This window comes from Pseudomonas sp. 01L34, from assembly GCF_056400265.1.
The window spans coordinates 169194-284536 of the sequence record NZ_JBFTSX010000001.1 but is presented as its reverse complement, the minus strand read 5'-3'; the positions used below and the strand labels follow the sequence as shown (position 1 = coordinate 284536).

The window sequence follows — 115343 nt, the reverse complement described above, 5'->3', positions numbered from 1 at the left end:
CACGGGCGGCGTTCTGCTCGTTGCGGCGGGCACGCAGGAACCAGCGCGTAGCGCGACGGCCCAGACGCATCAGCTCGTCCATCAGCTCCAGTTGTACGTCGGCCGAGACCTGATAATCCAGGGCTTCGATCTGACGGAACCAGTGCGGGAGATGGAAAATGTCACGCACGATCACGTAAGCGCCGGCCACGTTCGCCGGGCTCATGCCGGTCGACTCTTTGAGCCGTTGAACGAAGGTAATGCCCATGTGGTTGACCAGATCGTTGGCGATCTGGGTGCTGACGATTTCGCGCTTCAGGCGGTGACGGCGCATGGCGGCAGAGAACTTGCTGACCAGCGTCGGCGGGAAAGCGGTTTCCATGTCACGGGTCAGGTAGTCGTCGTCCGGCACCAGGGAGCCCAGCAACTGCTCCTTGAGGTCGATCTTGCTGTAGGAGATCAGCACCGACAGCTCGGCACGGGTCAGGCCATGGCCTGCCGCGACGCGCTCGTTGATCGCGTCTTCCGACGGCAGGAACTCGATGGCGCGATCCAGCTTGCCACGGGCTTCCAGATCGTTCATCAGGCGCTTGTATTCAGCGATCCGTGGCAAGGCACGACGGGCCGCCAGGGACAGTGCCTGGGTCTGCTTGTAGTTGTTGCCCAACACCAGGCCACCGACTTCGTCGGTCATGCTCGCCAGCAACTGGTTACGCTGCTTGTCGGTCATGTCGCCGGCCTGAACCACTTCGTTCAGCAGGATCTTGATGTTCACTTCGTGGTCGGAGCAGTCCACGCCACCGGCGTTGTCAATGAAGTCGGTGTTGGAACCGCCGCCATTGAGGCCGAACTCGACGCGACCCAGTTGGGTCATGCCCAGGTTACCGCCCTCGCCCACAACCTTGCAGCGCAGTTCGTTACCGTTCACGCGCAGTGCATCGTTGGCCTTGTCGCCGACATCGGCGTGGCTTTCGCTGCTGGCTTTGACGTACGTGCCGATACCGCCGTTCCACAACAGGTCTACCGGTGCCTTGAGCAAGGCGTTGAGCAGTTCGGTCGGGGTCAGCTTGTCGGCCTGAATGTCGAAGCGCTCTTTCATCTGCTCGGAGATGGCAATGCTCTTCGCGCTACGGGAGAAGATACCGCCGCCTTCGGACATGATGCTGGTGTCGTAATCCGACCAGGCCGAACGCGGCAGGTCGAACAGGCGCTGACGCTCGGCGAAGCTGCTGGCAGGCTCCGGGTTCGGGTCGATGAAGATGTGCAGGTGGTTGAAGGCTGCGACCAGTTGCAGCTTGTCGGACATCAGCAAGCCGTTACCGAACACGTCACCGGCCATGTCGCCGACGCCTACCACGGTGATGCTGTCTTCCTGGACGTTGATACCGCGTTCGCGGAAGTGGCGTTGTACGCCGACCCACGCGCCCTTGGCGGTGATACCCATTTTCTTGTGGTCGTAACCGGCGGAACCGCCAGATGCGAACGCGTCGCCGAGCCAGAAGCCGTAGTCGATGGCGATACCGTTGGCGATGTCGGAGAAGGTCGCAGTGCCCTTGTCCGCCGCCACCACCAGGTACGGGTCATCGTCGTCATGGCGCACGACGTTGGCCGGTGGCACCAGCGCACCGTCTTTCAGGTTGTCGGTGATGTCCAACAGGCCCGAGATGAAGATGCGGTAGCAGGCGATGCCCTCGGCCGCGATCTCGTCACGGCTGCCGCCCAGTGGCAGGCGACGCGGCAGGAAGCCACCCTTCGCACCCACCGGCACGATGACCGAGTTCTTCACTTGCTGGGCTTTTACCAGGCCCAGGACTTCGGTGCGGAAGTCTTCTTCACGGTCGGACCAGCGCAGACCGCCGCGAGCCACGTTGCCGAAGCGCAGGTGCACGCCTTCGACGCGCGGCGAGTAAACGAAGATTTCAAACTTCGGAACCGGCTTCGGCAGCTCTGGAATCTGGTGCGGGTTGAACTTGAAGCTGAAGTAGGACTTGTTCTGACCGTGAGCATCGGTCTGGTAGAAGTTGGTCCGCAGGGTCGCCTTGATCAGGTCCAGGTAACGACGCAGGATGCGGTCTTCGTTGAGCACCTGAACATCGTCCAGTGCGCTCAGAATCGCGTGTTCCAGGCGTTGTTGCTTGTCTTCCAGGTCGTCACTGGCCAGCTTGCGCGCCAGGTAGAAACGGGTTTTGAACAACCGGGTCAACTCGCGAGCGATGTCGGTGTGGTTGTTCAGGGTGCTGGCGATGTAACCCAGGTCGAAGCCCAGACGGATCTGCTTCATGTAACGGGCATAGGCACGCAGCAGCGCCACGTCGCGCCATGGCAGGCCAGCGGTCAGCACCAGACGGTTGAACGCATCGTTCTCGGCATCGCCACGCACGATGTGGACGAAGGCGTCCTGCAAGGTGTCGTTGAGTTGCTGGATGTCGAGTTCCAGGCCTTCGGCAGCCGTGAACGCAAAGTCGTGAATCCAGAACTCGCGACCGCTGTTGTGGCGCAGGCGATACGGGAATTCACCCAGTACGCGCAGGCCGAGGTTTTCCAGGATCGGCAACACATCGGACAACGCCAGCGGCGTGTCGGCGTGATACAGCTTGCAGTGCAGCTCACGTTGGCCCGATACCTGACCCAGCGGCTGATAGAAGCTCATCACCAGCGGATTCTTTTCGCTCAGGCTCAGCAGGTGCTGCATGTCGACCACAGCCGAGTGGGCGGCGAAGCGCTCGCGGTAACCAGCCGGGAAGCCTTTCGGGAAGTCGGCCAGCACGTTGGTGCCCTGGGCTTCGCCGAAGCTCTCGACCACCAGGCTGGCGTAGTCGTCCTGCCAGCTGCGGCAGGCCTGCACCACTTCTTTTTCCAGCAGAACCGGGTCGATGTCCAGACGGTTCTTCGGGTCGACCCGCAGAATCAGCTGCACACGGGCCAGCACGGATTCGGAGAAGAAGGTCCAGAACTCGCAGTCAGAGGCTTTCAGACGATCCATCAGCACTTGCTGGATCTTCTGGCGCACTTCGGTGGAGTAGATGTCACGCGGCACATAGGCCAGGCAGTAGCAGAAACGACCGTACGGGTCTTTGCGCAGGAATACGCGGATCTTGTTGCGTTCCTGGATCTGCACGATCGACATCACGGTGGCGAACAACTCATCCACCGGCGTCTGGAACAGGTCATCGCGAGGCAACACTTCAAGTACCTGGGCCAGTTCCTTGCCCAAGTGAGCCTTGGCCTGGAAGCCCGAGCGCTGCTCGATGATCTCGACCTTGCGACGGATGTAAGGAATGACCCGCACGCTTTCGCCATACACCGACGAGGTGTACAGGCCCATGAAGCGGCATTCCTTGATGACCTTGCCGTTGGCATCGATCTGGCGGATCGACACGTAGTCCGGGTAGGCCGGACGGTGGACACGGCTTGGGTGTGCCGCCTTGGCGAACGACAGCGGCGTCGGTTCACGCAGGTAGTTGACGGCGTAGTCTTCGATGCGCAGGTCATCGACGGTCAGGCCGGCGCGCAGCAGCTTGGTCAGGCCGAGGAACGAGCTCTGATCATAGTCGATGTGACCGCCGTTCTGATCCTCGCCCACCACGAACTCTTCGTAGCCCAGGAAGGTGAAGTGGTTGCCCACCAGCCATTCCAGGAAGCTCTTGATTTCGGATTTTTCTTCGGCGTCGATGGCGAACTGGCTATTGTCGATGCCTTCGATCAGCTCCTGGACCTTGGCTTTCATCGGTTCGAAATCGGCGACCGCAACGCGGACTTCACCGAGAACCTGCTCCAGCTCTTTGGTCAGGACATTCAATTCGGCCGTGTTGGCGCAACGGTCGATTTCCAGGTACATCAGCGATTCTTGCAGAATGCCTTCACCCTGGGTGCCTTTCGGCAGGATTTCCAGTAGCTCACCCTTGCTGCCGCGACGCACGCTCAGCACAGTGGTTTGCAGGGTATGAATGCTGTAGCCGCGACGGTTCAGCTCGGTACGCACCGAATCCACCAGGAATGGCAGATCGTGGTGCAGCACTTCGACCGCGGTGTGGGTCGACTGCCAGCCGTGGCGTTCGTAATCGGGGTTGTAGACACGCACTTGCGATTGAGCGTGATCGAAGCGCTCAAGCAGGCGCCATGCAGAAAGGGTGCAACCGGCGAGGTCGGACAACCGACGTTGGGTCAGCTCGTCGAGGGAAATGATGCCGAAAAATTGTTCGGCGAACAGCGCCACTTGTGGCAGTGCCTGTTCACTGATGTGCTGCGCCAGTGCCGCTTGCAGTTGGTGCTGGAAGTCGGCTTTGCTGGCTGCGGTGAAGAACGCCATCTGTGGTACTCCGCTTGGGCTTGTTATTGATGGAAGCGTCGCGTGCAAACCCCTTTCGGGGCAATCCGTCACCCTGTTCCTGATTCTCGGGCAGAGGAAACAGGACGACAGTTGGGTGAAGCTGGACGAGACACTCAGGTCACATTCACCTTCCATTGAATGGGCATCTGCAAAAACGACTGGCGGGGCTACCATCGCAGCCATCGTCAATGCCTTTACGGGTGCTCATCCGTTGCGCAGCTTAACCAGTGCGGCAAGGGCCGTGCTTGCAGCGCTGCGACATATTCGGTCATCGGCACGTAACTCGTGGCATGCGCCTCGAACAACACTAGCAGCCGTGCAGGAAAACGGGCGTTTTATGCCCGGATTTACGGCACCTTCGTACCAGAAATGACTCGAGACGCATCGGATGTTCACAACACATCCTCTGACACTCAGCCAAGCAGAAATTCCCCAGGGCTGGCAGAATTGCCGTTTGTTGTGTTCACAACGCTCGCCGAGCCAGGATTTCCCCCATGCAAATCACAACCGACCTCTTGATCGTCAACCCGTGCGATGACGAAGAAGACAATCTGGCCATGCTCTGCTGCACCAGTGCCGAGGGCGAAATGTTCCTGATGAGCCGCTTTCCGGACGAGGACGAGCTGGAGATCATCTTCCACGACAAGCCTTCGGCCCTGGATGGCGTGAAAGTCACCCTCAGCCCTGACCGTCTGCTGATCGAAATCGCCGCCGTGGACGCCGATGCGCTGGATGGCAATGATTCGCTGGAAATCCTGCACAGTACCGATGCCAGCGATCTGGCTGAGGTGGAAGAAACCTTGCAGAACATCCTCAATGGGATTGGTACTTACATCAGCGAAATCTGATGGCGGTTTAGTGATCGTTCCCACACTCTGCGTGGGGATGCAGCCTGTGACGCTCTGCGTCACGATTTTAAAGCGGGACGCAGAGCGTCCGGTGATGCATTCCCACGCAGAGCGTGGGAACGAGCGTTAATCCGCACATTTCTACAAAATGCCGTTAGTCGGCGCCCCCCGCGATGGATTAAAGTAACGCCCCCAGCCCTGGCGTTATTCGAACGTCTTCGGTCACCCTTTCCAGGAACAGTCATCGATGGAACATCGTGAAGCGCTGCTCGCGCTGCGAACCTTTCTTTCAACGCAGATTCTCGGCCAGGAAAAACTCATCGAGCGCTTGCTCATCGCCTTGCTCGCCGACGGTCACATGCTGGTCGAGGGCGCCCCGGGGCTGGCCAAGACCAAGGCCATCAAAGAACTCGCCGAAGGCATCGAAGCACAGTTCCATCGCATCCAGTTCACCCCCGACCTGCTGCCGGCCGACATCACCGGCACGGAAATCTATCGCCCGGAAACCGGCAGCTTCGTGTTCCAGCAAGGCCCGATCTTCCATAACCTGGTGCTGGCGGACGAAATCAACCGTGCCCCGGCCAAGGTCCAGTCGGCCCTGCTCGAAGCCATGGGCGAACGCCAGGTCAGCGTCGGGCGCAGCACCTACGAGCTGTCGCCGCTGTTTCTGGTCATGGCCACGCAAAACCCCATCGAGCAGGAAGGCACCTACCCGTTGCCCGAAGCCCAGCTCGACCGGTTCCTGATGCACGTGAAAATCGGCTTCCCCGACGCCACCGTCGAACGACGGATTCTGCAACAGGCCCGTGGCGAAGCACTGCACGGCGAAACCAAACCTGAACGCCGGGTCAGCCAGCAGGCGATCTTCGCCGCGCGCAAGGAAATCCTCGGCTTGTACATGGCCGACGCCGTGGAGGAATACCTGGTGCAACTGGTCATGGCCACGCGGATCCCGGCCAAGTTCGACCCGGAAATGGCCGAATGGATCGCCTACGGCGCCAGTCCACGCGGCTCCATCGCCCTCGACCGTTGTGCCCGGGCGCATGCCTGGCTGGCCGGTCGCGACTTCGTCAGCCCGGAAGACATTCAAGCGGTGCTGTTCGATGTGTTGCGTCACCGCATCATTCTTTCCTTTGAAGCCGAAGCCGCTGGCATCGACCAGGACCGGGTGGTCCAGCGGATTCTCGACGTCGTAGCCGTCGCTTGACCCCGATGAACACCCTTCTGCCGCCCGAGCCAGGCATCCGCATCAGCCTCGCCGAGCTGATCGAGATGCGCCATCGCGTGCGCGAAGTGCAGCTGTTTTCCACGCCGAGCCAGCGCAGCCCGCTGATCGGCCTGCACCACTCCAAACTGCGCGGGCGCGGGGTGGACTTCGATCAGGTGCGGGTCTATCAGGCCGGCGATGATGTGCGCAGCATCGACTGGCGCGTCACCGCCCGGACCCAGGAACCGCACACCAAGCTGTTCCATGAGGAGCGCGAACGACCGATTTTCATCATGGTTGAACAGAGCCGTCGGCTGTTTTTCGGCTCCGGGTTGATGTTCAAGTCGGTGCTGGCCGCCCAGGCCGCGAGCCTGATTGGCTGGGCCGCGCTGGGGCATAACGACCGGGTCGGCGGGCTGGTGTTCGGCGACAACGAGCATTACGAAATCAAGCCGCGACGCAGTAAGCAGAGCCTGCTGCAACTGCTCAACCGGCTGGTGCGGGTCAATCAATCGCTGCACACCGAGCGCGAACCGGACCGCGATGCCTTCGGCATTGCCCTGCGCCGCGCCCGGGAAGTGCTGCGCCCTGGCAGCCTGGTGATTGTGATCTGCGACGAACGCGCCTTGTCCGACAGTGCCGAGCAGCAACTGAGCCTGTTGTCGCGCCATTGCGACCTGTTGCTGCTGCCGGTGTCCGACCCGCTGGATCACGCCCTGCCCGCCGCCGGCCTGCTTCGTTTTGCCGAACACGGCGCGCAACTGGAACTCGACACCTTGAATTTCGACCTGCGCCAGGCCTATCGCGCCCAAGCGGAAGCACGCATTGACCGCTGGGAGCTGCTGGCGCAGAAGCTGCGGGTGTTGCTGATGCCGTTGAGCACCCAAAGCGAAATGGTCGAGCAATTGCGTGAATACCTGAACCCACAACGTCCGGGGAAAGGTCGATGAGCAGCCTCGATCAACTGCAACCGCTGATTTCCCCGCCACCGATCGGCTTCTGGCCGCCGGCACCGGGCTGGTGGCTGCTGCTGTTGTTGCTGCCGCTGATCGGTTTCGGCGTATGGCAGTTGCGACGCTTCATTCCGGACAAGCGCCCTGTCGTGCGCGCCGAACAACCGCTGGACCCGGTGCGCCTCGCCGCCCTGGCCGAACTCGCGCTGATGCCCAAACCCTACGACGGCGCCCCGGCCGGTGCCTGGCTGCAGCAACTCAACGGTTTGCTCAAACGCCTGTGCCGCAACCATTACCCCTACAGTCAGAGCCACACCCTCAACGGCCGCCAGTGGCTGGCGTTCCTCGACAACCGCTGCCCGGCTGCTGGCCTTACACGCTGGATGGTGCTGGTGGAAGGTGCCTACAAGCCCGAGTGCAAACTCGACGACAAGGCCATCGCCGGCCTGACTCAAGCCGTCGACACCTGGATTCGCAAACATGTTTGAGTTCGCCTGGCCGTGGATTTTCGCCCTGCTGCCGCTACCGTGGCTGATGCGGGTGCTGTTGCCAGTGGCCGACAGTGGCGAACCGGCACTCAAGGTCAGCTTCCTCAGCGACCTCGAAGGCCTCGCTCGCCGCCGCGCCCGGGCCAACCTGCCGACCTGGCGCCAGCAAGCCCCGTTCATTCTGATGTGGCTGTTGCTGCTGATCGCCGCAGCGCGCCCGCAATGGCTCGGCGAACCGCTACCGATTGCCGCCAGTGGCCGCGATTTGCTGGTGGCAGTGGACGTCTCCGGCTCAATGGACTTCCCCGACATGCAGTGGCAGGACGAAGACGTCAGCCGACTGTCACTGGTGCAGCATTTGTTCGGTGATTTTCTCGAAAGTCGCGATGGCGACCGGGTCGGGTTGATCCTGTTCGGCAGCCAGGCCTATCTGCAAGCGCCGCTGACCTTCGACCGCCATACCGTGCGTGTCTGGCTCGACGAAGCGCGAATCGGTATTGCCGGCAAGAACACCGCCATCGGCGACGCCATCGGCCTGGCCCTCAAACGCCTGCGCCAACGCCCGGCACAAAGCCGCGTGCTGATTCTGGTCACCGACGGTGCCAACAATGGCGGCGAAATCGATCCGCTGACCGCCGCACGCCTGGCGGCGAATGAAGGCGTAAAAATCTACCCGATCGGCATTGGCGCCGACCCGGAACAAAGTGGCACCCTGGGCTTCCTGGGCATCAACCCGAGCCTGGACCTCGACGAGCCGGCCTTGAAAGCCATTGCCCAAGCCACCGGAGGCCAGTATTTCCGCGCCCGCGACGGCCAGGAATTGCAGGCGATCAAGACCACCCTCGACAAACTGGAACCGGTAGCCCAGCAACCTACGCAGGCCCGTCCGGCCCAGGCGTTGTATCACTGGCCTCTGGCGATGGCGCTGCTGTTGAGCATGCTGCTGGTGATCCGTGAGCGCTGGCCGGATAACCCGTTGCAACGTCTATTTACCAAGAAGCTGTTTACCAAAGAGCGGTTTCTGCATACGCAACTGCCCGACTGGCGTCAGCGCCTCAAACGCCTGCGTCTGCGGAGGCGCCGATGATCGCTCTCTGGCCGTACTGGTTCCGCCCTTGGTGGCTGTTATTGCTGCCGTTGCTGGGCTGGTTGCTCTGGCAACTCTGGCACCGGCAGAAGCGCGCGGGTCGCTGGCAAATGATTCTGCCACCGGCCTTCCATGCCGCCTTGCTCAGTGGTGGCAGCGGTCGCGAGAGCAAACTGCCGTGGGTCGCCCTGGGCCTGGCCTGGGTGCTGACCGTGCTGGCCCTGCTGGGGCCGAGCTGGCAACGCGTTGAGCAAACCGGCCAGAAACCCGCTGACCCGCTGGTGGTGTTGCTTGAGTTGACCCCGGAAATGCTCGCCGCAGACGTTGCGCCAAACCGGCTGGAACAGGCCCGGCGCAAACTGCTGGATCTGCTGCAAAACCGCAGCGACGCGCAGACCGCCATCGTCGTCTACGCCGGCAGCGCCCATACGCTGGTGCCACTGTCGGATGACCTGTCGACCAGCCGCAATCTTTTGGATGCGCTCAAGCCGTCGCTGATGCCCCAGGCCGGTCATCGCGCCGATCTGGCGGTGGCCAAGGCCCTGACGCTGCTGGATCAGGGAGCCCTTGGCCAGGGGCGAATCCTGCTGATCGGTTCGTCGCTGACGGAACACGAACGCCAAGGGATTCGTCAGGCGCTGGACGCCAAGTCCACACAATTTCTGATGCTCGGCATCGGTACCGCCGAAGGTGCGCCGGTCGCACAGGACGACGGCAGTTTCCTCAAGGACGATCAGGGCGCGATTCTGGTGCCGCATCTGGACGGCCCCAGCCTGAAAGCCTTTGCCAATGGCCTGGGTGGAGGTTACGCCCAGGCACGCCTGGACGATGCCGACCTGCGCGACCTCGGCCTGCTCGACGGCCCACGGGACCTGCGCCACGACGGCCAGACGTTGCGCCTCGACACCTGGGCCGATCAGGGTTACTGGCTGCTGCTGCCGTTACTATTGCTGGCCGCCTGTGCCGGGCGTCGCGGCTGGTTGTTCTGCTTGCCGCTGCTGTTCCTGCTGCCGCAACCGAGTTATGCCTTCGATTTCGAAGACTTGTGGCTGCGGCCCGATCAGCAGGGTTTGCACTTGCTCAAACAAAAGCGCCCTGCCGAAGCCGCGCAGCATTTCGAAGACCCGCAATGGCAAGGTGTGGCGCTCTATGAAGCTGGCGACTACAGTGGCGCCGCCCAGCGGTTTGCCCAAGGCAACGACGCCCACGCCCACTACAATCGGGGTAACGCGCTGGCCAAAAGCGGCGAACTGGAAGCGGCGCTGGATGCTTATGAGCAAGCGCTGGAGCTTCAGCCAGACCTGCGCCCGGCGCTGACCAACAAGGCACTGGTGGAAACGCTGCTCAAGCAGAAAACCGCTACACCGCCCGTCGAGCCGGACAAAACCGCCGAGGGCGAAACCGAAACCATGCCTCAGGAACCGCCACCGGGCAGCGCCACCCAGCCGAGTGATGGCGAGCCGAAAACCGACGCCCAACAGGCCACGCCGGACGCCGAGCAGCCGCCCACGGCACCACCGCAATCGGGCGCCAATGAAGTTCCGGGCAGCGAATTGGGGGATGAACAAAGCACCACGCCACCACGGCGCCCCGCCAGCGACATGCTCGAAGGCGAACAGCAACAGGCGCTGGAGCAATGGTTGCGCAAGATCCCGGATGACCCCGGCGAACTGCTCCGGCGCAAATTCTGGTACGAACAGCAACAACATCAGGATCAGGGAAAAACTCGATGACCCGCTTCACCGCCTTCTTGCTTGCACTGCTTCTGTGGACCGCTCAGGCCCAGGCCGCGGAGCTGGTCGCCAGTGTCGATCGCAGTCGCCTGAATTCCGGGGAGACGGTCGAACTGACTCTGGAATCCAGCGACGTGACCCAGTTCGGCAAACCCGACCTGACTCCGCTGGAGCCGCAGTTCGAGGTGCGCGGTACCCGTCAGGTCAACCAACCGAACACCCTCAACGGCAACACTCAAGCGACCACCCGCTGGATCATCACCCTACTGCCCCGGCAGAACGGCAGTGTGGTAATTCCGTCACTGCAACTGGGCGAGGCGCAGAGCCAACCGATTACCGTGCAGGTGATCGAAAGCGAAACCCAGGACAGCAGCAACACGCTTGCGCCGGTGTTCATCGAAGCCAGCCTCGACCAAAACAGCGTCTATGTGCAGGCTCAGGCGATCCTGACCTTGCGCATTTATCATTCGGTGTCGCTGTACGACGACAGCAGCCTGACCCCGTTGCAGATTCCCGATGCGCGCATCGAACAACTGGGCGAGTCGCGCACCTACGAGAAAGCCATCAACGGTTTGCGCCACGGCGTGATCGAAATGCGCTACGCGATCTACCCACAGCACAGCGGTGTATTGACCATTCCGGCGCAAGTGTTCAGTGCCACACTGGTCGATGCCCAACCGTCCCAGGACGGATCGCCCCAGGGGCCAAAACCGGGCAAATTGATGCGCGTCAGTTCCACCGAGATTCCGCTGACGGTCAAGGCCAAGCCCGGCAGTTATCCAGCCGCTGTTCCCTGGCTACCCGCCCGCAGCCTGAGCCTGAGTGAAAGCTGGAGCCCGGAACCGGATCATGCGCAGGTCGGCGACTCGCTGACCCGCAGCCTGACCTTGAGCGCCGAAGGCCTCGCCAGCTCTCAACTGCCACCGTTGCCCGCCACCGAGATCAACGGCCTGCGGCGCTACCCGGATCAACCGGTGCTGAGCAACCAGAGCGGAGAGCGTGGCTTGGTCGGCAGTCGCGAGGACCGTGAAGCCCTGGTGCCGACCCGCACCGGCGACATCGACTTGCCGAGCGTTGAAGTGATCTGGTGGAACACCTTCGAGGATCATCTGGAACACACCAGCCTGCCGGCCCGCACGCTGCAAGTGGCGAGCAATCCGAGCCTGATCGTCGACACCCCGGCGAGCAGCCCGCTGGTGATGGCCGGCGCCAGCAACGAAGCCCTTTGGTGGTGGAAACTCAGCACGGCAATTCTGGCCTGCACCACCCTGCTGGGCTTCGGCCTCTGGTGGCGCGCCCGCTCGCAACCGGCAGTCCTGCGGGCAGCGCAGACCGGCCCGAGCCCACGCACGCTGCTCGACGACCTCAAACGCGCCTGCCAGGCCAACGACACCCACGCCACCCGCCAGGCCCTCGACGCCTGGGCCCGGCAACAACCGGAAACCCTGGCCGACATGGCCGCCCGCTTCGTGCCGCTGTCCGATGCCCTCGACGGCCTGAACGGCGCGCTCTACAGCGAAACCGGGCAGTATTGGCAAGGTGAAGAACTCTGGCGCGCCATCCGGGCGATCCCGACGGCCGAAGGGTTTCAAGGCGTGGTCGGCGACAGTGGGTTGCCGCCGCTTTATCCTAAATAGTCCCGACCAATGGGATGAAGGGGCTTTTGTGGCGAGGGGGCTTGCCCCCGTTCGGCTGCGAAGCAGTCGTGAATCCAGGCGACTCGGTGGCACTGAAGAATTGTAAGGGGCGCTTCGCACCCCAACGGGGGCAAGCCCCCTCGCCACTAAATCAGTGCCTGACCACATCCCATGTGTTTGCCAGTAAACTCTCCCCTCTTTAGCCGCCATCATTTCCCCCGCGGCCATCACCTTATTTTGTTGCGGAGTACGCCTTGCGTCTGTTCCACACCTCCGACTGGCACCTTGGGCAGAACCTGCACGGCCAGGAACGCGATTTCGAGCACGCCTGTTTTCTCGACTGGCTGCTGCGTCAGCTGAAGCTGGACCAGCCTGATGTGCTGCTGATTGCCGGCGATATCTTCGACACGGTCAACCCACCGGTCAAAGCCCAGGAACGCCTCTACGATTTCATCGTCAGCGCCCACGAGCAGCAGCCCTTGCTGACCATCGTGATGATCGCCGGCAACCACGACTCCGGCTCGCGCATCGAACTGCCCGCGCCGTTGATGCGCCGCTTGCGCACTCACGCCCTGGGGCGCGTGCTGTGGCTGGATGACGGCCAACTGGATGCCGAACGCCTGTTGCTGCCGTTGCCGGATGCCAGCGGCGCAATCGCTGCCTGGTGCCTGGCGCTGCCGTTCCTGCGCCCCGCCGAAGTGACCGGCGCGCAGCTGGGTGACAACTATTTGCGCGGCATCGGCCAGGTTCACGAATGGCTGATTGAAGCGGCGAACGTCAAGCGCAAGCCGGGTCAGGCGCTGATCGCTATCAGCCATGCGCACATGGCCGGCGGTTCGGTGTCCGAGGACTCCGAGCGCAGCCTGATCATCGGCAACGCTGAAGCCCTGCCTGCCAGCCTGTTCGGGCCGAGCATCAGCTATGTCGCCCTCGGGCATTTGCACAAGCCGCAGAAGGTCAACGGCGAAGAACGCATCCGCTACAGCGGCTCGCCGATTCCGTTATCGTTCTCCGAGATCGGTTATCAGCATCAGATTCTCGACATCAAACTGGATGGCGAAACCCTGCTCAGCGTCGAACCGAAGCTCATTCCCCGACCAGTGAACCTGCAACGCCTCGGCCCCGCGCCGCTGGCGGAGATCCTGCTGCAACTGGCCGACCTGCCCAACATCGACCTGCTCGCCGACATCCAGCGCCAGCCGTGGCTGGAAGTGCGGGTGCGCCTCGATGAACCGCAACCGGACCTGCGCCATCAAGTGGAAACAGCCCTGCAAGGCAAAGCGGTACGGCTGGTGCGGATTGCCGCCGAATACGCCGGCAACGGCAGTCGCGATGGTGTCGATGACGGCGCCACCTTGATCGAACTGGATCAGCTCACACCGCAGGAACTGTTCAGCCGCGCCTGGCAGGACAACTACGGCAGCGAGGTCGACGAGCAAACGCTCAAGGACTTCGCCGAGCTGCTGCAAGACGTGCAGATGGAGAGCGAGCAACCATGAAAATCCTCGCGATCCGCTTGAAAAACCTCGCCTCCCTGGCCGGGCCGTTTGAGATCGACTTCACCGTCGAACCCTTGGCCAGTGCCGGTCTGTTTGCGATTACCGGGCCGACCGGCGCCGGCAAAAGCACGCTGCTCGATGCGCTGTGCCTGGCGCTGTTTGGCGCCGTGCCGCGGCTGAACAATACCGGCCGCGATGCCAAGGTTCCGGACGCCGATGGCGAAATCGGCACCGGCGACCCGCGGACCCTGCTGCGTCGTGGCACCGGAGAAGGTTATGCCGAAGTGGATTTCGTCGGCATCGACGGTCGTCGCTATCGCGCGCGCTGGGAGGCCAATCGCGCTCGGGAGAAGGCCGGCGGCAAGCTGCAAGCCAGTCGCCAGAGCCTGCGCGACATCGATCAGGATCAACTGCTGGCCAGCCAGAAAGGCGAGTACAAGACTCAGCTCGAAACCGCGCTGGGCCTGAACTTCGAACAGTTCACCCGCGCCGTGTTGTTGGCCCAAAGCGAGTTCAGCGCGTTCCTCAAGGCGGACGACAACGACCGTAGCGAACTGCTGGAAAAGCTCACCGACACCGCGCTCTACACCCGCCTCGGTCGCCGCGCCTTCGACAAGACCAAAGAAGCACGCGAAGCCCACAAGCTGTTGCAGGACCAGGCCACCGGGGTCACGCCACTGTCGCCTGAAGCCCGGGCCGAGCTTGATGAGCGCTTCAATGACGCGCAGCAGCAACTCAAGACCCAGCAGGCGCAGCTCAAGCAATTGGAGTTGCAACACACCTGGCTCAAGGATTTGCGTCAGTTGCAGGACGCGCAACAGAGCGCCTCCGAGCAACTGCAGTCCGCCCAACAACACTGGGACAGCCTGGCCGGCGAGCGCTTGAAGCTGACCCGTCTGGAGCAACTGGCCCCGCAACGGCACCAATTCGCGCGAAAGACCGAATTGACCACCCAGCTCACACCGCTGGCGGCACAGATTCAGCAGCATACCCAACAGCAAACCGAACTGAACGCGCGTCAGGCTCAGCTCGAACACAGCCTGAGCGCGGCGCAAACGGCACTGGCCGCCGCACAAAGCCAACACAGCACCAGCGCGCCGCTGCTGCGTCAGGCCTTCGAAGAGCAAAGCACCCTCGCCCGCCTGGTCAAGGACGCCAGCCTCAGTGCCGACCTCAAGCAGCAGGCAGAACTGGCCAGCACTCAGGGCCAAAGTACGATTCAGGGCTTGCTTGACCAGCAGAAACAGGTCGCAGAACGGTTGCAGCGTATCGCCGGTGAGCTTGAGCAGAGCACTCATCTGGCGCCACTGAGCGACGCCTGGAACGCCTACCGCGATCGTCTGCAACAACTGATGCTGATCGGCAATCGCCTGAACAAGGGCCAGTCCGAACTGGCCGGCCTGGAGCAAAGCGCCACCCGCGCCGCCGAGGATCTGGCCACCCAGCGCCAGAGCCTTGAGCTGCTGTACAAAGAGGCCGGCGCCGAACCTGAAGCGGTGGCCGAGCAGATTCAGATCCTCGGCAGCCTGCTACAGGACAACCGCAAGCAACTGCGGGCCATTGAAGAGCTGACGCGGCTGTGGGCCAGCCAGCAGGAACTGGACAAACGCGGCGCCGAGTTGCAGCAGCGCCAACTCGCCGCTCAGCAAGAGCGTGATCGTCTGACTCAGGACGGCGTGAAAACCAAAGCCGAATTGACCGTTGCCGAACAGACCCTGACCGTCACCCGCGAACTGCTGGAACGTCAGCGCCTGGCACGCAGTGCCAGCGTCGAAGAGCTGCGTGCACAACTGCTGGACGATCAGCCGTGCCCGGTTTGTGGCAGCCCGGACCATCCTTATCATCAGCCCGAAGCCTTGCTGCAAAGCCTCGGTCGGCACGATGAAAACGAACAGGCCAACGCCCAGAAAGCCGTTGACCTGCTCAAGGAAAAACTCACCGATCTGCGCGCCGAAGTCGGTGGCCTGATTGCTCAGCAAAAGGAATTGCTGCAACAGCAAGAACAACTCGCCACTCAGCAACAGAGCCTGGCACCGAGCCTGGAAGCGCACCCTCTGTCTGCTCAACTGTTGGCCCAGGACGCAGACAAACGCGATGCCTGGCTGACCCAACAAAGCAGCCAGTTGAACCAGAGCATCACCCAGGACGAACAGCGGCAAACCGCCCTGCTCACCCTGCAACAAGATGCCGCGCGACTGGCGCAACAACTGCGCAGCGCCGAAGCGGCGAACCAACAGGCGACACAACACCTGCTCAACCAGCAACGGGAGTTGAGCAGCGATCGCCAACGCCTGGACGAAGAACTGAGTGCGTTCAGCAGCCTGCTGCCAGCCCAGACGCTGGAAGCCCTGCGCAATGAACCCGCCGCGACTTTCATGCAGCTCGACCAGCAGATCGCCCAGCGCCTGCAACAACTCGAACAGCAGCGCGATGAACTCGCTGAACAGCAACAACGCCAGCAGACGCTGGACAAAGAACAGGACCGCCAGCAGACCCGCACCCAGCAACTGGACGTCGCGCAGCAGCAGTTCAGCGCGCTGGCCGGGCAACAACAGGCTTGCCAGGAAAAACTGACGCAACTGCTGGGCGAACACGCCAGCGCCGAACAATGGCAGCAGCAACTGGATCAGGCCGTCGAGCAGGCACGCAATGCCGAAGCGACGGCCAATCAGGAACTGCAAAGCGTGCGCACGGAGCTGGTGCAACTGGCCGCCGAACTCAAGGCGCAACAGGAACGTGCGCAAGCCCTGGAAAGCGAAGACCGCGAGCTCAACAGCAAGATCGCCGACTGGCGCGCGCAGCATCCAGAACTGGACGACGGTGGGCTGGAAGCGCTGCTCGGTGTCAACGACCAACAGCTCAGCGAGCTGCGTCAACGATTGCAGCAAAGCGAACAAGACATCGCGCAAGCCAAGGTGCTGTTGCAGGAGCGGGATCAGCGCTTGCGCGATCATCAGGCGCAGCACAACGGCAACCTGGACGCCGGACAACTGGCCACGGCACTGGCCGAGCTGCAAAACCTGTTCGCCGCCAGCGAGCATCGCTGCGCTGAATTGCGCGCCGAACAAACCGAAGATCAGCGTCGACAAAACGCCAATCAGGCGCTGGCGCAGCAGATCGCCGACGCCTACGCCGAGTACCAGCGCTGGGCGCGCTTGAGTGCGCTGATCGGTTCGGCCACCGGCGACACCTTCCGCAAAATCGCCCAGGCCTACAACCTCGACCTGCTGGTGCATCACGCCAACGTCCAGTTGCGGCAACTGGTGCGGCGCTATCGCCTGAAGCGGGGCGGCAGCATGCTCGGGTTATTGGTGATGGACACCGAGATGGGCGATGAACTGCGCTCGGTGCATTCGCTGTCCGGTGGCGAGACGTTCCTGGTGTCGCTGGCGCTGGCGCTCGGTTTGGCATCGATGGCATCGAGCACGCTGAAAATCGAATCGTTGTTCATCGACGAAGGCTTCGGCAGCCTCGACCCCGAATCCCTGCAACTGGCCATGGACGCCCTCGACGGCCTGCAGGCACAGGGACGCAAGGTCGCGGTGATTTCCCACGTACAGGAAATGCATGAACGGATTCCGGTGCAGATCCAGGTCCACCGCCAGGGCAACGGCCTGAGTACCCTGGAGGTGAAATGATCACGCTGTATTCGTTCCGCCGCTGCCCCTACGCCATGCGCGCTCGCATGGCCCTGCGTTATTCGGGGGTTGCGGTGAATATCGTCGAGGTCAGCCTCAAGGCCAAACCGGCCGAAATGCTCGCACTGTCAAGTAAAGGCACGGTGCCGGTGCTGAGCGTGGACGGCCGGGTGATCGATGAAAGCCTGGAAATCATGCGCTGGGCGCTGGCGCAGAACGACCCGCAGGACTGGTTGCTCAAGGATGACCCTGTCGGGCAGCGATACATCGCCGGGCTGATCGAAGAAAACGATTCGGTGTTCAAGGTGCACCTCAATCGCTACAAATACGCCGAGCGTTATCCCGAGCAACCAATGACGTTTTATCGCGCCGAGGGCGAGGTGTTCTTGCGCAAGCTGGATCAATTGCTGGAGGGGCGCGCCTACTTGCTGGGCGAGCACCCGAGCCTGGCCGATGTCGCCTTGATGCCGTTCGTGCGGCAATTCGCCCATGTGGATCGCGAGTGGTTCGGGCAGACACCTTATGTGCGATTGCAGGGCTGGTTGCAGCGCTTTCTGGAATCGGATCTGTTCACCGGTGTGATGCAGAAGTAGCCTTTGTAGCAGCTGCCGAGCGTGCGAGGCTGCGTTCGGCTGCGTAGCAGTCGTAAACTCGGCTGATGCGGTCTGACTGATGCACCGCAAGCTCTGGTTTTACGACTGCTTCGCAGCCGAACGCAGCCTTCGGCAGCTGCTACAGGTGTGGGTGTGTGCAGGTAAGGGAATCAGGCCAACACTTCACACATCCCCAACGCCGAGCAATCCACCTGGAATGGCCCGAAAAATTCGCCATTGGATTTGCTCGGCGGATTACCCACCAGCAACTCCAGCGCTTTGGCGGTCTGGATGTTGTGGGCGATGTTGTGGTTGCATTCGATGGCCCGTGCCACCGAGCCCGCCGAGCCCTGCCCGATCCCCAACAACGAAGCGCCATTGGTCATGAACGCCAGAAAGGCGATGACCCAGAGTCTGCGTCCTTTCATGCCCCTGCCACCCCCGCCAAGTCGACGTCATCAACCACCGCATGTTGAGCGCGGTGTTCGAACTGGATGCCGGGATAAGCGACCTGAATCGGTGCTTGAAGGCTGTGTTGCGATTGAGCCGAAAGGCTGACGACCAACACCATGGCCACGTAAAGACCAATGGCCAGGTAGGCGCCGTGTTTGGCAGAAGTGAGGATGGTGCTGGCCATGGTGATCTCCGTGGGCATGTTTCAGTGCCCACAGAATCGATCAAAAAACAGAAGATAACTAGCGACCTTTATGCATAGTAGCTATCAGTTTTATTGATCTTTAACCCAGTGCGTTTCAATCCTCGATAAAACTCATCAAGCGCTCACGGGCCGCGTCCGGCTCGTTGGGAACGGGCTGGGCAGCCGACAGAATCGGGGTGGAATAGAGAAACAGGAGAACCACTGCCAGACGCATTGCCATGCTGTCGATCCTTATTAGAGAAGGAGTCAAAAAATCAGCGTCAAATTTAAACACATGGCCATGTGATATCAAGCAATACATTGATGGCAATATGATGCTGTCGTAAATGCGTTATGCAGGAGCGACATCACTTCGGGGCTTTTCGACGCCTGTTTGGGCCGATCGGCAAGTGACTTCGCTCCTGCATAAAGGGTGCAGGGCTGACATTTCAGTGTTGGTTTTTGTGATCCAGCGCGGCGTAGAAGTTGGCGCTCTGTTGCAGGTATTTCTGGGTGTAGCTTTGGGTGTGGGATTTTTTGTCGCTGATTTCAACGTTGGCGCTGGCAGGCAGAGCAACAGTGGCGGAAATAGCGGAAGCGGCGATAACAGAGAAGAGATTGAAGTTCATGGCGGTATTCCTCGATTCAGTTGGCTTGCTTGCCCGGTTGGGCCGTGAAGCAAACTTAACTCCCGAGGGTCGGCGCCTTGAAATGCTTTGTAGCATTAGCCGATATCAGTCTCATTAATAGAAGGTTGCAGGCCCCATCAACCGGGGCCTGCGGCCTATTGACGCAGCAGGAACTTGAGATCGCTCGGGGCATCCATCGGCAGTTTTTGCACGGTTTTGCCCAACAGACCGGTCTTGGCGTCACGCTCGATGACGACAATCTGGTTGCTCTTCTGGTTGGCAATCAGCACGAATTTGCCGCTCGGGTCGAGACTGAACTCGCGCGGGTGATCGCCGTCCACCGAGCGACGCTGAAGCTCCTTGAGGTGGCCGGTTGCCGGGTCGATGGCGAACACCAGCAACTGATTGGCGGTGCCACGGTTACTGACGTAAAGGAACTTGCCATCGGCCGAGGCATGAAGCGCAGCCGCGGCCTTGCCCGATGTGGGCAGCCCCGCCGCCAGATCGACCAACTGCGTTTGTTCGAGTTGGCCGTCCTTGTAATCGAACACCGCCACCTGCGCGCTCATTTCCATGGTCAGCCAGGCGTGCTTGCCATCGGCGCTGAACAGTAAATGTCGCGGCCCGCTGCCGGGGGGCAACGGGACGGACGCGGGTTTGGCGGCAGTCAACGGCAGTTCCGGATTGGCCTTGGGGTCGAAGCGATAGATAAAGATCTTGTCCGCGCCCAGGTCATTGGCAAACACGTAGCGGCCGTCCGGCGAAGAAACCACCGAATGCACGTGCGCCGACATCTGCCGCTCGGGGTCGATCCGGCTGGACGGATGACCGCTCATCTGCACGACGGGTTTCAGCTTGCCATCGGGGCTCACCGGTAACACCGCCAGGGTGCCGCCCGGGTCTTCAGCCACCGAGTAGTTGCTGACAAACAGATGGCTGGCATCACCGCTGATGCTCGAATGGGTCGGCTCGCTGCCCAGGGTTTGCACCTGGTTGATCAGGCTCAGCTCATGGGTTTTCGGATCGATTGCGTAACTGCTGACGCGCCCTACCGGATCGGCCTGCCCCGGGCCGTTTTCGTTGACCGCGAACAAGCGACGTTGATCCTTGGACACGGTCAGCCAGGACGGGTTGGCGCTCTTCACCACTTGCAGCGGCTTGGCATCGATCTGCCCGGTGCGGCTGTCGAAGTTCAGGCGATAAATCCCCTGGCTCTGGCCGGCGGTATACGACCCCACCAGCAATTCGTAGTTGTCGACCGGCGCAGCCTGCACGCCCATCGCGCCGACGCTGCCGGCGATCAACAGTGGCCAGAAGTTACGCATCCTCATTCGTTTCGTCCTCGTCATCCTGACCACCAAACGCTTCCATAGGTACCAGCCGGTGTTCACCGGAATCACCGGTGATGATCCAGCTCTTCAAATCGGGATCGAAAGTCGCCGCCTTGATCTGCGCCATGCTGAACTCCCAGCGCTTGAGCGCCCGACCGTCCATGCATTCGATGTGCAGGTTATCGTCCTCATCGAGAGAGAAGTCGAAAGCGTGCAGTCCGTCGATCTCCAGCATGTCGCAATGTTCGAGGGCGTTGAGCAAGGTGTCGTTTACGGCAGTCATGGCAGTCAATCTTTGAATGGGAAAGACGCAATGATAGCTCAATGCGGGAACGGACTGTGGCGAGGGGGCTTGCCCCCGTTTGAGTGCGTAGCACTCACAAAATCTTTGGTACATCAGAGATTTTGGGGCTGCTTTGCAGCCCAACGGGGCGGTGCGGCGTTCCGACAAGCCCCCTCGCCACAGCCGTTAGAGCGCTTCTCGTGATGGTTTGCCATCGACCAAACGTTGGATGCGCAACGGATTGCCATTCTTCAACGCGTCCGGCAGCAGGCTGTCGGGGTAGTTCTGGAAGCATACCGGGCGCAGGAAACGGTCGATGGCCAGGGTGCCCACCGAGGTGCCGCGCGCATCGGAAGTCGCCGGATACGGCCCGCCATGGACCATCGAATCGCAGACTTCCACACCCGTCGGATAACCGTTGAGCAAGATCCGCCCGACCTTCTGCTCCAACAAGGGCGTCAGCTCGCCGAAGCGTTCGAAGTCCGCCGGCTCACCGATAATCGTTGCCGTCAGTTGCCCGTGCAGGCCGTTCAGCGCAGCACTGAGTTGCGCCTGATCCGCCACTTCAACAAACACCGTGGTCGGGCCGAACACTTCCTCTTGCAGCACTTCATCGCCATCGAGCAACAGACTCACATCCGCCTTGAACAATTGCGGCTGCGCCTGATTGCCTTGTTGCGGATTACCGGCCAAGTGCTCGATTTTCGGATGCGAAAGAAGCTTGTGCAGGCCTTTACCATAGCTGCTCAAGGTGCCGGCGTTGAGCATGGTTTGCGCCGGCTGATCGCCGATCAGCCCGGCCACCTGCTGTACGAACGCACTGAACTGCGGCGAACGAATGCCGATCACCAGCCCCGGATTGGTACAGAACTGCCCGCAGCCCTGCACCACTGAAGCCGTGAGGTCACGGGCGATGCTTTCAGCACGAGTATCCAGCGCCTGCGGTAACACGATCACCGGGTTGATGCTCGACATCTCGGCGAACACCGGAATCGGCTGCGGCCGTGCCGCGGCCATGTCGCACAGCGCCCGACCGCCTTTCAGTGAACCGGTAAAACCGACCGCCTGAATCGCCGGGTGCTTGACCAGCGCTTCCCCTACTCCACCGCCGTAGATCATGTTGAACACACCGGCGGGCATGGCGGTTTTTTCAGCGGCGCGAATCACCGCGTCGGCCACCCATTCAGCGGTTGCCATGTGGCCGCTGTGAGCCTTGAACACCACCGGGCAGCCGGCGGCCAAGGCCGAAGCGGTGTCGCCGCCAGCAGTGGAGAACGCCAACGGAAAGTTACTCGCGCCAAACACCGCCACCGGCCCCAGGCCAATGCGGTACTGACGCAGGTCCGGACGCGGCAGTGGCTGGCGTTCCGGCAGCGCCAGATCGATCCGCGCGCCATAGAAATCACCACGCCGCAGCACCTTGGCGAACAGACGCATCTGGCCGCTGGTGCGCCCACGCTCACCTTGAATCCGCGCCGCCGGCAACGCGGTTTCGCGGCAGACCACGGCCACGAACTCATCGCCCAGGGCGTCCAGTTCATCGGCAATCGTGTCCAGAAATTGCGCACGGCGCTCGGCGCTCAGGCTGCGATAGGCCGGGTAAGCGGCGGCGGCAGCCTTCGCGGCGGCGTCGACCTCTGCAACGGTGGCCTGGTAGAAATCGTGGGGCAAGGCCTCGCCAGTGCTGGCATCGACGCTTTGCAGTTTGACGGTGCCGGCAGCGCTGCGCTCACCGCCAATGTAGTTGTGACCAAGAATCCGGGTCATGGGTGTCTCCTTAAAGTGTGCCGACGGTGCCGGGTTCGAACGCTGCTTCAACCGGAGCGATGCCGTTGATCAAGGGTGCGCCGAACTCAGCCTGGCTGATCTCGAACACATCACCCGGCCGGGTACGGATGCCATCGGCGAAGGACAGGGTCGCGGTGCCGAAGAAGTGGATGTGCACATCGCCGGGGCGCAGGAACTGGCTGTACTTGAAATGGTGATACTCGAGGTTTTCCAGGCTGTGGCACATGTTGGCTTCGCCACTGAGGAACTCGTTCTGCCAGAGCACTTCGCCGTCGCGCAGGATGCGACTGGTGCCCGCCAGGTGTTGCGGCAGTTCGCCGACCCGAAGCTCCGGGCCATAGCTGCAACTGCGCAGTTTCGAATGGGCCAGGTAAAGGTAATTCTTGCGTTCCATCACGTGATCGGAGAACTCGTTGCCCACCGCAAAACCGAGGCGATACGGTTTGCCGTCGTGGCCGATGACATAGAGGCCGCTGAGTTCGGGCTCCTCCCCGGCATCTTCAGCAAAGGGCGGTAGCGGGAAAGGCTTGCCCGGTCGCACGACGATGCTGCCATCGCCCTTGTAGAACCATTCCGGTTGCACGCCGGCCTGGCCGGCTGCAGGTTTACCGCCCTCCACACCCCACTTGAAGATGCGCATGGTGTCGGTCATCGCCGCTTCATCGCCGGCCTGCTGATGCATTTTGTCCCGAGCCGAGGCGCTGCCCAAATGGGTCAGGCCGGTGCCGCTGACCAGCATATGCGCCGGGTCCGGGTGATCCAGCGGCGGCAGGATGCGCAGCTTGGCCAGCAACTCGGCATAGTTGTGGCTGATGCCCAGCCCCAGGGTTTGAACCTGTCGCTCAAGAGTGGTGCCCGCCTCGATCGCCGCCAGCGCCAGATCCCGCACCGTGTGCGCATCCTGCACTTCACGCACCAGACCGTCTTCGACCACGCCGACGCGGCGTTCGCCATTACTCAATTCGAACTGAACTAAACGCATGAACCTTCTCCTGTTAATGCAGAACTTGTTGGCCAATCTCGCGTCAGGTACGGGTAGCACCGCGGGCACTTGCCGCGAACTGGTCGGCCGGCAGCACATGCTTGCGTTCCAGCAGGCGATACACCACGCCGGTCAGGACCAGGCCGAACACCATCACGCAGGACAGGAAATACAGCCCCGACGCCAGGTTGCCGGTGTACTCCTTCAGCGCACCAATCACGAACGGGCCGATGTAGCCGCCGAGGTTGCCCACCGAATTGATCAACGCGATTCCTGCCGCCGCACTGGCGCCGGCGAAGAAGCGCCCCGGCAAGGTCCAGAACACCGCCGTGCAGGAAAACAGCGCGAACGCCACCAGGCACAGCGCCGCCAGTTGCAGCACCGGTACCGACAGCCAGGCGCTGAGGAACAGGCCGATGGCACCCAACACATACAGCACCGCCAGATGACCGTAGCGATCATTCAGGCGGTCGGAACTGCGCGGAATGATCAGCAAACCGATGATTCCGAAGATGTACGGCACCGATGACACGAACCCGGTCACCAGGTCTGTGCCACCGAACTGCTTGATCAGCGTCGGCAGCCACAAACCGAGGCCATAGATGCTCAAGGTCACCGGCAGATAGAACAGCGCCAGCAGCAACACCCGTTTGTCCTTCAGTGCATGCAACGGATTGCCGTGGCAGGTCTGGCCATACTCGGCGAGGTCTTTTTTCAGTTCCCCGGTCAGCCAGTCTTTCTCGGATTGATCCAGCCATTTCACTTGGTCCGGGCCGTCCGGCAAGTAGCGCAGCACCGGCCAGGTCAGCAGGATCGCTGGCGTACCGATGACGATGAACAGCCACTGCCAGCCGTGCAGGCCAAGCGTGCCGTCCATACCGAGCAAACCGCCGGACACCGGGCCGGTGATCATCATGGCGATGGGTTGGGAAAGGATGAACAGCCCGAGGATCTTGCCGCGATGGCGAATCGGGAACCATTGGGTGATGTAGTACAGCACGCCTGGAAAGAACCCGGCTTCGGCCGCGCCGAGCAGAAAACGCATCACATAGAAGCTGTTCGGGCCCTGGACGAACGCCATGCCGATGGTGATAGCGCCCCAGGTGACCATGATCCGCGCGAACCAGCGTCGGGCGCCGAAGCGGTCGAGCATCAGGTTGCTGGGGATCTCCAGCAGAAAGTAGCCAATGAAGAAAAGCCCGGCACCAAATCCGTAAGCCGCATCACCGATGCCGACGTCGGCGCCCATGTGCAGCTTGGCGAACCCCACGGCAGAGCGATCCACATAGGCGATCAGGTACAGCAGGATCAGGAAGGGAATCAGTTTCAACGTGATGCGACGGATAAGCCGCAATTCCTGGCTCATGAGTTCGGTCTCCGATTGTTGTTGTTATAGAACCTCGGGGGACGCCTCTCGCGGAAAACCATCAGGGCCGTCCCTCCGTTGAAAACGACTATATAGTATTACTATTTAACCAACAACACTTCCAAACAGCCGAAATTGCGCTTATGTTACGCCACAGCTCGAACAATATAGTCATACAATAAGAGAACCGATCATGACTGATAAGAAACCCACCCTGCGCTCCGCCCAATGGTTTGGCACTGCCGACAAGAACGGCTTCATGTACCGCAGCTGGATGAAGAATCAGGGCATCGCCGACCATCAGTTCCACGGCAAGCCGATCATCGGCATTTGCAACACCTGGTCGGAACTGACCCCGTGCAACGCGCATTTCCGCCAGATCGCGGAGCACGTCAAACGCGGGGTGATCGAAGCCGGTGGCTTTCCTGTGGAATTCCCGGTGTTCTCCAACGGCGAATCGAACCTGCGCCCCACCGCCATGCTCACCCGTAACCTGGCGAGCATGGACGTCGAGGAAGCCATTCGCGGCAACCCGATCGATGGCGTGGTACTGCTCACTGGTTGCGACAAAACCACTCCGGCGCTGCTGATGGGCGCGGCCAGTTGCGACGTGCCGGCGATCGTCGTCACCGGTGGGCCGATGCTCAACGGCAAGCACAAGGGCCAGGACATCGGTTCGGGCACGGTGGTGTGGCAGCTCAGCGAACAGGTCAAGGCTGGCACGATCACCCTTGATGATTTCCTCGCGGCCGAGGGTGGCATGTCCCGTTCCGCCGGGACCTGCAACACCATGGGCACCGCCTCGACCATGGCTTGCATGGCCGAAGCGCTGGGCACGTCCCTGCCCCACAACGCGGCGATTCCGGCAGTCGATGCGCGCCGTTATGTGTTGGCGCACATGTCGGGTATGCGTGCAGTGGAGATGGTTCGCGAAGATTTGAAGCTGTCGAAAATCCTCACCAAGGAAGCCTTCGAAAACGCCATCCGGGTGAACGCTGCCATCGGCGGTTCGACCAACGCGGTGATCCACTTGAAAGCCATCGCCGGACGCATCGGTGTCGAACTGGACCTGGACGACTGGACCCGCATCGGTCGCGGCATGCCGACCATTGTCGACCTGCAACCGTCCGGGCGCTTCCTGATGGAAGAGTTCTACTACGCCGGTGGCTTGCCTGCAGTGCTGCGTCGCCTGGGCGAAGCCAACCTGATTCCGAACCCGAACGCCCTCACCGTCAACGGCAAAACCCTCGGCGAGAACACCAAGGACGCGCCGATCTATGGTCAGGATGAAGTGATCCGCACCCTCGACAACCCGATCCGCGCCGACGGCGGCATCTGCGTGTTGCGCGGCAACCTGGCGCCACTGGGTGCGGTGCTCAAGCCCTCTGCGGCGAGTGCCGAGCTGATGCAACATCGCGGGCGCGCGGTGGTGTTCGAGAATTTCGACATGTACAAGGCGCGGATCAACGATCCGGAACTGGACGTGGACGCCAACTCGATTCTGGTGATGAAAAACTGCGGGCCGAAGGGTTATCCGGGCATGGCCGAAGTCGGCAACATGGGCTTGCCGGCCAAGCTGCTGGCCCAGGGTGTGACGGATATGGTACGGATTTCCGACGCACGCATGAGCGGCACGGCGTACGGAACCGTGGTCTTGCATGTGGCACCGGAAGCCGCCGCCGGCGGGCCTTTGGCGGCAGTGAAGGAAGGCGACTGGATCGAGCTCGATTGCGCCAGTGGACGTTTGCATCTGGACATTCCGGATGCCGAACTGGCCGCGCGCATGGCCGACCTGCAACCGCCGCAACAGTTACTGGTGGGCGGCTATCGCCAGCTGTACATCGACCATGTGCTGCAGGCGGATCAGGGCTGCGACTTCGACTTCCTCGTCGGTTGTCGTGGAGCCGAGGTGCCGCGTCACTCTCACTGACCCTCTGGATTCTGTAACCACAGCAGAACCTGTGGCGAGGGAGCTTGTCGGATCGCCGCACCGTCCCGTTGGGCTGCGAAGCGGCCCCAATACAGGCAGTCGCGATTTGTCAGGCAGACCGTGCCGGCCGATTTGCGACTGCTTCGCAGCCGAGCGGGACGGTGCGGCGATCCGACAAGCTCCCTCGCCACAATGATTGTGCCCGCCGCGCCTGCTATCATGCGCAGCACCCCATCGCACAGGACCGCGCCGTTCCCCATGGATTACCGCAAACCCTCCGACCGCAAAAGCATGCACTCGCGCATCGTCCAGGAATTGGGCATGCAGATTGTCTCGGGACGCTTCAAACCGGACGACAAACTGCCCGCCGAAGCCCTGTTGTGCGAGGAATACGCGGTCAGCCGGCCAGTCCTGCGCGAAGCGACCCGAGTGCTGGTTGCCAAGGGCCTGGTGTATTCCCGTCCGCGGGTCGGCACCGTGGTCAAGCCGCGCCGGGAATGGCACATGCTCGACCCGGACGTGTTGCACTGGTTGATGCAAAGCAGCCCGCAGAATGAGTTCTTCAGCCTGCTGACCAGCGTGCGCAGTATCATCGAACCGGCCGCTGCAGCCCTGGCCGCGCAGTTCGCCACCGACGCAGACATCGCCTCCATCGGTGAAGCCTACCAACGCATGGAGTCAGCACCGACGCCTGAAGCCTTGTTGCAGCCGGACCTGGATTTTCACAGCCGCATCGCCGACGCGACCCACAACGACTTGCTGGCGAACCTGTGCAACATGTTGTCGGTGGCGATTGCCGAAGCCTTGAAGCACTCCAACCAACGGCCGAACCTGCATGAACTGGCGTTGCCTCGGCATAAGGCGATTCTCACGGCTATCGAGAATCGCGATGCGCTGGGTGCGCGACATGCGACGTTGGTGCAACTGGACGATGCGCGTAACGCGCTGAATGTGGTGCTCGGCACCGATCCCGCATAACCACCACAATTCCCCTGGGCTCATTGCCACCACGTAGTCATCCCTTAGATCATCGAATTGTCGGATCTGCGGTATCCCGTTACCGCACATCCATTCCGGCCTCGCCTTACTTTGCGTGACTCAACCCATGCAAAGGATTGCATCATGCCGATACCTGCATCCCCCCCTGCCACGGCGGACATGACCGATATCATCGCGCACGCCGTCAGCGCCCGCTTGAGCTCCCGCCCCACCCTGCGCTCGGAAACCGCTCGCCTGCTCAAGGACGGCGTACTGGAAAAGTACCCGCAACTGGACTTCGACCCTGAGCGAACCAAAATCGCGCAGCCGATTCCCAACGGGGCCTGGCGCCTCACGTTACTGCTGGACTTGGTACTGGATTATCTGGCCAGCGGCACACCTGTCGATTTCAGCGAGCGGTTCGGTCGTGCCTGCTTTCTGACCAACCGTGCGCCCGCGCAACTGACTGTCGGCAAAACCACATCACGCCTGCCTGATCTCCAGGTGATTGCGGGGGTCATCCTTGAGCTGCCCGACTTGCTGCACATCGGGCTCCAGGAATCGCTGACCCTTTACTGGAACCAGAAGGACGAGGCCGGCGTCAGCCGCTGGCAATGGCTGGGAAACTTGCTGGCCGGCGTCCTGCAGACATCCGCGACCCGCCTGTCGAAAAGCAACCCGGTGCAGGCCGGGATTCTCGCGGAGCTGGCCAGCCACCCGGACAACCTGCAGCGTCTCCAGCAATCCTGGTCAAAAGGCCCCATACAAGCCTGCACCCTACAAACCACCCTGACCAACGGTGACGTCTCCATTACGCTGCAGGCCTCCGAGCTCCTGGTGACTTGTGGTGAAACCCATTTGTTGTGCAGCGTGACCGGCAAAATCGAGTCCTTCTCTTCCCTGGAAGCTTTCGGCCTGGCTTGGGGCGCACGGTTTCAGCGGGCATACAAAGCCGATGTCATCACCTGGAAGCGGTTTGAGCCGGACGGCAACATCTTTGACATTCAGGCTGCCCTGCTCCTGAACCGGCAACTGGAAGATCTGGCTGCGCTCAAACTGCCCGCCAGCCAGGGCCTGGGCGAGTTGGCGAAACACGTTGATGCGATCACCGAAGTCGCCACGCTGTTCATCGACAGCCAACCGGACGAGGCCGTTTTTCAACCGATACAGGCGTCGATTCCCAGGTGGTTGCAAGCGGCGACACCCACTGACCGCATGGCCTATCGCAAGCACGTCCTGGCCATGGCCAGCGTCAAGCAACAGACCCAGGGGCGCACCTTCAACGATGGCATCGACGACCTTCGTACGTTTGCCCGAAAAGCCTTGCACAAGCAGATGCAGGAAGATTATCCGCTGGCGCCCGGTTATAACTCCGACGAGCTGGAACTGACTTTTCATGTACCCGTCGGTGACCTCGGCAGCGGCTACATCGAAACCGTCAAAATGACCCTGACCGAGCTGGCGATCAACAATCTCGCCACAAAACCCAAGGACCGCATGACTGTCCGTCACACCGGAGACCAACTGATTCAGCAGTGGACTACCGACGCCTATCTGCTGGACCTGGTGAGCCGGGTCAATGTCGGCCAGCACTATCCCGAACTGATCGAAACCTTGCTGCTCGGCGAGACCGACGACGCACGGGAGCGGGAACGATTGTTCGCGCTGGAACTGTCGGTTCATCTCCCCCTGCTGGCCCTCGAACATTCGATCAAGGGTGAGCACGGGTTCACCCATCTGGGGTATCGCTATGTCGATGCGTTGATGAATCGCACCGCCGCCGAACGGGTCGTCAACGAACAGGCCGTGGTCATCCGGCCCCTGGCGTTCCAACGCAAGGACGGCGCCGACTGTGATGTGGCCGCCAACATGTTCATCATCGAGCCCAAAGACTTGCAGGCCTCTGGCCCGCATATCCTCTATCGCCCGTTGTACACCCCGTCACTGCAGCAATACGCCGCTCGCAGCGACTTGCTCAAAGCGATCGCGCAACAGGGCGCGCTGCAAACCAGCGTGCTGACCTGGCTCCCGGACCGCGCACGTCCGGTTTACGACAACAACGGTTTCAACGAACCGCATATCAACCACTTTCACATCGGCGACGAGTTCTCACCGCCCGACAAGCCGAAACCGGCGATTCTGGCAGGCGACGAAGCTGCGGCCCGGTGGCTCAGTGCAGTGGAGGAAGGTCGATTGCCGGCCAGCCTGTTCGCCAGCAACGCCCGGGCGCTGGCCGATCTGGCTGACAGGCAATCGGTGTCCAATGCCGAAAGCCGTTGGGCGATCATCCTTGAGGGTGGCTGGCTGGTCTTTAACAACCTGGTACTGCCACTGTTGCGCGGCCCGGCAATGCTGGTGGGCTGGATGCTGCAAATCACCCATAGCCTGATCAACGACCTGCCCGCACTGGACAGTGATGACCCAACTACCCGGAATCTGGCCTGGATCGATGTGCTCTTGAACATCGGCCTGCTCCTTTTGCATGTCGCACGAACTCAAGGTGAACGGCCTGCATTCGCGCCAGAGCGCATGGGCGAAGACGCTCCGGTGACCCTCGATCCGCTGCGCCGTCTGTTGCCACTGGACTTGCTGCCTCCCGAGACAACCATCACTCAAGAAACACCCGGACTGCCCTCCGAACCGCCGGGCAGTGGCAATACGTTGCTGGATTTCAACCTGTCGACCGCTCGGGACTCGACCTCGGCGCGGCTGTTCAACAAGCTGCAGGCGGTCAAGGTTGCATGGCCCGCGTCTCTGCCAGAGCCTGTTGCAACCGGTCCGTTCAAGGGGCTGTACCGGATCGACAACAAATGGCACGTCACGGTCGCCGGCCTGCTGTTTCGCGTGAGTGTCGTGCCCGGTTTCGGTGAGGCCTACCTGGTGCATCCCGAGCATCCCGACCATCCGGGAATCAAGCTCAAAACCGATGGATACGGCCGGTGGACGCTGGATCAAGGGCTGAAACTGCTCGGCGGAGGACGTAACGCCAGGCGGGATGCCCTGCGCGAGAGCAAACAACAACGCATCAGCCTGCTGGAACTGAACCACCAGGAATTTTTGCAGCAACAGACGCAGGTGCAAAAACGCGTTGATATCGCGGAAAAGCTGATGGAGCTGAAAACAAACGACCCCGCCAGCAGCGAGCAGGATCGCACCACTTTTCGCCAACGGTTCGCAGACGAGCTGGACAAACAGAGCGAAACCTATGTCACGGCGCTTGCCGAAATCCGCGAAAAAAGCGCTCTGAGCAAAACTGATCCCGATCCAAACCTGCAGCGCAACCTGCTGGAGAATCTCATCAACAACGCGCGCAAACGTGTGGTCATCGCTGACCGGGAACGGGAAGCCACCAATCGAACTTACGCGGACTTGACCCGCGGTATCGAACACTTGCGCGAAGCAATCAAGGACAAGGGCAACGTCGTACTGGATCGATACTTCGAATTCATGCGCAGGACCTCCGAAGTCAACGAAACCATGATCAGGTTCTACGAAGAAACAGAGAGCCGACTTGCGGAGCTTAAACACCTGTCTCGCTTGGGCTTGGAGGACTGGAAACGGTTGACCGACAATCGCTCCGAGAATGAATTGACCGCTTTGCGAGTCAAATCCTACCAACTGAGCATCTTGCGTATTCTCAGCCTGAAGGAACTGGGTAGCGCCACCATGGCCCCACTCGAACGCGCACTCGATCCCCTGATGTTGCTGTCTCGCTCCCATTCCGAACTGCAAACTTCTCGCACTTATAACAATAGCGATCGGATCGCCGTTCTGGACAACCTGGTCGATCACTACCGCAAAGCACTGGATGGGCTTGAAAGTATCGGCATCTTCAATGCCGAAGAATTACAGCCGGCGGCCTTCAATCGCCTGCGAGAGATCATCGGTGAACTGCGCCTCGATGCCGAGCGACGTCTGGCCGATGACCTTCAAAATCTCCCGCAACCTTCGGTCTCCGAGCCCGATCCGTCTTCACCCGGAGCCAGCAAGCCCCCGATCCAGCGCCCCTCTTCATGGGCCAGTCGCAAGCGGGTCATCAAAACCGCCAAGGGCACTCTGATCGGCGATATTCGCCCCCGCGTGGCTAACCAGGGCGGAGACATTGTTGATATCAACGGTCCACTCGAAGATGCACCACTGGCTTCGTTCCATGAACATGAACCGAATGTCTGGGTAGAAATGATCGAGGTCAGGCAGCCCGCACCCAAGGCCTCCGCGCACTCCTACGCACAGCTCAAAGGGGATGCCCGCAAGGCCATCGCCAATGTCGACAAGCAGGTAAGGAAAATCGAGGGTTACGCGCAACGCGCAAGCTCACCCAAGGAAATTGAAGAACAATTGCAACGCGAAGCACAAAAGCTGACCGGGTATGCCGAGGGTCTGGAACACCATGAGGCCCCCTCGCCAAACCGGGAACAAGATGCCTCGTTAATCCGCGATTTACGCGATCACGCGCGAGCCCTCGACAGTAAGGCATCGGAACTGCGCATCCGCATGACACTGGCCCAGCCCCCCAGCAGTGAGGGTGTGGAGTTTCTGTTACGGTGCAAGGAGGTTTACCCACGCATGATCGGTAATCGCGTACAACTGAAAACCGGACGTAAAGACTTCATGCAGGAGTACGTCCTGTTGAACAAAGACGATCAACCCTGGGGGTACGCACATTTTCACTATGAGCGCTTCGATGATGCCAAGACGCAATATACCCAGGCCCATCTGAAAACCAGGGAACAACGCTTCGAAACCTACGAATCGGCGATGGCCAAGGCTACAGATCCGAAACAGAAAATCGATATCCACCGCGGGATCATCAGCAAGGAACTGGCCAACAGTGCATTCCTGACGCTACAACCACGCTGAGTGATTCGGTCCCCCATAAAAAAAGCCGCAACCTGAGTTGCGGCTTTTTGGGTCAGGCTGACGCCTAGTGAGCAAACAGCGAGTTGCCCTTCTGCCCCGCCAGTTTTTCCGGTTTGATCAGGAACCGCGCCAGCGCCGGCAGCAGCCACAACGCGCCGAACATGTTCCAGAGCAGCATGAAGGTCAGCATCAGGCCCATGTCGGCCTGGAACTTGATCGCCGAGAAGATCCAGGTGCACACGCCGATTGCCAGGCACAGACCGGTGAACAACACAGCTTTACCGGTGGACTTCAGCGTCTGGTAGTACGCCTCTTGCAGCGACAGGCCGGCACGCAGGAAGCTTTCCAGGCGACTGTAGATGTAGATCCCGTAATCCACGCCGATCCCCACCCCGAGTGCCACCACTGGCAAGGTCGCCACTTTCACACCGATGCCCATGAACGCCATCAGTGCGTTGCCGAGCACCGAGGTCAGCACCAGCGGCAGCACGATGCACAAGGTCGCCGCCCAGGAACGGAAGGTGATCATGCACATGGTCGCGACGCAGATATACACCAGCACCAGAATCGTCAGTTCGGAACGCTTGATCACTTCGTTGGTGGCGGCCTCGATCCCGGCATTACCGGCGGCGAGGAGGAATTCCAGGCCTTCCTTGTTGTTGTCCTTGGCGAAGTCCTGCACCGCATGAACCGCGCGATCCAGGGTTTCGGCCTTGTGATCGTTGAGGAACACCAGCACCGGCGCCAAAGAGCAATTGTTGTTGTACAGACCATCGGCACGGGCGATGGAGTTGTTCAACACGTCCGGATTGCGCGACAGGGTTTCCCATTTCAGGTTGCCCTCGTTCATGCCCTTGATCATTTGCTTGGACACGGTCACCAGCGAGATCGCCGACTGCACGCCCTCGGTGTTCTGCATCTTCCACATCAGCTCGTCGATCGGTGCCATGGCTTCATAGCGCGAGCACCCTTCAGGCTTGGTCTTGACCATTACCACCAGCACGTCGGAACTGGTGGAATAGTTGTTGATGATGAAGCTGTTGTCCTTGTTGTAACGCGAGTCCGGACGCAGTTCCGGCGCACCCTGGTCGAGGTCGCCGATTTTCAGGTTCTGGCTGTACCAAAGGCCACCGCTGAAGGCGATCAGCGCCAGGGCAATGGAGACCGGTGCGACTTTCGGGCTGGCAAAGTTCGCCAGCAGGCGCCAGAAGGGATGCTCGCGGTGCGCGTCTTTCTTGCTGCGGTCGACGGCGCGTTTGCTGATACCCACGTAGGAAATCGCTACCGGCAGCAGGATCAGGTTGGTGAACACGATCACCGCCACGCCGATGGACGCGCCGATGGCCAGTTCGCGAATCACGCCGATGTCGATGATCAGCAGCGTGATAAAGCCCACCGCATCCGCGAGGATCGCGATCATCCCCGGCAGGAACAACTGACGGAATGTGCGCCGTGCCGCAGTCAGCGCGTTGTCCGCCTCGCTGGACTGCAAGGCGATACCGTTGATTTTCTGCACGCCGTGGGAAATCCCGATGGCGAAGATCAGGAACGGCACCAGCATCGAGTACGGATCCAGCCCGAAGCCGAAAAAGTGCATCAAGCCGAGCTGCCAGACCACCGCCACCAGCGTCGTACTCAGTACTGCCACGGTGCTGCGCATGCAGTTGGTGAACCAGTACAGCAGGATCAGGGTGATGACGAAGGCGACGCCGAAAAACATCACCACCATGACCAGCCCATCGATCAGGTCGCCGACTTTCTTGGCGAACCCGACAATGTGGATCTTCACGTTGGGGTTCTGGGCTTCGAACTTGTTGCGGATCTTGTCTTCAAGCTCATGCGAGAACTTGCGGTAGTCCAGCGCCAGTAACTTGCCCTGGTCTTGCGGGTCCGGGTAGGACTCCAGCAGCGGGATGTCGACGATGCTCGACTTGAAGTCGTTGGCCACCAGCCGCCCGACCTGCCCGGACTTGAGCACATTGTTGCGCAACAGGTCGAGGCTTTGCTGGGAACCGTTATAGCTCTGGGGGATCACTTCACCACCGGCGAAGCCCTCCTCCGTCACCTCGGTCCAGCGTACGCTCGGGCTCCACAGCGACTTGAGGCCGGAACGGTCGACACCGGAGATGTAGAACACCTCGTCGTTGATCTGGCGCAGGGTCTCCATGTACTCCTTGGAGAAGATATCGCCATCGGTGGCTTCAACGGAAATCCGTACGGTGTTGCCCAGGTTCGCCAGATCGTTGCGGTGCTCCATCATCTTTTCAATGAACGGATGCTCGAGCGGGATCATTTTTTCGAAACTGGTGGACGGCCGGATCAGCGTCGCCTGCCAGAACAGGAAAATACTGACCAGCAGGCAGATGACGATCACCGCCGGGCGGTTGTTGAAGATCAGGCGCTCAAGAAACGTCGCCTTGTCCTGATGAGGAGTGCTTAAGGATGTCATAGACCCGCCTTCTTATTATTTGCCCGGCTCATTTGGACGACCCGTTTGTGCCATTCTCTGCGCCCGTTGGCGAGGTGACGCGCACGCCGCCCTGGCCTGCCAGAATCAGATTACCGTTACCCGCCGCCGTGACCGACGAGACGGAAATGCGATCGGGACGGTTGAACACGCTGAAGGTTTCGCCGTCGTCGCTGCTGCGAATGACACTGCCACCATTGCCGACGATCACGATGGAACCGTCGTCGAGCAATGTGGCGCCGGACAGGCCGAATTCCAGCGCACCGCGTGCAGCCTTGAGTTCGACCTGCTCCCACGTGGTGCCGAAATCCGTGGAGCGATAGAGATTGCCCCGCAAGCCGTAGACCAGCAGCGTGGCCGGTTGCGCGGTGCCGATGACGCCGAACAGCGAGCCCTCGTAGGGGCCTTCAAGCTTTTCCCAGGTCTGCCCTTCATCGGCGGAACGGAACATGCTGCCCTGCTCGCCGACGATGAAAATGCCGGAATCCTTGACTGCAGCTATGGCGTTGAGGTGGTACTGGTCTTCGTTGGCCAGGCGATCGCTGACATCTTCCCAGTTCTTGCCACCGTCGGTGGTTTCCAGCAAGGCACCGTAGGCGCCCACGGCAAAGCCGCTGTTGACGTCCTTGAACCAGACATCCAGCAGCGGCGATTCGCGGCGCAGGTCTTCGAATTGTTTGGTCCAGGTGACCCCGCCGTCTTCACTGGCGAGGATCTGCGCGTCATGGCCGACGGCCCAACCGTGCTTGTCATCGACAAAAAATACCGCTGTCAGCAGCTGCCGGGTCGGCACCTTGGCTTGGGTCCAGGTCGCGCCCTGGTCATCGGAGTAAAGAATGTGTCCGCGATCGCCGACCGCCACCAGGCGTTTGCCGGCGTGCACGACATCGAGCATCAGGCCTTTGCTGGCCTTGGCGGATTCAATGGAATAAACCACGTCGGTGGTCGGCGCGGCAGCGGCCAGCACAGGAGCCGACAACACGGCACAACCCAACAGCGAGAGCGCTGTAGCCAGCAACGCGAACCTGCGTAACGCCGGCGGGCGGCAAATACTCACACCCATGACAGGCTCACTCATAGACCTTCCCCCATTATTATTGTTAGGTCATTCAACCTTTCAGGGCGCCGTAAGGGGGTGCTCACCGGGACTGCCCTATTCCAGAGCATAGTCCTGAAACCCGCAATCCAGAGCCCCTTCGGAAGCTGGGCTTATCCTATCGGGGTTTGGAAAGGTCTGACAATCGACGCCACGTTATGTTTTGTTAACCGGGGGGATATGCGCAGAGGCTGAATGGAGGGACATTCGCAGAGGTGATCGGGGTCTGGGGTACATATCCGTTTCTGCGGTAACGGCGGCTGGCGGTTTCGCTCTTACAGCGAGTCACTTTCGAAAAGCGCGAAAGTAACCAAAGCGCTCTTGCCCCTGTCGTTCGGCCCTTCGCCTAGGCTCAGGGTGCCCTCGTTCCGGTCCTGCTCCGTGGGCCCGCCGCCATCGGCCATCCATGGCCGGGGGCGGCTAACCCGGCATCCATGCCGGGTTGCCCACTGCGCAGAACCTCCACTCGGCCTCTCGAGGGGGCGGTGCGTCAAAATCAAAAGCAAGGCGGCCTCCCGGCCGGCCTGATCTCAAGCGGACGCATTTCCCTGTAGGAGCTGTCGAGCGAAGCGAGGCTGCGATCTTTTGATCTTGCATTTGCTTTGCTTTGCTTTGCTTTGCTTTGCTTTGGCTTTTGATCTTGATCTTGATCTACCCGCCCCTTCGGGAGGCTGAGCGCAGGTGTTCATCTGGGGATTGGCGCGCAGCGCCGTTCGACGCAGTCGAACCCATCGCATGTAGGTCGTAGCGAAGCAGACCGTAGGGCGATGCCCCCAGATGGATACCGGAGCGAAGGAACGCCGAGCCTCAGCGAGGGGCCGGACGCTTGGGGCGAGACCTTTTGGGTACTTTTGGGGCGTTTGCCAAAAGTGCCTCGCCGTAAGGGCGAAACCCTAAGTAGCCGTTACCGCAGAAATGGATATGTACTCCATCAAAAATCCCGGTCGGCTATCAGGCCGCCATCGCGAGCAAGCCCGCCCCCACAAGGTCCGAGTGAACACTTGAGAGAGCAGGCAACCAGATCAGGCCAGGCTTTTGCTGACCACTTCGTACACGTCGCTGGACAGCTGCCCCGAAGCGAGGATCCGCTCCAGTTCGCCTTTCATCAACGCCTGACGGGCGCTGTCGTACTTACGCCAGCGCGTCAGCGGCGCCAGTTGGCGAGAAGCAATCTGCGGATTGAAGCCGTTGAGCTCAATCACCAGATCCGCCAGGAACCGATACCCGGAACCATCCGCCGCGTGGAAGTTGATCAGGTTCTGTCCGGCAAACGCGCCGACCAGTGCCCGCACCTTGTTGGGGTTCTTGATGTTGAACGCCGGGTGTTGCATCAAGGCTTTGACCCGCGCCAGACCGCCTGGCAATACACTGCCGGCCTGAACGCTGAACCACTGATCCATGACCAGCGGATTGTCCTTGAAGTGCTCGGCGAAGCTCGCCAGTGCCTTGGCTTTCTGCGCTTCGAACGGCGAATTCACCAACACGGCCAACGCGGTCAGGCGCTCGGTCATGTTGTCGCAGCTGTCGAACTGCTCAAGGGTTGCCGCCAATACTTCTGGCTTGTCGCTGAGCATCAGGTAGGACAACGCAATGTTCTGCAGTGCGCGGCGGGCGAAGTGCTCGGCCTCGGCCACATACGGAGTCTTCTTCGACAGATCACGATTGGCCTGATAACGCAGCCACAGCGCTTCGAACAAAGTGTCCGCCAGTTGCTTGCGCGCAAATTCGCGAGCGGTGTGGATCGCTTCGACATCAGCCACTTCGCTGATTTCGGTCAGGTACGCTTCGCTTGGCAGCGAGAGCATTTCAGCGACCATGGCCTGATCCAGCGTCTCGTCGGACAGCACGGTACGCAGGGCTGCAACCAGACGCTGATCCAGCACCAGCGCTTCGCCCTTCTGCTGCTGGGCGATCAACTCTTGCAGCACCTGCACCGACAACTGCTGGCCGGCATCCCAACGGTTGAAACCGTCGCTGTCGTGCTGCATCAGGAACATCAGTTGATCGCGGTCGTACGGGAAGCTCAGTTTCACCGGCGCCGAGAAGCCGCGCAGCAACGACGGCAGTGGTTTTTCAGCAATGTCGACGAAGGTGAAGGTCTGCTCGGCTTCAGTCACCGAGATCACCCGCGAAGTGCCTTGAGCACTGGCTTCACCGGACAGACGCAATGCAATTGCCGCGCCTTTCGAATCAAGCAGACCCAGCTCCACCGGAATCACGAACGGCAGCTTCTCAACCTTGTCCGGGGTTTCCGGGCAGCTCTGGCGGAAGGTCAGGCTGTAGGTTTTCGCCGTGGCGTCGTAGGACTCGCTCACCGCCAGACGCGGTGTGCCGGCCTGGCTGTACCAGCGTTTGAACTGGGTCAGGTCGACGCCATTGGCATCTTCCATGGCCTTGATGAAGTCATCGCAGGTCACGGCCTGGCCGTCATGGCGTTCGAAGTACAGGTCGCTGCCTTTGCGGAAGCCGTCAGCGCCAAGCAAGGTGTGGATCATGCCGACCACTTCCGAACCCTTTTCATACACGGTCAGGGTGTAGAAGTTGGAAATCTCGATGAAGCTGTCCGGGCGTACGGCGTGAGCCATGGGGCCGGCGTCTTCGGCGAACTGGTGGGTGCGCAGGTACGCCACGTCCTGGATGCGCTTGACCGTGGCCGAGTTCATGTCGGCCGAGAACTCCGAATCGCGGAACACGGTGAAGCCTTCCTTGAGCGACAGCTGGAACCAGTCGCGGCAGGTCACGCGGTTGCCCGACCAGTTGTGGAAGTATTCGTGGGCGACGATCGCTTCGACCCGCTGGTGCGCGGCGTCGGTAGCGGTTTCGGCACGGGCCAGCACGGCGCTGGAGTTGAAGATGTTGAGGCCCTTGTTCTCCATGGCGCCCATGTTGAAGTCGTTGACCGCGACGATCATGAAGATGTCCAGGTCGTACTCGCGACCGTAGACTTCTTCGTCCCAACGCATGGACTTCTTCAGGCTGTTCATGGCGTGCTGGCACTTGTCGATGTTTTCTGGCTCGACATAAATGCGCAGCGCCACGGAGCGCTCGGTCATGGTGGTGAAGGTGTCTTCGACACACCACAAGTCACCGGCCACCAACGCGAACAGGTAGGCAGGCTTCTTGAATGGGTCTTCCCAGGTCGCCCAGTGGCGGCCGTCTTCGCCGGGACCGGAGGCAATCGGGTTGCCGTTGGACAGCAGCACCGGATAGCTGTGCTGCTCGGCGACCACCGTGGTGGTGAATGCACTCATCACGTCCGGGCGGTCGAGGTAATAGGTGATCTTGCGGAAACCTTCGGCCTCGCACTGGGTGCAGAACATGGTGCCGGATTTGTACAGGCCTTCCAGGGCGGTGTTGGTTTCCGGGTGGATCCGGACGCTGGTGTCGACCGTGAAGCTTGTTGCGGTCGGGTGCAGGGTCAGATGGTTCTCGGTCAGTTGGTAGTCGGTGGCGCTCAGCTCCTGGTCGGCCAGGGTCACCGACAGCAGCTCGAGTTGCTGGCCGTCGAGCACCAATGGCGGCAGGCCCGGGCCACGCTCAGGGTTGCGGCGCATCACCAGTTGCGCATGGACCAGGCTGTGGTCCTCGAACAACTCGAAGGTCAGGTGCGTCTCGTCGATCAGGTACTCGGGCGCCTGATAGTCCTTCAGGTAAATCATCTTCGGTTGTTCGGTGCGCATGCTTGAGTCCTTACTGATGCACGGCGAGCTGGTAGGCCGTGTATTTACGAATATTGATCACGCCGGTGTCGAAAATCAGGTATTGACCCTTGATCCCCAACAGCGTGCCTTCGGCAATCGGGTTCTTGTCCAGGTTGAAGCTGACGATTTTGGCCGGGTACTGCTCGACCGGATAGCGGATTTCGAGCGGTTCGACGTCGGTAATTGTCTGGATTGCTTGTAGGCCGAATCGTTCCTGCAAACTGTGCAAACCTTCGGCACAGCTTTCAAACAGCTGATCGCGAACCTGCGCCAGGTCCACCGACACCGCATCGCCCTTGAGCAAAGCACGCCAGTTGGTCTTGTCAGCGACTTGACTGCGGAACAGGTCTTCGACGAAGCCCGACTGCTGGCGGGTCGAGACGCGCACGATCGGCAAGGCCTGGCTGGCACCCTGATCGAGCCAACGGGTCGGCAGTTGGGTGGCGCGGGTAATGCCGACCTTGATCCCCGACGAATTGGCCAGGTAAACCACATGGTCGGTCATGCAGAACTTCTCGCCCCACTCAGGCTCCCGGCAAGTGCCGGCATCGTAGTGGCAACGCTCCGGGCTCATGATGCAGATGTCGCACTGGGCCAGTTTGGTCATGCACGGGTAGCAGTAACCCTGGCTGAAACTGGTTTTGGTCTTGCGTCCGCAATGGGTGCAGTGGATCGCCCCCAGGTACTCCAGGCGCACCGTGGTGCCGATCAACGGATTGACCGGTACCTCGGCGTCGCCCAGACGAAAAGCGTACTGCACGTTCGGCCCGTCAAGGCGCGCCGACATTTTGCTGATTGCACCGCGGCCAATCTCGATCAATGGATGGCATCCGACTTGAACAGAATATTCGGCACTTCGATCGACTTCGACGCGCACTCCTGCGGGCCCATGTAGCCGGTGCGCTGTTCCTCGGGCAGGTTCTGGATTTCCCAGGCGATCATCGCTTGCAGGGACAGTTCGCGCTGCTCGGCGGTGAGTTTGCCACCGTCGGACCATTTGCCGATTTCCACCGCCAGTTTCAGGCTCTGGTAGATATCCGGGGTAATGTTTTTGATCATTTCGTTAAAAGAGGACATCAAGGGCTCCGCGCTCTTCATTCATAACTGATTAGACGGCCAGTTTACGGCGGTTGTACAAACCGCCCAACAAACCGGTGAAGCATCCGATGAGTAACCCGCCGACGTGGGCCGCGTTGGCAATTTCGCCGAAACCGATCATCGAGACCAGCCCCGACAGGCACAACAACAGCCACACCAGCATCATCACCAACACCCCACGAGGCAGGCGATAAGCCGGGTTCGGCGACAACAACTGGAAGATCCAGCAATGCCCGAGCAGGCCGTACAGCACCCCGGACAACCCGCCAAACAGGGTCGGGCCGCTGAAAAAAAACTGGGCATAGTTGGATACCAGGCTGAACAGCAACGTCAGGCCGATCAGGTTGATGCTGCCCTGACGCGACTCGATGCGCCGCCCCAGCTCCCAATACCACATGCCGTTCATGGCCAGGTGCAGGATGCCGAAGTGGATCAGCATCGGCGTCACCAGACGCCACCACTGCCCCGCCGCCAGGCTGTCGGCCAGTGGCGTGAAATGGATGTATTCGCCGACCACGCGGAAATCGAGGAAGGTCAGCCAGCGCATCGTCTCGAGGTTTTCGCCCAGCAGCGTCACCACGCCGACGATCAGGCTCAGCAACAGCACGAACGCCGTGGCCTTGCTGTGGCGCAACTGCTCGACAAAACCCGGACGTTGCAGGGTCGGCGCCACCGGGATATCCAGTTGCTGATCGGGGTCGCCGGCCGGAAAGCGTTCGTACAACGAGCGCACGTCTTCGCTGATGCTGGCCGGTACCCACAGTACCTGCTCGCCCGCCTCTTCGCTGACCCGATGGGGCACTTGCATGCGCTGCAGCAGTTTGACGAACCCGCTCAAATCTACCGCCAGTGGTAGACGCAATACCGCCACCGCCGTCATTGCAACACCTCCGGCCGCTCGACATCGACCCAGACAAATTTATGCGGGTCGAGACGGGTTTCCTGATCCAGACGATAAGCGACCAGTTTGCCGTAGAGCACCGCGCTGTAATCCAGGCACGCCAGGTTCGGACGGATCGGCGCCGGTTTGCCGCTGCGCCAGTAGTGGCCGACGAACAGCATCGGCTCATCGATGCCGTAGCGCAGCAAGTTGTCTTTTTCACTGGACGACAGCGGTGTGCGGGCCACCGGCTCGGGCAAGGCGTCGGGCTGGAACACGATGTCTCCGTAGGTTTGCGGGTCGTCTTCCCAGAATTTAGTGCGAAAGAACGAGCGCGTCAGGCCGTCGCCGCTGGTCATGGTCAAGCCGTGGGGCAAGCGCATGTCGGTGCCGCGCAGCAGGCGATCGAACACGGTGCAGGCGAAACTGCCGGGCACTGCGGAGGCCTGGAGGAAATGCTCGTCGATGCAACCGTCGGGGAACAACCCGCGCAACGGCTCGATCAGGCTGGCATCCCAACAGGCATGCACCACGCGGAAACGCTCGGCATCGACGAACAATGGCAGCTTGTAGAACCATTGCAGGAAGTCGTGCCAATCCTGGGGATGATCTTCGAACTGGGTCAGGGTTTCCTGAAGCAGGCGGGCGTGGCGCGGGGTGTGCTCGCGCACGAACTGTTTGCCGCTGCCCGGCAGCGCCGGCGTGCTCCAGCCGAGGGCGTTGAATTCATGATTGCCCATGATGCACAGCGCCTGGCCGGCCTCGACCATGTCGTGGACGATGTGCAGCGCCTCGCGAATCCGCGGGCCGCGGTCGATGATGTCGCCGAGGAACACCGCCATGCGCGACGGATGCCGCCAGACACCTGCCTGTTTGTGGTAACCGAGCCGGTCGAGCAAGTGCTCAAGGGTCAGAGCGCAACCGTGCACGTCACCGATCAGGTCGTAGCTACGCGCGGGATCGAGCATCAGTCGCCTCCACCACCCAACTTGCTGCCCCAGCCGAGCTTGGTCCGGCAGACTTCGTAGTAGTTGTGGTCGAGTGGGTGAATCAGCCGCAGCTTCTGCGCTTTCTTGCTGATGGTGATGGTGTCACCGGGCGCGCAGGTGAAGTGGTTCTGCCCATCACAGGAGACTTGCGGGTAAATCTGCATATCTTTGGACACGACGATTTTCAGCTCACTGTTGCCATCGACCACAATCGGCCTACCCGACAAGGTATGGGGGTACATCGGCACAATCACAATAGCGTCGAGCTTGGGATGCATGATCGGGCCGCCCGCAGACAGCGCGTAGGCGGTCGAACCGGTCGGCGTGGCAACGATCAGGCCGTCGGCCTTCTGGCTGCAGACGAACTGGCCGTCGATGTACAGCTCGAACTCGATCATTCGCGTCGACTTGCCGGGGTGCAGCACTACATCGTTCAGCGCATCGCCCTGGCCGATGGCTTCGGCGTGGCGCCGGACTTCGGCTTGCAACAGGAAGCGGTTTTCCACCAGGTAATGGCCGTCGAGCACTTCGGCGACTTTGACTTCCAGCTCATCGGGGCGAATATCGGTGAGGAATCCCAGGCTGCCACGGTTGATACCGAGCACCGGGATGTTGTGCCGGGCCAGCGCCCGGGCAGCGCCCAGCAGGCTGCCGTCACCACCGACCACAATCACCATGTCACAGACTTCACCGAGCATCTTGCGCGACGAAGTTTGCAGGCCATGGCCCGGCAGGACTTCGGCGATGGTGTCTTCGAGGATCACGTGCAGGTGACGATCGAGCAGAAACCGTTTCAGTCGGCGGACGGTATCCAGCACCTGAGAACTGCCCAGGCGACCGATGATGCCGATATTACGAAATTGCTCCATGAGGCCCCTAACGCGTGTGGCGGCGAAAAACACGATTATGGGCGAAAGCGCGGCGTAGACAAAACCCTTTCAGCCACAACGGTGTGCTCTAGTTTCGGGCTATGCTCGCAAGATGATCCTATTTCCAGACTTGCTCCAGTTACCTCACCAGTTGCGCCACCCTGAAGTGCGCGACCTGGCTTGGGTCATCCTCGCGCCGCCGATGCTCGACGCCACCCCGTGGCCGCAGCGTCATCCCCTGGCCGGCAGCGATTGGGTGCAGGCGCCGGAGCGCCTGGAACACTGGCTCAGGCATCTGGATCGTGACAGTTACGATTTGCTGCACTGGCTGGCCCAGGCCAGGACCCGGCGCCTGGGTTTGTACTACGAACGGCTGTGGCAGTACGCCGTGCGGCACGCACCGGGGATCGAGCTGATCGCCGCCAACATGCCGATCCGTCGCGAAGGCCATACCCTCGGCGAGTTGGACATGCTGCTGCGCGATCGCGATGGTGTGCATCACCTGGAACTGGCGATCAAGCTCTATCTCGGCCCGCAGAACGGTGACGGCCGTGACACCGCGCAGTGGCTCGGACCAGGTTGTCATGATCGGCTGGACCGCAAACTGGAACACCTGAGCCGGCATCAATTACCGATTTCCGCGCGGGCGGAGAGCCGTGATGTGCTGGCGTCGCTGGATATCCAGCAGTTCAGCGCGCATCTATGGCTGGGCGGTTACCTGCTCTATCCGTGGCCGGGGCAGGCCGAACCACCGAGCGGCGCACACCCTCAGCATTTGCGCGGTAGCTGGCTGCACCAGAAGGATTGGGCGGACTTTGTCGTGCAGCGTCCGTTCGGTCGCTGGCAACCTCTGCCCCGCCACGCCTGGCTGGCGCCGGCGCACTATCCCAAGGAGCAGACCTGGAGCGCTGAACAGCTGGACACGTGGCTGAGCGATCTGGACCCGCTGGCACCGGCGCAATTGATGGTGCGGCTGACAGAGAATGCCAAAGGGGATTGGGAAGAGGCCGAGCGGCTGTTTCTGGTGTCCGATCTTTGGCCGAATGTGCCGGGCAGTGGCTAAGTATTGTGGTGAATGGACCGACCTAGATGGACAAGCGCAACGCCAACGCCGCCAACGTCACCAACAACACCGGCACCGTCAGCACAACCCCGACCTTGAAGTAATACCCCCAGCCAATCCGGATATTCTTGCGCTGCAGCACATGCAGCCACAGCAAGGTCGCCAGACTGCCGATCGGGGTGATTTTCGGCCCCAGGTCGCTGCCGATGACGTTGGCGTAGATCATCGCCTCTTTCGCCACGCCGGTCGCCTGACTGGCATCAATCGAGAGCAAGCCGATCAGCACGGTCGGCAGATTGTTCATCACCGACGACAGCAACGCCGTCAGCACCCCGGTGCCCATGGCCGCGCCCCACACGCCGTAACCGGCGAAGCCATCCAGCCAACCGGCCAGATACCCGGTTAGCCCGGCGTTGCGCAGGCCATACACCACGAGGTACATCCCCAAGGAAAAAATCACGATCTGCCACGGCGCTTCTTTCATCACCTTACGCGTGGAAATCTTGTGGCCACGGGCGGCAATGGCCAGCAGCAATGCAGCGCACACCGCGGAGATCGCGCTGATCGGAATGCCCAACGGCTCAAGGGCAAAGCAGCCGAGCAGCAGAATCACCAACACCACCCAACCGGCATAAAACGTTGCGGTGTCGTGAATCGCGGTGACCGGGTCTGCCAATTGCTCGGGATGGTAATCACGGGGGATGTCGCGACGGAAAAACACCATCAACATCGCCAGGGTCGCTGCCACGCTTACCAGATTGACCGGGATCATCACCGCGGCGTAGCGGTTGAAACTGATCTTGAAGAAGTCAGCCGAAACAATGTTCACAAGGTTCGACACCACCAGCGGCAGGCTCGCGGTGTCGGCGATGAAACCGGCCCCCATCACGAACGCCAGGGTCGCCGCCGGGGAAAAACGCAACGCCAGCAGCATGGAAATCACGATCGGCGTAAGAATCAGCGCCGCGCCGTCATTGGCGAACAACGCCGAGACCAGTGCGCCGAGCAGCACCATATAAGCAAAGAGCTTGCGCCCGCTGCCCCGCCCCCAACGGGCCACATGCAACGCGGCCCAGGCAAAGAATCCCGCCTCATCCAGCAGCAGGCTGATGATAATCAGCGCAACGAAGGTGCCAGTGGCATTCCAGATGATCTGCCATACCAGAGGAATATCGCTCAGGTGCACCACCCCGGACAGCAGTGCCAGCACCGCGCCGAATACCGCACTCCAGCCGACGCCCAGGCCTTTGGGTTGCCAGATCACCAGGGTGATGGTCAGCAAAAAAATCAACGATGCGATGAGCATATAAACCCGGTTCCAGCCCGACGGAAAAAACGAAGCGCGGAATATAGGGAGGTTTGAATAGGCCGTAAAGTGAAGGTGGGATGAAATGCCCGATGCAGCAGCTGCCGAGCCTGCGAGACAGCCGCTACGAGCTAAAAGGAAGCGGTCATGGCTTTTTATGCTGCTCGACCCACTGCGCATACGCATTGATGAATTTCTGCAGGAACGGCTTGAGCGACTCCGACAACTTGCCCGCCTCGTCGAACGCTGAACCCGCGCCGCCCAGATAAGCTTCCGGCTGCTGCATGCACGGTACATTGAGAAACACCATCGACTGGCGCACATTGTGGTTGGCGCCAAATCCGCCGACGGCGCCCGGTGAAGCGCTGATCACCGCACCCGGCTTGCCGTCCCAGACACTCTGGCCATAGGGACGCGAACCGACGTCAATCGCATTCTTCAACGGCGCCGGCACCGAACGGTTGTATTCCGGGGTCACGAACAGCACCGCGTCGGATGAACGCACCTGTTGTCGGAAAGTGCTGTAGGCTGCCGGCGGTGAATCGCCATCGATGTCTTCGTTGTACAGCGGCAAATCGCCGATTTCGACGATCGTCAGCTTCAGATTGGCAGGCGCCAGCTCGGCCAGCGCCAGCGCGACCTTGCGGTTGATCGATGCTTTTCTCAGGCTGCCGACCAGAACGGCGATCTCGTAGACGTTGCTCATGGAAGATACTCGACTGTTCGATGGAAAGAGCTTCTAGTTATAGATGATCAAATGACGATTCAACCAGCGGGCGACGGAAAATCGCCGCCCCTGACTATTTTTTTCCTGTAGGAAAACTTACCTCGCCCAACCACGGTCTACAGAACCGCAAATTGAGTGATTTATCTCCAGAGGTTCTAAGCAGATGGCAGCAGTACTCGTCGGTCAGTTCCATGCAAGAGACGCGGAAGGCCGTGTTTATTCCGTGCATGAGTTCCAGGAATCCACCCTGTCGCACGACGGCCTCGCCGGCTCTGCGCCTGTCACCACCTATAAACTGGCCATTGGCGATCGGGTCAACAAACTCGACGACAACGCGTTTGTGCTGGTGCAAACCGGTGTCACCCTCATTCGCGAACCTGAAACGAACGTCGCTTCATAACCCGCTGTTATGAGCAGAAGTCATATGCGCGCACTTGAGTTAGGATTCAGTCACTGACTCCCTCACCTGCTGAACATGGACTTCACGCATGCGTTTACGTCATATCGAAGTGATCCAGGCGCTCCTGCAGACCGGTCACCTGGGCACCGCCGCCGAATGGTTGCAGTTGCCCGTGACCGAGGTTGAACGCACGTTGCGCGATGCCGAGGATCAGTTGGGTTTCATGCTGTTTGCCAGCGTGCGTGGCCGTCTGCAAGCCACGCGCGAGGCGCGGGAGTTGCAGGTCGAGATCGCCCGCGTCTACGAGGCCCTTGAGCCGGTCCAGCGACTGGCCAGCAGCCTCAAGCAATATCTGGCCCCGCCCCTGCGAATCATCTGCACCCCGCCGCTGGCGCAACAACTGTTGCCACAAAGCATCGCCGCCTTGCGCCGGCGTCTCCCCGACGCACCTTGCACCCTGTTGAGCCAGCCAACCCGCGAGATTGTCAGAAGCCTGCTGCTGCGCGAAAGCGATCTGGGCCTGAGCCTGCACGACCCGGACCATGCCGATATCGATTGCCAGGTCATCGCCCAGGGCAAGCTCCAGCTATTGGCACCCCATGGCTGGCTGCAACCGAAACAAAAGTACATTTCCCTGCAAGACTTGGCCGGCCAGTCAATGGTCGGCCTGGAAGGTCACGACCCGCTCAGTCCGGCGCTGGACAACAAGCTGCATGCGCTGCGCCCTGCCCCGGTCATCCAGACCCGGGTGCAGACGCATCAAATGATGCGCAGCATGGTCGAGGCCGGTGAAGGCCTGGCGATTGTCGATCCATTTACCGCCCTCGGCGCCAAATCGGCCGGGCTCGATGCCTGCCCGCTGGCGCCTGCGGTACCGGTCAGCGTCTACGCCCTGCGCCTGAAAAACGCCGAGCCCTCTCCGGCGGTTCAGACGCTGCTGGACATCATCACGGAACAAGCCGTGGCGATGCTGGCGAGCTGATCGGTTTTTCCAGCGGGTTATCGAACAATCGATACCAGAACAATGCGACTTCAGCGGTGTTCGGGTCGATCCCGCGATAACGCAGATGATCGATCCCGCCAACCACGTAGCCACAGCGTTCATACAGCCGGCAGGCCCCAAGATTATTGTTCTGGGTTTCCAGCATGATGCCCGGCAGCTTTTTCTTGCGGCTCCAGAACTGCGCTACGTCCAGCAACGCCTTGGCCACGCCATGGCGACGCGCCGGTGCATGCACCGCCAATTCATCGATATGGGCGAAACCGTTCCAGTTGGTGCTGACCACCAGGTGGCCCACCGGCTCATCATCCAGATAGGCCATGAAAATCGCACTGTCGGCGGCGTCGCGAAAGCTGCTGAACTCTTCGGGATCGATGCCGTAGCACTTGCGATACGGGGTGATTGGCGTCACCGGCCACTGCGCCACCGGCTTGCCGATTTCTGCTGCGCCATAGGCGGCGACTTCAAAACTGAAATCACTGCCCCAGATATAAGCCGCAAAACCCTCATCGGCGACACGCACCGAGAGGCCCGGGTATTTGGGATTCATGACGGGCTGCATACTCGCAAAGGTCCTCATTCCTTGATGCAATCGACGGTGTAGTGCCGTCCATTGCCCTCGTCTTCATGTTGCAAGCCATGCACATCGGCGACAAACCCGGGGAAGCTGCTGTCGAACGCCCGGGCAAATTTCAGGTAATCGATGATCGAGCGGGTCGACTCGGTGAAACGCTCACCGGGCATGATCAACGGGATCCCCGGCGGGTATGGCACCAGCATCACTGCCGCGATCCGCCCGTCCAGGGCATCGATCGAAACGGCCTCCACTTCCCCGCGTACCAATTGATCATAGGCGTCCGCTGGCTTCATCGCGACTTCCGGCAACACCGTGTACATGCGTTTGAGGTGTTTGGCCGTGGCGTTGCTGCGATAACAGGCGTGCAATTGATCGCACAGATCGCGCAACCCCATGCCTTGATAACGGGCCATGTTCTGTTGCGCCACGCACGGCAGGCAGGTGGCCAGGCTGACGTTGGCGTCGTAGCTGCGCTTGAACTCCAGTAACTCGGTCAGCAGCGTGCTCCATTTGCCCTTGGTAATGCCCATCGAGAACAGCACCAGGAATGAATACAGCCCGGTCTTTTCCACGACCAGCCCGCGTTCCCAGAGGAACTTGCTGACTACCGCCGCCGGAATCCCCCGCGCACTCAGCGCGCCGCCCGCCGTCAGCCCCGGCATCACCAGCGTGACCTTGATCGGATCGAGCAGCACATAGTCGTCAGTCACGCCGCCAAAGCCGTGCCAATCGGCGTCGGGTTGCAGCAGCCAGTCTTCGGCGGCCACCTGCTCGATGGCTTCGACCGAGGGCGGCTGCCAGATGGAAAACCACCAGTCATCGGCGGCGATATGCTGGCGCAGATTGGCCAGCGCCCGGCGAAAACTCAGCGCTTCGTCGAACATTTCCTGTAGCAACGAACGACCGGCCGGCCCTTCCATCATCGCCGAGGCCACATCCAGCGAGGCGATGATGCTGTACTGCGGCGAGGTCGAGATGTGCATCATGAACGCTTCGTTGAAACGGTCACGATCCAGCTGCCGTGCACCGCCGTCCTGCACGTGAATCATCGAGGCCTGGCTGAACGCCGCCAGCAGTTTGTGTGTGGAGTGAGTGGTGAACACCAAGGGGCTGTCTTCGCTGCGGGACGTGCCCATGCCATAACGGCCGGCGAAGAACTCGTGGAATGCCGCGTAGGCGAACCAGGCCTCGTCGAAATGCAGCACCTCGACGCTGTTGCCCAGGCTCTGTTTGATCAGTTCGGCGTTGTAACAAAGGCCGTCATAAGTCGAGTTGGTCACCACCGCCAACTTGACCTTGGGCTCGCGGCCCTGGGTCAGTGGGCTCGCGTCGATCTTGGCCTGGATTGATTCGCGGCTGAACTCACTCAACGGAATCGGGCCAATGATCCCCAGCTCATTGCGCTCCGGGCACAGGTACAGCGGAATCGCGCCGGTCATGATGATCGCGTGCAACACTGACTTGTGGCAGTTGCGATCCACCAGCACCAGATCATCGCGTGCCACCATGGAATGCCAGACGATCTTGTTGGCGGTCGAGGTGCCATTGATCACGAAAAAGGTGTGATCGGCGCCGAAGTTGCGAGCCGCTCGCGCTTCCGCCTCAGCCAGCGGGCCAGTGTGATCGAGCAGCGAACCGAGTTCCGGCACCGACACCGACAAATCCGAACGCAGGGTATTTTCCCCGAAAAACTGGTGAAACGCCTGCCCTACCGGGCTCTTGTGATACGCCACGCCGCCGCCATGCCCCGGCGTGTGCCAGGAATAATTGGAGTCTGCGGTGTGCTGCACCAGCGCCTTGAAGAACGGCGGCAACAGGCCGTCCAGGTACTTGCGCGCCGCGCGGGCAACCTGACGGGCAAGGAATGGCACGGTATCTTCGAACAAATAGAGAATGCCGCGCAGCTGATTGAGCTCGGCCATGGCGTCGGCCGGGGCGTTTTCCAGGGTGACTTGCTCGCCCAGGGCGAAAATCGGCAGCTCCGGCGCCCGAACCCGCGCCAGGCGAATCAGTTCGGCCATGTTGTGCAGAAGATGCGCGTGAGTGCTGGCGTCTTCGGCGGCAATCAACATGCAGGCAAGGCCGTGATGGGTCGAGGCGACCAGACGCCCCTCGGTGTAATCGACCGCCGAAACGATACTGAAACCTTCCTGCTCCAGCTCCCGGGCAATGCCACGCACACGATCACCGGCAACGGTGTCGGCCTTGATGTCGCGGTGGACGATCAGGACCGGGAATTTCAAATCTTTATACATGAGGCTCGGCGTCCTGAGGCAGCAGACCGTGGCCTGCCAATCACCTCAGGGTAGAGGGTTGGAGCGCATGTGGCGAGGGGGATGCCCCGTGGCGGGTCGGCTGACGCACCAATATGTGGCCTGACACCCCGGATGAGAGAGGATTTTTGTAATGGAGATTTTGAAGGGACAGGTTTTTCTGTGGCGAGAGGGCTTGCCACCGTTCGGCTGCGCAGCAGTCGTAAATCCTGCCAACGCGGTGAATTTGAAAAAATCCGGGGCCGCTTCGCGCCCCAACGGGGGCAAGCCCCCTCACCACAAGGGACTCAGGCCTGGGCCTTGGCCTCGGCCAATTGCTGCCACAGCGACGGCGCGCCGGCGGATTTGGCAATGGCTTCCAGACGCGCAACGTGTTGGGCCAGATCCTCTTCACTGGCGCGGATGATCCGGGTCGGCTGACGATCGGCCGGCAGACGACGGATTTCCGTGGCGGAATTATCGGCGCCTTCGCCCGAACCGTTGCCATCGGACGCGTTACCGGCCAGCGACAGGCTGGTCTGGCCGCCGGTCATGGTCAGGTAAACGTCGGCGAGAATCTCGGAGTCGAGCAAGGCGCCGTGCAGTTCACGGCCGGAGTTGTCGACGCCATAGCGTTTGCACAAGGCGTCGAGGCTGTTGCGCTGCCCCGGGTGACGTTCCCGGGCCATTATCAGGGTGTCGAGGATCGTGCAGTGTTGTGTGATGTCCGCGCGATCGTGCTGGCCCATCAGGGCAAATTCGTTGTTGATGAAGCCAACGTCGAACGCCGCGTTATGGATGATCAGCTGTGCGCCCTTGATGAACTCGAAAAATTCATCGGCCACTTCAGTGAAACGCGGCTTGCCCACCAGAAATTCGTTAGTGATGCCGTGGACGCCGATGGCGCCTTCGTCACTCTCGCGATCCGGTTGCAGGTAAACGTGGAAATGCCGGCCGGTCAGGCGCCGACCGATCAACTCGACACAACCGATTTCGATAATCCGGTGGCCGTCGGTCACCGGCATGCCGGTGGTTTCGGTATCGAGTACAACGGATCTGGTGGCCATCAGTGCTCAGCTCTCAACGGGTCAATCGTGCAAAAGCGGCGATGTTAACACGCTCGCGGGGGTCTTTCAGATAGACCGTGTTACGCCGGAATCAAGCCTGTTTGTACCCGCGCACTTCATCCACGCCACGGTTGGCCAGTTGGTCGGCCCGTTCGTTGCCATGATGGCCGATGTGCCCACGCACCCATTTCCAGGTGACGTTGTGGCGGTTGACCTGCTCGTCGAGCAGTTTCCACAGGTCGGCGTTTTTCACTGGTTCCTTCGCGGCGGTTTTCCAGCCGCGTTTCTTCCAGTTGGCCATCCACTCGTTGATGCCTTTCATCACGTACTGGGAGTCGGTCACCAGCAGCACGTCGCAAGAACGCTTGAGCTCTTCCAGGCCACGGATCGCCCCCATCAGCTCCATGCGGTTGTTGGTGGTGTTGGCTTCGCCGCCCCAGAGTTCTTTTTCAACGCCCTTGCACACCAGCAACGCGCCCCAGCCGCCTGGGCCAGGGTTGCCCTTGCAGGCGCCATCGGTGAAGAGTTCTACGCTATCGCTCATGCCAATCTATCCAGAAAATGCGCTGGCTCGCCGATCGGTGACCGACGATGCCCGAGGCCGGGGCATACCCGGCCGGGAATATAAAAAAGTGTATTACGGTTCGATGTGACGACGATTGACCTTGGCCATCGGCAACGGAATCAGCTTGCCCATCGGCTCGCGCCGTACCTGGCGCACCGGCCGCAGCCCCACCACGATCTTGCGCGCGACTAATAAATAGAAGCCGCCACCCGACAATTGCCAGTCACCGGCCTTGCGCTCCCAACCGGCCAGACGAGCTTGCCAGGCAGGTGACGCAAGCGGCGGACGATAGCACCCGAAGCGGCGTTTCTCCAGCGCGAAGCCCAGCAGGTTCAGCCAGTCGCTGACCCGCGACGGCGAAATGCAGCGCGCCTTGCGCAAGGCGTCATGGGCGAACACATGACGCAGGCCCCAACTGCTCCAGGGGTTGATCCCGATAATCAGCAGATGCCCGCCAGGGCGCACACTGCTCGCCGCTTCGCGCAACAAGCCGTGTGGCGACAGGCAGAAATCCAGCCCATGCTGCAACACCACCACATCGGCGGCATGCTCGCTCAAGGGCCAGGCCTGCTCTTCGCAGACGATCTCGACCCCCGGCAACGGCGCGCCGAGTCGCACATTGCGCTGCACCTGCGGCGCCGCCGGTGGCGTCTGTGCCGAGGGGCCGTAATGCACCAGATAGCCGCCGAAGAAACGCCCCAACTCGTCTTCGAGCATGCGTCGTTCTTCGTCCAGCAAAAATTGCCCGATGGGACCGGACAGCCAGTCACGGGCCGCGCTGATCAATGCCAGCCAGTCAGGATCAGCCTGAGCGAACGCTTTATCGGTCATTGCATTCTCCAACGCGCCAGGAAGCTCTAAGATGCGCCAATGTTTTCCGCTTGGCGAATCCGACGATGATACAGATCAGTGCCCTGCCCGCCTTCACCGACAACTACATCTGGTTGTTACAAGACCACAGCACCCAGCGCTGCGCCGTAGTCGATCCGGGCGATGCCGCGCCCGTAGAGGCGTGGCTCGCGGCGCACCCGGGTTGGGTGCTAAGCGATATTCTGATCACTCATCACCATCATGACCATGTCGGCGGCGTCGAGCGGCTGAAAAAAGCGACAGACGCAACCGTCCATGGCCCGGCCAGCGAGACCATCCCGGCACGGGACGTGGCCCTCAAGGACAGCGACCGGATCAACGTGCTGGGCTGGGACTTCGATGTCATCACAGTACCGGGCCATACCCTGGGGCATATCGCCTATTACCACCGCGGTCATCTGTTTTGCGGCGACACCCTGTTCGCTGCCGGTTGCGGACGCTTGTTCGAAGGCACGCCCGAGCAAATGCATCACTCGCTGAGCCGCCTCGCGGCGCTTCCCGAAGACACGCTGGTCTACTGCACCCACGAGTACACCCTGAGCAATCTGAAGTTTGCCGTGGCGGTCGAACCGGGCAATCCCGACACCCTCGAACGACTGGCCAAAGTCACCCGTCAACGGGAAGCCGGAATCATGACGCTGCCTTCGACCCTGGCGCTGGAAAAGCTCACCAATCCGTTTTTGCGTACCGGCGAAACATCCGTTAAAGAAAAAGTGGACGAACGGAATGGAACCGAAAACCGGGCTCCGAGTGCGGTCTTTGCTGCATTGCGGGCTTGGAAAGATACGTTCTAAGCTGCCTGCGCAATGGTATAAAAATTCTGAATGGTTGACCGCAGGGGGTGTGCTTTCTAGAATCGCCCGACATTTTCGCCCGGAACTTACTTCCAGCCAATGTCGTCACCTATTCGTAAAGCCACCAATTCAGACGCATTGACCCGCTTGGCTCAAGCCATCGCGGTGGCTGTGTCCGCCACTTTGGCGGGCTGTTCAAGCCATGTGCCGCAGACCGAAGCGACACACACACCGAATATCGCAGCGCGAGCCAAGCAAAAACCAATCTGGCTCAGCGAAAAACCAACACCGCAAGTTCCCCAGGACGTCTGGGAGCGCATGCGCCAGGGCTTCCAGTTGCAGGACAACCTGGGCGTCAACCCGCGCATCGAGCAGCAGCGCCTGTGGTTCGCCAGCAACCCGTCCTTCCTCGAAAACGCCGGCGAACGCGGCAGCCTCTATATTCACTACATCGTCGAACGCCTTGAAGAGCGCAACATGCCGCTGGAACTGGCGCTGTTGCCAGTGATTGAAAGCGCCTACAACCCGATGGCCTATTCCCGGGCCGACGCGGTGGGCCTTTGGCAATTCATTCCTTCCACCGGGCGTTACTTCAACCTGCGTCAAACCCGTTTCTATGATGGCCGTCGCGATATCACCGCCTCGACCACCGCGGCCATGGATTACCTGACCCGCCTGCACGACATGTTCAACGGTGACTGGCTATTGGCCCTGGCGGCCTACAACGCCGGCGAAGGCACGGTCAGCCGGGCCATCGAGCGCAACGAGAAACTCGGTCTTCCAACCGACTATTGGAACCTGCCGCTGCCAGCGGAAACCCAGGCCTATGTGCCGAAGCTGCTGGCTCTGTCGCAAGTTGTGTTGGCGCCCGATGCCTATGGCGTGAACCTCAAGTCGATCGCCAACGAACCGTACTTCCAGGTCGTCGAAATCAACCAGCGCATGGACCTGTCCAAGGTTGCCGCGGTGGCCAACATCGACGAAGACGAACTGTTCCAGCTCAACCCGGCCTTCAAGCAACGCACTACCATCGACGGTCCCCAGCATCTGCTGGTGCCGACGTCCAAGGCGCAACTGCTGACTGCCAGCCTGTCGACCATGCGTCCTGAAGAGCTGATCAGCCAGCGGCCGCTCAAGCCGGTGTTCGAAGGTGCCGACGACAACGAAATCGCCAGCATCAAGCGCGCCTACCGGGTCAAGCGCGGAGAAAATCTGGCCTCCATTGCCAGGGCCAACAAGGTTGACGTCAAGGACCTGCAACGCTGGAACAAGCTGAACGGCAAGAACCTCAAGGTCGGCCAGACCCTTGTGATGCAGGACACCACCAAGCGCAGCGGCGGTCGCATCAACACTGTCGTGGCGGCGAACAGCAAAACCAGCGGCAAGTCAGACAAACAGAAGCCGCAGACCCAGTACAAGGTCCAGCAAGGTGACTCGTTGTACATGGTTGCCAAACGTTTCAATGTCGAAATGCAACACCTCAAGCGCTGGAACCCTCGGGTAGGCCAGGCGCTGAAACCGGGTCAGATGCTGACGGTTTCTTCCCCGCATTAAACAGCACGCCCCGTCTAGGGGCTTTTGTGGCGAGGGGGCTTGCCCCCGTTGGGATGCGAAGCAGCCCCCTCAACCTGCAACGGGTTTCTTCTGACAGACAGCGCACCGGTTTCACGACTGCTTCGCAGCCGAACGGGGGCAAGCCCCCTCGCCACAGGTATCGCGCTTGCAGGCCAATCCCCTAACAATTAATCGCACATTAAGCCCCGTCTTTTTCCTGTCGATACAAGCTGTTACTGTACGGCCCACAAAGCCCAAGCCGCCTGGATCGGATCTCTGACTTGAAGCGTCCCCTCCTCCTGCTCCTGATCAGCCTGGCCTTGAGCTCCCCCGCAAGCGCGACGATCAGCGAAAGCCACGGTTATGCGCAGTTCGGCACGCTCAAGTACCCGGCCAGATTTACCCACTTCGACTGGGTCAACCCGCAAGCGCCCAAGGGCGGTACGTTGCGGGTGATGGCGTTTGGCACCTTCGATACGCTCAACCCTTACACCTTCAAAGGTTCGAGCCCGGTTTCCACGCCCAACTTCCTGCAATACGGCATCAACGAACTCAACGAACCGCTGATGGTCGGCACCGGCCAGTACGCGCCGTCGGGCGATGAGCCGACGTCCAGTTATGGCCTGATCGCCCAATCGGTGGAATACAGCGAAGACCGCAGCTGGGTGGTGTTCAACCTGCGCCCCGAAGCGCGCTTCCACGATGGCACGCCGATCACCGCTTACGATGTCGCGTTTTCTTACCGTCTGCTGCTCAAGGAAGGTCATCCGCAATACCGCACCAACCTGCAGGAAGTGTCGCGGGTCGACATCCTCAACCCGCAGCGCATTCGCTTCGTCTTCAAGCGCTCCGGTAATCCGTTGCTGATCCTGCGCCTGGGCGAGTTGCCGGTGTTGCCCCAGCATTACTGGAAAGATCGCGACTTCAAGGCCACCACCTTCGAGCCGCCATTGGGCAGTGGGCCGTATCGCATCACTTCGGTAACCCCCGGGCGGCAGATCGTCTTCGAACGGGTCAAGGATTACTGGGGCAAGGACCTGCCGGTCAATCGCGGCAAATACAACGTCGATCGCATGGAAGTCGAGTTCTACCGTGACAGCGACGTGGCCTTCGAAGCGTTCAAGGCCGGCGAGTTCGACATCTACATCGAGCATCAGGCGAAAAACTGGGACAACGGCTACGACTTCCCGGCCGTGCGCCGTGGCGAGGTGATCAAGGCGCAGATCCCGCACCAGATCCCGACCCAGAGCCAGGGCCTGTTCATGAACACTCGGCGGTCGACCTTCGCCCAGATCAAGGTCCGTGAAGCGCTGGGACTGATGTTCGATTTCGAGTGGACCAACCGCACGCTGTTCAGCGGCGCCTACACACGCGCCATGAGTTACTACCCCAACAGCGAGTTCTCTGCCACGGGACTGCCGGTCGGCCACGAGTGGCTGTTGCTCAAGCCCTATCGCGATCAGTTGCCCGCCAAGCTGCTCACCGAGCCGTTCAGCCTGCCGCAGACCGAAGGCCGCGGCATTCCGCGCGAAACCATGCGCAAGGCCTTGGGCCTGCTCGCCGAAGCCGGCTGGAAGCTCAATGGCCAGCGGCTGCAGAACAGCATCGGCCAACCGCTACGCTTCGAGATCCTGCTGGTCAACCCGAACCTGGAGCGGATCCTTCAGCCTTACGTCGAGAACCTCGCCAGCATCGGTATCGACGCACGGCTGCGCACGGTCGATCGCGCCCAGTACAAACAGCGCCTCGATCAATTCGATTTCGACATGATCCTGATGACCCTCAACCAGACCCTCAGCCCGGGCCTGGAACAATGGCAGTACTTCCACTCCAGCCAGGTCGGGATCAAGGGCAGCAAGAACTACGCAGGCATCGCCGACCCGGTGGTCGACCATTTGCTCGAACAACTGCTCGGCGCCCAGACCCGGGATGAACAAGTCGCCGCCGGCAAGGCGCTCGACCGGGTGCTGCTATGGCAGCACTACATCATTCCCAACTGGTACCTCAATTATCACCGCTTGGCCTACCGCAACCGGTTCGCCTTCGTCACCACGCCGCCCTACACCCTGGGCCTGAGCGCTTGGTGGCTGAAATCTTCGGAGAAAGATCAATGACTCCCTTACGCGCCCTGCTCTTGCAGGCCAGCGGTCTGTTGTTCGCCGGGCTGGCCTGCGCCGCCCCGCAACACGCCTTGACCCTGTACAACGAGCCGCCGAAATACCCGGCCGACTTCAAGCACTTCGATTACGTAAACCCCGACGCGCCGAAGGGCGGAATCTTCCGTCAGGCCGGGTTCGGTGGCTTCGACAGCCTCAATCCGTTCATCAGCAAAGGCGTGCCGGCCGACGACATCAGCATGATCTACGACACCCTGGCCAAGCAGGGTCTGGATGAACCCTTCACTGAATACGGCCTGATCGCCGGCAAAATCGAGAAAGCCCCGGACAACAGCTGGGTGCGCTTCTACCTGCGTCCCGAAGCTCGTTTTCACGACGGCCACCCGGTGCGCGCCGAAGACGTGGTGTTCAGCTTCCAGACCCTGATCAAGGACGGCGCCCCGCTCTACCGCGGCTATTACAGCGACGTGGAAGAAGCGATCGCCGAAGACCCGCTCACCGTGCTGTTCAAGTTCAAGCACACCAACAACCGCGAACTGCCGCTGATCCTCGGCCAATTGCCGGTATTGCCCAAGCATTGGTGGGCCACCCGCGACTTCAACAAGGGCAACCTGGAGCTACCGCTGGGCAGCGGCCCGTACAAAGTCAGCGAAGTGAAGGCCGGGCGCTCCGTGCGCTATGAACGGGTCAAGGATTACTGGGGCAAGGACCTGCCAGTCAATCGCGGGTTCTACAACTTCGATGTGATGACCACTGACTATTACCGCGACAACACCGTCGCACTGGAAGCACTCAAGGCCGGTCAGTTCGACTACTGGCTGGAAATATCCGCGAAAAACTGGGCCAAGGCCTACAACATTCCGGCGGTGACCGAAGGGCGGCTGATCAAGGAAGAAATCCCCAACGGCAACCCCACCGGCATGCAAGGCTTCGTGTTCAACCTGCGTCGTCCGGTGTTCCAGGATGTGCGCGTGCGCCAGGCGCTGACCCTGTTGCTGGACTTCGAGTGGACTAACAAGCAACTGTTCAACGGCGCCTACGTGCGTACCCGCAGTTACTTCGAAAACTCGGAAATGGCCGCCACCGGCCTGCCGGACGCCGATCAACTGGCGATTCTCGACCCGTTCCGCGGCAAGATTCCCGAGCAAGTGTTCAGCGAGGCGTTCCAGAACCCGCTGACCGACGCCAGCGGCATGATCCGCACCCAGCAGCGCAAAGCCTATCAACTGCTGCAAGAGGCCGGCTGGCGGATCGTCGACGACAAGATGGTCGACGCCACCGGCAAACCGGTGAGCATCGAGTTCCTGCTGGCCCAGACCGAGTTCGAGCGGGTGCTGCTGCCGTTCAAGCGCAACCTCAGCGACCTGGGCATCGATCTGGTGATCCGTCGGGTCGACGTCTCGCAGTACATCAACCGCGTACGCTCCCGGGACTTCGACATGATCGTCGGCAGTTTCCCGCAATCCAACTCGCCGGGTAACGAACAGCGCGAGTTCTGGATGACCGCCGCCGCCGACAAACCCGGCAGCCGCAACTCCATGGGCCTTAAAGACCCAGTGGTGGACCAACTGGTCGAGCAACTGATCAACGCCGATTCGCGCAAAAGCCTGGTGGCCCACGCCCGGGCGCTGGACCGGGTGCTGCAATGGGGCTATTACGTGATCCCCAACTGGCACATCAAGACCTGGCGCGTGGCGTACTGGAACCACATCGGCCACCCGAAGGTTTCACCCAAATATGACATCGGCATCAATACCTGGTGGGTCAAACCCGACGCGACACCTGCGATAGAAGTCGAAACAAAACTGCAAGCCGACCCTGCGGGCACGGAGTAATCAGATGCTGGCGTATATTTTTCGGCGACTGCTGCTGATCATCCCGACCCTGTTTGGCATTTTGCTGATCAACTTCGTGATCATCCAGGCCGCCCCCGGTGGGCCGGTGGAACAGATGATCGCCAAACTCGAAGGCTTCGAAGGCGCCACCAGCCGCATTGCCGGCGGCGGAGCCGAAGTGTCGGTGGCAGGTTCCGCCTATCGCGGCGCCCAGGGCCTGGACCCGGCGCTGGTCAAGGAAATCGAGCACATGTACGGCTTCGACAAATCGGCGCCGGAACGTTTGTGGATCATGATCAAGAACTACGCCACCCTGGATTTCGGCGACAGCTTCTTCCGCGACGCCAAGGTCATCGACCTGATCAAGGAAAAGATGCCGGTGTCGATCTCCCTCGGGCTGTGGAGCACGCTGATCATGTACCTGGTGTCGATCCCGCTGGGGATCGCCAAGGCGACGCGACACGGCAGCCACTTCGATGTGTGGACCAGTTCGGCGATCATCGTCGGTTACGCGATCCCGGCGTTCCTGTTCGCCATCCTGCTGATTGTGGTGTTCGCCGGCGGCAGCTATTTCGACTGGTTCCCGCTACGGGGCCTGACCTCGAACAACTTTGATGAGCTCAGCACCGGCGGCAAGATCCTCGATTATTTCTGGCACCTGGCTCTGCCGGTCACTGCACTGGTGATCGGCCACTTCGCGACCATGACGCTGCTGACCAAAAACAGCTTCCTCGACGAAATCAACAAGCAATACGTGGTCACCGCCAAAGCCAAGGGCCTGACCCGTCACCGCGTGCTCTACGGCCACGTGTTTCGCAACGCGATGCTGTTGGTGATCGCCGGCTTCCCTTCAGCGCTCATCGGGATCTTCTTCACCGGCTCATTGCTGGTGGAAGTGATCTTCTCCCTCGACGGCCTCGGCCTGATGAGTTTCGAAGCAGCGATCAACCGCGACTACCCGATCGTCTTCGGCACGCTGTTCATCTTCACGCTGCTGGGGCTGGTGCTCAAGCTGATCGGCGACCTCACGTACACCCTTGTCGATCCGCGCATCGATTTCGAAAGCAGGGAGCATTGAGATGAACCTGTCCCCTCTCAATCGCCGACGTTTCGAGCTGTTCAAGGCCAACAAGCGAGGCTGGTGGTCGTTGTGGCTGTTTCTGATTCTGTTCGGCGCAAGCCTCGGCGCCGAGCTGATCGCCAACGACAAACCGCTGGTGGTGCATTACGACAACGCCTGGTACTTCCCGGCGCTCAAGCGCTATCCGGAAACCGCGTTCGGCGGCGAATTCCCGCTGGAAGCCAACTACAAGAGCCCCTACATCCGCGAACTGCTCAAGGCCAAGGAGGCCTGGGTGGTGTGGGCGCCAATCCCCTACAGCTACCAGAGCATCAACTACGACCTGAAAGTCCCGGCCCCCGCGCCGCCGTCCGCCGACAACCTGCTGGGCACCGATGACCAGGGCCGCGACGTGTTGGCCCGGGTGATTTACGGTTTCCGGATTTCGGTGCTGTTCGCTTTGACGCTGACCATTCTCAGCTCGATCATCGGCGTGATCGCCGGCGCCTTGCAAGGCTTTTATGGCGGCTGGGTCGACCTGGCCGGGCAGCGTTTCCTGGAGATCTGGTCCGGGCTGCCGGTGCTGTACCTGCTGATCATCCTCGCCAGTTTCGTGCAGCCGAACTTCTGGTGGCTGCTGGGGATCATGTTGCTGTTTTCGTGGATGAGCCTGGTGGATGTGGTGCGCGCGGAGTTCCTGCGCGGGCGGAATCTGGAATACGTGCGCGCGGCCCGGGCGCTGGGCATGCAGAATGGTGCGATCATGTTCCGCCACATTTTGCCCAACGCCATGGTCTCGACCATGACCTTCATGCCGTTCATCCTGACCGGCGCCATCGGTACGCTGACCGCCCTCGACTTCCTCGGCTTCGGTTTGCCGCCGGGCGCCCCGTCGCTGGGTGAGTTGGTGGCCCAGGGCAAATCCAACCTGCAAGCGCCGTGGCTCGGTATGAGTGCGTTTGCGGTGCTGGCGTTGATGTTGAGTCTGCTGGTATTCATCGGCGAGTCCGCTCGCGATGCCTTCGACCCGAGGAAGTGAAATGAATCAGGACAATCTGATCGAAGTGCGCGACCTGGCCGTCGAATTTGTCGTTGGCGAGCACGTTCAGCGGGTGGTCGAAGGCGTCAGCTTCGACATCAAGCGCGGCGAAACCCTGGCGCTGGTGGGTGAAAGCGGCTCCGGCAAGTCGGTGACCGCCCACTCGATCCTGCGGCTGCTGCCCTATCCGCTGGCCCGGCATCCGTCCGGCACCATCACCTATTCCGACCGGAACTTGTTGGAGCTGAAAGAGAAAACCATCCGCCACATCCGCGGCAACCGGATCGCGATGATCTTTCAAGAGCCGATGACCTCGCTCAACCCACTGCACTCGATCGAGAAGCAGATCAACGAGGTATTGGGCATCCACAAGGGCCTGATCGGCAAAGTCGCGACCAGGCGCACGCTGGAGCTGCTGGAGATGGTCGGCATCCCGGAACCCGAGAAGCGTCTCAAGGCCCTGCCCCACGAATTGTCCGGTGGCCAGCGCCAGCGGGTCATGATCGCCATGGCCCTGGCCAACGAGCCGGAACTGCTGATCGCCGACGAACCGACCACCGCTCTGGACGTGACTGTTCAGCTGAAAATCCTCGAATTGCTCAAGGAATTGCAGGCCCGCCTGGGCATGGCGCTGTTACTGATCAGTCACGATTTGAACCTTGTACGAAGAATTGCGCATCGCGTATGTGTCATGCAGCGCGGTTGCATCGTCGAACAGGCATCGTGCGAAGAATTGTTCCGCGCGCCGCAGCATCCGTACACCCGGGAACTGCTGGCAGCGGAGCCCAGCGGCAAGCCTGCGACCAATGTAATTGGCCCGCCATTGCTGCAGGTCGAGGACCTGAAAGTCTGGTTCCCGATCAAGAAAGGCTTTCTGAAAAAGACCGTCGACCACATCAAGGCGGTGGACGGCATCAATTTCAGCCTGCCCCAGGGACAGACTCTGGGGATTGTGGGAGAAAGCGGTTCCGGCAAGTCGACGCTCGGTTTGGCGATTTTGCGGCTGATCGGCAGCAAAGGGGCAATCCGTTTTGAAGGCAAGCAGCTAGACTGCCTGACGCAGCAACAGGTTCGGCCGCTGCGGCGGGAAATGCAGGTGGTGTTCCAGGACCCTTTCGGCAGCCTGAGCCCACGGATGTGCGTGAGCCAGATCGTCGGCGAAGGCCTGCGGATCCACAAGATGGGCACCGAGGCCGAGCAGGAACAAGCGATTATTGCGGCACTCAAGGAGGTAGGCCTGGACCCGGAAACCCGGCACCGCTACCCCCATGAATTTTCCGGTGGGCAGCGGCAGAGAATCGCCATTGCCCGGGCTTTAGTGCTAAAACCGGCGTTGATTCTGCTGGACGAGCCGACTTCGGCCCTCGACCGCACCGTGCAACGCCAAGTGGTGGAGCTGCTACGTTCACTGCAAACCAAGTACAACCTGACGTATTTGTTTATCAGCCATGACCTGGCTGTCGTCAAAGCGCTGAGCCACCAGCTGATGGTGGTCAAGCATGGCCAAGTGGTCGAACAGGGAGACGCGCAAAGTATCTTTGCCGCCCCCCAACATCCGTATACACAGCAGTTGCTGGAAGCCGCTTTTCTGGCACCAGCCACTGCGCAATAAACCTGAAAGAGAGGAGCAACACATGGGTTTTCTCGCCGGTAAGCGCGTACTGATCGTCGGTGTCGCCAGCAAGCTGTCCATCGCATCCGGCATCGCTGCCGCCATGCATCGCGAGGGCGCTGAGCTTGCCTTCACTTATCAGAACGACAAACTCAAGGGTCGTGTCGAAGAATTCGCACAGGGCTGGGGTTCGAGCCCTGAGCTGTGCTTCCCGTGCGACGTGGCCAGCGATGCCGAAATCGCCAAGGTCTTCGAAGAGTTGAGCAAGAAGTGGGACGGCCTGGACTGCATCGTGCACTCCGTCGGCTTCGCCCCGGGCGACCAACTGGACGGCGACTTCACCGAAGCCACCACCCGTGAAGGTTTCCGCATCGCTCACGACATCAGCGCCTACAGCTTCGTGGCCCTGGCCAAGGCTGGTCGCGAAATGATGAAAGGCCGCAATGGCAGCCTGCTGACCCTGTCGTACCTGGGCGCCGAGCGCACCATGCCGAACTACAACGTAATGGGCATGGCCAAGGCTTCCCTGGAAGCTGGCGTACGTTACCTGGCCGGCTCCCTGGGCCCGGACGGCACCCGCGTCAACTGCGTATCGGCTGGCCCGATCCGCACCCTCGCCGCTTCCGGCATCAAGAACTTCCGCAAAATGCTGGCCGCCAACGAAGCGCAAACCCCGCTGCGTCGTAACGTCACCATCGAAGAAGTCGGCAACGCCGGCGCCTTCCTGTGCTCGGACCTGGCGTCCGGCATCAGCGGCGAAATCATGTACGTAGACGGCGGCTTCAACACCACCGCCATGGGCAACATCGAAGAGTGATCTTCGGTTAGCCGTTAAAAAACCCGCCTCTTCAGGCGGGTTTTTTGTGCCCTCAAATTCAAACGATCTTCACAACAAACACTGAGCAAACAACTGCTGGATCGGCTGTGTACGCTGGCTATAACGCTGCAACAGCACGATCTCCCGGTAGAACGTCAGCTCTCCCAGCGGGATGATCCTGACCTTCGCCCCATGCTCAAGCCACAGCCCCGCCTCGGGCAATAGCGAAACACCCAGCCCGCATTCCACCATCTTGACAATGGCTTCCAGCTCATCCAGCTCCAGAGCCACCTGTACATCAATCTGCTGCTCGCGCAAAAAACGCGTCACCAATCGCCCACCGAATGAATTGCGGTCGTAGCGTACGTGGGGATGGCTGGCGAGTAACTGCAGCGGGTCATCCCCCTCAAGGTCGGCCGGCACGATCAGCACAAACGGCTCCCGGCGAATGACTTGCACCGATAATTCCTTGGGCAGTTCGAACGGCGGCTTGATCAGAATCGCCAGGTCCACTTCGCCAGTGTCCACCTGGCTCAGCAGGTTCAGGGATACCCCCGGCACCAGTTTCGCCTCCAGCAATGGCGCCTGTTGCCTGAGTCGCAACAGCGCCCGTGGCAACAAACCGGTCTGGACGGTGGCCACCGCGCCGATCTTCAATTCGCCACGAAACTCGCTGATGTCATCACTGACGGCCATGCGACTGAAGATCTCGAGCATTTCCTGAGCCATCGGCAACGCTCGCTGCCCTGCGGCATTGAGGAGCGCCTGACGCCCGGTGCGATCGAACAGACGGATGCCCAACGCCTGCTCCAGATTGCGGATCTGCGCGCTGACCGCCGACTGAGTCAGGCCGATGTGCATGCCTGCCGCTGCGAACGTGCCATGGCGCGTCACGGCAATGAAGGTTTTCAGTTCCCGCAGCATACGGCCCCCAATTGATCGAAATAATTTGAGCTCGCTGCAAAAATTATCGTCTTTTAATCAAAAAGCACAGGACTAAACTCAGCCTCAACGCTCAACCCGTCGAGGCACATCCGATGCAACTGTCCCCTTTTCATTTGGCCATCCCGGTTTACGATCTGGACGCTACCCGGCGTTTCTATGGTGAAGTGTTCGGCCTGGAAGAAGGTCGCTCCAGCGATCACTGGGTCGATTTCAACTTTTTCGGCCATCAACTGGTGATTCATCTGGCCCCGAAAAATGCTTCCCAGGAAGCCGCCCATACCAACGCCGTGGACGGCCACGACGTACCGGTGCCGCATTTCGGTGTGGTATTGCCGATGGAAGAATGGGAGGCGCTGGCCGAACGCCTGAAAGCCCTGGGTACACACTTCGTGATCGAGCCGGGCATCCGGTTTCAGGGATTGGTGGGCGAACAAGCCACGATGTTTCTTTTCGATCCCTGCGGCAATGCTCTGGAGTTCAAGGCGTTCAAAAATATCAATCAGTTGTTCGCCAAATGATCCGCCTGCCCCTTGACGCCACCACCCTCAGTGAAGCGGTGGTCAATGGCGAGACCACCGCTGCCATCGTCGTCGAAACCTTTCTTCAACGCATTCAGGCGCGAGAGCCGGATATCCAGGCTTTTGTCTCGTTCGACGCCCGGCAGGTCCGCGCCGATGCGGCGCAGCACAACGGCCAGGGTCTGCTGGCCGGCGTCCCCGTGGGTATCAAGGACATTTTCGACACTGCGACCCACCCCACGCAGTTCTATTCACCCATCTATACCGACCATCAACCCTCCCGGGACGCCCACGTCGTGACGCTGCTGCGCCAGGCCGGGGCGCTGATCATGGGCAAGACCCATACCACCGAGTTTGCGTACATGCACACCGGTCCAACCCGCAATCCCCACGACCTTACGCGAACGCCGGGCAGCTCCAGCGCTGGCTCGGCGGCCGGGATGGCTGCAGGGTTCTTTGCCCTGGCGCTGGGCACCCAGACCGCTGGCTCGTTGCTCAAGCCGGCATCCTACTGCGGCCTCTTCGCCTTCAAACCGTCGCTGGGCCTGGTGTCGCTGGAAGGGGTAAAACCGTTGGCGCCGAGCTTCGACACCGTGGGTTGGTATGGCCAGTCAGTGCGCGACCTGCACCTGGTAGCGCGCGTGTTGATTCCCGGGTTTGTGATGCCGGACATCGAGCGGCGTCCACTGCAATTGGGGTTCTGCCGCACATCACGCTGGGATCAAGTGGACCCCGACGTGGTCCTTGCCCTGGAACAGGCGGTGGATCAGTTGCGCAGCGCCGGCCATCACGTGAGCGACGTACGGCTGCCGGATGAGTTTGCCGGTGTGTTCGACGATCATCAGTTGATTAACGATTGCGAAGGTGCCCGCTCGCTGGCAAAGGAGTTTCAACAACACCGAACACAATTGAGCCCTTCGACCCTGGCCATGTTCGAGCGGGCGGCAATCACAACCTGGCAACAGGAATCCGCTGCCAAGGCGCGCCTGGCTAATCTGGCCCCACGCTTGAGCGAGCTTTGCCGCCCCTTCGACGCCATGCTCGGCGCCTCTTGCGGGATGGTCGCGCCGGTCGGCCTGGAAAGCACCGGACCGTCGGATTTCATCAAGTTCTGGGGGGCGTTTGGCTGGCCGCAACTGAACATCCCGCTGAGGCCCGGCCAAGCCATGTTGCCTGTCGGGCTACAGATGATCGGAAGGTTCAGAGAGGATGGTCGGCTGTTACGAACGGCCGAGCACGTTGCAGCGGTTTTGCAAGGCGCCATTCAAGAATGACGAGCTTCGAACTGTCGGGCACGCAACGCCTTATCGACCAGAGCCAGCAGATCTTGCGCCGTTTGGGTTAGCTGAGCATCAAACTCGATCTGCCCGACACTGAAGCGAATGTCATAGCCACGATGCACCGTGGCATTACGCTCATCGAGTATTTCTTCGAGGCGCGCCCTGATCGCGGCAATCTCCACCGTGTTGGCGCCGGTCAACAAGGCAGCAAACTCATCGCTGCCCAGCCGACCGATCACATCGCTTTCACGAAAAGCGATGCGCAGCACGTCGGCAAAGGTTTTCAGGGCGTTGTCGCCCTCGGCACGCCCATACAACCGGTTGATGCGCTTGAAGTCGTCAAGGTCGAAAAACAACAGGGTCGCAGGTTGGCCCAACTGCCGACAAGCCTCCAGCGCCAATTGGGCCAGAGCCTCGAAGCCATGACGATTGGACAGCAGCGTCAACTCATCCATGCTCGCCATCTGCACGCCCATCAGTTCTTGCTCGGCCTTGCGCGCCAGGTCGCGCAGTACATCGCGGTCCTGCACGGCGCCGTCGAGGACGTTCGGCGTGCCCACGCCGGGTTTGAGCGGTTTGTCTGGGGTTAGCATTACTCACTCCCTTGATGGATATAAACGTTAGAGTCGTTCACACCCGGTTTGACTCCCTATAAACGCGCCGCTGGTCAGCTACCCGCCACCGGACACGGCCCTCCAGCGTCCGCCCAGAGTTTGAACTGGGTGACGAAAATGTCGTGGGGCACCGGCACCGGCGTCCGTCCCTCACCTGGATGCCAGCCCCAGAGCACCAGTTTGTCCTCGCTGACATGTTTGATCAGTGCCGCAAAATCACGATCGCCATTACTGGAACGATCCTTGATCATTGCGCACAACCTGTCGGGCGGCAGGCCGATCCAGGCCATTTTGTGCGCGGCTGGCGGCAGGCTCCAATGCGGCGCTCCAGGCGGTGTGTGAGGCCCATAACTGGCGGGCGGATTGCTGTCGGCATGGCAACTGGCACACGGCAGACCGGCCGCCCCTTTGCCATCCATCCCGCGAACCACCCTCATCGCGTGAGGATTGCCGGCGTCGAACTGTAAAGGCGAATCGCCCGGGATATGGCAGTTCTGACAGCGCGGGCTCTGGAACACCTTCTGTACTGTGTCAAACGCCTTCAGCGCCTCTTTATCATCAGCGAACAGGTCCGAGGCATAGCCAGTCAGCCCGATCAGCACCACCGCGCCCAGCAACAGATGTCGTTTCATGTCACACCCCCGACAATTGCAGCGGCAGTTCCCGCAGACGCTGCCCGGTCAGGGCAAACACCGCGTTCGCCACGGCCGGCGCCACGGGCGGTACACCAACCTCGCCGATGCCGCCGGGTTTGTCGGTGCTGGGGACGATATGCACTTCGACCACGGGCATTTCGTTCAGGCGCAACACCTGATAGTCGTGAAAATTGGATTGCTGCACCTGGCCGTTCTTGAACGTCAGTTTGCTGTGCAAGGTAAATCCGAGACCGAAGGTGATGCCTGACTCCATCTGCGCGGCGATGCTCTGCGGGTTGACCGCAATGCCGCAATCCACCGCACACACCACCCGGTGTACGCGAATCGCCAGGTTGTCCTGCGACACCTCCGCCACATGGGCGACGTAGCTGCCGAAAGACTCATGCACCGCCACGCCCAATGCGTGGCCGTCCGGCAACGGCGCTTTCCAGTCGGCTTTCTCCACTGCCAGATTCAGCACCCCCAGATGCCGTGGATGCGCCTTGAGCAAGGTTCGTCGGTATTCCACCGGATCCTTGCCGGCCGCCTCGGCCAACTCATCGATCAACGACTCCATGACGAATGCCGTATGGGTATGCCCCACCGACCGCAACCACAGCACGCTGATGCCGGTTTGCGGGGAATGCAGGTCGATCAGGTGATTGGCCAGCCCCTCTAAATAAGGACTGTCGGCCACACCTTCGACGGAGGTTTTGTCGACACCGTCCTTGACCATGGTCGCCTCGAACGACGTGCCGGCCATGATCGACTGCCCGACCAGCACATGCTTCCAGGCGATCGGCATACCGTCGGCGTCCAGCCCGATGCGTGCCTGATGCAGGAATGCCGAGCGATAGTAACCGCCGCGAATGTCATCCTCTCGGGACCAGACGGTTTTCACCGGTTCGCCCGCCGCTTTGGCGACGTACACCGCCTCGCTGACAAAGTCCGAGGTCGGGTTGGCCCGACGCCCGAAGCCGCCACCGAGGAATTGGGTGTGGATCTCGACCTGTTCGGGTTTGAGCCCGGTGATCTTCCCCGCGATCATCTGATCCAGGGTCTGGAACTGCGTGCCGGTCCAGATTTCGCATCTGTCATTGGTGATTTTCACCGTGCAATTGAGCGGTTCCATCGGTGCGTGGGCCAGGTACGGCACGCTGTATTCGGCCTCGATAGTCTTCGCCGCCCTGCCCAACATGACCGTCGCGTCCCCGGCCTGGCTGACCGAGGTCCCGGGGGTGGCGGCGAGTTTACGGAAGCTTTCCAGCAGTTGCTGGCTGTCGAGCCCGGCGTTCGGCCCCGGTTCCCATACAACCTTCAGCGCATCGCGCCCCAGCTTCGCCGCCCAATAATGATCGGCAATCACCGCGACTCCCGTGGGCACCTGCACCACTTTGTGCACGCCAGGCACCGCCAGCGCCTCGGCGCCTTCGAAGGATTTGACGCTGCCACCGAACACTGGCGGCCGAGCGACCACCGCAGTCATGAGCCCGTCGAATTGCACGTCCATGCCGAACTTCGCCTGCCCGGTGATTTTCTCCGGGGTATCGAGGCGCTTGGTGGGTTTGCCGATGACCTTCCAGTCCTTGGCTTCCTTGAACTTGATCGAGGCTGGATCCGGCACCGGCAATTTGCCGGCGTCATCCGCCAGTTCGCCGTAAGTGGCGCGTTTGTCGCCGGCAATGACCACGCCCGATTCGGTGCGAATCTGCGAAGGCGCCATGTCGAAGCGCTTGGCCGCCGCGTCGATCAGCATCAAGCGCGCCGCTGCGCCGGCCTGACGATAGCGATCGAACTCCATCCAGGTCGAGGTCGAACCGCCGGTGATTTGCATCCCGCCAAACGCCGGCAGGCCATACTCGGCGGCCGAGGCTGGCGCGTGTTCGACGCGAATTTTCGACCAATCGGCGTCCAGTTCTTCGGCGATCAACATGGTCAGGCCGGTCCAGATGCCCTGACCCATTTCCGAATGGCCGAGCAGCACAGTGACGCTGTTGTCGTTGCCGATGCGTAAAAAGGCATTGGGCGCGAACACCTCTCCTTGATTCTCGGCACCGAAGGCGAAGCGATGGCCGCCAGGAATGACAAACGCCACCACCAGACCGCCTCCCAACATGGCACTGCCCTTGAGAAAACCGCGACGCGAAACAGGGTTGATGCTGTTCATTGCTCAGACTCCCTTCAACGTGGCTTCAACGTCGCCTCACCCGATCTCGGCGGCGCGTTTGACCGCGGCGCGGATTCTTGGGTAGGTGCCGCAGCGGCAAATGTTGCCGGACAGCGCCTGGTCGATGTCGCTGTCGGTAGGCTTGGGGATCTTCGCCAGCAACGCGGCCGCCGACATGATCTGCCCGGACTGGCAATAACCGCACTGAACCACATCGAGTTCGGCCCAGGCCTGTTGCACCGGGTGCGAGCCGTCGCTGGACAGGCCTTCGATGGTGAGAATTTTCTGCCCGTGGGCCACCGCCGTGGCGGGCGTGATGCAAGAGCGCAGTGGCGCACCGTCGACGTGGACGGTGCAGGCGCCACACTGGGCCATGCCGCAACCGAATTTGGTGCCCGTCAGGTGCGCGACATCGCGCAGAACCCAGAGCAACGGCATGTCCGCGGGGACATCCAGTTCCTGGTCCTTGCCATTGATATTCAGGGTCAGCATGGCTGATTTCCTCAGACTCACGGTGTTCTGAAGGGGCGCCGCTGTGGTAGCGAAATACCTACGCGGCGCCTCGGGTCATCCCTACAGCTAAGCGCAATTTGACCCACAAGCCATGTTCATCGACCACCGGTCGCTCCCGTCCCGTAGCAGCAGCCTCGCGCAGCTCGGCAGCTGCTACGGACTTGTCGATCTACGGCGCCACCCGTCTACTGCGGACTGGCTAATCTGATAATCCAGTGTGTTCAACCTGCCGAGGACAACCGCCATGCAACGCTTTCCAAAAATCACGCCCTGCCTGTGGTTTGACGATCAGGCCGAAACGGCGGCGAAATTCTATTGCTCGATCTTCGATCACTCGAAAATCACCGCCATCACCCATTACGGCAAGGCCGGTCAGGAAATCCACGGCCGCCCGGAAGGTTCGGTGATGACGGTCAGCTTCGAGCTTGATGGCCAGACCTTCACCGGTCTCAATGGCGGGCCGGTGTTCACATTCAACGAAGCGGTGTCGTTCCAGGTCAATTGTCAGAATCAGGAGGAAGTCGACCACTTCTGGGGCAACCTGTCCGCCGGTGGGCCTGTGCAGGCGCAGCAATGTGGCTGGCTCAAGGATAAATTCGGCGTGTCATGGCAGATCGTGCCGATCGCGCTGATGCACATGATGCAAGACCCCGATACGCACAAGTCCCAGCGCGCGATGCAAGCGATGCTGCAAATGAAAAAGCTCGACATCGCCGAACTGGAACGAGCCTTTGCCGGCCAGAGCTAATACACTCAGGCACTGGCCCGCCAAGGACATCGAGATGAAGCACACCGTCGCCAAAGATGCAGACAAAGCCCCGCGTTTCTGGCGCGACGACGCCCTGCCCTTCATCGAAGCCCGCTCCATCGCCGAAGGCCGCGAGGTCTGCTACGCCCGGCATTCCCACGAACACTTTTCCATCGGTGCTATCACCGCTGGGCGCAGCACCTACATCCATGAGCAATCGGAGTTTCAGGTCAGCGCCGGCACCGTGGTGTTGATGAACCCCGGCGATGTGCATGCCTGCAATCCGATCGATGACCAGCCTTGGTCGTACCTGATGCTGTACGTCGAGACGCCTTGGCTGACTGACTTGCAGCATCAGCTCGGCTTCAGCCAGGATTCGGCGTTTCGCCGGTTTTCCATCACCCACAATCGCGATCTCGAGCTGTTCGCCGGCCTGAGGAGCGTATACGAGGTGTTGATCGATCAGCAGCAAGACGTGCTGCGCAAACACAGCGCGGCGGTGGAGTTTTTCACCGAGGTGCAACAGCGGCTCAACCCGGTCGATCAACCGCTGCGCGAACCCAATTTCAAGCTCGAACGGGCCGCCGACTACATCCGCGATAACTGCACGCATCAGCTCAAGCTCGAAGACATTTGCGAAGCGGCGCAACTGTCGCCGTCCTACCTTATCCGCGCCTTCAAACAGCATTACGGCATGACGCCCCATGCATTTCTGGTCAACCGGCGCATCCAGTTCGCCCGGGATCGACTGCGTAGCGGCAGGCTGATCGCCGATGTCGCATTGGAGGCCGGATTTGCTGATCAGGCGCATTTTCAGCGGGCGTTCAAGCAACATCTGGCGGCGACACCAGGGCAATATCGCGGGTAAGTTAATATGTCGACATGCGCCCCTGTCAAAAACAGGTTAGTTAATATAAACCCACGAGCCATGCCGGTAAAATTCATACAAAGTCATATAACTAATATGACAACACTCCAAACTCTTATTTAAGCTCCCTTCCCACGCTACAACCCAATATCAGAAGATGGAGCTTCTTACTTGAACACGCCGAACAACAACGTATTTCATTCCAGCAACCAACGCGAAAAACAATTAGTCATTGAAGCCATCGCCAACTTCCTCAGCGATGAAGACGTCATGGCAACCGTTGGATGGTCGTGGGATCGTGTATCAGTTACCTGTGACCCGAATTCCGACTTCTCCCAACTACATCGTCCAGCTACTACCTGCCTGGCGAGGCTCAGCCGGCAACCCGACTTCAAAAAAATCGCGGTCGAACAAGGCATCTCCCGAACAAACATCTTTCATATCAATGAACACGGCCAACTCTTTTATTCCTATGACAACATCAGTACCCGTGAAGCCAACGGTGAGCTGATCACTGTCAGTTTCTTCTCCGAGCGTAACGACATCGCCCATCACTTCACTGGCGTTGCCGATATCGATGAACAACTACGCCTCCTTTCAGGCAGTGCCAAGCTGACTGGCGGATGGGTGACGTCCACCGGAAAAATTACAATAAGCCAGTGGTTGCATTTTCACAGCTTGCCACTTCCGGCCAGCGTGGAAAGTGCAAAAGAGTTAATTGATTTACTGAATGTCACCCCCCTTCCAGCACCGTCGCCCTATGGAAACTACTGGGAGTTGCTGAGCCCTCCCAAAGACTCACCGTTCGAACTCACGGAGAAAAATCGCGCCCTCATTCGCGATGTGATCGAGGAAGAAACCGGAGGCGAACTTCCTTTGGTTTCGCTTTATGGCCATGCGCTGAAACTTGAAAGCTTTTCCGCCGACAAACTGCCCACCAGCCAAGGTTACCGTCTGACACGGCTGATCGATATTGCAGTGTCGAGCGCGAATAATGGGCATGCGTTCATGACGGCATTAGGCTGGTTCGCTGATGAAAACGGCCCCAAGCCCACCGAGCAGTTCATCGAACAGCTGATGATTGCGGTGATGCTGCTTGACCTTGATCCGGAACTGGACAGCGCCAATACCTCGTTTGCAGGTTTTGACCTCTACTCGAAACGTCATTTGCTGCTTTCCCCCTCAGCGGTCCGCACGCAACTTGAACAGCATCTGGTCAGCCAACTCAAGCTCGACGCCATGATTGCCCCGCTCGTCGCGGAATGGGTCCTGAGTGGCATGGCGCCGGAATATCTTGCCGATGAACTGCCGTCCAATCTGCGTATTGGCACACCGGCGTGGGTCGTCTTCACCCAGGCCGTACACTTTGCCGAAGCGATCACCCCCGGTGTTTCCCGGAGCATGGCCTACCAACACCTGCTGGGGTTCGCCCGCGCATCGCAATTGACACCCGAGCTCAAAGCAGTGTTTGCCGCACACTCGGCTGACCCGGTGATCACTTGGGCGCTGATGAACGACCTGATCTCCCGGGATTCAGAGGGCAACCTCAATCAGCAAGCCGTTACGGTGGCGATGGATGAGTACAAGCAACATGCGGACATGATGACGAGCGCCTTGATTGATCTGGGCAAACCGCTGCCCCATCGCAAGGCGCTCGCGCTTAAAGAACTGAAATCCCAGGTGCCTGATTGTGACCCCGAGGAACTGTTGGTCAAACATCGCGGAACGGGCGGCGGCGCAGGAAGGCGGGTATCGGTTGTCGATCTTTACCTGGGCGACGAGCTTCACACCCAGGATTGGGATCGAGCCAAAGGCACCAGCATTTACGAGGCTTTCCCTGATCTGGCTGACATGTACCCCGTTGCGGATTTATTTCAGCAAACGGTCCACAATCATCACAACTCAATGACCGAAGCATTGTCGGCCATTATCAACGTCACCTTTTCGCAACTAAGCCCGACGGACAGGTCGTTCATCGAGGACGGCCATCTAGGTATCTATAGTGTTCAGGAATACACAACCACCCGATTTACCAATATTCCCAACCCGACGGGCGTAGCAAGACCAGCGACGCCCGTTCCAGGGAAGACGGGCCGTTATGGCGTTCTCATTTGTGCGGTACTTGATTCAGAGCTTCGTTGTTATCAACTGTTTCCAATGAGGACGGAATGCGTATACAGCGAGGAACTTGGCGAAGTGTTTCGCCCTCTCTTCATGGCCAGTGGGTCCGCTGTAGCGACGTTTGTGAACCACAAACACCATTTGGAAGGCCGTCTGGATATACAGGCTTATCGAGCGAACACGGCCCCCCGCAGCTATTCCCGGTCCGCCTTTTTTATCCGCAAGATCGGAGAATTCAACCCATCGTCGGCCAGTGCAGGCACCCCCTCGCCGAACCGCTACTTTCGTTCCACGCGAAAAGAAGCAATCAGCGACCTTATTGCAAAAGAGAACCCCTATTTCACTGTAGATGAACTGATGCAACTGGGCCTCGATCAGACCAAACGTGAAAAAGCGATTGAAAAGACCGACGCCATCTTCACATTCATTCTGAACCTGATCATTCCGTTCAAGGAATGCGTCGAGGAGCTTTCCTCGGGGGTTGCTGCCCGACAAAACCGCGCCATTCACGGCTGTGTCATGGACGCGGCGGCCCTCGCTGTTTCCTTTGCCGTCGTCGGCATTAAAGTTACCGCTATCAGCGCCAAGGCCACGACCCTGGTCTCCAAACTCCTTTCCACGTCCAAAGTTGTTGGCAGTACTGTCATCAGCCTTTTCAACCCCATTGACGGAGTGCCTCAACTGCTCAAGGGCGGCGGAAAACTATTGGCTCGGGGCGTGAAGAAACTAGGCGCTCATGCGCTCTCCACCCCGTATCTGGCTCGGCGGCAGTTGCGCTATCTGACGGGCGCGAACAGCTATGATCTGCTCCGGGCCATCAACCATACCGGCGCAGGCCCCCGGATTCGAATGTCGCTGGACACGGTTGCCCATGGTCGAGCGCTGTTCAAGGACGACAGCATTCAAACCGTTGAACAGATTGTGACCCGCCTGGGCAACAAGCACAGTCGACTGCCAGATGGCGCTCTGCCGTCCGAACTGGAGCATCTGTTCAACAATGCGCTTGTTGAATCGGCGCTCGGACTCAAGCAAGCGCAAGATCTGCAGGGATTGATCGGTCGAACGCCTGTTGAAGATCTTTTCAAGGCAGTCCTGGAAAAAGCTCAATACAGCTACACCAGCGCCCGCTCCGCATCCGGTGCTCAAGGTTACGCCGATACACTGGCAACCTTTGCCCAGGTCGAAGCGAAAAACGTCACCTACATGAAGAATTACCAACAAAACGTATTACAGCAAGACCTGGGCAAGGTACCGTTTAATCAGGTCATGCCAGAATCAGCCTTCAATCCAATGGGCTTTACCGATAACTCGCAAAGGGCCGGCGCCTGGATCGTCAATGGTTCTACCTCCCCTGGCAACGACCTCGACAGCATCGTTGCGGTACTGCGCGAGTACGCCGGCAATCAAAAAACACTGACTGATCCGACCGTGATCAAACAGCTGCATGCCCGTATCGCGCCAGCCACCTCGGACGTCGTACGCGTGGGCGTCAATGACAAGAAATACGCTAGCAACATCAGTGGATTCGCCGCGATGGAACAACATCTGAAAACACTGAACTCCAGTCATGCGCATTTCGACAAACAGTTGCTGGCGACCGTCGTAGGTTTCCACGGTCTAGGCGACGGTAATGGCCGTACGGGTCGTGCCCTGTATGCCATCAGCCAGCTTCGAAACAACCGGTTCACACCGCTGACAAAACAAGAGTTCAGTTTGCTGCACGGACTCGATTAAGGTGAATGACTGAGGGTATGTTGCTTAGGAAAGCAACAAATACACCGCACTCAGCCCTAGCAACAATGCCATGAGCCGGTTGAACCATCGCATGCCTACAGGATTATTCAGATAACCCTGCAGGCATGTCCCGGCATACGCCCAACAGCCGACTGACACATAGCAGATCACCAGATACACCGCCGCAAACTGCCAGACCAGCCGCGCCTCACCGTCCGCGACGAACGCGCCCATGCCCGCTACACAGGCCAGCCAGGCTTTCGGATTGAGCCATTGCATCATCGCGCCATATAACATCGACGGCGCCCGGCGCGATTTATCCGCATCGATGCGACCATCGTCCGCCGCCAGTTTCCAGGCCATGAACAACAGAAACGCAACACCCGCCAGTTGCACCACTTGCGTCAGCGCCGGCCACAACCGCAATACCTCATGCAACCCCAATCCCATCAATACCAGCAATAAAACGAAACCCAGCGTTGCTCCGGCGACATGTCGCTGACTGGCGCGAAAACCGAACTGCGCCCCCGAACTCAACGCCACAATGTTCACCGGCCCCGGTGTAATGGAAGCGACCAAGGCAAACGCCGCCATGGAAAGAATCAGACTCATTGCATACCTTCTTCAATTCAGTTGAACCAGGGCTCAAGGTAAAGAGCCAGGGGAATGCTGTATTGAAGAAAACAACCCTTGCCTGTCCCGCGACGCATGTCACTTCCTGTAGGTTGCAAGACTGTCACGAGGCACCTTATGGCGGGCCTATACTTCAAGAGTCGGCACACTCGATGCGGGGCGCGTCGAGTGATCGTTCACGCAGGCCACAGCCTGCCTTCATCGTAGGGAGGAGAAGATCATGGCGCGTAAATACATCGACTGCCGCGAGTTCCCAAGCGCGTCCAAATGCTCGGTCGCCCTGTCCGCAGACTCTGAAAACGAACTGCTGGAGGCCGCGGCACAGCATGCGGTCAGTGTTCACAAGCACACCGATTCACCAGAACTGCGTGCTCAACTGAAGACAATGTTCCACGACGGCACCCCGCCCGTAGAAGCACCGCGTCCGGCGTAGGAACTGCCGAACGCAAAAAGGGACAGACCACGATTCAAGGCAAATGCCGAACTATCGTGGTCTGTCCCGTGTTTTTCTCCGTGTTTTTCTCTGTACGGCTATTTGCATCCACCGCTGTATGGGCCAAATCACCAACCACCCATGATAAAAATACCGCTCTCGTTCCTGGAGCCCCGTTCATGGACCTCGCCACCCTCCTCCTGTTTTTGCCGGCCTGCTTCGCCCTGAACATGGCCCCCGGCCCAAACAATCTGCTGTCGGTCAGCAACGCCACCCGTTATGGCTATCGTCGTGCCTGTGTGGCCGGCGTCGGGCGTTTGCTGGCGTTTGCCGGGATGATCGGCCTGGCCGCCGCTGGATTGTCGGTGGTGCTGAAAACCTCGGAATGGCTGTTCTACGCGATCAAGATCATCGGTGCCGCCTACCTGTTGTACCTGGCGTGGCAACTGTGGCGTGCCAATCCCGAGGCCGAGCAGCACATCACCGGCACGCCAGTGGGGATCCTGGCCCTAGCGCGGCAGGAGTTTCTGGTGGCAGCGGGTAATCCCAAGGCCATTTTGCTGTTCACCGCCTTCCTGCCGCAGTTCGTCGACCCGACCCAGGCGGTGGCGCCACAATTCGCGGTGCTCGGCGCGTTGTTCCTGCTGCTGGAATGGATTGCCATCAGCGCCTACGCCTACATGGGCCTGCACATGCGCCGCTGGTTCGCCGAACCACGGGGCAAGCGGCTGTTCAACCGTTGCTGCGCGGGGTTGCTGTCGGCGGCAGCTTCGGTGCTGTTGATGGCGAAACGGGCCTGACCTTTACGCTTGGGACGGTCCTTTCAGTTCGACCTGGTTGCCGTCCGGATCGAAGCAATAGATCGACAGCCCGTTGCCCTCGGCACCAAAACGCACGGCGGCTTTCTCGGGTTTCAGGCCGAAGGACTGCAAGTGACTGACCAGCGCTTCCTCGTCAAACGGTTCGATGCGCAGGCAGAAGTGATCGACGTTGCGCCGTTCGCGACCAGCGGCAGCACCGCCCGTGCGGCCGAGTTCGCCCTGGATATCGACGAGGTCGATCATCGAGGTGCCCGCACGCAAATGCACCAGGCCCAGATCGTCGCGGCGCTTGACCAGTTCGGCGCCGAGTACCTCGCCGTAAAACGCGATGCTGCGTTCGAGGTCCTCGACGCGCAGGACGATGTGATCGATGTGTTTAATCGTGAATGCTTGCATTGGGATGGATTCCTGAAAATATCGTTTACAGCATTGCCGGTGACCCGATGACTGTAGCTCAGGGTACAAAAATTCTCTGTCGATTTTCCGGTGGAGGCGCCAGGCAACGCGGCTTATGCTCAGCCCATGAACCTACAAAACGCTGTGCTTCCGCCCCACGCCGAGATGGTTCGCGCCATGCTCGAACGCGACACCGCCTACGAGGGGGTGTTCTTTACCGCGGTCAAAACCACCGGCATCTTCTGCCGCCCCAGTTGCACGGCGCGCAAACCGAAGCCGGAAAACGTCGAGTTCTTCGCCCATGCCGATGAGGCGATGTCGGCGGGTTATCGGGCCTGCCTGCGGTGCAAGCCGCTGGACGCCGCAGCCATTGCACCGGACTGGGTGCAACGACTGCTGAAATCCGTCGACGCCGACCCCGACCAGCGCTGGACCGATGCCCAATTGCTCGCCGAGGGCATCGAGCCGCTGAAACTGCGGCGCTGGTTCAAGCAGCATTTCGGCATGACCTTTCACGCCTGGCTGCGCAGCCGACGCCTGGGCATCGCCCTCGGTGGCATCAAACAGGGCGAATCCATCGACAACGCGGCGTTCGATTCAGGCTACGAATCCTTGAGCGGTTTTCGCGATGCGTTTCAAAAGTCATTCCACATCACCCCCGGTCGCGCCGCCCACAGCGAGCCGTTGCTGTTCACCCGATTGACCACGCCACTGGGACCGATGATCGCCATGGCCGAACGGCGTGGGCTGGTGCTATTGGAGTTTCTCGACCGACCGGCATTGACCAAGGAAATCGAAGAACTGCAGAACCATTATGGCTACGCCGTGGCCCCCGGACACAACGGGCATTTGCAGCAGATCGAAGAGGAACTGTCGCAATACTTCGCCGGCAAACGGAGCGAATTCAACGTGCCCCTGCACCTGCCCGGCAGCGCGTTCGCCAAGCAGGTGTGGAACGAATTGATGAAGATCCCCTACGGCCAGACCAGCACCTATGGCGCGATTGCCGCGCAACTGGGCAAGCCCGGCGCCAGTCGCGCCGTGGGCATGGCCAACGGACAAAACCGTCTGGCGATCGTGCTGCCTTGTCATCGGGTGATCGGCGCAGACGGTTCGTTGACCGGCTATGGTGGTGGACAACCGCGTAAAGCGTTTCTGCTCAGGCTGGAAAGCGCCGCGGTGCAAATCACCCAACAACTGGCATTCTGATCACTCCATTGTTTTTCAATAAAAAGTCATAAGGAGGGACATTCAATGGACACACTCGACACTCAATTCCATCAACTGCACCAGAGCGGGCTGTTGATTCTGACCAACGTCGCCGATGCCACCGGGGCGCGACTGGTGGAGCAGCTGGGCAGCAAAGCCGTGGCCACCAGCAGCGCAGCGGTGGCCTGGGTGCATGGTTATCCGGATGGCAACACCTTGCCGCTTGAGCGGCTGGTTTCCACCGTCGAATCCATTGCCCGGGTCATCAGCGTGCCGTTGAGCGTGGACATTGAGGCGGGTTATTCCGATGACCTGGAGCGAGTTGCGCAAGTGGTCGACGCGGTGATCGCCGCCGGTGCCGTGGGGATCAATATCGAGGACGGTGCTGCCTCGCCCGACCTGCTGGCCCGCAAGATCGAAATCGCGCGCCAGGTTGCCAATCGCCGGGATGTGAAGCTGTTCATCAATGCCCGCACTGACGTGTACCTCAGGGGCCTGGTGCCGGCCGAAGATCGCGTCGCCGAGACGCTCAAACGCGCCGCGTTGTATCAGGCGGCCGGTGCCGACGGACTGTTCGCCGCTGGCGTCACGGCGGCGTACGAGATCGACGCCCTGTGCCACGGCACGACGCTGCCGCTGAACGTGCTCGGCTTCCCGGGCCTGCCTTCGCCTGAAGAACTGCAAGCCCTTGGCGTGCGCCGTTTGAGTGCCGGCTCGGGCATCGCCGAATTCCTCTACGGCGCCATGGCAGGCCTGGCCAAAAGCTTTCTGCAAACCGGCACGCTCGACAGCAGTCACCTCAAGGCCTTCACCTACAGCCAAGTGAACGCCCTGCTGGCCCCGACCGGCAAAGTTTGACCGCAAGCAATGGAGTGCGGCGCTGCGGGGAGACGACTAGTCTTCCCGCAGCCACCCGCCCCTCAGGATGCTCCATGCCCGACACCTATCAACTGGCCAGCCAATTCCTCTCGGCCCTCGATACCGACTGGCAGCGCCACATCAGCGCCATCGGCCCCTGCCTGCATCAACCCCATGCGGCGCGCGATCCTTATGAGTCGCTGGTGCGGGCGATTGCCTATCAGCAACTGCATGCAAAGGCTGGCGATGCGATTGTCGGCCGGCTGCTGGCGTTGTTTCCCGCGAGCACCTTCCCCAGACCCGAGCAGATCCTGGCGACCGACTTCGAGCAGATGCGCGGTTGCGGCTTTTCCGCCAGCAAGATCGCAACCATTCAGGGCATCGCCCAGGCGGCTCTGGACGGCGTGGTGCCGGACTACGCCACGGCGCTGGCGATGGACGATGAAGCATTGATCGAGCGTTTGATCACCTTGCGCGGAGTGGGCCGCTGGACCGTGGAGATGCTGCTGATCTACAGCCTGGAGCGGCCAGACGTTTTGCCGGCCGATGACTTCGGGGTGCGTGAGGGTTATCGCCGGTTGAAGGGGCTGGAACAACAGCCGAGTCGCAAGCAGATGATTGATATCGGGCTGGCATGGAGCCCTTATCGGACGGTGGCGTCGTGGTATTTGTGGCGGGTGCCTAACCGGTAGACCGCGACAACGCAGGCATAAATTCAAGTGCTGAAACGCTTACGGTCTAGTCTGTCTTGAGTCATCCCAACCCCGTCGGAGGCTCCCATGCAGCTCGAAGGCTCCTGCCATTGCGGCGCGGTGTCGTTCAGCCTGACCAGCGCCCACCCCTACCCTTATCAGCGTTGCTACTGCTCCATCTGTCGCAAGACCCAGGGCGGTGGCGGTTATGCGATCAACCTGGCGGGCGACGCCCAGAGCCTCAAGGTGCGTGGTCGCAAGCACATCTCGATTTACCATGCGCGGCTCAAGGACGAAGGCGATAAGCGCGCCCGGCGCAGCACCGCCGAGCGGCATTTCTGTTCCCTATGCGGCTCGGGATTATGGCTGTTCAGCCCTGAATGGCCGGAGCTGATTCATCCGTTTGCCTCGGCCATCGACACCCCGTTGCCGGTGCCGCCCGAGCACACGCACCTGATGCTCGGCTCCAAGGCGCCGTGGGTGGAAGTCGAGGTGTATCCGGGGGACCAGCAATTCGAGGTCTACCCGGTAGAATCCATTGCCCAGTGGCATGAACGCCTGGGCTTGAGCCGCTAATCCAAATGCGCCCAGGTCATGCGAAACGACGCCCCGCCCCACGGCGAATCCGCCACTTCCACTTGCCCGCCATGGGATTGAGACACCCGCCGCACCAGCGCCAGGCCCAGGCCGAAACCACCGGTGCGGCGGTCGCGGCTGGCATCGAGGCGCGAGAACGGTTCGAAGATTTTCTCCCGCCCGTCCAGCGGCACGCCCGGCCCATCATCGTTGACCTGCACCTCGTAGTGATCACCGGTGCGCACCAACGACACTTCCACCCGCTGGTCGGCATAGCGAATGGCATTGCGCAGCAAATTGATCACCGCCCGGGCCATGAAGCGCGGTTCGATACGAACTTCGTCAACCTGACATTCGACAATCAGCAATTGCACCCCGGCGGCTTCAGCCTCCAGCGTCACGCTGCCCACCACGCTGTCTAACCAATGGCTGGCCTGAATGTTCTCCCGGGTAATCACCGTGGCACCGCGTTCAAGGCTGGCGTACGTCAGCAACTCGGAAACCATTTCTTCCAGCTCGCCGAGGTCGGCGTACATGTCGGCAATCAACTCGCGGTTCTGGGTTGGGTCGGGCTGTTGCTTGAGTTGGTCGAGTTCGAACGACAACCGCGCGATGGGTGTGCGCAGCTCATGGGACACCGCGTTGGTCAGCTCGCGCTGGTTGGCGATCAGCCCCTCGATGCGCGCGGCCATCAGGTTGAAGTGTTCGGCCAGGTCACGAATATTCGAGCGCTTGGACAGCTGGATACGCGCCGACAGGTCGTTATCGCCAAAGCGTTCGGCGGCCAGGCGCAGTGTCTCCAGATCGCGCCAGTGCGGGCGCACCCAGAAAAACAACACAAAACCGATCATCACCGCGATCATCAGATAGGCCGCGGCAATGTAGAACGGCATCAGACTCGGCTCGGCCGGCAGCTTGATGCTGAGCAACTGCGAACCGTCGTCAATGCGCGAGATGAACTGCGTGTACTTGTCGCGCATCACCAGCAGGCCCTGGGTCAACTCGGCTTGTTCCTGATCGGTCAGAGACAATTGATCGGTCTCGACCAGAGCCAGGCCCAAACCGTAGTGAGGGCGTATGGCTTCCAGCTGTCGCTCCCGGGCCGGACTGTCCAGGCCGCGCAATTGCTCGACCAGCGACCAGGCCTGACCACGCACCGCCTCTTGGTTGTAGCTGCGCATCTGACCGTCGAGCAGCGCATCGAACGTGCGCTCGACGGTTTGCAGCCCCAGTACCAGGCCAACCGTCATCACCAGAAACAGTCCCAAAAATAACCGCAGCATTTACAGCTCCCACGCAAACGGATTGAACAGATAACCCTTGCCCCACACGGTCTTGATGCACACCGGTTCGCGCGGGTTGTCCTTGAGCTTGCCGCGCAGTTTGCTGATGTACACGTCGACGCTGCGGTTGAGGCCGTCGAAGGCGATACCGCGCATGCGGTTGAGGATGTCGTCGCGGGACAGCGTCTTGCCGGCAGCGCTGGCCAGCAACCACAGCAGTTCGAATTCCATGGTGGTGAGCTCGATGCCCTCGCCCGCCAGGCGCACTTCGCGGCAACTGCGATCGATGCTCAGATGACCGAATTCCAGTGAGCTGCACACACTGCTGTCCGGCATCTGACGGCGTTGCAAGGCACGCAGACGAGCGAGCAGCACGGGGGGCTTGATGGGTTTGATCACGTAGTCGTCGGCACCGGATTCCAGGCCGAGTATGTGATCGAGGTCGTCTTCCTTGGCGGTGAGAATGACGATGGGTGTGTCGGATACGCTGCGGATTTCGCGGCACACGTGCAGGCCGCTCTGGCCCGGCAACATCAGGTCGAGTACGACGATTTTCGGTTTGAATTCAAGGAAAGCGGCTACCGCGAGGTCTCCACGGTGTACCTCGCGGACTTCAAAACCGTGTTGGGACAGGAAATGCGCAATCAGCCCGGCGAGCTTCTCGTCGTCTTCCACCAGCAATACTTTGCCAAAACCCAGACTCTCCATGATGACCGTCTGCCAACCCTTGAATGAAATGGCCGGCATTATGGCGCCAATCGGTGAAGGGACGGTTATCGCAGACAGCAAAAACCGGCCACGAGAGCCGGTTTTTGGCGATGTTTCATTCTTTTAAGAATTTTTTACAATTATTGAAGATGACACGTTGTCACGCCGCGACCGGCACACCACTGTGAAACCTGAACTCCACATCCGGCGACTCGATCAACGCCTGTTCGGCGTCGCGCACCTTGTCGATCACCTGGGCGATGTCCTTGGCGTCACCGTATTGATAGGCCAGTTTCAGATACCCCTGGAAATGCCGGGCCTCGCTTTTCAGCAGGCCGAAATAGAACTTGCCCAGCTCCTCATCCAGATGCGGCACCAACGCCTCGAAACGCTCGCAACTGCGGGCTTCGATGAACGCGCCGACCACCAGCGTATCCACCAGCTTCACCGGCTCGTGGCTGCGCACCACTTTGCGCAGCCCCGAGGCGTAACGCCCGGCGGACAGCTGGCGCAGTTCAATCTTGCGCCTTTTCATCAGGCGCATGACCTGCTCGTGGTGCACCAGCTCTTCCCGGGCCAGACGCGACATCAGGTTGATCAGATCGACGTGGGAGTGATACTTGGCAATCAGGCTCAACGCCGTGCTGGCCGCCTTGAATTCGCAGTTTTTGTGGTCGATCAGCAGCGTTTCCTGATCGGCCAGCGCGGCCTGGACCCAACCGTCGGGCGTGCGGCAGCCGAGGAACTCGTGAATTTCGGGAAGGATCATGGGGCTCACGGATAAAAGGTTCAAAACGAAGGGCGCCGATTATACCGGCCTGCCGACAGACCACCAGTCGCCACCGTTGATATGCATCAAGTCGCGAATGCCCGACCAGCAACTATAGTTGTCCAACGCAGTGTTTTTACCTTCCTGGAGATCCCGATCATGCAAGCCATTCGCAGCATTCTGGTGGTCATCGAACCCGAACACTCGGAAAGCCTGGCGCTCAAACGGGCCAAATTGATCGCTGGCGTGACCCAGGCTCATCTGCACCTGCTGGTCTGCGATAAAAAGCATGATCACAGCGCGATGCTCGGCGTGCTCAAGGCGGCTCTGCTGGCGGACGGGTACAACGTCACCACCGAGCAAGCCTGGAACGAAAGCCTGCACGACACCATTATCGATGTGCAGCAGGCTGAAGGTTGCGGGCTGGTGGTCAAGCAGCATTATCCCGACAGCCCACTGAAAAAGGCCCTGCTGACTCCGGCGGACTGGAAACTGCTGCGCTACTGCCCGACTCCGGTGCTGCTGGTAAAAACCGCCAAACCCTGGACCGGCGGAGTGATCCTGGCGGCCATCGATGTCGGCAACATGGACGGCGAACACCGCACCTTGCATGCCAGCATCATCGATCATGGCTACGACATTGCCAGCTTGGCCAAAGCCCATCTGCACGTAATCAGCGCCCATCCGTCGCCGATGCTGTCGGCGGCCGACCCGACGATGCAGCTCAAGGAAACCATCGAGGCCCGTTACCGCGAGCAGTGCCAGGCGTTCCAGGCCGAGTTCGACATCGACGACGACCACCTGCACATCGAGGAAGGCCCGGCGGATGTATTGATTCCATTCATGGCCCATAAGCTGGGGGCCTCCGTGACGGTGATCGGCACGGTGGCGCGGACCGGGTTGTCCGGGGCGTTGATCGGCAATACGGCGGAAGTGGTGCTCGATGCGCTGGAAAGCGATGTGCTGGTGCTCAAGCCGGACGAGATCATGGATCATCTGGAAGAGATCGTGACCCGGCATTGAGCAAGATCTTTTGCCTTCAAAGGCTATCCGCCGAAGGCGTCCTTGAGAAACCCCGGCGCAATGTAGCGCTGGTAATGCGCTTCCGAGAGCAGGAAAAACTCCCGATCAATGGCATCCCGCAGTTCCGGCAGGTTCCAGTCGCGGAACTCCGGCAGCAGCACCATTCCGTAGGCTTCCAGATTATTGATGACCCGCGCGCCCCGGGCGATCAACTGATAAGCCCAGCAATACTCCGACTGATGCGGCACAAAGCGGATCTTGCGCTGTTCCAGCTGCATTCTCAGCAGCGCGGGATCGAAAATTTCTACCTTGGCAGCCATCACCTGCGACAACAGCTGCTCAAGCCGCAACCACACCGCGCGTTTTTCTTCCTCGTTGTAACCGTTCCAGTGGATCACTTCGTGATGGAAACGCTTGCAGCCACGGCACACCAAATCACCGTAAACAGTGGAGCAGAGGCCGACGCAGGGGGTCTTGATGGTCTGATTGGGCATAGGTAGACAAAACACGGGAAAGCAGAACAGGTCGGCATGTTAGCCCTTTGTCTAACATTCATCACCCCTCAAAGTTTTGGACCTAACTTACCTTTCAAATTTTTTTGCCGTAGAATCAGCCAGCCTTTTAAGGCGCCAATGTCCGTTAAGAAGCTGTTTTCAAAGCGTCACGAGCACAGTCGTTCCTTCAGAGCGGTGTTGGCGAAGGGTTTTTCCAGCGGGGAAAAGCCCAACGCCAACCCTCATCAGCTCCCCGTTCTGCAGGCGTAAAACTTTGAAAGCAGCTTCTGTAAGGAATTGCCGGTAATTCTGGCTAAGCGGCCCACAACGCCACGCAGCGCATGAGTACGGTAATTTCGGGATGAGCGTCCCGGACACCCATTTGGGACCACTGATGAGGGTAATAACTGTGCTTGAAGCCTACCGCAAACATATCGAAGAGCGCGCAGCACTGGGTATCGTTCCCCAGCCGCTTAACGCCGAACAAACTGCAGGCCTGGTCGAGCTGCTGAAGAATCCCCCGGCTGGCGAAGAAGCTTTCCTCGTTGACCTGATCACCAATCGCGTTCCGCCAGGAGTGGACGAAGCCGCCTATGTAAAGGCCGGTTTCCTGTCTGCCCTCGCCAAGGGCGAAGCCAAATCCCCTCTGATCGACAAGAAGCGCGCTGTTGAACTGCTCGGCACCATGCAGGGCGGCTACAACATCGTGACCCTGGTAAACCTGCTGGACGACGCCGAACTGGCGCCAGTGGCTGCCGAAGAACTCAAGCACACCCTGCTGATGTTCGATGCCTTCCACGACGTGGCTGAAAAAGCCAAGAACGGCAACGTTCACGCCAAGGCCGTGCTGCAATCCTGGGCTGACGGCGAGTGGTTCAAGAAGCGCCCGGTGCTGGCCGACAAGATCAGCCTGCGCGTCTTCAAGGTGACCGGCGAAACCAACACCGACGACCTGTCCCCTGCTCCAGACGCCTGGTCGCGTCCAGACATCCCGCTGCACGCCCTGGCCATGCTGAAAATGGCCCGTGACGGCATCGTTCCGGACGAGCAAGGCAAGACCGGCCCGATGAAGCAGATCGAAGAAATGCGCGGCCAAGGCTTCCCTATCGCCTACGTCGGTGACGTGGTCGGTACCGGTTCCTCGCGTAAATCCGCTACCAACTCGGTACTGTGGTTCTTCGGCGACGACATTCCTTACGTGCCTAACAAGCGCGCTGGCGGTTTCTGCTTCGGCAGCAAAATCGCTCCGATCTTCTACAACACCATGGAAGATGCCGGCGCACTGCCAATCGAGTTCGACGTTTCCAACATGAACATGGGCGATGTGATCGACCTGTACCCGCATGCTGGCAAAGTCACCAAGCACAACAGCGACGAAGTCCTGACCACCTTCGAAATGAAGACCCCGGTTCTGCTGGACGAAGTCCGCGCCGGCGGCCGTATTCCGCTGATCATCGGCCGTGGCCTGACCGAGAAGGCTCGCGCCGAACTGGGTCTGCCACCGTTCGACCTGTTCAAGAAGCCTGAAGCACCGGCCGAAAGCACCAAGGGCTTCACCCTGGCGCAGAAAATGGTCGGCAAGGCTTGCGGCCTGGCAGAAGGCAAAGGCGTTCGTCCTGGCACCTACTGCGAACCGAAGATGACCACCGTGGGTTCCCAGGACACCACCGGTCCAATGACCCGTGACGAACTGAAGGACCTGGCGTGCCTGGGCTTCTCCGCTGATCTGGTGATGCAGTCCTTCTGCCACACCGCGGCTTATCCAAAGCCGATCGACGTGACCACCCACCACACCCTGCCTGACTTCATCATGACCCGCGGCGGCGTTTCCCTGCGTCCGGGCGACGGCATCATCCACTCGTGGCTGAACCGCATGCTGCTGCCAGACACCGTGGGTACCGGTGGCGACTCGCACACCCGTTTCCCGATGGGCATCTCGTTCCCGGCCGGTTCCGGTCTGGTCGCGTTCGCCGCAGCCACCGGCGTCATGCCGCTGGACATGCCGGAATCGATCCTGGTGCGCTTCAAAGGCAAAATGAAACCTGGCATCACCCTGCGTGACCTGGTTCATGCCATTCCTTACTTCGCCATCCAGAACGGTCTGCTGACCGTCGAGAAGAAAGGCAAGAAAAACGCCTTCTCCGGCCGCATCCTGGAAATCGAAGGCCTGGAAGGTCTGACGCTGGAACAGGCTTTCGAGCTGTCCGACGCGTCGGCCGAACGTTCGGCTGCCGGTTGCACCATCAAGCTGTCGAAAGAGTCGATCACCGAGTACCTGCAATCCAACATCACCCTGCTGCGCTGGATGATCGGCGAAGGCTACGGCGATGCACGTACCCTGGAGCGTCGCGCTCAAGCGATGGAAGCCTGGATCGCCAACCCGCAACTGATGGAAGCCGATGCCGACGCCGAATACGCCGAAGTCATCGAAATCGATCTGGCGGACATCAATGAGCCTGTGCTCTGCGCACCAAACGATCCGGACGACGCCCGTCTGCTCTCCAGCGTTGCTGGCGAGAAGATCGACGAAGTGTTCATCGGTTCGTGCATGACCAACATCGGTCACTTCCGCGCTGCCGGCAAGTTGCTGGAACAGGTCAAAGGTCAGCTGCCAACCCGTCTGTGGCTGTCGCCGCCGACCAAAATGGACGCTCACCAGCTGACCGAAGAAGGCTACTACGGCATCTACGGCAAGGCCGGCGCACGCATGGAAATGCCAGGCTGCTCGCTGTGCATGGGTAACCAGGCACGTGTAGAGCCGAACTCCACCGTGGTGTCGACGTCGACCCGTAACTTCCCGAACCGTCTGGGTGACGGCGCGAACGTCTACCTGGCTTCGGCCGAGCTGGCGTCCGTTGCGTCCATCCTGGGTCGCCTGCCGACCGTCGAGGAGTACATGGAATACGCTGGCAAGATCGACAGCATGGCGGCCGACGTTTACCGCTACCTGTCCTTCGACCAGATCGCCGAGTTCCGTGAAGCTGCTGCGAACGCCAACATCCCGGTCGTTCAAGCCTAACGCTACAAAGCCATAAAAAACGCCGCCCATCGTGAGATGAGCGGCGTTTTTTTATGCCTGACGCCGATTACCCAGCTATCTTTGCCTGATGTCGGCACCAGGACGGCGTGCCACGAGGCCCCACGGGCCTTATCTCAAGGAGGAGTCATGCGGGTCATCCTGATCGCCATCGGTTCGCCCGGTGACGTTTTCCCCTTCATTGGCCTGGCCAATGCGCTGAACCTGCGCGGTCATCGCGCGACCTTGTGCAGCCTGCCGGCGTTCAAAGCCACCGTCGAACAGTACGGGCTGGAATTCGAGCCGTTAGGCCAGCAAACCTGCGACGACACGCCCCGCCCGCGAGACTCGAAAAGCGCTTTGGCAGAGCAGTGGAACGCGGTCTCGCACCTGCTCGAACCGACCTATGACTACATCGCAGCGCGGCGCCATGAGGATATCGTGGTGGTGGGCTCGTTTTGGGCGTTGGGCGCACGTGTGGCCCAGGAGACGTTCGGCATTGCCTACCTTTCGGTACAGATTTCACCGTTCTTGCGCGAGGTCCATCGGCTGGCGCTGGACCAGCTCTGTGCGCCATCACTTAACGCCTTGCGCGCCAGAAAGGGCCTGAGCGGGACGGTTCAACACGTTATCAGCCAATGGATGCATTCGCCGGACGGCGTGATCAGCTTCTGCCCCGAGTGGTTCGCACCGCAGCAAGCTTCTGCGCCGGCCACGCTGTGCAAGGCCTGCGAAAAAGCCGTTGCGGCTATCGAGCATTGCCGCCAGCGAACCAAAGGTCGTCTGGCCGGGCATTCGAAGGGAGCGATCAACCGGGGCAGCTCCGATTGATCGCCCGCTGTTTCAGGCGCTGAGCGAGTAGATCAACGCCGAAATGGCCACCAGGCCCACCAGCGTCACGAAGACGTTGGAGGCTTGGCCACGGTAACGCGCCATCGCCGGTACTTTGCGGATCGCGTACATCGGCATCAGGAACAGAATCGCCGCGATGACCGGGCCACCGAGGGTTTCGATCATGCCGAGAATGCTCGGGTTCAGGGTCGCGACGACCCAGCAGACCACCAGCATGAACGCTGCGGTCATGCGGTCCAGGGTCTTCGGCGCCGGGCGTTTGCCGCTCTTGACGATCAAGCCCTTCAAGCCTTCGCTGGCGCCGATGTAGTGGCCCAGGAATGACTTGGAAATGGCCACGAAGGCAATCAACGGCGCCGCGAAGGCGATGGTCGGGTTGCTGAAGTGGTTGGCCAGGTACGACAGGATCGACAGGTTCTGTGCCTTGGCTTCCGCCAGTTGCGCCGGCGACAGGGTCAACACGCAGCTGAAGACGAAGAACAGCACCATCACCACCATCAAGAGGTGAGCGCGGGACAGGATCTGCGAACTGCGCTCTTGGGCATGCGTGCCGTAGCGACGTTTCTGGTCCACCGCGAACGCCGAAATGATCGGCGAATGGTTGAACGAGAACACCATCACCGGAATCGCCAGCCACAGGGTGTGCAGCAGCGCCGACGACTCAGGCAGCGTGGACGCGGTGCTGAGGATGCCGCCATTCCAGTGAGGAATCAGGAACACCGCCAGGAACAGCAGCGCGACGATGAACGGATACACCATCAGGCTCATGGCCTTGACGATCACCTGCTCACCGCAACGCACCACCGCCAGCAGGCCGAGAATCAGCCCGAACGACAGCACGGCGCGCGGTGGCGGCATGATGTGCAGCTGATGTTCGAGGAAACTGCCCACGGTGTTGGTCAGGGCCACGCTGTAGATCAGCAGGATCGGGAAGATCGCGAAGAAATACAACAAGGTGATCAGCGCGCCGGCCTTAATGCCGAAATGTTCTTCCACCACTTCGGTGATGTCTGCACCTTCACGACCGGACAGCACAAAGCGGGTCAGGCCACGGTGCGCGTAAAACGTCATGGGGAACGCCAGCAACGCCAGGATCAGCAACGGCCAAAAGCCGCCCAGCCCCGCGTTGATGGGTAAAAACAGGGTACCGGCCCCGATTGCCGTGCCAAACAGGCCCAGCATCCAGGTGGTGTCATGGCGATTCCAGCTTTCGAGGCTCGCTGGTGTCGCCGCTACATAGCGTTCGTCGACGCTATTGGCCTGATCATTCATCCGGTCGGATCTCCGCTTTCCGGTCACTTGCCACTCGGTCAGGACGCGTCGGAAAAAACCGACAGACATGCTCCGGCCGAAACAGGGGCGAGATTCTCCGCGATAAACGAGCAGAAGCAAAGGCTTAGCTGAGCAATGGTTGTGCGGAGCAGATCAAAGGCCTGTCGCTTTTAGAAAAATAATTGTCGGCAGCGGGTATGCGATGTGTCGTTTTCTGACACGCTTTAGTAAACCCTAATGTACGGTGTGCCTGACGAACCGCAGCGCCTGACTTTACGACTGCTGCGCAGCCGAACGCAGGCTCGACAGCTGCTGCGGCAATTTCATCGCGGACAAATCCTCTCCACCTGCCGCGCACTGATCTAGTGTTGTATCTAAGAAGCTCGCCGGTATCGCCAACGCCTGCACAGGTGCTTGCCAACCAATAGCCTATGATCTCGGACCATTGCCAATCTGCTCTGGAGTCAGCAATCTGACGCGACGTTCGAGCCCCACACTCCGCTGCCCACAGGAGCCCAGCATGACCGCAACCGTTCTGGTACTGGTTGAAACCATCAATGAATACCTGCCGATTCTCGAACATCAGGGGTTTCATTTGATCCTGGCCCCAACCCCGGCCGAGCGCGCTGCCGCCATTGCCCGGCAGGGCAGCCAGATCGATGCGGTGCTGACGCGTGGCCCGTTGGGCCTGTATGCCAATGAAATCGCCGCCCTGCCCAACCTCAAGATCATCTGCGTGATCGGCGCCGGTTACGAACACGTCGACCTGCAGGCCGCCGTCAACCGAGGCATCACTGTCACCAACGGCGCCGGCGTCAATGCCTCCTCCGTTGCCGATCACGCCATGGCGTTGCTGCTGGCACTGGTTCGTGACATCCCTCGGGCAGATGCTGCCGTCCGTCGGGGCGAGTGGCCGAAGATCATGCGTCCTTCGCTGGCCGGCAAACACATAGGCATCCTCGGCCTCGGTGCCGTTGGCCTCGCTATCGCCAAACGTGCCGCCAACGGCTTCGATATGAGAGTGAGCTACCACAACCGCCAGCATCGCAGCGATGTGCCGTACAGCTATTGCTCGACGCCTACCGAGCTGGCACGCCAATCAGACTTTCTGATAGTTGCCACCCCGGGCGGGATCGGCACCCAACACCTGATCAACCGGCAAGTGCTCGACGCCCTGGGGCCCAACGGATTCCTCGTCAACATCGCCCGAGCCAGCGTGGTCGTCACGGCAGACCTGATCACCGCGCTCGAACAGCGGCGGATCGCCGGTGCCGCGCTGGATGTCTTCGACCACGAACCCCATGTACCGGACGCCCTCAAGGGGTTGGCCAACGTGATTCTGACTCCGCATGTCGCCGGATTGTCCCCGGAGGCCACCCAAGGCACCGTCGAGCTGGCCGGCAAAAACCTGACGGCGTTTTTTTCCGGTCAACCGGTACTGACGCCCATTGCGTTACCGCCACCGTCGACAACCACCCGGCTCAATCACTAAAGAACGCCCAACAGTGTCCAGAGTCGTCGGGATTCGGCATCGGCGCTGATCAGTTCGCCCAGCAGCTCGCTCAGGGGCTTGTTGCCCCACTCCACACCCCGCTTGATCAGATAGGGCACCGGGCTGTGGGGTTCGGTGCGCGCCAGGTACTCGGCGATCAGCAGCAATTGCCGGTACGCCTCTTCACGATTCGCCGGTTCGCTGAACACCTGGGGCACTGCAAGGACTTCAGGCGCGGCGGTCGGGCTGGGGCTCGATGCAGCCACCACTGGCGTTTCGACCGGAGGCGCCGGGGTCGGTTTTCGTGGATGCATGGCGATAAACTCCTGAACCAGGGTCAACAACGCGTCGATCACGTCCTGCAGCGCCTTGAAGCCTGGGGCCTGATTCCCGAGAAAAGCGTCGCTCCACACCTCCAGGCGCTGCAAGTGCTGCTGACTGAGCAGCAGACTGCCCTGGCTGCGCAACCAGAATGACAACGGTGTGGCACGAATCTGTTCGGTGATTTTTTTCTGTTCGTTGCGCGCGTTCTCGGCCGAGGTCTTGGCCGCTTTACTGTCGCTGCCCTGCACCTGTTGCAACTGCAACCGGCGCCAGGCGTCCAGACAGAAGCCGTCGAATTCGTGGTTGTGCGGTTCGAACAACGGCACTCGGGTCAGCAACACTTCAGCGTAGCGTCGAGCCAACCATTCCAGCGGTATCACTCGCCACGACAGGTCGCCATCCTCAGCCTGTGGGTGCAGGTGTTCGGGATAGCGTTCGCACAACCCGGCCACCAGCGCCAGGCTGCCCGGCAACCCATCGAGCCCGTCCTGATGCAGCCAGGCCTCCCCCAGCCAGGCGCTGAGCATCAAATCCTTGCTGCGCTCGAGCAACAGGCTCGTGGCCAGTTTTTCCAGCTCCGGCCACTGGGCGCGCTTGATCGACGACTGCCACACCCCCGTCGGCAAACTGGTGTCATCCTCGCGGCGCAGTTCGCGCAACCGGTCGAACTCGGGTTCATAACGCAAATCCTGACCACAAGGCGCCTCCTTGCTGATCGGTTCGAGCAGTTGCGTAATCAGTTCCGGCAACGGTGTTGATGGTTGATTCACAGGCCCTCCTCCTCATGGGATTCAATCGCCGCGGTCGAGCGCGTCACCAGGAACGGTGAACGCGGAGCCCGGGTCGGCAAGGGCTGAATGGACAACGGCAATTTCGAGCCCTGGGTCATCAACGACAGGCGCACAAACATCAGGGTTTGCTCCGCTGCGCTGGCCTGCGTGGTCACGGGCAGGCGCAAGGTCAACGGAAAGTCCGTGTAGTCCAGGTTCGGCTGGCGCTGCACCGACACGTGCGAACGCATCAAGCGCAACAGCGACCATGGACCGCTGTACTCCCAACCCGCTTCCAGATCACGCACCACCAGGCTCGGCTGTAACGGATCGTTGGCCGGACGCTGATAGCCATTTCTGGCCCAACGCAAGGTCAGCCGGACTGGTTGGCCGACCATCCAGCGCAGGTTCTGCTGAGCCTCGCCGGGATAGCTGATTTGTTGATTCCCGGCATTCAAGCCCCAGGCAATCACCTGGTCGGCACCGCGCTCTTCCTCCCGATCGGTACGCCAGCGCACATCCATCTCCACCCCCAGCACGCCGCTCTTGTCGCGCACGAACATCGGCCCCAGCCAGGTGCTGGCTTGCTTCAGACGATTGAGAAAGTCCTCGGCGGCCAGGCGTTCCGGGGTCTGGCTCAGAGCCAATCCGGCCTGCGCCACCGGCAAACGCTTGTCGATCAGCTCCAGCAAATGCTGGACCCGGGCCGGGTCGGCGTCGCTGGCCTGCAAGCCATTGGCAAACGGAAAGCGCTCTGCCAGGTACTGGTTGAAATAATTGGCCAACTCATTCCAGGCCGCCGCAGCCTGCTGCTGTTGCAGGAACTGGCAGCGTTGCATGGCGGTTTGTTGCAGATCCACGGCGCGCAATGCCAACGTTCCGCGCCCGCCGGACAGGTTGGCGGTTTGCAGGATCTGGCCACAGGACGCGACGTCCATTTCGATGAAGTCGCGGCTCACCAACTGCTCGATCTGCGCTGGCGAACTGGCGGGGTTCTGTTCTTTGTATTTGAGCAGTTCATCGTTGAGCGCACTGAACTGCGTCACCCGTTCGTAATCCAGCGCCGAGAGGTTCTGTTGCTGGACTTTCAGCCATTCCAGCGCCGAAGTGCGGCGTTCGGTGATGCCGAGCATGGTATTGAACTGCTGCTTGAGGCTCAGTTTCAGATCCTGAACGTCATTGGCGCCGTACAGTTGCAGGCCGAAGTTTTTCGAGCCGTCCCACTGGCTGATTTCGGTGCGCCCGCTGAACAGTGGCTGGGCGACGATTTCATCGAGGCCACTGACGATATCGGCCAGGGCGCGGCGGTTCAAAGCGGTTTGCAAACGCGTGGCCAGATCGCTGCGGCGCACTTCGACAAAAGCCTTTTGCAAGGCAATCGCCTGAGAGGCCTGCACATTGAAGACACCACTTTGGACCTGCGCATTGTGCTCGCGCAGGCTCGACAACATGGCCTTGACCACCGCGCCTTCGGCCGCTTGCAGCAACGCGCCGCGATACGCCGGGGGGATGCGCGGCAGCTCTTCGGCGGCATAACTCTTGTAACTGGCGAAGTAGTTCAGCGCACTGTCGAGGTCGTCGCCATCAACACCGCGCCCCTGTCCATCCGGGACGTCTGACTGATCCGCCTGCAAGGCGATGGCGACGAAATCACGCTTGAACAGTGCCTGCACCGCGTTGTTCAACTGCACCACATGCTCCTGCAAGACCAGTTGCCCGCTGCCTTGCTGAATCAGCAAATTGTCCCTGGCCCCGGCCTGGGTGATCCACTGGTCACGAAAGCTCTGCTGCAACTTCGACGCCTGTTGATCCAGTTGCTGTTCGACCTGCGGACCAAGCAATGTGCTTTGGCGCACCTTGTCCATCATCGCCCGGTAACCGGGCACCAGATCCTGTCCCTTGCCCCGGCTCCACGCCGAGTTGGTCAAGCCGACCAGCGCTTGCAGGTCGTCGATCAACGCCCGCAGATCTTCCAGCTCGGTGAGGGAATTGCCGCTGCCGACCTCCAGCCGCTCCAGGTGCAAACGTAGATAACCGGCCTGACGGACAAAGTTGTCAGCGAGAAAATACTGGTCCAGCCAGCGCTCCATGAGCCCGAGGAAGTTTTCCTCGATCTGCGCGCGCTCGACGGTCAGGTCCAGCGGCTTCAACTCACTGTTGTCGGCATCCAGCAGCGCCCGGTTGTAAAAGCCGGCGCGGTGCAGAGTGCCTGCGTTGAGGTTCAGCGACAGGGCGTTGTTGCTCAGCAACACCAGGTCTTCGAGCGGCGCCTTGGTGTTGTTCAGCGCCTGACTGAACCACTGGTTCTGCTGCTCCAGACTCACCGCACGCTCGACCAGCTCCGTGGCCTTGACGTAGTTTTGCCATTGGGCCGGGTCTTCGCTTTCGACGTTGCCCCGTCGTTCGGTGTTGCGAATGGTCTTGAGTTGCGCCAGATCTGCGCTCAACAAGTCGCGCAGCGGCAACAACAAGTGACTTTGTGCGGTCAGGCGCAATTCGTTCTCCAACTGCGCATCCAGCGAGGAGAACCAGGAGGTCGGAAACACCACCGAGGTGAAGCGCCAGCGCTGCGCCTTCTCCAGCACCCGCCAGAAACCCTGGACGTTGCGCCGGGTCGCCTCCAGCCGATGAGATTCATCCGTGACCGCCACGTAATTTTTCTGCGCCCCTTGCATCAGGCGCGACAACTCATGGGCATCCTTTTCCGAGTCCTGCCACACCCACAGCATGCCAGCGCCCCAGAGCAGCGCGACCACCAGCGCCACCCCACCGGTCACGCGCTGCCAGCGCTGACGCAGGCGTAACAGACGCGGCACCACCTGAGCCAGACCGCGCTCGGCGACCACCCGCCGCTGCCACAGTTGCCGGGCGAAAGCGCTCTGCTGCAAGCCGGTGTCGTAGGCCGAAAACCCGTCGGCGCTGTCGTCCGAGGGCTGGTTGGCGGTGAAATAGACACCGCGAAAACGTGGCGCCTCGCCTTGCGCATTACCCTGGAAAACCGGTTCCAGCAAGGATTGCAGATTGCGCCGCAAGGCTTCGAAGCGTTCCGGCAAGCCGTACAGATCGACGCTCAATTGCCCGGACAAGGCGCCGATTTCGATGATCGATTCCGCCAGGGTCCGGTTGACCTGATCCAGCGCCTGATCGCTCCATTGCGCCTGCCACACCGCATCGGGCCCGTGGGGCGAGGACCAGCCGAGCGTACGTTCGCGAGCCTCGACCGGCAGCGCGCTAATCAACTCCTGAAAACCCGGCAACTCTTCCATGCCGGTAACGACCACGTACACCGGCAGACTCAAACCGAAGCGCTGCAATAGATCGATAAAACGTCGACGCGCCGCCAGGCCGAGGGCCGCCGCCTGCTCGGCATTGCCCAGCCGACTGATCGGCACCGTCCAGATCACGCCGTCCAGCGGACGCTGACTGCGCAAGCGCAGGATCAACCCCAGCAAGCGCCACCAGCCACCCCGTTGCAGGTGCATGCCTTCATCCGGCAAAAACAGCGCCTGGGGCACCACCAATACGGCACCTTCGGGGTCCGACCACCAGCGACCGAACCAGCCCGGTTTGTCGGTGGGCTGCAAGCGCCACTGGGTGCACAACTGCGTGCCCTGAGTCTCGTTGCCGAGCATCAGCAGCCAGGGAATCTGGTAGCGATCCTGGGTGCCCTGTTCCTGCTCCATCTGCCGCACCGCCAGGTAAAAACTGCGGATCGCCGCGCCGCTTTGCGTGCGCAACCACCAGACCGCCACGGCGACAATCGCCAGCACCAACAGCACGACGATGATCAGGCCGATAATCCCCAGCGTGCTCATGAGTCTTGCTCCGAGGTGGCCACCGAATCGGTCAGTTGCAAGACCGGTTCGAGCTCCTGGCGAATGTCACGCCAGAACAACTGCCCCAACCCGGTCAGCAGCAGGACCACGGCAAGAATTCCCAACCCCAGGCGAAAGCCATCGGGCAACGAAAGACGCACCGGCAATTGCAGCGGCGTCACCGCCGAAGGTTGTTCGAGCCGGGCGCTGACATCGGCATAATCCGCCTCGTGCTGCCAGGCAAAGGTGAACAGCGCCAGGCGCCATTTTTCATGCTGGGCCTGATTCTGTTCACCCCGCAGACGCCCCTGAAAGCCCAGCACCAGGCACTGCAAATAGACATTGGCCAGATCGCGAGTGGTAGGGATTTGCTCATCCAGCAGTTCCTTGATCGCCAACGGTATCCGCTCGCCGGCCTGACGACTGGAGTACATCCTCGATTCCAGGGGTTTATCCTGCCAGGCCGACTGGCCCGGCCACGGCGTGAACAGCAAGGTTTCATCGACCAGCGCGACAAAGGCATAAACCAGCGCTTTGACTTGTTCGGTGGCGGCATCACCGACTTTGGCAAAAGCCGTTCGCCAGAGTCGCTGGGAGATTTGCGTGGAGAGTTCGACCACCGCTTCCACCAGCGCTTCGTCTTCGCTGTCCTTGGGCAACTGGCTCCAGTCCTGGGACCATTGCTGCCAGGCCTGGCGAAAAGCACTGCTCAGCGGCGCTTCGTTGAGGCCTCGTGTACCTGTCCCGGCATTCCCCTCAGACATATGACGTTCCTTCCTCGATCAAGCACTTTCACTCGCCTGGGCCACAAACAACACCACTTGCCATGGACTGCTGGCCAGCCTGGAAGCCGGTGCGGCAATCAGCAACGGCAACTGCCCGTCGAACCATTGGCCTTCGGCCGTCACCACGAACAACCGCGTATCGTCGCCGACGCCGTAGGCTACTTGCTCATTGCGACTCATGGCCTGATGGGACAAACCGCTCATGCGCTGACGGCTGAGCAACGGGATGTGCGGCTGCGAGGCGATGATCGCTCCGCTCAGCCATTCGCTGGCGGCCTGTTCGCTGGCGCCATTGGGCATGCGCAAACCGATGACCAGCCGTTGGCTCGGTTGGTCGTCGGGCAATTGAATCGAGAAGGATTGTTCGTTGCGCTCGAACGCCAGGCTGCGATAGCCGGCGCGGATCAGTTCGAGGGTCTTTTCCAGCCAGTCGAGCACCGTTTCATAGCCGCGCTGCAACTCCAGAAAATCCAGCGGGGCGAACGCCGGAACACCCGCCAATGGATCGAGCGCCGACCAGGCGCCGGTCAGCCCGAGCAGCGAGCCATACAGCGCCTGCGGCGTGGCCACGCGACTGTTCAGCAGACCTTCGACTTCCGGCAACCGCGCCCACAGCGCGGTCAACTGACGCCGGATTTCCATCGAATCATCCTGATTGCCGGCCTGCTGCGCCTGGCGCAAGCGACCGGCGAGGAACATGCATTTCTCCCGCGCCCTGGCACACAGTCCCGCCACGCGCCGGCCCACCACCGATTCGGGTAACAGGCACGGCGTCGGTGGTGTGTAAGGCAACGCAAGAAAACCGCCGCCTTCCTTGCGAATTCTCAGCAGCGGCAGGCAGACGGAATCGGCCTTGTTCAGTTGCGTGCACAAACGCGGATTCGGGCGCCACACCGTGATCGATTCGGGGTACTCGCCGCTGGTGAGATCCGGCAGCGCATCGCCGACCACCGACTGCAATCGCCCCTTGAGCGGCAGTAACTGACCGGCACGCCACAGCGGACTGACCGCCAGGTAAACGGTGACAGTGGCGTTGTCCGTGGCGTCGATCGCTTCACTGACGTCGAGCTCCAGCATCGGCCCGACACCGGCCTGCAAATTGACCGGCAAACCGTCCGGCAACGTCGCCTGCAAATTGAGCAGGCGCACCAGCCCGGCGCTCAGTGCCGAGGGATCGAATTCAATGCGGGTCACGCCCCAGAACCACGGATTACATGCTTGGGCGAAATGCGCTACCAACGCCTCGGCCCGCAGCCCTTGCAACTGAAAATGCTGGGGCAGCAACTGCATGCCCTCATGCCAGCAAACCGCGTCAGGAAGCAGACTCATACGATTCCCTTCGACCTCTCGTGACGCCGCACCAATGGCGGCCTGGCTCCTACATGTCTGTTTACGCGCCTTAATCCCCCGGTGTTCAGTTCGGGTGGTCGCTGACCAGTGTCATCTCGCGACTGTCGAACTTGAGCCAGGCGTTGCTTTGATCGTCCAGCCGCAACCGGTGTGCTCCGGGAGTGGTATAGCTGGCGAAGACTAAAAGTCCAGCCGCCCGCTTCCCCCCCAGCGGAAAGGGTTGTTTGTCGATGAATTGACCCGGCACCAGCTCCAGTCCCCAGACTGTCATCAGCTGTCGGTAGTCGCGCTGATACTGCTCACGCTCGGCGAACCACTGGCGGGCGGTGATACCCGACAATTGCTTGAGCAGATCTGCGTCGTTCACCGCAATGAAGTCCACCGCAATCGGGGTGTCGTCGTTGGCGCGGGGCGCGACGTCGAGCGTCAGGTTATCGAGATCGACGCGAGGCCCGAACAACGAACACCCGGCGAGTGAGAGGAGCAGAACCAAAGAAAAGAGACGTGCGTACAAAATGAATTTTCCTTTTCTCGACACGGTCCAAAAACGTTTTTCGTTTGCTTTTTTATAGACCTGTTCTAGCGTCTTGGGTAGTTCGGTCGGCACGACGAATTCGGAAGGTTCGTCAAAGGAATGACAGGTCCTCTGCCCTCCCTTTCTAACCTACGGTCCAGTAAGGGAATGCGATGAAACGGGCCTCCCGATGCATTGCTCCCGCCTCATGCATCGGAGTCAGCCACCATGGCAGAAAGTACTCAGCACAAGCTAGACAGGGTTCGCCCACCCCGGGTGCAAATCACCTACGACGTCGAAATCGGCAACGCGATCGAGAAGAAAGAATTGCCATTGGTTGTCGGTATTCTTGCCGACCTCTCCGGCAAGCCTCTCGAACCACTCCCGAAATTGAATGAACGGCGTTTCACCGAAATCGACCGCGACAACTTCAATGAAGTCCTCGCCTCGATCGGCCCGCGCGCCACTTTGCAGGTCAACAACACCCTCAGCGGCGACGACAGCAAGCTCAACATCGAGCTCAACTTCAAACACATCGATGACTTCGACCCGGTCAAGGTGGTCGAGCAAGTCACGCCGCTGCGGCGTCTGTTCGAAGCTCGCCAGCGTCTGCGCGACCTGCTGACCAAACTCGACGGCAACGATGATCTGGACAAGCTGTTGCGTGACGTCATTGCCAACACCGAGGGACTGCAAGAGATCAAGTCGGCTCGTCCGGACACCGCCGCTCCCGCTCCTGCTGGCGACAGCGAAGCACCGGCTGAACCGCAAGCCTGATCGCTCATCCACCCAGGGAGAATTTTGCCATGCCCGCCTCATCCGCCGCCCAGACCCAAGCCAGTGACAGTGCAAGCGAGACCTTGTCCTTGCTCGATGAAATAATCGCCAAAGGCCGCATGGCCCATGACGACAGCCAACAGGATTACGCCCGCGACATGCTCGCGGAATTCGCCACCCAGGTCCTCGATGAAGGCATGGCCGTCGACAAGGACACCGTGGCGATGATCAACGACCGCATCAGCCAGATCGACGAGCTGATCAGCGCTCAACTGAACGAAGTGCTGCACCACCCGGACCTGCAGAAACTTGAAGCCTCCTGGCGCGGCCTGCACTTGTTGGTTAAGAACACCGAGACCAGTTCCCGGCTGAAATTGCGCCTGCTCAACGTGACCCAGAAAGAGCTGCAGAACGACCTGGAAAAAGCCGTCGAGTTCGACCAGAGCGCGCTGTTCAAGAAGATCTACGAAGAGGAATACGGCACCTTCGGCGGCCACCCGTTCAGCCTGTTGGTGGGTGACTACACCTTCGGCCGGCACCCGCAGGACATCGGCCTGCTGGAGAAACTGTCGAACGTCGCGGCGGCCGCCCATGCGCCATTCATTGCCGCCGCCAGCCCTCGGTTGTTCGACATGAACAGCTTCACCGAACTGGCCGTGCCACGGGATCTGTCGAAAGTGTTCGAGAGCCAGGAGCTGATCAAGTGGCGCTCGTTCCGTGAAAGCGAAGATTCGCGCTACGTATCGTTGGTGCTGCCGCACTTCCTGCTGCGCCTGCCTTACGGTCCTGACACGTCGCCGGTGGAAGGCATCAACTACGTCGAAGACGTCAACGGCAGCGACCACGGCAAATACCTGTGGGGCAACGCCGCGTGGGCCTTGTCGCAACGGATCACCGAAGCCTTCGCCAAATACGGCTGGTGCGCGGCGATTCGCGGTGCCGAAGGCGGTGGTGCGGTGGAAGGCCTGCCGGCCCATACCTTCCGTACAACCTCCGGCGACCTGTCGCTCAAATGCCCGACCGAAGTGGCGATCACCGACCGTCGCGAGAAAGAGCTCAACGACCTCGGCTTCATCGCCCTGTGCCACAAGAAAAACAGCGACGTGGCGGTGTTCTTCGGCGGCCAGACCACCAACAAGTCCAAGGTCTACAACACCAACGAGGCGAATGCCAACGCGCGGATTTCGGCGATGCTGCCGTACGTGCTCGCGGCCTCGCGTTTCGCGCACTACCTGAAGGTGATCATGCGCGACAAAGTCGGCAGTTTCATGACCCGCGACAATGTGCAGACCTACCTCAACAACTGGATCGCCGACTACGTGCTGATCAACGACAACGCGCCGCAAGAGATCAAGGCGCAGTACCCGTTGCGTGAAGCCCGGGTGGATGTGACCGAGGTCGCCGGCAAGCCCGGAGCCTACAAGGCCACGGTGTTCCTGCGGCCGCACTTCCAGCTTGAGGAACTGACCGCGTCGATCCGCCTGGTCGCGACCCTGCCGCCACCGGTAGCCGCCTAAAGTCGGTGAAACCTCTGTGGCGAGGGGGCTTGCCCCCGTTGGGGCGCGCAGCGGCCCTTGCTTTTAGGTCTGCTGCGCAGCCCAACGGGGGCAAGCCCCCTCGCCACAGGTTAAGGGTTCGGCAACCGTTCACGTGTCTAAATTGAATTTCTTCAGGAGTTTCATGCGATGGATGCAATCATTCTCGACCTCGGCGGCGACATCAAAGGCGATAGCTTGCTCGAGGGTTACAAGGACAAGATCGAAGTCATGTCCTACAGCCACAACGTGGCCATGCAGGTGACCAACGACGTCAGCAACTCGGAGCGCACCTCCGGCAAGCCGCACATCGGCGAGTTCACCCTGACCAAGTTCGTCGACAGCTCGACGCCTTCCCTCAACGAGTATTGCTGCGCCGGCAAACCGATCCCCGAAGCCAAGATCACCATCGGCCGTAACGCCGCCGAAGGCAGCGGTCAGCTGATGCCGTTCATCATCTACACCCTGACCAACGTGGTGCTGTCCAACGTCAGTGTCAGCGGCGGCACGGGTGGCAAACCGGTGGAAACCATTTCCCTGAACTTCACCAAGATCAAGTGGGAGCTCACCGCCCAGAAAGACGACGGCACCAAGGAAGGCACGGCCGCCTCGACCTGGGACATGGCCGCCAACAAGCTCGTCAAGTAAGCGGACGCGTCGGCCATGGCAGGCACCGGCATGCTCCCACCGTTGTTCGTGCGCCTCGCCGCCAGCGAGGTCGACACCGTGCAGGTGTTCGATCGCCAGGGGCTGCTCGACTCGGTGCACACGGAGTTGCTGCGCCTGTTCAATACCCGACGCGGCTCACGTCCGCTGACCTCTCCACCGAGCATTCTCGACTACGGCATCGCTGACTGGACGGCCTTGCAACAGCAGCGCAGCGATGACCGTCGTCAGTTGGCGCGGGAAGTCCGCGAGGCGATCACCCATTTCGAACCGCGCCTGCAACTGGGCGAGGTCCAGGTCAATCCGGTCCCCGGCCATCCGCAGCAACTGAGCATTCGGCTGGTGGGCGAGTTACGCAGCGGCCAGCAGCACTGGCCCGTGGCCTTTGTCATCGAGAAGGCCAGCCATGGTCTTGAGGTGCGTCATGAGCGACTCGATTGACCCGCAACTGCTCGATTACTACCAACGCGAACTGACCTGGCTGCGCCACGCCGGGAGCATTTTTGCCGAGCGATATCCCAAGGTCGCCAGACGCCTGGAACTGTCCCCCGGTGAATGCCCCGACCCACATGTCGAGCGGCTACTTGAAGGTTTCGCCCTGCTCGCGGCACGCCTGCAACGGCGGCTCGATGACGACTATGCCGAGTTCAGCGACGCCTTGCTCGAACAGCTTTACCCGTTGGCCATGCGGCCGCTGCCGTCCTGCGCGATCGTGCAGTTCGAGCCGGACCCGAGCAAGGGCAACCTGAACGATGGTTATCCATTGCCCCGCGACACACCGCTATTCGTCACCACCAGCAAAGGCGAGAGCATCCACTTTCGCACCAGTGCTGCGGTTCGATTGTGGCCGGTGGAAATCAACGAAGCGCTGCTGCTGGGCAGCGATGAAGCCCAGGCCCTGACCGGTGTGGCGCAAGCACGCTCGGCCTTGCGCCTGAGCCTGCGTTGCCTGGGTGAGAGCCAGTGGTCGACGCTGGCCATCAAACAATTGCGCGTGCACCTGGCCGCCTCACCGGTGATCAACGCCTGCCTGTATGACCTGCTCGGCGCCCACGCGGTGAAGGTGCTGGCCGGACCGGTCGGCAGCGTGCCGGTCATGCTGGCGGGGTTACCGCAAATCGTCGGTTTTGCCAGCGACGAAGTGCTGTTGCCGGACGAGGACGGCGTGCATCCGGGCATGCGCCTGCTCGCCGAGTACTTTGCGTTCCCGGACAAATTCAACTTCTTCGACATTCCATTGGCCGGCGCCTCCAGCGACAGCCAGACGCTGTACCTGTACATCGTGTTCGACCGCGCCCCGGCCAACCGCCTGCACCTTCAGGCCAGCGACTTCGCCCTGGGCTGCGCACCGGTGATCAACCTGTTTCCACGAACCTCGGAACCACTGCGCCCGGACGGCACCCGCAGCGAGTATCGCCTGGTCGCCGACAGTCACCGGGAAAACAGCGTCGAGATCCACAGCATCCGCGCCATGCGCGCCAGCTCAAGCCAGGGCGTGCAACGGGTGCCAGCGTATTACGGCAGTCAGCATATCGGCGGCGACAAACAATGCTATTGGCATACGCGGCGGGTCAGCGGCATGACCCCGAATCGCCTGGGCACCGACCTGATGGTGAGCCTGGTGGACACCCGGCTCGATCCATTGACCGAGGCCAGCGAATACAGCCTCACCGCCGAACTGCTGTGCACCAACCGGCACCTGGCCCAGAGCCTGCCCGCCGGCACGCCCCTGGGTTTCGAACGACCGGGGCCGGTGGCCTGGGCCCGTTTGCGTAACCCGCCGAGCCCGCAGAGTTTGCCGCGACTGGACGGCGAATCGCGCTGGCGGCTGGTGTCGCAACTGACCCTCAATCATTTGTCACTGGTCGAGGGGCCGCAGGCGCTGGATGCCCTCAAGGAAATCCTCCAGTTGCACAACCTGCGTGACGAGGCCAGCGCCTTGCGGCAAATCGACGGCTTGTTGAGCCTCGGCTGCGAACGGGTGATCGCCCATGTTGGTGAAGACGCCTGGCGCGGCTGGCGCAATGGGCTGGAGGTTCAGCTGCAACTCGATCCGCAGCATTTCGTCGGCAGCAGCGCGGTGTTGTTTTCCGCGGTGCTGGCGCAGTTCTTTTCACTCTATGCCACGGCCAATCGCTTCGTGCGTACGGTCCTGGTCCAGTCAGACAAGGAGGTCAGGACATGGCAACCCCAAGCTGGCATGCCGCTGTCCCTCTGAGCCTGAGCCAGAAGCTACGGCGTGATCCGCAGGCGTTCGAGTTGTTGCAGGCGTTGTTGCTGCTGGAACGCGAACACCCGCAAGCCGAATCCCTGGGCAGCGGCACCGCCCCTCAAGCAGAAGCCTTGCGCCTGCGCGGGCCGTTGACGCCGCTGTTTTCCGCCAGTGAAATTGAAAGTCTGACTCAGGAAGCTGACCAGCCACCGACGCTCACGACACCAGTGTTTGGCCTCGGCGGGCCGGACGGCCCCCTGCCCTACGCCTATCAGGAATGGCTGCAACAACGGGCCCGGGCCAAGGATCACGCTCCGGCCGAATTCCTCGACCTGTTCCAGCATCGCTTGCTCAGCCTGCTGTACAAGGTGATGCGCAAACACCGGATCGCCGTCGGCTTCACGGCCCCCGGCGCGTCGCCGGTGCAGGCGCAACTGCGGGCCCTGACCGGGCTGTTGCCCAAAGCCTTGCAGGAACGCCAGGCTGTGCCCGACTCTGCGGTACTGGCGTGCAGCGCGCTATTTGCCGACGGTCGTCGTTCCCTGGCCGGTTTCGCCGCGATCGTGCGCGAGCACTTCGAACTGCCAGTAGAACTCAGCGCCTATGAAGGTGCCTGGCGGGAAATCCCACCGGCCAGTCGCAGTCGACTGCAACCGGGCGGGCGCAACCTGCAACTGGGTCGTAACGCGGTGGCCGGCACTCGGGTCTGGGATGAACACGCCGGCATCCGTCTGACCCTTGGCCCACTGACCTCGGCGCAGGCGGCGCGGTTTCTGCCGGACGGTGAAGCCCATCCGGCACTGGCCAGTCTCAGCGCGCTGTATTTCGGCCCCGACCTGGATTGCACACTGGTGCTGTTGGTGCGCGGTGCCAGCCCGATGAAACTCGGTCGTCAGGCCCCGCCCTTGCTCAGTTGGAACGGCGGCCTGCAACGCCAGACCAGCCTTGCCGTGCAACGGATCGAAACCCGCCTTCGTCAGCTGGAGATCACCTGAACATGGAACTGGCCAGCCTGATCGGACGCCTCAACCCGGACAACCGCCGCGCCCTCGAACGGGCCGCGCAGCGCTGCCTGCAACGGGGTCATCATTACGTCGAAATCGAACACTTGCTGCTGGAGTTGCTGGACATCGAGGGCGGCGACTTCGCCTGGCTGCTGCCGCGTTTCGGCCTGGAGCGCGATGCCCTGACGGCGGAAATCAACAAGGCCCTGGAACTGTTCAAATCCGGCAGCACCCGCACCCCGGCGCTCTCGGCACACACCATCGGCCTGCTTGAAGACGCGGTGGTTCAGGCCAGTGTGCTTGGCCTGGAGAGCATCCGCTCCGGTTTGCTGCTGCTGGCCCTGCTCGACCGTGATGAACGTCGCAGCCTGCTGCTCAATAGCGCCTCGTCGCTGTTGAAAATTCCACGGGAAGCCTTGCGCAGTAATTTGCTGGAGTGGACCGAAAACTCGCGCGAACACGTTGGCGGCACGCGGCCGGTCAGTGCCAGCCATCCGCAACCGAAACAGGATTCAGTGCTCGACCAGTTCACCCAGGACCTGACCGCCGATGCCCACGCCGGGCGCATCGACCCCATCGTCGGCCGCGACGGCGAGATTCGTCAGTGCATCGACATCCTGCTGCGCCGTCGGCAGAACAACCCGATCCTGGTCGGCGCACCGGGGGTGGGCAAAACGGCGGTGGTCGAAGGCTTGGCCTTGCGCATTGCCGCCGGGGATGTGCCGCCGTCGTTGCAGGAAGTCAGCCTGCGGGTACTCGACCTCGGTCTGTTGCAAGCTGGCGCCGGGGTCAAGGGCGAGTTCGAGCAGCGCCTCAAAGGCGTGATCGACGCGGTGCGCAGCGCCGACAAACCGATCATTCTGTTCATCGACGAAGCCCACACCCTGATTGGTGCTGGCGGCGCGGAAGGCGGCAGCGACGCGGCCAATCTGCTCAAACCGGCGCTGGCCCGTGGCGAGTTGCGCACCCTGGCCGCGACCACCTGGCTTGAGTACAAAAAATACTTCGAGAAAGACCCCGCCCTCGCCCGGCGATTTCAGTTGGTGCAAGTCGAGGAGCCGGACGAAATCACCGCAGTAGAAATGCTCCGGGGCGTGGCTGCGAAACTGGAACAGCATCACGGTGTGCAGGTGCTCGACGCGGCGATCCACGAAGCGGTGAAACTGTCCCACCGCTACATCTCCGGGCGCCAATTACCGGACAAGGCCATCAGCGTGCTCGACACCGCGTGTGCCCGGGTCGCCCTCGGTCAGCATGACGTGCCGCCTCCGCTGGAAAGCCTGCGTCACCGCCAGCAAAGCCTCAAGGAGGAAGTCGAACGCCTGCGCCGCGAGCAGGCCACCGGGCTCGATCACCGTGAACGCATCACCCTGCTGGAAACCGAATCCGTGGGTAACGTGCAGGCCATTCGCGAACTGGAAACCCGCTGGAACGAAGAACGGATCGCCGTGCGCGAACTGCTGGAAACCCGTCGCGAATTACTCACCTTGAGCGAACGCGCCGACAACGATAAACCGGACGAAGCGACTGATAGCCGCATCGATCATCTGGCCGCCGAACTGGTGCGCCTGGAGGCCGGGCTGGACGCCATTCGCCAGGACGATCCGCTGGTGCCGGAGCAGGTCGACGGCAAAACCGTGGCTGCGGTGATCGCCGGCTGGACCGGCATCCCGGTGGGCAAGATGCTCGCCGACGAAGCCCACGCCGTGCGCACCCTCGGCCAGCGCATGGGCCTGCGGGTGATGGGCCAGAGCTCCGCGCTGAACACCATCGCCCAACGCCTGCAAGCCTACCGCGCCGGACTCACCGACCCGCAAAAACCGGTCGGCGTGTTCCTGCTGGTCGGCCCCACCGGCGTCGGCAAAACCGAAACCGCTTACGCCCTGGCCGACGCGCTGTATGGCGGCGAACGCAACCTGATCAGCATCAACCTTTCCGAATACCAGGAAGCCCACACCGTCAGCCAACTCAAAGGCGCACCGCCCGGCTACGTCGGCTACGGCAGCGGCGGTGTACTCACCGAAGCGGTGCGGCGCAAACCCTACTCAGTGGTGCTGCTCGACGAAATCGAAAAGGCCCACCCGGACGTGCTCGAAGCTTTCTACAACGTCTTCGACAAAGGGGTCATGGAAGACGGCACCGGGCTGGTGGTGGACTTCAAAAACACCGTAATGCTCGCCACCAGCAACGTCGGGGCTGAGTTACTGCTCGACACACCGACCGCGCAACTGGGCACCGATGCCTTCAACGAAGCGCTGCATCACGTGCTGCTGAAAGCCTTTCGCCCGGCGTTTCTGGCGCGCATGACGGTGGTGGCGTATCGACCGCTGGATGAAGCGACGCTGGAAGGGATTGTGTTGGCGAAGCTGGAGAAATTGCGCAGCCGGTACAAGGCCGCGACCGGCAAGCAGTTTGAGTTCGATGCCGGGATCGTGCAGGCGGTGTTGGCCAAGTGCAGCGCAGCGGGTGCGAGGGATGTCGAGAATGTGTTGATGACGCAGGTGACTGGGAAACTTGCGGAGTGGGTGTTGGAATAACTGGAGGAGAAGGAAATGCCAGCCTTTATGCTAAGTTCCGGGTATATAGGAACACAAACCGACTACACCCAGATCAGCCATTATTTTGCTGGACTGACCTGGCCCTCCGAAGTACTGACCGTCTATATAACAAACGGTTGGCACACCGGCTTTGAAAGCCGCTATCGGCAAACAGCATCAGGCGGACTCGAGACCTACCTCGCCGAAGTGACTTACTGCGGCTATCGCATAAACTCTGACAGCGCACCAAAACAGCATTTTTATATCAACTAAAAAACTCACAAAGCACCACACGCGATGTCGAACAAACAGGAGTAACCCCACATGCTCGGTGCCAGTTCCAGCTCAAGCCCCGCAGAAAAGCCAGACAAGGCAGTAGAATTCGAAATGTTATTGAATCGTGCCTACAGCGACACCACTTTCCAGAAAATAAATGCTGTTCTGGATGATGAGTCGTTACTGGGTAATGATATTTGCACCGCCGTCATGCAAGGGGTCGTCAAGCGGCTATGTGGCGTTGAATACAAGACCAACACTAAATACTGCGCTGCCATCAATGAAAGTTCGGCAGACGGCTTGTACACCGCCGTATTGAATTTCGGACAAGACATCAATACCGACGGCCCAATACAAGCCTGGGAGCACGGTTTGACCTTCCAAAAGGTCGGAAACGAAACGATCCTCTACCAAGGCTGGGTTAGTATTTTCAATTTGCGCCAGTGGTTGACCGGAACCAGCATCGGCATCTGTTCCCCCATGCTGGGATACTCACCCGCCCGCTGTGTCGGAAATGACATCAATAACTTCATCAAAAAAATAAATGATCTGAAGGCCAACCTCAGCGCCTCTACCAGCGCGGAAGAGTTCGCACAGATTTTGTGTGCGCCGTTCATGACGTATGACAAACGCGCCAAGGAGTGCAATGTGGCCAGGCTTCTTTTTCACAATCGAGACCAATTCAAATGCCATTGGAAGTACTTCCACTTCCAGGGGGAGAAACCCATCGAAAAGAAAGGCGCCTGCGTCATGATGTAACTGCGGGGAGCATCGAAACATGAGAATCGCCAGTTTCAACATCGAAAAAAACGGCAAATCTTCCACTCTGGACAAACAAACTCAGGTCGAGTTTTTTATCAGCAAGTGCTGTTCAAGCGATGACTGGGACGCGGACATTATTTTTCTATGCGAAATACACTCAGCCCAGACGGACAACTACGCGTCATACTTGGCCAGCGTCTATTCCCATTACCGTGTCTGCCCCTTCACCGGTGGCTACTCGAACGGCTACATCGTCATGGTCAAAAGTTTTGAAGCATTGCAAGTGTGCAGTCAGGGCAGCTTGCATGGTTTGAATCGGGATCTGATTGCCGTCGAAGCTGCCGGTGTGAACGGCTACACCGGTTATGTATTTCTGGCGCATTTCAAATCAGGCCAGACCGGGCTGACCAAAAGCCAACTCAAATCCTGTACCGCCCTGGGTGGAAACTGGGTGGCCACGGGCGACCTGAATATGGAATATCAAAATGTCGGGCAACTCGATACAGCAGGGCTCGCATACGAATGCTGGGGAGGTCGACAGACCCAAAGCAAGGGCGGAATCCTGGACTGGATACTGGCTTCGGTTGATGTGCAAGTCGTCCCGGTTGACATCACCCACCTGGACACCGTGTTTGATATGAGCGGCCCCGATCATCGCCCCATTCTTTTTGATGTCAGAACCTGAAAAGAGGTCGCTTGATGCCCCGCACCACCGACAGCAACACCAGCCTTTCCCTCACCGCTGCTTCGCTGTCGGTGCTTTACCCTGAGTCGCTGTCCGGCGAAGAAACCCTGAACGCCCTTGGCTCACAAATTCTGAATGGCCTCAACGACGGCGCCTCGCTCACCCTGACAACCGCTGTCGCCACCCACGTCACAACCACCCTGCACAACGACGCCCTGACCCGTCCAATGGACGCGCTGGTCGCCGAAATCCGTCAATTGCCCGCCGATGCCACCGCCGAACGCTATCAGCTTGTTTTAAGGCCATGGCTCTGGTGGCTGACCCTCGCCAGCAACAACCGGGTGTTCCAGAACCTCAGCACCTCGGACATCGTCACCACGATTTTCAAGGCCCACGCCTTCACCGACTTCAAGCTCTCACTCACCGGCAGTTACACCCCGCGCGAATACTGCGTGCAGTACGGCGAAACCGATTTCGCGTTCGTCTCGCGGTTGCTGGAGGAAGAAGGGATTTTCTGGTTTTTCACCCACGAGGACGGCAAGCACACGCTGGTGCTGGGCGACAGCAACGACGCGTTCGTGCCGATCCCCAACGGGCCGAAGGTCAGCTATCTCGGCCAGCAGTTGGGCGAGCGTGAATTGCATGGCATTCGCTCCGGGCAAGTCTGTGTGCAAGCGGTGGCCGGGGTGTATCGGGCGACGGATTACGAATTCACCACCCCGACCACTTCGCTGTACGGTCAGGCTGAAGCGGTGGCCGGGCCACGGTCGATGTACGAACATCCGGGCGGCTACAACGCCAAGGCGCGCGGCGATGCATTGACCAAGCAGCGGGTCGACGGCTTGCGCAGTCAGGAGAAACGCTTTGTCGGTGAAAGCGACTGCCGCTGGCTGGTGCCGGGGCACTGGTTCACCCTCGCCGGGCACGATGATTTAACGTTGAACATCGATTGGGTGGTGACGGCGGTGACACATGACGCCAGTCACGACAGCTATCGCAATCGCTTCGAGGCAATCCCCAAGGCCACGCCGTACCGCCCGGAACGCATCACCCCCAAACCGCGCATGCACCCGCAAACGGCAATTGTCGTCGGCAAGTCGGGCGAAGAAATCTGGACCGACGAATACGGCCGGATCAAGTTGCAGTTCCCTTGGGACCGCGACGGCAAGAACGACGAAACCAGTTCCTGTTGGGTGCGAGTTGTACTGCCCTGGAGTGGCAAGGGCTTCGGCATGCAGTTCGTGCCGCGCATCGGCCAGGAAGTGATCGTGACCTTTATCGATGGCGATCCGGATCGACCGCTGGTAACCGGCTGCGTCTACAACGGTGACAACGCGCTGCCCTATGCGCTGCCGGCGAATCAGACCCAGTCGGGAATCAAGACCCAATCGTCCAAGGGCGGCGGCGGTTTCAACGAGTTGCGTTTCGAGGACAAGAAGGATGCAGAAGAGGTGTTTTTGCAGGCGCAGAAAGACCTGAAGATCAACGTGCTCAACGACACCACCGCCACAGTCGGCCATGACGAAACCCTGACCGTACAGAACGCCCGCACCCGCACGGTGAAGGACGGCGACGAGACCGTGACCCTGGAGAAAGGCAAACGCAGCGTGACCATCCAGACCGGCAGCGACTCGCTCGATGTGAAAGACAGCCGCACGGTGACCGTGGGCGCTGACCAGACCCACAGTACCGGCGGCAATTACACGCACAAGGTCACCGGTGATTACAGCCTGACGGTAGACGGCAACCTGACCATCAAAGTGACCGGCAGCCTGACCCTGCAAAGCGGCGGCAGTTTCTCGATCAAGAGCGGCGCCGATCTGGCGGCCGAGGCCAGTACTTCGATCAGCCAGAAGGCCGGGACCTCTGTGAGCAACCAGGCTGGTACCTCATTGGAGAACAAGGCCGGCACGACGATGACCAACGATGCCGGGATCAGCCTGACCAACAAGGGCGCCGCTTCGCAGACCGTGGATGGCGGCGGCATGCTGACCATCAAGGGGGGTCTGGTGCAGGTCAACTGACAAGGAGAACCCATGGCCATCACGCCGCTGGATTTGCAACAGAACGATAAACAGCTCAAAGGGCGCCTGCTCGATGGCCAGCTCGACGGTGCGCTGCACATCAAGGATGACGGGCGCGCGCAGGCTGATTTGCACTACAACCGGGGCGAGCTGCAAGGCACCACCCTGCTCTACCACCCCAATGGCAAGGTCTCGGCGCAGCTGCCGTTTGTCCATGACAAGCTGCAGGGGGTTGCCAGTTTCTATGCCCCCGAAGGCAGTCTGCAGCGCAAGGCAACTTATCGCCGAGGGCTGTTGCATGGCGAGGCGTTCAATTACTTTCCCGATGGGCAACTGGCGGAGGTCGAGTTCTACCGCGACGGCGTGCGCGACGGGCGTTATCAGCGCTTTCATCCGAACGGCAAACCGGCCGTCGAGGCTCGGTATCTCAACGGTCAATTGCTGGAACCGGAACAGGGCTTCGCCAGCGACGGACGACCATTGGACGCCGACGGCAAGCCGATCTCACGAATGCGCTGGTGGTTCAGACGCTGGAGCGATCCTGCTCAAGCCTAAGTTCTGTAGCAGCTGCCGAGCAGCGCGAGGCTGCGTTCGGCTGCGAAGCAGTCGCAAGTCCGGCTGATGCGGTCTGCCTGATGTACCGCAGTCTCAGGTTTTACGACTGCTTTGCAGCCGAACGCAGCCTCGCAAGCTCGACAGCTGCTACGGCCGAACACAGGCTTCGCCAGCTGCTACAGAGGTTGTGGCGATCAGGGAATCAGCATCTGCATTTGCCCCGGCATCACGATTTTGATCACTCCGGCCCAGTTGCACATCAAGGTGCTGTTGGCATCGATGGCCGGCATGCCGCCCAGCAGCAGGGTCGGCGCGCCGCCGGGGATCCATGGGGTGGCGGTGGCCGGGATGCACGGCATCGGCGTCAGCACGCCAAGTGCGGCGGCGGTGGCGGCCGCGACCATCGGGTTGGCCATGCTCATGCACGTGCCGAACGGCATGACGTTCACCAACGGAATGTGGTCCATGATGTTCGCCGCCGGCATGCCCCCGGTCATTGTGCGGTTCACTGGCAGCACGTTGAGTACCGCCGGCGCCGCGCCGAAACTGCATTGCAGGGTCGCGGTGGCGCAAACTTGCGGACAGCCCATGTTGAATCTCCTTCCTGGAAGCGACGCTCCCTGAACCATAGCCCGCCGCGCCTGTTCGCGCACATCAGGAACGCTGATTATCCGGCAACACGCTAACCTATAAGACCGTGCCGCGCTTGTGGCCACCCCGGCGCGCCATTAGATTAGCCAATGATGTCTGGCCTCCAAAATAAGCAGAAGGGATAAGCATGGCGCTTACTGACCAGTCCACCCGTATCCGCTCTGGCGAAGAACTCGATGCCAGCCTGATCGATCCATACCTCAAGGCGCACATTCCGGGTCTGAGTGGTTTGCCTGTGATCAGCCAGTTTCCGGGCGGTGCGTCGAACCTGACTTACCTGCTGGAATACCCCGAACAGGAATTCGTCCTGCGGCGGCCGCCATTCGGCCACAAAGCCAAGTCCGCCCACGACATGGGCCGTGAATTTCGCATCCTCAATCAGCTACGGGACGGTTTTCCCTATTGCCCCAAAGCCTACGTGCACTGCACTGACGAATCGGTGATCGGCGCCGAGTTCTATGTGATGGAACGGGTCAAGGGGATCATCCTGCGCGCCGAACTGCCACCGGAACTGGGCCTGGATTCGGCGAAGACCGAAACCCTGTGCAAGAACTTCATCGACAAGTTCGTCGAACTGCACCGGGTCGACTACAAGGCTTATGGCCTGGGTGATCTCGGTAAACCCGAAGGTTATGTCGCGCGGCAAATCAAAGGCTGGAGCGAGCGCTACGAGAAGGCCCTGACCCCGGACGCGCCGAAGTGGGAAGCGGTAAAGGCCTGGCTCAACGACAAAATGCCAGCCGATCACCCGACGTCGAGCATCGTCCACAACGATTACCGCTTCGACAACGTGATCCTCGACCCGAACAACCCGATGCAGATCATCGGCGTGCTGGATTGGGAGCTGACCACCCTCGGTGACCCGCTGATGGACCTGGGCAACACCCTCGCCTACTGGAT

At 60.6% G+C, this 115343-nt stretch carries 96 protein-coding genes (2 of these 96 cut by a window edge); 53 read left to right on the top strand and 43 right to left on the bottom strand.

From position 1 onward, the window contains the following. A protein-coding gene (locus AC1DQM_RS01300) for an NAD-glutamate dehydrogenase (protein WP_018926160.1) crosses the window boundary here: on the bottom strand, positions 1 to 4288 show its 5' portion. Its footprint begins 620 nt before the window's first position; 4288 of the gene's 4908 nt are visible here — the first part of the coding sequence; the start codon lies at positions 4286 to 4288; its stop codon lies off the left edge, out of view. On the opposite strand from AC1DQM_RS01300, the gene AC1DQM_RS01295 reads away from it, so the two are divergent. The 11 genes from AC1DQM_RS01295 to AC1DQM_RS01245 all read left to right on the top strand — a co-directional run bounded on the left by AC1DQM_RS01295 (position 4263) and on the right by AC1DQM_RS01245 (position 17992). Next, complete coding sequence (locus AC1DQM_RS01295) at positions 4263 to 4682, top strand: hypothetical protein (protein ID WP_140393602.1); 420 nt, start codon at positions 4263 to 4265, stop codon at positions 4680 to 4682. The two genes, AC1DQM_RS01300 and AC1DQM_RS01295, sit on opposite strands and share 26 nt — an antisense overlap. A gap of 121 nt (positions 4683 to 4803) precedes the next feature. Beyond that, complete coding sequence (locus AC1DQM_RS01290; protein ID WP_477745707.1) at positions 4804 to 5157, top strand: hypothetical protein; 354 nt, start codon at positions 4804 to 4806, stop codon at positions 5155 to 5157. 247 nt (positions 5158 to 5404) lie between these two features. Further along, positions 5405 to 6364, top strand: coding sequence for an AAA family ATPase (locus AC1DQM_RS01285; protein WP_007941298.1), 960 nt, complete (start codon positions 5405 to 5407; stop codon positions 6362 to 6364). Between the two features lie 5 nt (positions 6365 to 6369). Then, positions 6370 to 7314 (top strand): DUF58 domain-containing protein, encoded by a 945-nt coding sequence (locus AC1DQM_RS01280; RefSeq protein WP_018926162.1) that lies wholly within the window; start codon positions 6370 to 6372, stop codon positions 7312 to 7314. Beyond that, the gene (locus AC1DQM_RS01275; protein WP_019579298.1) at positions 7311 to 7805 is read left to right on the top strand and encodes a DUF4381 domain-containing protein; all 495 of its coding nucleotides are present in this window, start codon (positions 7311 to 7313) and stop codon (positions 7803 to 7805) included. The genes AC1DQM_RS01280 and AC1DQM_RS01275 overlap by 4 nt, the downstream gene beginning before the upstream one ends. After that, entirely contained in the window at positions 7798 to 8892 is a 1095-nt protein-coding gene (locus AC1DQM_RS01270; protein WP_018926163.1) for a vWA domain-containing protein, read from the top strand. Before AC1DQM_RS01275 ends, AC1DQM_RS01270 begins: the two co-directional genes overlap by 8 nt. Then, entirely contained in the window at positions 8889 to 10625 is a 1737-nt protein-coding gene (locus AC1DQM_RS01265) for a vWA domain-containing protein (protein WP_477745706.1), read from the top strand. The genes AC1DQM_RS01270 and AC1DQM_RS01265 overlap by 4 nt, the downstream gene beginning before the upstream one ends. Next, positions 10622 to 12262 (top strand): BatD family protein, encoded by a 1641-nt coding sequence (locus AC1DQM_RS01260; protein WP_477745705.1) that lies wholly within the window; start codon positions 10622 to 10624, stop codon positions 12260 to 12262. The genes AC1DQM_RS01265 and AC1DQM_RS01260 overlap by 4 nt, the downstream gene beginning before the upstream one ends. A 254-nt stretch (positions 12263 to 12516) precedes the next feature. Then, positions 12517 to 13761 carry an exonuclease SbcCD subunit D C-terminal domain-containing protein gene (locus tag AC1DQM_RS01255; RefSeq protein WP_477745704.1) on the top strand — a complete coding sequence of 415 codons (1245 nt, stop codon included), beginning with the start codon at positions 12517 to 12519 and terminating at the stop codon, positions 13759 to 13761. Beyond that, on the top strand, positions 13758 to 17399 hold the full coding sequence (locus AC1DQM_RS01250; RefSeq protein WP_477745703.1) for an AAA family ATPase: 3642 nt from the start codon (positions 13758 to 13760) through the stop codon (positions 17397 to 17399). Before AC1DQM_RS01255 ends, AC1DQM_RS01250 begins: the two co-directional genes overlap by 4 nt. Beyond that, positions 17396 to 17992, top strand: a complete 597-nt coding sequence (locus tag AC1DQM_RS01245) for a glutathione S-transferase (RefSeq protein WP_477745702.1) — start codon at positions 17396 to 17398, stop codon at positions 17990 to 17992. The genes AC1DQM_RS01250 and AC1DQM_RS01245 overlap by 4 nt, the downstream gene beginning before the upstream one ends. A gap of 170 nt (positions 17993 to 18162) precedes the next feature. On the opposite strand, the gene AC1DQM_RS01240 is transcribed toward AC1DQM_RS01245, so the two are convergent. The 9 genes from AC1DQM_RS01240 to AC1DQM_RS01200 form a co-directional block, all read right to left on the bottom strand. Further along, entirely contained in the window at positions 18163 to 18420 is a 258-nt protein-coding gene (locus AC1DQM_RS01240) for a hypothetical protein (protein ID WP_018926169.1), read from the bottom strand. Beyond that, a complete protein-coding gene (locus AC1DQM_RS01235) occupies positions 18417 to 18629 on the bottom strand; it encodes a hypothetical protein (protein WP_018926170.1) in 213 nt (70 codons plus the stop codon). Before AC1DQM_RS01235 ends, AC1DQM_RS01240 begins: the two co-directional genes overlap by 4 nt. Positions 18630 to 18744: 115 nt before the next feature. Continuing rightward, positions 18745 to 18870: a hypothetical protein gene (locus AC1DQM_RS01230; protein ID WP_007901166.1), complete on the bottom strand. Its 126-nt coding sequence runs from the start codon at positions 18868 to 18870 to the stop codon at positions 18745 to 18747. A gap of 208 nt (positions 18871 to 19078) precedes the next feature. Further along, on the bottom strand, positions 19079 to 19258 hold the full coding sequence (locus AC1DQM_RS01225; protein WP_018926171.1) for a hypothetical protein: 180 nt from the start codon (positions 19256 to 19258) through the stop codon (positions 19079 to 19081). Positions 19259 to 19413: 155 nt separating this feature from the next. After that, positions 19414 to 20589, bottom strand: coding sequence for a lactonase family protein (locus AC1DQM_RS01220; protein ID WP_477745701.1), 1176 nt, complete (start codon positions 20587 to 20589; stop codon positions 19414 to 19416). Next, positions 20576 to 20872 carry a DUF5629 family protein gene (locus tag AC1DQM_RS01215; RefSeq protein WP_018926173.1) on the bottom strand — a complete coding sequence of 99 codons (297 nt, stop codon included), beginning with the start codon at positions 20870 to 20872 and terminating at the stop codon, positions 20576 to 20578. Before AC1DQM_RS01215 ends, AC1DQM_RS01220 begins: the two co-directional genes overlap by 14 nt. Positions 20873 to 21058: 186 nt before the next feature. Continuing rightward, positions 21059 to 22639: an aldehyde dehydrogenase (NADP(+)) gene (locus AC1DQM_RS01210; protein WP_477745700.1), complete on the bottom strand. Its 1581-nt coding sequence runs from the start codon at positions 22637 to 22639 to the stop codon at positions 21059 to 21061. A 10-nt stretch (positions 22640 to 22649) separates the two neighbouring features. Beyond that, positions 22650 to 23642, bottom strand: a complete 993-nt coding sequence (gene araD1 / locus AC1DQM_RS01205) for an AraD1 family protein (RefSeq protein ID WP_018926175.1) — start codon at positions 23640 to 23642, stop codon at positions 22650 to 22652. A 43-nt stretch (positions 23643 to 23685) separates the two neighbouring features. After that, positions 23686 to 25008, bottom strand: a complete 1323-nt coding sequence (locus AC1DQM_RS01200) for an MFS transporter (protein WP_018926176.1) — start codon at positions 25006 to 25008, stop codon at positions 23686 to 23688. A 193-nt stretch (positions 25009 to 25201) separates the two neighbouring features. Here AC1DQM_RS01200 and AC1DQM_RS01195 point away from each other — a divergent pair, with 193 nt between their 5' ends. From AC1DQM_RS01195 to AC1DQM_RS01185, 3 genes are all read left to right on the top strand, one after another. Further along, positions 25202 to 26938 (top strand): IlvD/Edd family dehydratase, encoded by a 1737-nt coding sequence (locus AC1DQM_RS01195; RefSeq protein ID WP_018926177.1) that lies wholly within the window; start codon positions 25202 to 25204, stop codon positions 26936 to 26938. Between the two features lie 258 nt (positions 26939 to 27196). Beyond that, on the top strand, positions 27197 to 27916 hold the full coding sequence (locus tag AC1DQM_RS01190; RefSeq protein ID WP_018926179.1) for a FadR/GntR family transcriptional regulator: 720 nt from the start codon (positions 27197 to 27199) through the stop codon (positions 27914 to 27916). 144 nt (positions 27917 to 28060) lie between these two features. Continuing rightward, positions 28061 to 32776 (top strand): dermonecrotic toxin domain-containing protein, encoded by a 4716-nt coding sequence (locus AC1DQM_RS01185; RefSeq protein ID WP_477745699.1) that lies wholly within the window; start codon positions 28061 to 28063, stop codon positions 32774 to 32776. 64 nt (positions 32777 to 32840) lie between these two features. Here the strand turns inward: AC1DQM_RS01185 and AC1DQM_RS01180 are convergent, their stop codons facing one another. The 8 genes from AC1DQM_RS01180 to AC1DQM_RS01145 form a co-directional block, all read right to left on the bottom strand. Further along, the gene (locus AC1DQM_RS01180) at positions 32841 to 35225 is read right to left on the bottom strand and encodes an efflux RND transporter permease subunit (protein WP_477745698.1); all 2385 of its coding nucleotides are present in this window, start codon (positions 35223 to 35225) and stop codon (positions 32841 to 32843) included. Positions 35226 to 35253: 28 nt separating this feature from the next. Further along, positions 35254 to 36321 carry a WD40/YVTN/BNR-like repeat-containing protein gene (locus AC1DQM_RS01175; RefSeq protein WP_477745697.1) on the bottom strand — a complete coding sequence of 356 codons (1068 nt, stop codon included), beginning with the start codon at positions 36319 to 36321 and terminating at the stop codon, positions 35254 to 35256. 1040 nt (positions 36322 to 37361) lie between these two features. Continuing rightward, complete coding sequence (pepN, locus tag AC1DQM_RS01170) at positions 37362 to 40019, bottom strand: aminopeptidase N (protein WP_477745696.1); 2658 nt, start codon at positions 40017 to 40019, stop codon at positions 37362 to 37364. 10 nt (positions 40020 to 40029) lie between these two features. Beyond that, positions 40030 to 40860 (bottom strand): DUF2797 domain-containing protein, encoded by an 831-nt coding sequence (locus AC1DQM_RS01165; RefSeq protein WP_018929611.1) that lies wholly within the window; start codon positions 40858 to 40860, stop codon positions 40030 to 40032. Further along, positions 40857 to 41117, bottom strand: coding sequence for a YeaC family protein (locus AC1DQM_RS01160; RefSeq protein ID WP_007937782.1), 261 nt, complete (start codon positions 41115 to 41117; stop codon positions 40857 to 40859). Before AC1DQM_RS01160 ends, AC1DQM_RS01165 begins: the two co-directional genes overlap by 4 nt. 31 nt (positions 41118 to 41148) lie before the next feature. Further along, positions 41149 to 42018: a rhomboid family intramembrane serine protease gene (locus AC1DQM_RS01155; RefSeq protein WP_019648963.1), complete on the bottom strand. Its 870-nt coding sequence runs from the start codon at positions 42016 to 42018 to the stop codon at positions 41149 to 41151. Continuing rightward, positions 42015 to 42989 carry a metallophosphoesterase gene (locus AC1DQM_RS01150; protein ID WP_172901237.1) on the bottom strand — a complete coding sequence of 325 codons (975 nt, stop codon included), beginning with the start codon at positions 42987 to 42989 and terminating at the stop codon, positions 42015 to 42017. Before AC1DQM_RS01150 ends, AC1DQM_RS01155 begins: the two co-directional genes overlap by 4 nt. Then, positions 42986 to 43876, bottom strand: a complete 891-nt coding sequence (locus AC1DQM_RS01145; protein ID WP_007906781.1) for an NAD(+) kinase — start codon at positions 43874 to 43876, stop codon at positions 42986 to 42988. The genes AC1DQM_RS01150 and AC1DQM_RS01145 overlap by 4 nt, the downstream gene beginning before the upstream one ends. A 112-nt stretch (positions 43877 to 43988) precedes the next feature. Between AC1DQM_RS01145 and AC1DQM_RS01140 the strand changes: the two genes are divergently transcribed. Then, the gene (locus AC1DQM_RS01140) at positions 43989 to 44939 is read left to right on the top strand and encodes a DUF1853 family protein (protein ID WP_477745695.1); all 951 of its coding nucleotides are present in this window, start codon (positions 43989 to 43991) and stop codon (positions 44937 to 44939) included. A gap of 22 nt (positions 44940 to 44961) precedes the next feature. On the opposite strand, the gene AC1DQM_RS01135 is transcribed toward AC1DQM_RS01140, so the two are convergent. Both AC1DQM_RS01135 and AC1DQM_RS01130 read right to left on the bottom strand, forming a co-directional pair. Beyond that, positions 44962 to 46245 carry an arsenic transporter gene (locus tag AC1DQM_RS01135; RefSeq protein WP_477745694.1) on the bottom strand — a complete coding sequence of 428 codons (1284 nt, stop codon included), beginning with the start codon at positions 46243 to 46245 and terminating at the stop codon, positions 44962 to 44964. Between the two features lie 145 nt (positions 46246 to 46390). Further along, on the bottom strand, positions 46391 to 46951 hold the full coding sequence (locus AC1DQM_RS01130) for an NADPH-dependent FMN reductase (protein ID WP_018929616.1): 561 nt from the start codon (positions 46949 to 46951) through the stop codon (positions 46391 to 46393). Between the two features lie 184 nt (positions 46952 to 47135). Between AC1DQM_RS01130 and AC1DQM_RS01125 the strand changes: the two genes are divergently transcribed. Next, on the top strand, positions 47136 to 47372 hold the full coding sequence (locus tag AC1DQM_RS01125; protein WP_018929617.1) for a hypothetical protein: 237 nt from the start codon (positions 47136 to 47138) through the stop codon (positions 47370 to 47372). Between the two features lie 88 nt (positions 47373 to 47460). After that, positions 47461 to 48354: a LysR substrate-binding domain-containing protein gene (locus tag AC1DQM_RS01120; protein WP_019579322.1), complete on the top strand. Its 894-nt coding sequence runs from the start codon at positions 47461 to 47463 to the stop codon at positions 48352 to 48354. Here the strand turns inward: AC1DQM_RS01120 and AC1DQM_RS01115 are convergent. The 5 genes from AC1DQM_RS01115 to AC1DQM_RS01095 all read right to left on the bottom strand — a co-directional run bounded on the left by AC1DQM_RS01115 (position 48320) and on the right by AC1DQM_RS01095 (position 53664). Then, a complete protein-coding gene (locus AC1DQM_RS01115) occupies positions 48320 to 48934 on the bottom strand; it encodes a GNAT family N-acetyltransferase (protein ID WP_007937773.1) in 615 nt (204 codons plus the stop codon). The genes AC1DQM_RS01120 and AC1DQM_RS01115 overlap by 35 nt on opposite strands. 14 nt (positions 48935 to 48948) lie before the next feature. Beyond that, on the bottom strand, positions 48949 to 51204 hold the full coding sequence (locus tag AC1DQM_RS01110; protein WP_064618221.1) for an Orn/Lys/Arg family decarboxylase: 2256 nt from the start codon (positions 51202 to 51204) through the stop codon (positions 48949 to 48951). 305 nt (positions 51205 to 51509) lie between these two features. Next, positions 51510 to 52268, bottom strand: a complete 759-nt coding sequence (dnaQ, locus tag AC1DQM_RS01105) for a DNA polymerase III subunit epsilon (protein WP_007937771.1) — start codon at positions 52266 to 52268, stop codon at positions 51510 to 51512. 91 nt (positions 52269 to 52359) lie between these two features. Beyond that, entirely contained in the window at positions 52360 to 52812 is a 453-nt protein-coding gene (rnhA, locus tag AC1DQM_RS01100; RefSeq protein ID WP_003180633.1) for a ribonuclease HI, read from the bottom strand. A gap of 93 nt (positions 52813 to 52905) precedes the next feature. Then, the gene (locus tag AC1DQM_RS01095; RefSeq protein ID WP_018929621.1) at positions 52906 to 53664 is read right to left on the bottom strand and encodes a methyltransferase domain-containing protein; all 759 of its coding nucleotides are present in this window, start codon (positions 53662 to 53664) and stop codon (positions 52906 to 52908) included. Positions 53665 to 53729: 65 nt separating this feature from the next. On the opposite strand from AC1DQM_RS01095, the gene gloB reads away from it, so the two are divergent. The 8 genes from gloB to fabI all read left to right on the top strand — a co-directional run bounded on the left by gloB (position 53730) and on the right by fabI (position 64531). After that, on the top strand, positions 53730 to 54497 hold the full coding sequence (gene gloB, locus AC1DQM_RS01090) for a hydroxyacylglutathione hydrolase (protein WP_018929622.1): 768 nt from the start codon (positions 53730 to 53732) through the stop codon (positions 54495 to 54497). A gap of 99 nt (positions 54498 to 54596) precedes the next feature. Then, positions 54597 to 56051 (top strand): transglycosylase SLT domain-containing protein, encoded by a 1455-nt coding sequence (locus AC1DQM_RS01085; RefSeq protein WP_018929623.1) that lies wholly within the window; start codon positions 54597 to 54599, stop codon positions 56049 to 56051. A 281-nt stretch (positions 56052 to 56332) separates the two neighbouring features. Next, positions 56333 to 58165 (top strand): extracellular solute-binding protein, encoded by a 1833-nt coding sequence (locus AC1DQM_RS01080; protein ID WP_064618223.1) that lies wholly within the window; start codon positions 56333 to 56335, stop codon positions 58163 to 58165. Then, complete coding sequence (locus tag AC1DQM_RS01075; protein WP_477745693.1) at positions 58162 to 60003, top strand: extracellular solute-binding protein; 1842 nt, start codon at positions 58162 to 58164, stop codon at positions 60001 to 60003. Before AC1DQM_RS01080 ends, AC1DQM_RS01075 begins: the two co-directional genes overlap by 4 nt. A 4-nt stretch (positions 60004 to 60007) precedes the next feature. Next, a complete protein-coding gene (locus AC1DQM_RS01070; protein ID WP_018929626.1) occupies positions 60008 to 61081 on the top strand; it encodes a microcin C ABC transporter permease YejB in 1074 nt (357 codons plus the stop codon). 1 nt (position 61082) lies between these two features. Next, positions 61083 to 62102, top strand: a complete 1020-nt coding sequence (locus tag AC1DQM_RS01065; protein WP_477745692.1) for an ABC transporter permease — start codon at positions 61083 to 61085, stop codon at positions 62100 to 62102. 1 nt (position 62103) lies between these two features. Beyond that, the gene (locus AC1DQM_RS01060; RefSeq protein ID WP_477745691.1) at positions 62104 to 63714 is read left to right on the top strand and encodes an ABC transporter ATP-binding protein; all 1611 of its coding nucleotides are present in this window, start codon (positions 62104 to 62106) and stop codon (positions 63712 to 63714) included. Positions 63715 to 63736: 22 nt separating this feature from the next. Further along, on the top strand, positions 63737 to 64531 hold the full coding sequence (gene fabI, locus AC1DQM_RS01055; RefSeq protein ID WP_007937760.1) for an enoyl-ACP reductase FabI: 795 nt from the start codon (positions 63737 to 63739) through the stop codon (positions 64529 to 64531). Between the two features lie 69 nt (positions 64532 to 64600). On the opposite strand, the gene AC1DQM_RS01050 is transcribed toward fabI, so the two are convergent. Further along, a complete protein-coding gene (locus AC1DQM_RS01050; protein WP_018929628.1) occupies positions 64601 to 65455 on the bottom strand; it encodes a LysR family transcriptional regulator in 855 nt (284 codons plus the stop codon). A gap of 113 nt (positions 65456 to 65568) precedes the next feature. Between AC1DQM_RS01050 and AC1DQM_RS01045 the strand changes: the two genes are divergently transcribed. After that, positions 65569 to 65994, top strand: a complete 426-nt coding sequence (locus AC1DQM_RS01045; protein ID WP_019579332.1) for a VOC family protein — start codon at positions 65569 to 65571, stop codon at positions 65992 to 65994. After that, the gene (locus tag AC1DQM_RS01040; RefSeq protein ID WP_477745690.1) at positions 65991 to 67268 is read left to right on the top strand and encodes an amidase; all 1278 of its coding nucleotides are present in this window, start codon (positions 65991 to 65993) and stop codon (positions 67266 to 67268) included. The genes AC1DQM_RS01045 and AC1DQM_RS01040 overlap by 4 nt, the downstream gene beginning before the upstream one ends. On the opposite strand, the gene AC1DQM_RS01035 is transcribed toward AC1DQM_RS01040, so the two are convergent. The 4 genes from AC1DQM_RS01035 to AC1DQM_RS01020 all read right to left on the bottom strand — a co-directional run bounded on the left by AC1DQM_RS01035 (position 67259) and on the right by AC1DQM_RS01020 (position 71182). Next, a complete protein-coding gene (locus tag AC1DQM_RS01035) occupies positions 67259 to 67867 on the bottom strand; it encodes a GGDEF domain-containing protein (RefSeq protein WP_028940450.1) in 609 nt (202 codons plus the stop codon). The genes AC1DQM_RS01040 and AC1DQM_RS01035 overlap by 10 nt on opposite strands. A gap of 74 nt (positions 67868 to 67941) precedes the next feature. After that, positions 67942 to 68520, bottom strand: a complete 579-nt coding sequence (locus AC1DQM_RS01030; protein ID WP_018929632.1) for a hypothetical protein — start codon at positions 68518 to 68520, stop codon at positions 67942 to 67944. 1 nt (position 68521) lies between these two features. Next, complete coding sequence (locus AC1DQM_RS01025; protein ID WP_477745689.1) at positions 68522 to 70690, bottom strand: xanthine dehydrogenase family protein molybdopterin-binding subunit; 2169 nt, start codon at positions 70688 to 70690, stop codon at positions 68522 to 68524. Between the two features lie 36 nt (positions 70691 to 70726). Further along, a complete protein-coding gene (locus AC1DQM_RS01020) occupies positions 70727 to 71182 on the bottom strand; it encodes a (2Fe-2S)-binding protein (RefSeq protein ID WP_007937751.1) in 456 nt (151 codons plus the stop codon). Between the two features lie 265 nt (positions 71183 to 71447). Here AC1DQM_RS01020 and AC1DQM_RS01015 point away from each other — a divergent pair, with 265 nt between their 5' ends. The 3 genes from AC1DQM_RS01015 (at position 71448) to AC1DQM_RS01005 (ending at position 76674) form a co-directional block, all read left to right on the top strand. Next, positions 71448 to 71951: a VOC family protein gene (locus AC1DQM_RS01015; RefSeq protein ID WP_018929635.1), complete on the top strand. Its 504-nt coding sequence runs from the start codon at positions 71448 to 71450 to the stop codon at positions 71949 to 71951. A gap of 34 nt (positions 71952 to 71985) precedes the next feature. Further along, entirely contained in the window at positions 71986 to 72819 is an 834-nt protein-coding gene (locus AC1DQM_RS01010; RefSeq protein WP_477745688.1) for an AraC family ligand binding domain-containing protein, read from the top strand. A 171-nt stretch (positions 72820 to 72990) separates the two neighbouring features. Then, on the top strand, positions 72991 to 76674 hold the full coding sequence (locus tag AC1DQM_RS01005) for a hypothetical protein (protein ID WP_477745687.1): 3684 nt from the start codon (positions 72991 to 72993) through the stop codon (positions 76672 to 76674). 24 nt (positions 76675 to 76698) lie between these two features. On the opposite strand, the gene AC1DQM_RS01000 is transcribed toward AC1DQM_RS01005, so the two are convergent. Next, positions 76699 to 77286: a LysE family translocator gene (locus AC1DQM_RS01000; RefSeq protein WP_018929638.1), complete on the bottom strand. Its 588-nt coding sequence runs from the start codon at positions 77284 to 77286 to the stop codon at positions 76699 to 76701. Between the two features lie 241 nt (positions 77287 to 77527). Between AC1DQM_RS01000 and AC1DQM_RS00995 the strand changes: the two genes are divergently transcribed. Both AC1DQM_RS00995 and AC1DQM_RS00990 read left to right on the top strand, forming a co-directional pair. After that, positions 77528 to 77740 (top strand): DUF1059 domain-containing protein, encoded by a 213-nt coding sequence (locus AC1DQM_RS00995; protein ID WP_007937743.1) that lies wholly within the window; start codon positions 77528 to 77530, stop codon positions 77738 to 77740. Between the two features lie 179 nt (positions 77741 to 77919). Next, positions 77920 to 78540 (top strand): LysE family translocator, encoded by a 621-nt coding sequence (locus AC1DQM_RS00990; protein WP_477745686.1) that lies wholly within the window; start codon positions 77920 to 77922, stop codon positions 78538 to 78540. A 3-nt stretch (positions 78541 to 78543) separates the two neighbouring features. On the opposite strand, the gene AC1DQM_RS00985 is transcribed toward AC1DQM_RS00990, so the two are convergent. Then, positions 78544 to 78957, bottom strand: coding sequence for a VOC family protein (locus AC1DQM_RS00985; protein WP_086946053.1), 414 nt, complete (start codon positions 78955 to 78957; stop codon positions 78544 to 78546). Between the two features lie 126 nt (positions 78958 to 79083). On the opposite strand from AC1DQM_RS00985, the gene AC1DQM_RS00980 reads away from it, so the two are divergent. From AC1DQM_RS00980 to AC1DQM_RS00965, 4 genes are all read left to right on the top strand, one after another. Beyond that, positions 79084 to 80166: a bifunctional transcriptional activator/DNA repair enzyme AdaA gene (locus AC1DQM_RS00980; RefSeq protein ID WP_477745685.1), complete on the top strand. Its 1083-nt coding sequence runs from the start codon at positions 79084 to 79086 to the stop codon at positions 80164 to 80166. 45 nt (positions 80167 to 80211) lie between these two features. Beyond that, a complete protein-coding gene (locus AC1DQM_RS00975; protein ID WP_018929642.1) occupies positions 80212 to 81024 on the top strand; it encodes an isocitrate lyase/PEP mutase family protein in 813 nt (270 codons plus the stop codon). Positions 81025 to 81098: 74 nt separating this feature from the next. Further along, complete coding sequence (locus AC1DQM_RS00970) at positions 81099 to 81716, top strand: DNA-3-methyladenine glycosylase family protein (RefSeq protein ID WP_477745684.1); 618 nt, start codon at positions 81099 to 81101, stop codon at positions 81714 to 81716. Positions 81717 to 81803: 87 nt separating this feature from the next. Then, positions 81804 to 82292, top strand: coding sequence for a GFA family protein (locus AC1DQM_RS00965; protein WP_019648936.1), 489 nt, complete (start codon positions 81804 to 81806; stop codon positions 82290 to 82292). Here the strand turns inward: AC1DQM_RS00965 and AC1DQM_RS00960 are convergent. The 3 genes from AC1DQM_RS00960 to AC1DQM_RS00950 form a co-directional block, all read right to left on the bottom strand. Beyond that, the gene (locus AC1DQM_RS00960; RefSeq protein WP_477745683.1) at positions 82289 to 83575 is read right to left on the bottom strand and encodes an ATP-binding protein; all 1287 of its coding nucleotides are present in this window, start codon (positions 83573 to 83575) and stop codon (positions 82289 to 82291) included. The two genes, AC1DQM_RS00965 and AC1DQM_RS00960, sit on opposite strands and share 4 nt — an antisense overlap. Further along, positions 83576 to 84283, bottom strand: a complete 708-nt coding sequence (locus AC1DQM_RS00955; RefSeq protein WP_064621290.1) for a winged helix-turn-helix domain-containing protein — start codon at positions 84281 to 84283, stop codon at positions 83576 to 83578. 160 nt (positions 84284 to 84443) lie between these two features. Further along, the gene (locus AC1DQM_RS00950) at positions 84444 to 85052 is read right to left on the bottom strand and encodes a MiaE family protein (protein ID WP_018929651.1); all 609 of its coding nucleotides are present in this window, start codon (positions 85050 to 85052) and stop codon (positions 84444 to 84446) included. 159 nt (positions 85053 to 85211) lie between these two features. Between AC1DQM_RS00950 and AC1DQM_RS00945 the strand changes: the two genes are divergently transcribed. Next, complete coding sequence (locus tag AC1DQM_RS00945; RefSeq protein ID WP_064618244.1) at positions 85212 to 86075, top strand: universal stress protein; 864 nt, start codon at positions 85212 to 85214, stop codon at positions 86073 to 86075. Between the two features lie 23 nt (positions 86076 to 86098). Here the strand turns inward: AC1DQM_RS00945 and AC1DQM_RS00940 are convergent, their stop codons facing one another. Next, positions 86099 to 86569 carry a DUF1289 domain-containing protein gene (locus AC1DQM_RS00940; protein WP_007937731.1) on the bottom strand — a complete coding sequence of 157 codons (471 nt, stop codon included), beginning with the start codon at positions 86567 to 86569 and terminating at the stop codon, positions 86099 to 86101. Between the two features lie 409 nt (positions 86570 to 86978). Between AC1DQM_RS00940 and acnB the strand changes: the two genes are divergently transcribed. Both acnB and AC1DQM_RS00930 read left to right on the top strand, forming a co-directional pair. Next, positions 86979 to 89588, top strand: coding sequence for a bifunctional aconitate hydratase 2/2-methylisocitrate dehydratase (gene acnB, locus AC1DQM_RS00935; RefSeq protein ID WP_018929654.1), 2610 nt, complete (start codon positions 86979 to 86981; stop codon positions 89586 to 89588). Positions 89589 to 89735: 147 nt separating this feature from the next. Further along, complete coding sequence (locus tag AC1DQM_RS00930) at positions 89736 to 90416, top strand: glycosyltransferase (protein ID WP_477745682.1); 681 nt, start codon at positions 89736 to 89738, stop codon at positions 90414 to 90416. A gap of 12 nt (positions 90417 to 90428) precedes the next feature. On the opposite strand, the gene AC1DQM_RS00925 is transcribed toward AC1DQM_RS00930, so the two are convergent. After that, on the bottom strand, positions 90429 to 91709 hold the full coding sequence (locus AC1DQM_RS00925; RefSeq protein WP_477745681.1) for a serine/threonine transporter: 1281 nt from the start codon (positions 91707 to 91709) through the stop codon (positions 90429 to 90431). A 520-nt stretch (positions 91710 to 92229) separates the two neighbouring features. Here AC1DQM_RS00925 and AC1DQM_RS00920 point away from each other — a divergent pair. Then, the gene (locus AC1DQM_RS00920) at positions 92230 to 93201 is read left to right on the top strand and encodes a 2-hydroxyacid dehydrogenase (RefSeq protein ID WP_477745680.1); all 972 of its coding nucleotides are present in this window, start codon (positions 92230 to 92232) and stop codon (positions 93199 to 93201) included. Here the strand turns inward: AC1DQM_RS00920 and tssA are convergent. The 5 genes from tssA to AC1DQM_RS00895 form a co-directional block, all read right to left on the bottom strand. Further along, on the bottom strand, positions 93198 to 94295 hold the full coding sequence (gene tssA, locus AC1DQM_RS00915; RefSeq protein ID WP_064618248.1) for a type VI secretion system protein TssA: 1098 nt from the start codon (positions 94293 to 94295) through the stop codon (positions 93198 to 93200). The two genes, AC1DQM_RS00920 and tssA, sit on opposite strands and share 4 nt — an antisense overlap. Further along, complete coding sequence (locus AC1DQM_RS00910) at positions 94292 to 98110, bottom strand: type VI secretion system protein (protein WP_477745679.1); 3819 nt, start codon at positions 98108 to 98110, stop codon at positions 94292 to 94294. Before AC1DQM_RS00910 ends, tssA begins: the two co-directional genes overlap by 4 nt. Next, a complete protein-coding gene (locus AC1DQM_RS00905) occupies positions 98107 to 98874 on the bottom strand; it encodes a DotU family type IV/VI secretion system protein (protein ID WP_258612227.1) in 768 nt (255 codons plus the stop codon). The genes AC1DQM_RS00910 and AC1DQM_RS00905 overlap by 4 nt, the downstream gene beginning before the upstream one ends. Before the next feature lie 18 nt (positions 98875 to 98892). Further along, positions 98893 to 100224, bottom strand: a complete 1332-nt coding sequence (tssK, locus tag AC1DQM_RS00900) for a type VI secretion system baseplate subunit TssK (RefSeq protein ID WP_477745678.1) — start codon at positions 100222 to 100224, stop codon at positions 98893 to 98895. Between the two features lie 85 nt (positions 100225 to 100309). Further along, positions 100310 to 100759 carry a hypothetical protein gene (locus AC1DQM_RS00895; RefSeq protein WP_007937709.1) on the bottom strand — a complete coding sequence of 150 codons (450 nt, stop codon included), beginning with the start codon at positions 100757 to 100759 and terminating at the stop codon, positions 100310 to 100312. A gap of 228 nt (positions 100760 to 100987) precedes the next feature. Between AC1DQM_RS00895 and tssB the strand changes: the two genes are divergently transcribed. The 12 genes from tssB to AC1DQM_RS00835 all read left to right on the top strand — a co-directional run bounded on the left by tssB (position 100988) and on the right by AC1DQM_RS00835 (position 113792). Next, positions 100988 to 101536: a type VI secretion system contractile sheath small subunit gene (gene tssB / locus AC1DQM_RS00890; RefSeq protein ID WP_026331704.1), complete on the top strand. Its 549-nt coding sequence runs from the start codon at positions 100988 to 100990 to the stop codon at positions 101534 to 101536. Positions 101537 to 101565: 29 nt separating this feature from the next. Next, a complete protein-coding gene (tssC, locus tag AC1DQM_RS00885) occupies positions 101566 to 103053 on the top strand; it encodes a type VI secretion system contractile sheath large subunit (RefSeq protein WP_019648924.1) in 1488 nt (495 codons plus the stop codon). A 168-nt stretch (positions 103054 to 103221) separates the two neighbouring features. Then, a complete protein-coding gene (locus tag AC1DQM_RS00880) occupies positions 103222 to 103719 on the top strand; it encodes an Hcp family type VI secretion system effector (protein WP_007937704.1) in 498 nt (165 codons plus the stop codon). 15 nt (positions 103720 to 103734) lie between these two features. Continuing rightward, entirely contained in the window at positions 103735 to 104178 is a 444-nt protein-coding gene (gene tssE / locus AC1DQM_RS00875; RefSeq protein WP_477745677.1) for a type VI secretion system baseplate subunit TssE, read from the top strand. Further along, on the top strand, positions 104162 to 105955 hold the full coding sequence (gene tssF, locus AC1DQM_RS00870; RefSeq protein WP_477745676.1) for a type VI secretion system baseplate subunit TssF: 1794 nt from the start codon (positions 104162 to 104164) through the stop codon (positions 105953 to 105955). Before tssE ends, tssF begins: the two co-directional genes overlap by 17 nt. Further along, on the top strand, positions 105919 to 106944 hold the full coding sequence (gene tssG / locus AC1DQM_RS00865) for a type VI secretion system baseplate subunit TssG (protein ID WP_477745675.1): 1026 nt from the start codon (positions 105919 to 105921) through the stop codon (positions 106942 to 106944). The genes tssF and tssG overlap by 37 nt, the downstream gene beginning before the upstream one ends. A gap of 2 nt (positions 106945 to 106946) precedes the next feature. Next, complete coding sequence (gene tssH / locus AC1DQM_RS00860) at positions 106947 to 109490, top strand: type VI secretion system ATPase TssH (RefSeq protein WP_477745674.1); 2544 nt, start codon at positions 106947 to 106949, stop codon at positions 109488 to 109490. A gap of 15 nt (positions 109491 to 109505) precedes the next feature. Continuing rightward, complete coding sequence (locus AC1DQM_RS00855; protein WP_018929669.1) at positions 109506 to 109763, top strand: hypothetical protein; 258 nt, start codon at positions 109506 to 109508, stop codon at positions 109761 to 109763. 51 nt (positions 109764 to 109814) lie between these two features. Next, entirely contained in the window at positions 109815 to 110525 is a 711-nt protein-coding gene (locus AC1DQM_RS00850) for a hypothetical protein (protein WP_018929670.1), read from the top strand. 19 nt (positions 110526 to 110544) lie between these two features. Further along, complete coding sequence (locus AC1DQM_RS00845; RefSeq protein WP_477745673.1) at positions 110545 to 111213, top strand: exonuclease/endonuclease/phosphatase family protein; 669 nt, start codon at positions 110545 to 110547, stop codon at positions 111211 to 111213. A gap of 14 nt (positions 111214 to 111227) precedes the next feature. Beyond that, on the top strand, positions 111228 to 113237 hold the full coding sequence (locus AC1DQM_RS00840; RefSeq protein ID WP_477745672.1) for a type VI secretion system Vgr family protein: 2010 nt from the start codon (positions 111228 to 111230) through the stop codon (positions 113235 to 113237). Between the two features lie 12 nt (positions 113238 to 113249). Continuing rightward, on the top strand, positions 113250 to 113792 hold the full coding sequence (locus tag AC1DQM_RS00835; RefSeq protein WP_086946037.1) for a toxin-antitoxin system YwqK family antitoxin: 543 nt from the start codon (positions 113250 to 113252) through the stop codon (positions 113790 to 113792). A gap of 194 nt (positions 113793 to 113986) precedes the next feature. On the opposite strand, the gene AC1DQM_RS00830 is transcribed toward AC1DQM_RS00835, so the two are convergent. Next, a complete protein-coding gene (locus AC1DQM_RS00830; RefSeq protein ID WP_018929674.1) occupies positions 113987 to 114382 on the bottom strand; it encodes a DUF4280 domain-containing protein in 396 nt (131 codons plus the stop codon). A gap of 188 nt (positions 114383 to 114570) precedes the next feature. On the opposite strand from AC1DQM_RS00830, the gene AC1DQM_RS00825 reads away from it, so the two are divergent. Then, positions 114571 to 115343: the 5' portion of a phosphotransferase family protein gene (locus tag AC1DQM_RS00825; RefSeq protein WP_018929675.1), read on the top strand. It continues 295 nt past the right edge of the window; 773 of the gene's 1068 nt are visible here — the first part of the coding sequence; the start codon lies at positions 114571 to 114573; its stop codon lies off the right edge, out of view.

Coding starts and splice junctions, on each gene's coding strand:
- AC1DQM_RS01195 (WP_018926177.1), top strand. CDS start 25,202: ATGACTGATAAGAAACCCACCCTGCGCTCCGCCCAATGGTTTGGCACT.
- AC1DQM_RS01290 (WP_477745707.1), top strand. CDS start 4,804: ATGCAAATCACAACCGACCTCTTGATCGTCAACCCGTGCGATGACGAA.
- AC1DQM_RS00930 (WP_477745682.1), top strand. CDS start 89,736: ATGCGGGTCATCCTGATCGCCATCGGTTCGCCCGGTGACGTTTTCCCC.
- AC1DQM_RS00960 (WP_477745683.1), bottom strand. CDS start 83,575: ATGCTGCGGTTATTTTTGGGACTGTTTCTGGTGATGACGGTTGGCCTG.
- AC1DQM_RS01095 (WP_018929621.1), bottom strand. CDS start 53,664: ATGACCGATAAAGCGTTCGCTCAGGCTGATCCTGACTGGCTGGCATTG.
- tssB (WP_026331704.1), top strand. CDS start 100,988: ATGGCAGAAAGTACTCAGCACAAGCTAGACAGGGTTCGCCCACCCCGG.
- AC1DQM_RS01280 (WP_018926162.1), top strand. CDS start 6,370: ATGAACACCCTTCTGCCGCCCGAGCCAGGCATCCGCATCAGCCTCGCC.
- tssK (WP_477745678.1), bottom strand. CDS start 100,224: ATGAGTCTGCTTCCTGACGCGGTTTGCTGGCATGAGGGCATGCAGTTG.
- AC1DQM_RS01045 (WP_019579332.1), top strand. CDS start 65,569: ATGCAACTGTCCCCTTTTCATTTGGCCATCCCGGTTTACGATCTGGAC.
- gloB (WP_018929622.1), top strand. CDS start 53,730: ATGATACAGATCAGTGCCCTGCCCGCCTTCACCGACAACTACATCTGG.
- AC1DQM_RS00975 (WP_018929642.1), top strand. CDS start 80,212: ATGGACACACTCGACACTCAATTCCATCAACTGCACCAGAGCGGGCTG.
- AC1DQM_RS01260 (WP_477745705.1), top strand. CDS start 10,622: ATGACCCGCTTCACCGCCTTCTTGCTTGCACTGCTTCTGTGGACCGCT.
- AC1DQM_RS01035 (WP_028940450.1), bottom strand. CDS start 67,867: ATGCTAACCCCAGACAAACCGCTCAAACCCGGCGTGGGCACGCCGAAC.
- AC1DQM_RS00955 (WP_064621290.1), bottom strand. CDS start 84,283: ATGGAGAGTCTGGGTTTTGGCAAAGTATTGCTGGTGGAAGACGACGAG.
- AC1DQM_RS01025 (WP_477745689.1), bottom strand. CDS start 70,690: ATGAACAGCATCAACCCTGTTTCGCGTCGCGGTTTTCTCAAGGGCAGT.
- fabI (WP_007937760.1), top strand. CDS start 63,737: ATGGGTTTTCTCGCCGGTAAGCGCGTACTGATCGTCGGTGTCGCCAGC.
- AC1DQM_RS00835 (WP_086946037.1), top strand. CDS start 113,250: ATGGCCATCACGCCGCTGGATTTGCAACAGAACGATAAACAGCTCAAA.
- AC1DQM_RS01010 (WP_477745688.1), top strand. CDS start 71,986: ATGAAGCACACCGTCGCCAAAGATGCAGACAAAGCCCCGCGTTTCTGG.
- tssC (WP_019648924.1), top strand. CDS start 101,566: ATGCCCGCCTCATCCGCCGCCCAGACCCAAGCCAGTGACAGTGCAAGC.
- AC1DQM_RS01020 (WP_007937751.1), bottom strand. CDS start 71,182: ATGCTGACCCTGAATATCAATGGCAAGGACCAGGAACTGGATGTCCCC.
- AC1DQM_RS00970 (WP_477745684.1), top strand. CDS start 81,099: ATGCCCGACACCTATCAACTGGCCAGCCAATTCCTCTCGGCCCTCGAT.
- AC1DQM_RS01225 (WP_018926171.1), bottom strand. CDS start 19,258: ATGAACTTCAATCTCTTCTCTGTTATCGCCGCTTCCGCTATTTCCGCC.
- AC1DQM_RS01235 (WP_018926170.1), bottom strand. CDS start 18,629: ATGGCCAGCACCATCCTCACTTCTGCCAAACACGGCGCCTACCTGGCC.
- AC1DQM_RS01085 (WP_018929623.1), top strand. CDS start 54,597: ATGTCGTCACCTATTCGTAAAGCCACCAATTCAGACGCATTGACCCGC.
- AC1DQM_RS01015 (WP_018929635.1), top strand. CDS start 71,448: ATGCAACGCTTTCCAAAAATCACGCCCTGCCTGTGGTTTGACGATCAG.
- AC1DQM_RS01050 (WP_018929628.1), bottom strand. CDS start 65,455: ATGCTGCGGGAACTGAAAACCTTCATTGCCGTGACGCGCCATGGCACG.
- AC1DQM_RS01115 (WP_007937773.1), bottom strand. CDS start 48,934: ATGCAGCCCGTCATGAATCCCAAATACCCGGGCCTCTCGGTGCGTGTC.
- AC1DQM_RS00880 (WP_007937704.1), top strand. CDS start 103,222: ATGGATGCAATCATTCTCGACCTCGGCGGCGACATCAAAGGCGATAGC.
- AC1DQM_RS01270 (WP_018926163.1), top strand. CDS start 7,798: ATGTTTGAGTTCGCCTGGCCGTGGATTTTCGCCCTGCTGCCGCTACCG.
- AC1DQM_RS01230 (WP_007901166.1), bottom strand. CDS start 18,870: ATGGCAATGCGTCTGGCAGTGGTTCTCCTGTTTCTCTATTCCACCCCG.
- AC1DQM_RS00980 (WP_477745685.1), top strand. CDS start 79,084: ATGAACCTACAAAACGCTGTGCTTCCGCCCCACGCCGAGATGGTTCGC.
- araD1 (WP_018926175.1), bottom strand. CDS start 23,642: ATGCGTTTAGTTCAGTTCGAATTGAGTAATGGCGAACGCCGCGTCGGC.
- AC1DQM_RS01240 (WP_018926169.1), bottom strand. CDS start 18,420: ATGAAAGGACGCAGACTCTGGGTCATCGCCTTTCTGGCGTTCATGACC.
- AC1DQM_RS01180 (WP_477745698.1), bottom strand. CDS start 35,225: ATGACATCCTTAAGCACTCCTCATCAGGACAAGGCGACGTTTCTTGAG.
- AC1DQM_RS01125 (WP_018929617.1), top strand. CDS start 47,136: ATGGCAGCAGTACTCGTCGGTCAGTTCCATGCAAGAGACGCGGAAGGC.
- AC1DQM_RS00850 (WP_018929670.1), top strand. CDS start 109,815: ATGCTCGGTGCCAGTTCCAGCTCAAGCCCCGCAGAAAAGCCAGACAAG.
- tssF (WP_477745676.1), top strand. CDS start 104,162: ATGAGCGACTCGATTGACCCGCAACTGCTCGATTACTACCAACGCGAA.
- AC1DQM_RS01145 (WP_007906781.1), bottom strand. CDS start 43,876: ATGGAGCAATTTCGTAATATCGGCATCATCGGTCGCCTGGGCAGTTCT.
- AC1DQM_RS00995 (WP_007937743.1), top strand. CDS start 77,528: ATGGCGCGTAAATACATCGACTGCCGCGAGTTCCCAAGCGCGTCCAAA.
- dnaQ (WP_007937771.1), bottom strand. CDS start 52,268: ATGGCCACCAGATCCGTTGTACTCGATACCGAAACCACCGGCATGCCG.
- tssH (WP_477745674.1), top strand. CDS start 106,947: ATGGAACTGGCCAGCCTGATCGGACGCCTCAACCCGGACAACCGCCGC.
- AC1DQM_RS00990 (WP_477745686.1), top strand. CDS start 77,920: ATGGACCTCGCCACCCTCCTCCTGTTTTTGCCGGCCTGCTTCGCCCTG.
- AC1DQM_RS00925 (WP_477745681.1), bottom strand. CDS start 91,709: ATGAATGATCAGGCCAATAGCGTCGACGAACGCTATGTAGCGGCGACA.
- AC1DQM_RS01155 (WP_019648963.1), bottom strand. CDS start 42,018: ATGACGGCGGTGGCGGTATTGCGTCTACCACTGGCGGTAGATTTGAGC.
- tssG (WP_477745675.1), top strand. CDS start 105,919: ATGGCAACCCCAAGCTGGCATGCCGCTGTCCCTCTGAGCCTGAGCCAG.
- AC1DQM_RS01120 (WP_019579322.1), top strand. CDS start 47,461: ATGCGTTTACGTCATATCGAAGTGATCCAGGCGCTCCTGCAGACCGGT.
- pepN (WP_477745696.1), bottom strand. CDS start 40,019: ATGCGCACCGAACAACCGAAGATGATTTACCTGAAGGACTATCAGGCG.
- AC1DQM_RS01135 (WP_477745694.1), bottom strand. CDS start 46,245: ATGCTCATCGCATCGTTGATTTTTTTGCTGACCATCACCCTGGTGATC.
- AC1DQM_RS01215 (WP_018926173.1), bottom strand. CDS start 20,872: ATGACTGCCGTAAACGACACCTTGCTCAACGCCCTCGAACATTGCGAC.
- AC1DQM_RS01065 (WP_477745692.1), top strand. CDS start 61,083: ATGAACCTGTCCCCTCTCAATCGCCGACGTTTCGAGCTGTTCAAGGCC.
- AC1DQM_RS00855 (WP_018929669.1), top strand. CDS start 109,506: ATGCCAGCCTTTATGCTAAGTTCCGGGTATATAGGAACACAAACCGAC.
- AC1DQM_RS01000 (WP_018929638.1), bottom strand. CDS start 77,286: ATGAGTCTGATTCTTTCCATGGCGGCGTTTGCCTTGGTCGCTTCCATT.
- AC1DQM_RS01040 (WP_477745690.1), top strand. CDS start 65,991: ATGATCCGCCTGCCCCTTGACGCCACCACCCTCAGTGAAGCGGTGGTC.
- rnhA (WP_003180633.1), bottom strand. CDS start 52,812: ATGAGCGATAGCGTAGAACTCTTCACCGATGGCGCCTGCAAGGGCAAC.
- AC1DQM_RS01285 (WP_007941298.1), top strand. CDS start 5,405: ATGGAACATCGTGAAGCGCTGCTCGCGCTGCGAACCTTTCTTTCAACG.
- AC1DQM_RS00965 (WP_019648936.1), top strand. CDS start 81,804: ATGCAGCTCGAAGGCTCCTGCCATTGCGGCGCGGTGTCGTTCAGCCTG.
- AC1DQM_RS01220 (WP_477745701.1), bottom strand. CDS start 20,589: ATGAGGATGCGTAACTTCTGGCCACTGTTGATCGCCGGCAGCGTCGGC.
- AC1DQM_RS00905 (WP_258612227.1), bottom strand. CDS start 98,874: ATGTCTGAGGGGAATGCCGGGACAGGTACACGAGGCCTCAACGAAGCG.
- AC1DQM_RS01175 (WP_477745697.1), bottom strand. CDS start 36,321: ATGAGTGAGCCTGTCATGGGTGTGAGTATTTGCCGCCCGCCGGCGTTA.
- AC1DQM_RS01160 (WP_007937782.1), bottom strand. CDS start 41,117: ATGTCCTCTTTTAACGAAATGATCAAAAACATTACCCCGGATATCTAC.
- AC1DQM_RS01190 (WP_018926179.1), top strand. CDS start 27,197: ATGGATTACCGCAAACCCTCCGACCGCAAAAGCATGCACTCGCGCATC.
- AC1DQM_RS01245 (WP_477745702.1), top strand. CDS start 17,396: ATGATCACGCTGTATTCGTTCCGCCGCTGCCCCTACGCCATGCGCGCT.
- AC1DQM_RS00910 (WP_477745679.1), bottom strand. CDS start 98,110: ATGAGCACGCTGGGGATTATCGGCCTGATCATCGTCGTGCTGTTGGTG.
- AC1DQM_RS00950 (WP_018929651.1), bottom strand. CDS start 85,052: ATGATCCTTCCCGAAATTCACGAGTTCCTCGGCTGCCGCACGCCCGAC.
- AC1DQM_RS01130 (WP_018929616.1), bottom strand. CDS start 46,951: ATGAGCAACGTCTACGAGATCGCCGTTCTGGTCGGCAGCCTGAGAAAA.
- AC1DQM_RS00840 (WP_477745672.1), top strand. CDS start 111,228: ATGCCCCGCACCACCGACAGCAACACCAGCCTTTCCCTCACCGCTGCT.
- AC1DQM_RS01185 (WP_477745699.1), top strand. CDS start 28,061: ATGCCGATACCTGCATCCCCCCCTGCCACGGCGGACATGACCGATATC.
- AC1DQM_RS00920 (WP_477745680.1), top strand. CDS start 92,230: ATGACCGCAACCGTTCTGGTACTGGTTGAAACCATCAATGAATACCTG.
- AC1DQM_RS01250 (WP_477745703.1), top strand. CDS start 13,758: ATGAAAATCCTCGCGATCCGCTTGAAAAACCTCGCCTCCCTGGCCGGG.
- AC1DQM_RS01070 (WP_018929626.1), top strand. CDS start 60,008: ATGCTGGCGTATATTTTTCGGCGACTGCTGCTGATCATCCCGACCCTG.
- tssE (WP_477745677.1), top strand. CDS start 103,735: ATGGCAGGCACCGGCATGCTCCCACCGTTGTTCGTGCGCCTCGCCGCC.
- AC1DQM_RS00845 (WP_477745673.1), top strand. CDS start 110,545: ATGAGAATCGCCAGTTTCAACATCGAAAAAAACGGCAAATCTTCCACT.
- AC1DQM_RS00830 (WP_018929674.1), bottom strand. CDS start 114,382: ATGGGCTGTCCGCAAGTTTGCGCCACCGCGACCCTGCAATGCAGTTTC.
- AC1DQM_RS01110 (WP_064618221.1), bottom strand. CDS start 51,204: ATGTATAAAGATTTGAAATTCCCGGTCCTGATCGTCCACCGCGACATC.
- AC1DQM_RS01200 (WP_018926176.1), bottom strand. CDS start 25,008: ATGAGCCAGGAATTGCGGCTTATCCGTCGCATCACGTTGAAACTGATT.
- AC1DQM_RS01060 (WP_477745691.1), top strand. CDS start 62,104: ATGAATCAGGACAATCTGATCGAAGTGCGCGACCTGGCCGTCGAATTT.
- AC1DQM_RS01275 (WP_019579298.1), top strand. CDS start 7,311: ATGAGCAGCCTCGATCAACTGCAACCGCTGATTTCCCCGCCACCGATC.
- AC1DQM_RS01140 (WP_477745695.1), top strand. CDS start 43,989: ATGATCCTATTTCCAGACTTGCTCCAGTTACCTCACCAGTTGCGCCAC.
- AC1DQM_RS00945 (WP_064618244.1), top strand. CDS start 85,212: ATGCAAGCCATTCGCAGCATTCTGGTGGTCATCGAACCCGAACACTCG.
- AC1DQM_RS00985 (WP_086946053.1), bottom strand. CDS start 78,957: ATGCAAGCATTCACGATTAAACACATCGATCACATCGTCCTGCGCGTC.
- AC1DQM_RS01265 (WP_477745706.1), top strand. CDS start 8,889: ATGATCGCTCTCTGGCCGTACTGGTTCCGCCCTTGGTGGCTGTTATTG.
- AC1DQM_RS01030 (WP_018929632.1), bottom strand. CDS start 68,520: ATGAAACGACATCTGTTGCTGGGCGCGGTGGTGCTGATCGGGCTGACT.
- AC1DQM_RS00940 (WP_007937731.1), bottom strand. CDS start 86,569: ATGCCCAATCAGACCATCAAGACCCCCTGCGTCGGCCTCTGCTCCACT.
- AC1DQM_RS01210 (WP_477745700.1), bottom strand. CDS start 22,639: ATGACCCGGATTCTTGGTCACAACTACATTGGCGGTGAGCGCAGCGCT.
- AC1DQM_RS01075 (WP_477745693.1), top strand. CDS start 58,162: ATGACTCCCTTACGCGCCCTGCTCTTGCAGGCCAGCGGTCTGTTGTTC.